Raw genomic sequence first — 88,460 nt, forward strand, 5'->3', positions numbered from 1 at the left:
CAACGGGCCCGCCGGGCAATCTGGGCGCGCCCCCCCACCCCCGCGTGCGGGCCCGCCGTCATTTTCAAAACACCCGCCCCCCCACCTTCCGGGGGCGCGGGCCTTTCTTTCAGATGTTTTTGTCGTTCAGCCCTTCAGCTTTGCGTTGCACAGGCTGTAGAAGCCGCCGCCCTTCTGGATCCACTTGAGGCCGCCAAGCGCGTTGGCGTCCTTGAGGGCATAGTACTGGTCGAGGCAAGTATGCATGCGGCCCTTGCCGGGGGTCTCGCTGGCATATTTCGGCGAGATCGCGGACGGGAAAGTGACGCCCTTGGGCGCAACCGTGGTCGGCTTCGCCGGCTCTTTGGTGTAGCTCGCCTCGTCGGCGGCCGGCACGGTGTCGTCATCGGACGCGCTGGCGCCGCATTCGGTCTTGCGGAAGTCGTTCCACTTCATGCCTTTCAGCGTGTTGGCTGTCTTGGCAGCCTGATACTTCGTGCTGCATTCGGCCATGCTCAGACCTTTGCCGCTAGTATCGGCGGGAGCCGCGGCAGCCTTGGTGGTTGCCGGCTTGGCGGCGGCCGATGCACCGGCGGCGCATTCGGACTTGCGGAAGTCGTTCCACTTCATGCCGTTCAGCGTGCCGGCGGCCTTCGCCGCCTGATACTTGGCGCTGCATTCCTTCGCCGTCAGACCCTTGGCCGTGCTGTCGTCGGCCGCAGCGGCCGCCTTGGCCGGCTTCGTCTCGGCAGCCTTCTTGGTGTCGGCAGCTTTCTTGGTGTCGGCTGCCTTGGTGTCGGTTGCTTTGGTTTCGGTTGCCTTGGTGTCGGTCTTGGCCGCGGCGTCGGTGCCGCACTGGGCCTTGCGGAACTGGTTCCAGGTCGCCCCGGCGAGTGTCCCGGCATCCTTGGCGGCGTTGTATTTCGTGCTGCACTCGGCCATCGTCAGTGCGTTGGCGGGCGCGGCCAGAAACAAGGTCGCGACGGCGAGGCCGGTCAAAGTGGCAAGTCGGTGGATGAGCATAGCGTTTCTCCGTTGCAGCAGCCCATGTTACGTCCCGGCGAATCAATAACGCTCAACGGTCGGTTGCGCCAGATACTAAGTAGCGTATATATCGCCGAAAGCTGGGCTTTGCCGATAAGGTGATGAAATCGTTGCCCGTTGCCGGCTTCAGAGCAAGATTTTCCAGGTGCATCTGCGCTGAAAGGTTCGCATGACTGGTATTTTGCAGCATGGCAGTTTCAGCATGTTAGGTTGCAGCCATGTTGTGTGCAGTGCACAACAATGATTTTCTAAGGATTGGTAACATATAATCACACAATGTGATCATGGCGCCCTGGCCAATTGTGGCATGACGTGCCGGGGAAGAAACGTTGAGGAATCGGGCTAGCATGGCAGGGAATTATTTCGGCACGGACGGCATTCGCGGGCGTGCCAACAAGTTTCCGATGACCGCGGAAATCGCGATGCGGGTCGGCATGGCCGCCGGCCTCTCCTTCCAGCGCGGCAGCCACCGTCATCGCGTCGTGCTCGGCAAGGACACCAGGCTTTCCGGCTATATGATCGAGAATGCCATGGTCGCCGGTCTTTGTGCCGCCGGCATGGACGTGTTCCTGCTCGGCCCAATCCCGACTCCGGCGGTCGCCATGCTGGTGCGTTCGCTGCGCGCCGATATCGGCGTCATGATCTCGGCTTCGCACAATCCCTACTATGACAACGGCATCAAGCTGTTCGGACCCGACGGCTACAAGCTTTCCGACGAGATCGAGGAGCGCATCGAGAGCATGCTCGACAAGGACATCGAGCTGGCGCTCGCCGATTCCGACGGGCTTGGCCGCGCCAAGCGCGTCGACGGCGTGCATGACCGCTACATCGAATTCGCCAAGCGCACCTTGCCGCGCTCGATGTCACTCTCCGGACTCAGGATCGTCGTCGATTGCGCCAATGGCGCGGCCTACAAGGTGGCGCCCGAGGCGCTGTGGGAACTGGGCGCCGAAGTCGTCGCCATCAATGTCGAGCCCAACGGCTTCAACATCAACAAGGAATGCGGCTCGACCCATCCCGCCGGCCTGCAGAAGAAGGTGCACGAAGTGCGCGCCGACATCGGTATCGCGCTCGACGGCGATGCCGACCGGGTCGTCATCGTCGATGAGAACGGGGCGATTGTCGACGGTGACCAGATCATGGCACTGATTGCCGAATCCTGGCATCAGAGCGGGCGGCTTGCCGGCGGCGGCGTCGTTTCGACGGTCATGTCCAATCTCGGCCTCGAGCGCTTCCTCGGCGACATGAAGCTGCAATTGCACCGCACCAAGGTCGGCGACCGTTATGTCGTCGAGCATATGCGCGCGCACGGGCTGAATGTCGGCGGCGAACAATCCGGCCATATCGTGCTGTCGGACTTCTCGACCACCGGCGACGGCCTGGTCTCGGCGCTGCAGGTACTGGCCTGCATCAAGCGGCAGGGGCGGCCGGTCAGCGAACTGTCGAAGAAGTTCGAACCGGTGCCGCAGCTACTGAAGAACGTCCATATTTCCGGCGGCAAGCCGCTCGAACAAGCGCCGGTCAAGGCAGCCATCGAGGATGCCCGTAACCGCCTCGGCAAGGCTGGGCGGCTGGTTATCCGACCCTCCGGCACCGAGCCGCTGATCCGCGTCATGGCCGAGGGCGACGACCCGCAATTGGTCGAGTCCGTCGTCAATGGTATCGTTGAGGTTATCTCCGAAACGCGCAGCGCAGCTTAATCACAAGCCCGCCCGCGAGGGTGCCGCACTCATATCTTCGCCAGCTCAAGCCCGCCCTTCCGGCGGGCTTTTTTGGTCGGTGCGGCGGTCGATTCCGACTTCCTGAAAACCGCTCAGCGATCCCTTGAAGTGTCGGGATTCGTGGTTAAGCAACAGGGTTAAACGCCTTTTAACCTTTGCACTTCATTATCCACGACTGAAAAGCAATTGCATTCGGACCGATGGCCGTTCCGAACTTCTCAGGGGTGACAAGCATGTTCAATACAGCCAGAAAGGTCCTGCTCGCCTTACTGTTCGCAGGTCTGGCAGGACCACTGTTCGCGGCCGACCTGCCGGAACCGGTGGTCGAGGAGGCTCCGCCTCCGGCCGTCTACGAGCAGCCGGTCGAAGTCGGCGGCTGGTACATCCGCGGCGACATCGACTATCACAAGTCGACCCTGCGCGGCATCGACTACATGACCTACACCGTCGATCCCTGTAACTGTACGGTCATTCCCGGCAGCAAGAGTTTCGACTTCGGCAAGCTCAAGGGCGGTTTCTCGCTCGGTGCCGGCGTCGGCTACAAGATCAACGACCATTTCCGTACCGATCTGACAGCCGACTACTGGTTCAAGTCGAACTTCAACGGCGGCACATCGGATATCAACGGAACATCGACCGAAGTGTCGAAAATGAGCGCCTTGCTGCTGCTGGCCAACGCCTATGTCGATCTCGGCACCTATAGTGGCATCACGCCTTACGTCGGCGCCGGCATCGGCGGTGCGCGCGTCAAGTGGGATACTGTCTACGACCCGAACACCACCGAGACCAACCCGGGAGCGTCCAACTGGCGCTTCGCCTACGCTCTGATGGCCGGCGCTTCCTACTGCCTGACCGACAAGATCATCCTCGACGCGGGCTATCGCTTCAGCCACATCCAGGGCGGCCGAATGTTCGAATGGGATGTCAGCAGCTCCGGCCCCGGCTTCGATCGCGGCATCAACACACACGAGGTTCGCGGTGGCCTGCGTTACCAGTTCGGCGGCAGCAACGGTTGCGCAGCGCCGGTCGTGGCCTACCAGCCCGAACCCGAGCCGATCTACACCAAGTAACACCCGGCATTACCTGAAATTCTCGTGAGCCGCCCGGCACCAGCCGGGCGGCTTTCGTTTGGGCCCCATGTAATGAAAGCTCGCCCGAAATGAATTCGCTAACGCTCTGTTAGCCTTAACCGGCACTTAACCACTATGGTTAACAATGCTCCCTGAAACGATGGCTGCCGTTGCTATTGCCAGCGGGCCAAATTCGGGAGTCGGGGACCATGAGAATCATTTCGCGTGCGGCGCTGGCGCTTGGCGCTTTAGCCCTCTTGCCGCTGGCGCCCTTGCATGCTGCCGACTACAATCCGCCGATCTATGTCGACCAGGCGCCCGACTATGTGCCGGTCGAGGTCGGCTCCGGCTGGTATTTGCGCGGCGATATCGGTTACGCCTTCAGTCATCCGTTCAAACATGAGGAAACATCGAGCGGTTCGCTCGACAGTTTTACTGATGAGAGCAGCCTTTTCACGGGCAGCATCGGTATGGGCTATCATGTTAACGACTATCTCAGGGTCGAGCTGAACGGCGGGATTCTACCAACCGACAAATTCGGCGAGCACGCGAAGCTCGCCGCCACCTGCGACGGTCATACGCTCCAGGCCGACGGATTTGGAAATATCAATTCCGTTCCGGTCTCACAGGCATGCGATCTCTCCGACAACGCCTCCAACAAAGGCTACAGCATCATGGCCAACGGCTATGTGGATCTGGGCACTTACGTTGGGCTCACTCCCTATATCGGCGGTGGCATTGGTCTTGCTTACAACAAATATTTCAGAAGCATAGGCGCACGCGACTGCGTGGAAACACCGACCAATTCCGGCGGCACCGGCGGGTTTTTCTGCGACGATCCCGCCGGCTATGAAGGTCAGACCGACAGCGAGGGCAAGTTCAACCTAGCCTACTCGATCGGTGCAGGACTTTCCTATCAGGTCACCAAAAACGTTTCTGTAGATCTCGGCTACGAATATTTCTCGGTGCCGAGCGCAAAATACGTCGCCTTTGATGGCGGTGCCTTCAATATCCGCAAGGGTATCGACTACCAGACGGTCAAGCTCGGGCTGCGTTATGACCTCTGGTAGGTGCTACGCATAAGAAGAACAGGATGGGCGGATCCTCGGGTCCGCCGCTCCCGGTTTTGCGCCGTGACATTTTCGTACAGATCGCCGGTATCCTGCTCGCGACAAAAACTTTCCTCTTGACGCCCGAGGCCTGAACGCATATCGCCGTCCGTGGGCCACCCCTCCCCAACGAGGGGCCACTATCTGGAAGGATAGACCACGATGACGACGCATGCGAAGCCCGGACTGCGTCCGGCAAACCCTAATTTTTCCTCAGGTCCCTGCGCGAAGCGTCCCGGCTGGTCAGTCGAGGCCCTGAAAACTGCAGCGCTCGGCCGTTCCCATCGCGCCAAAATCGGCAAGGCCAAGCTCGAACAGTCGATTTCGCTAACGCGGGAAATTCTCCAGGTCCCGGCGGACTACCGCATCGGCATCGTGCCGGCATCGGACACCGGCGCGGTCGAGATGGCGCTGTGGTCGCTGCTCGGCGAGCGCGGCGTCGACATGGTCGCCTGGGAGAGCTTTGGCTCCGGCTGGGTCACCGACGTGGTCAAGCAATTGAAGCTCGCCGACGTGCGCAAGATCGAAGCCGGCTACGGCGAACTGCCCGACCTCACGAAGATCGATTTCGACCGCGATGTGGTCTTCACCTGGAACGGCACCACGTCCGGCGTGCGCGTGCCGAACGGCGATTTCATCCCTGCGGATCGCCAGGGCCTGACCATCTGCGACGCGACTTCGGCTGCCTTCGCACAGAGGCTCGACTTTGAAAAACTCGATGTCGTCACCTTCTCCTGGCAGAAGGTGCTGGGCGGCGAGGGCGCGCACGGCATGCTCATCCTGTCGCCCCGCGCCGTCGAGCGGCTGGAAACGTACAAGCCTTCATGGCCGCTGCCGAAAATCTTCCGCATGACCTCGGGCGGCAAGCTGATCGAGGGCATTTTCAAGGGCGAGACCATCAACACCCCCTCGATGCTGTGCGTCGAGGACTATCTCGATGCGCTCAGCTGGGCGAAGTCGATTGGGGGCCTCGGCGCGCTGATCGCCAGGGCGGACGCCAATGCGGCTGTCCTCGATCGCTTTGTCGCCAGATCCGCGTGGCTCGGTCATCTCGCCGTCCAGCCGGCGACGCGGTCGAACACGTCCGTATGTCTGTCCTTCACCGATCCGGATGTGTCCGCGCTCGATGCCGATGGGCAAGCGGCTTTCGCCAAGGGACTGGTGTCGGTGCTCGACAAGGAAGGTGTCGCCTACGACATCGGCGCCTATCGCGACGCACCGCCCGGCCTGCGCATCTGGTGCGGCGCGACCGTCGAGACGTCGGATCTCGAAGCATTGCTGCCTTGGCTCGACTGGGCCTTCGCTGCGCAGAAGGCGTCGCTGAAAGCGGCGGCCTGAGATTTTCAGTGGCGGCCTTCGGCCGCCCATATCCCAACAATCCATCTCAAGGAGGCCGCTATGGCGCCCCGCGTTCTCGTCTCAGACAAACTCTCTCCCACAGCCGTGCAGATCTTCAAGGATCGCGGCGTCGAGGTCGACTATCTGCCCGATCTCGGCAAGGACAAGGAAAAGCTGCTCGAAGTGATCGGCCAGTATGATGGCCTCGCCATCCGCTCGGCGACCAAGGTCACCGAAAAGTTGATCAATGCCGCCACGAAGCTCAAAGTCGTCGGCCGCGCCGGCATCGGCGTCGACAATGTCGACATCCCGGCGGCGAGCCGCAAGGGCATCATCGTGATGAACACGCCCTTCGGCAATTCGATCACGACAGCCGAACATGCGGTGGCGATGATCTTCGCGCTTGCCCGCCAGATCCCGGAGGCCAACGCTTCGACCCATGCCGGCAAATGGGAGAAGAACCGCTTCATGGGCGTTGAAATCACCGGCAAGACGCTGGGCGTCATCGGCTGCGGCAACATCGGCTCGATCGTCGCGACGCGCGGCGTCGGCCTGAAGATGCATGTCGTCGCCTTCGACCCGTTCCTGTCGGACAAACGCGCCGAGGAACTCGGCGTCGAGAAGGTCGAACTGGACGAGCTTTTCGCCCGCGCCGACTTCATCACGCTGCACACGCCGCTGACCGACAAGACGCGCAACATCATCGACGCCGCGGCAATCGCCAAGATGAAGAACGGCGTACGCATCATCAACTGCGCCCGCGGCGGGCTGATCGTCGAGGCCGACCTGGTGGCGGCGCTGAAGAGCGGCAAGGTGGCAGGCGCGGGCGTCGACGTGTTCGAGGTCGAGCCGGCCGAGCAGAACGCGTTGTTCGGCATGGAGAATGTCGTGGCGACGCCACACCTCGGCGCCTCGACGGCGGAAGCGCAAGAGAATGTCGCGCTGCAGGTCGCCGAGCAGATGGCCGATTATCTGATCAAGGGTGCCGTCTCCAACGCCGTCAACATGCCGTCGATCACCGCCGAGGAAGCCCCGCGACTGAAGCCCTTCGTCAAGCTTGCCGAAGTGCTCGGCGCGTTTGTCGGCCAGGTCACCGAAGACCCGATCACGGAGGTCGAGATCCTGTTCGACGGCTCGACGGCGACAATGAACACGCGCGCGCTGATCAGTGCCGCGCTTGCCGGGCTGATCCGGCCGCAGGTCTCCGACGTCAACATGGTGTCGGCGCCGATCATGGTGAAGGAGCGCGGCATCATCGTTGCCGAGGTCAAGCGCGACAAGTCGGGCGTCTTCGACGGCTACATCAAGCTGACGGTAACGACCGAGCACAAGACGCGCTCGATCGCCGGCACCTGCTTCTCCGACGGCAAGCCGCGTTTCATCCAGATCAAGGGCATCAATCTCGATGCCGAGGTCGGCCAGCATATGCTCTACACGACCAATGCCGACGCGCCGGGCATCGTCGGCCTGCTAGGCACCGTCTGCGGCGAGAACGGCGTCAACATCGCCAACTTCCAGCTTGGCCGCAACCGGCCGGGAGGTGATGCCATCGCGCTGCTCTATCTCGACGCGCCGTTCCCGGAGGCCGTCCTGGAAAAGGTCAGGAAGCACAAGTCGATCGACTCGGCCAAACGGCTGCAGTTCGACATCAACGCCGTGTGATCCCGGACTTGCCGTGAAGGATCGAAAGGCGCGGCCTGGTCCGCGCCTTTTTGTTCAGCGTGTCCTGGCTGGTAGCAGATTTGCTGCCTTGCGCCCCCTGTATTCGGCAAGCCCGATGCCGCCCAGCACGAGCGCCAGCGCCAATGCCTGATAGAGCTGGAACGTCTCGCCGACGATCAGCACCGACAGCAGCGTGCCGAAGATCGGCACCAGATTGATGAACAGGCCGGCGCGGTTGGCGCCGATCAGTTCGTTGCCCCTGATGTAGAAGATCTGCGAGATCACCGAGGCGCCGATCGCGGTATAGACGATGACCGCCCAGCCGCGCGCGTCGGGCACGATAACCTTGCCGGCAGCAACCTCCCACAGGAAGAAGGGTACCGAGGTAACGAGAGCGGCAACCGACAGGGCGAGCATCAGGCTCTGCCAATGCATCACCGGTTTCAACCGCAGCCCGACCGAATAGCCGCTGTAGAGAAACACGGCGACCAGCATGATGGCGTCGCCGAAATTGAGCTCCAGCGTCAACAGCCGGCGCGGGTCGCCGTGGCAGGCGGTCAGGATCACGCCGGCGATGGTCAGAATGACGCCGACAATCTGCGCCCAGTTCACGCGCAGGCGGAAGAAGATGAAATTGGCTGTCATGATCAGGATCGGCATCGCCGCCTGTTCGATCGAGACGTTGATCGCCGTCGTATAGTTGAGCGCCGTGTAGAAGATGGTGTTGAACAGAGTGAAACCGCTGGCACCGAGGGCCGCAAGGATGACCCAGTGCTTGCGCACCACCGGCCAGTCCTTGCGTATCGTCTTCCAGCCGATCGGCAGCATGATCGCCGCGGCCAGCAACCAGCGTAGAAAGACCAGGGTCATCGGCGAGACGTGATCGACTGCCAACTTGCCGGCCACCGAGTTGCCGCCCCACAGCAAGGTGGTGAGCAGCAGGACTATGTAGGCGCTTCGATGCATGGTGGGATTCCGGCCGCGGGCCGCGGTGTTTGTCGGCCTATTGCCCCGGTGCGTCCAGGTAAATGATGTTAAGCCCGAAAATTGTTATGCCTCAGGGCATTTTCGGCGGCAAAGAAAGGTCGCGCTCGCGAGGTCTTGACGTTATAGAGGCCTGTCGTTTCGAACCATATTCAAGCCGCTTGGCGGCGTCTCAAGGGAAAAGAAGCATGGCCAATGTGGTGGTCGTCGGCTCGCAATGGGGCGATGAAGGCAAGGGCAAGATCGTCGACTGGTTGTCGGAGCGCGCGGATGTCGTGGTGCGTTTTCAGGGCGGCCACAATGCCGGCCACACGCTGGTCGTCGACGGCAAGGTCTACAAACTGTCGTTGCTTCCGTCGGGCGTCGTGCGCCAGGGCAAGCTGTCCATCATCGGCAATGGCGTCGTTTTCGACCCGCACGCTTTCGTCGCCGAAGTGGCCAAGCTCAAGGCGCAAGGTGTCGAGGTGACGCCGGACCGCCTGAAAATAGCCGAAAACACAGCGCTTATCCTGTCGCTGCACCGAGAACTGGACGGATTCCGCGAGGACGCAGCTTCCAATTCCGGAACGAAGATTGGCACGACCCGTCGTGGCATCGGCCCTGCCTATGAGGACAAGGTGGGCCGGCGCGCGGTCAGGGTGATGGATTTGGCGGATTTGGAAACGCTACCCTTGAAGGTCGACAGGCTGCTGACGCACCACAATGCGCTGCGTCGCGGGCTTGGCCATGCCGAAGTCACGCATGACGCCATCATGCAGGAATTAACCTCGGTCGGGCACGAGATCCTGCCCTATATGGACCGGGTCTGGAAAATCCTCGACGACAAGCGCCGGGCTGGTGAGCGCATCCTGTTCGAGGGCGCGCAAGGCACGCTGCTCGATATCGACCATGGCACCTATCCGTTCGTCACCTCGTCGAACACGGTCGCAGGACAGGCAGCCGCCGGCTCCGGCGTCGGCCCGGGCGCCATCGGCTATGTGCTCGGCATCACCAAGGCTTACACGACGCGCGTCGGCGAAGGTCCGTTCCCGACCGAGCAGAGGAACGAGGTCGGCGAATTCCTCGGCACGCGCGGCCACGAATTCGGCGTCGTCACCGGCCGCAAGCGACGCTGCGGCTGGTTCGACGCCGTGCTGGTGCGCCAGGCCGTCGCCGTCAACGGCATCAAGGGCATCGCGCTGACCAAGCTCGACGTGCTCGACGGGTTAGACGAGATCAAGGTCTGCACCGGCTACCGGCTCGATGGCGAGATGATCGACTATCTGCCGGCCAGCCAGGGCGCGCAGGCGCGTGTCGAACCGGTCTATGAGACGCTGGAGGGCTGGAAAGGCACCACCGCCGGCGCGCGCAGCTGGAACGACCTGCCGGCCCAGGCGGTCAAATATGTTCGCTACATCGAGGAGCTGATCGGTGCCCCGGTCGCGCTCCTTTCCACCAGCCCGGAACGGGACGACACGATACTTGTGACCGATCCGTTTCAAGACTAGTTTCTCAGCCTTTCCGGGCATAGCGGCTGATTTGCGGGGGCCGGCGCGGAAACAAAATACAGGTCGACTGAAGCATGGCAGATTTCGTTTTTGTTCTGAAGAAAGCGATAGACGGTCTCGGCGATCCGTCGCCAGAGATGCGGGCGAAGGTCTACGAAAAGGCCCGCTCTACGATCGCAGCGAAGATTGCCCAGCGCGATCCGCCGCTTTCGCCGGAGGATGTCGCAAAGCAGAAACGCGGTCTGGAAGATGCCATAGCGAACGTCGAGCGGGACTATGCCAAGAGCGTGCCGGAGACCGACCCGCTCGCGGAACTGGAACACATCTTTTCCTCGATCGATCGCAACAAGAACCAGCCAAGCCACACGCGGCAACCGGCCAAGGCGGAGCCGGCCTGGCCGGCACCGCCTGCGGCCAAGCCTGAACCTTATCAACCCGCGCCGCCACCTGCCGCCAAGGTCGAGCCAAGCTGGCAAAGGCCAACGCCGGCGCCTGCCCAGCCGGCTCGCGCCGATACGCCCCTTCCAGCTATGGACGCTGAGGAGGCCGACGACGGTGTCGATGTGTTTTCCAGCAACGAAGAGCCGGCGTCGGACACTTTCCAGCGCCTGCGCCCGGCGGAGCGTAAGCGCAGCTACGGCGGGCTGATCGCCGTCGCCGTCGCGCTTCTGGTCATCGCCGGTGCCGGCTACGGTATCTGGCTGAACAAGGACGCCTTCGGCAAGATGCTCGGGCTCGACGGCACCAAGGTCGCGACAAAGACCGAACCCGTGAAGCCGGCACCTGCCAAGCCGGCAACCACCGCCGCCGCGCCGGCGCCAGCGCCAGCAGCTGGCGGCACGGAAGCTGAAAGCACGAAATTCACCCAACGGCTGACGCCGCAAGGCAGTGAAGTCGACCCGGGCCCGGCCGGCGGACAAAGCGGCATCGGCGAAGGCGAATCGGTCGCTGCGCTGACCACGCCGCCCTCGGCGACCAACGCGCCGCCGATTTCCGCACCGGCCGCCGGCACTCCTCCCGCGGCTACGCCTCCGGCGGCAGGTGCCGCCCCCGCAACACCGCCTGCCAACGGAGCTGCCCCGGCGGCGCCGGCCAACGCCGCCGCCACTCCGCCAGCACCGGCGGGTGCTGCGCCGGCGGCACCGGCCACCGCGCCGGCGGAAACCGCGCTGCCGGTCGGCCAGAAGGCGATCTTCTACGAGGAGCGCACCAGCACCGCCCAGGGCTCGGCGGAGCCGGGCAACATCGTCTGGTCGCTGGTACAGGAATCGCCCGGTGGCGACCTGCCGCCAGAGCCGGCGATCCGCGCCGAGGCGACCATTCCCGGCAAGGACATCCAGTTGCGCATGACGATCCGCCGCAACACCGACCAGACACTGCCGGCCAGCCATATCATCGAGATGATCTTCCTGACGCCGGACGGCTTTGAAGGCGGAGGCGTCGACAACATTCTGCGTGTCGCCATGAAGGGTTCGGAACAGGATGCCGGCAGTCCGCTGATCGGCATTCCGGCCAAGATCGCCGACGGTTTCTTCCTCGTCGCGCTGAACGACACAAAGGCCGACGAAGACGCCAACATGACCTTGCTGCGTGGCCAGGACTGGATCGACGTGCCGGTCGTCTACAAGACCGGCCGGCGGGCATTGCTGACCATGGAAAAAGGCATTCCCGGCGAGAAGGTGTTCGACGAGGCGATCAAGGCCTGGCAGGCGAAGACGGCGGGCTGAGAAGGGCGCCGGCTGTGGTGCGCTCAGAAGCCTTGGAACAGCATGTCGAGTGCGGCGACGATGTCGTCGTGGTGCTTCATAAGGTTCAGTCGACTTTCGCCTAATTCACTGGCAGGAACGGTGGCAATCAGATGTGTTGCCATAACCAGCTTTCGACCGTTGATCTCAAAGATCGGATGAAGCTTTCGCATCGGCGGTGGAACAGTCGCGATCGGCAGAAGCGGGACGACCGCCCGCGTTTTGAAGTAGTCGAGGAGCTCGGACTGAACGTCGAGCAAATAGCGGCCCTCGATTTGATCGCCGAAGACATCATAGCGGGGCATCAGAATTGCCGGTACTCTTCCAGCGGAATGCCCTGTTTTTCGACATAGTCATTCCACGCGTCCATGGTGGCGCGGTTCTCAAGTTTCCATAGGCGCGCTTTTTCGGCCGCCACCGCTTCCGCGATGCCAGCCTCTGCAGCGCGAGAGACATTCACGTCAAGGCCCTTGGCTTCCCGCATGAGATTCGAATCGATCGATAGATTTGCTGGCTGACGGGTCGCATTCACGGCAATCTTACGCATAGTAGCCTCCGCAACATGCGCATAATATATGCGCACTTTCGCGTCGCTGCAATAATCAGAAGGTGCTGATGCGGTGAGACTACCCTTCCATCTCTTCGCGCAGCATCTCCAGTTCCAGCCATTCCTCCTCCAGTGCTGCCAGCGTGGCGCGCTCCTTGTCGAGCGCGGCGATCGTCTTCTGGAACGAGGCCGGATCGCGCTCGTAATAGGCCGGATCGGCGATGTTGTTCTCGAGCCTTGAGATCGACGCCATCACAGCTTCGATTTTCTTGGGCAGCGATTCCAGCGCGAATTTCTGCTTGAACGACAGCTTCTTCGCCGGCCCCTTTGGCGTTGTGGACTCGCTCTTGCCTGGTGCGGGCGCTTCACCGTTTTCGGCCTTCGCCCGTGCCTTGCGGTCGTCCAGCCTGGTGCCGCCGCGCTGCGCCAGCATGTCGGAATAACCGCCGGCATATTCGATCCAGCGGCCGTCGCCATCCGGCGCGATCAGGCTGGTCACGGTGCGGTCGAGGAAATCACGGTCGTGGCTGACCAGGATGACCGTTCCGGCAAACCCGGCGACCAGTTCCTGCAGAAGCTCCAGCGTCTCCATGTCGAGATCGTTGGTCGGCTCATCGAGTACCAGAAGGTTTGCCGGCCGGGCCAGCACGCGCGCCAGCAACAGCCGCGCTCGCTCGCCGCCGGACAGTTCTCGCACCGGCGTGCGCGCCTGCTCCGGCTTGAACAGGAAATCCTTCATGTACGAGACGACATGGCGTTGCTCGCCATTGATGACGAGGTTCTCGCCGCGTCCGTCGGTAAGATACTGCGCCAAGGTCTCCTGCGGGTCGACCGCCTCGCGCTTCTGGTCGAGCGTGGCGATTTCCAGATTGGTGCCGAGCCGCACCGAACCGGCATCGGGCTTCATCTCGCCGGTCAGCATCTTAAGCAGCGTCGTCTTGCCGGCACCGTTCGGCCCGACCAGGCCGACACGGTCGCCGCGCTGGATGCGGGTCGAAAACCCCTTGACCACGGTGAGATCGCCAAAGCTCTTCTCGATATTCTTGGCCTCGATCACCAGCTTGCCGGATTCTGCGGCATCGCTGGCCACCATGGTGGCCGATCCTTCGGCCCCGCGATGCCCGCGAAAACGTTGGCGCATGGTCTGCAATTCGCCCAACCGGCGCATGTTGCGCTTGCGCCGCGCCGTCACGCCGTAGCGCAGCCAGTGCTCCTCACGCACGATCTGGCGGCCAAGCTTGTGCTGCTCGCGCTCTTCTTCCTCCAGCACCAGATCGCGCCATTCCTCGAAATGGCCAAAGCCCTTGTCCAACCTGCGGGTCTGGCCGCGATCGAGCCAGACCGTGGCGCGCGATACACGCTCGAGAAAGCGGCGGTCGTGCGAGATGACGATCAGTGCCGACGAGGTGCGGACAAGCTCCTCCTCCAGCCATTCGATCACGGATAGATCGAGATGGTTGGTCGGCTCATCGAGCAGCAGGATGTCGGGTTCGGGCGCCATGACGCGGGCAAGGGCGGCGCGCCTCGCCTCGCCGCCGGATAGGTCGTTGGGCCGCTCCTCGCCAGACAAGCCGAGATGCTCCATCAGATAGCTGGCGCGGTACGGGTCGTCGGCGGGGCCAAGTCCGGCCTCGACATACGCCCGAACACTGGCAAAACCCTCCATGTCGGGCATCTGCGGCAAATAGCGTATGGTCGCCGAAGGCTGGCGGAACACCTCGCCGTCCTGCGGCTCGATCAGGCCGGCGGCTATCTTCAGCAGCGTCGACTTGCCCGACCCGTTGCGGCCGACCAGCGCGATCTTGTCGCCTGCCGACGCCGTCAAGGCGGCACCATCGAGCAGCGGCGCGCCGCCGAAGGTCAGTTTTATACCGTCGAGATTGAGAAGGGGCGGGGCCATATCAGCTTTCAGGCAAGGGATAGGGATGGGCGAGCAGTATCGCGCGGCCGTGGCCCAGCGCGATTTCGAGGCGGCCCCTGACCTCATTGGAAATGGTCAGCGACGAGCCAAACGCCACCCCCACGTGGTTCAGCGGCCATTTGGCGCCGGTGACGGTCAGGCCGGCGAGTTGGGAAAAGCCGAGCACCGAAAACAACGTGCCGTCGGCATAGTCGAAGCCAGCCTTGCCGTGGAGCAGGGGGACACCCTCCTGCGCGCCGCTGGTTAAAAGCACATCCGTCCCGGCCTCGGCCAGCCGCAGGGCCAGCGCCAGATGCAGGAAGGCGTGGTCGGCGCGCTTGCCGCCGAAGGCGCCGGCGAGCACCAGGCTGGTCGCGCCGAGCTCCAGTGCGGCGGCGATGGCCAGTTCGCCATCAGTCTTGTCCTTTTCGGCCGGGAAAGTCCGGCGGGGAACAGTCGCGAGATCGTCCGGCAGGTTGGCCGGCACGGAATCGAAATCCCCCACCCACAGCTCCGGGACAAGGCTGAGCAGTCGCGCATGGCCGATGCCGGCGTCGGCGGCAATCACGCGGGAGCCTTCGACCTGGCGGTCGAGCCGTGGCGTGCGGATGAGGTCGCCGCCAAGCAGGATGGTGAATGTGCTCATATCGTGTGGCCCTTACCAGCCCGGCAACGGAAACGGAAGGCGGCAAACTCCCACTTGCGTGGGGGATCGGCCCGGCCTATGTGTCGAAACGCTCTAACGGGGTGCCGGACGCGATCTTCGCGGACCGGCTGAGAGGCAGTCTCGCCAACCCGCTGAACCTGATCCGGTTTGTACCGGCGGAGGGATTAGACGTTTCGGACAGTCCGACGCCTCAATTCCTTTCAATTCGAACGAAGGAGGCGCCGATGCGCACGCTCTTATACGCTCTTGTCTCAGCCATGACCTTGGTCTTGTCCGGACCGGCCTTGGCCAAGGACAAACTCACCGTCTACACCTATGAAAGCTTCACCGCCGACTGGGGTCCGGGTCCCGTGGTGAAGAAGGAATTCGAGGCCGAATGCGGTTGCGATGTCGAGTTCGTCTCGGTCGCCGACGGCGTCGCGCTGCTCAACCGCGTCAGGCTGGAAGGCGCATCGACCAAGGCTGATATCGTGCTCGGCCTCGACACCAATCTGACCGCCGACGCCAAGGCCACCGGCCTGTTCGCACCGCATGGCGCGGTGGCGGACGTCTCTGTGCCGGGCGGCTGGAGCGACGACACTTTTGTCCCCTTCGATTACGGCTATTTCGCTGTCGTCTACGACACCGAGAAGCTGAAGAGTCCGCCGAAGAGCCTGAAGGAACTGGTCGAAGGCAGCACCGACGACAAGATCGTCATTCAGGATCCGCGCACCTCGACGCCGGGCCTTGGCCTGCTGTTGTGGGTCAAGTCTGTCTATGGCGACAAGGCGCCGGAGGCCTGGGCCAAGCTGAAGGCGAAGGTGCTGACGGTGACGCCGGGCTGGAGCGAGGCCTACGGCCTGTTCACCAAGGGCGAAGCGCCGATGGTGCTGTCCTATACGACCTCGCCGGCCTACCACATGGTCGCCGAAAAGACAGAGCGCTACCAGGCTGCCTCTTTCGAGGAGGGCGAATATCTGCAGATCGAGGTCGCGGGCATCACCACGACAGGGGCCAAGAACCCGCTGGCGGCAAAGTTCATGGCCTTCATGACAGGGCCGAAATTCCAGGATGCCATCCCAGAAACCAACTGGATGTTCCCGGCCGGGAAGACCGGCAAGCCGCTCAACCCGGCCTTCGACAAACTGGTCAAGCCGACCAAGACATTGTTGTTCAGCCCCGAGCAGGTCGCCGCCAACCGCAAGGCCTGGGTGGATGAGTGGCTGACGGCGATGAGCAAGTAGGGCTCAGCCACATCGGATGTTTGCGCCAAGCCACCCCCCTCTGGCCTACCGGCCATCTCCCCCTCAAGGGGGGAGATCAGCTGCTTTGCTGGCGGCTCGTCCCCGGCAACGTCGGAGGTTGGCGAAGGCATGGGTAACGGCTAATCTCCCCCCTAGCGGGGGAGACGTCCGGCAGGACGGAGGGGGGCGCGACGGAGCGCGGCCTTCGCTAAGAACCTCAAGTCAGGTGGCCCAGCGTGCAACGCGCGCCTGACCCCCGCATCACCACCGGCATCCTGGCGCTCGCCGCCATCGCGCTGCTCATCGGCGGCGCATTTGCCGGCCTGCTTTTCGAAGGCGGCCACGACCTCTCTGGCGCCTGGGCAGCCTTCGATCCCTATCTCCTGCGCGTCGTGCGCTTCACGCTCTGGCAAGCGGTATTGTCGACGCTGCTCTCCGTCGTGCCTGCACTGTTCGTCGCACGCGCTATGTCGCGGCACCCACGCTTCTTCGGCCGCGCCTTCATCCTGCAACTGTTCGCCGTACCGTTGGCGCTGCCGGCCATCGTCGCGGCACTCGGCGTGCTGGCGCTTTATGGCCGCGCCGGCTATTTCGCAGGCGTGCTCACGGTGATCGGCGGTGGAAGCTGGCCGGGTATCTACGGCCTGTCGGGCATTCTCGTCGCCCATGTCTTCTTCAACCTGCCGCTGGCGACAAGGCTGTTCCTCGAGGCGCTGCAGACTATACCAGCCGACCAATGGCGGCTGGCGAGCCAGCTCGGCATGGTGGCGCGCCCGGCATTCAGGCTGATCGAATGGCCAACGCTGCGTGCCGCATTGCCGGGTGTCGCCGGGCTTATCTTCATGCTCTGCATCACATCCTTCACGATCGTGCTGACGCTCGGCGGCGGGCCGGCCGCGACGACGCTGGAGGTCGGCATCTACCAGGCGCTGCGCTTCGATTTCGATCCCGCGCGGGCGGTGACACTGACGCTGCTGCAGATAGTCCTGACCTTTATCGTGGTGCTGGCCCTGACGCGGCTTGGCGCCAATGTGGTCGGCGACACCAACCTGCCAGTTGCCCAACGCCGCTATCTCTCCGTCAACAGGAGCGAGAGCTGGCTGAACGCCATGCTCATTGCCTTGGCGCTGCTGTTCGTCGTCGGGCCGATGGCAGCGACGGTGACGGCCGGGTTGAGTGCCGACCTCTGCCGGCTGGCCGGTGAGGCCACTGTCCGACAGGCTGCTCTGACCAGTGCGGTGCTGGCCTTGCTGTCTGCACTGCTCTCGGTGATGCTGTCGCTGGCGCTGACCATGGCGCGGCGGGCACTGGCGTTGAAACGCCGGGCTGGCCCCCGGACAATGCTTGAGCATGTCACGGATACAGGCGCCGGCTTTGTCCTGGTCGTGCCGCCGATCGTCATCGGCGCCGGCTGGTTCCTTTTGCTGCGCCATGTCGGCGACGTCTTCGCCATCGCCCCGGTCATGGTCGTCACCGTCAACGCGGTGATGGCGATGCCGTTCGCCCTGCGCGCCGTCCGTCCCGCCTACGATGCGGCCAGCGAGCGTCACGAACGGCTCTGCGCACAGCTCGGCATTGCGGGCTGGAACCGGTTGGTGCTGGTCGACTGGCCGTCGCTGCGGCGGCCGCTCGCCACCGCCTTCGCTTTCGCCATGGCCCTTTCGCTCGGCGACCTGGGCGTCATTGCCTTGTTCGGCAGTGGTTCCGTGCAGACATTGCCCTACCTTCTCCTGGCGCGCATGGGCAGCTACCGCACCGCGGATGCCGCCGGCCTGGCACTGCTGCTGGGCCTCGTCTGCCTCGCGCTGATCGTGGCAGCGCACTGGCTGGGAAGGGAGAGGGTCCGGGATGCTTGATGGAGAGGCCAGCGGGCTTAAAAAAGGCGCGCCGGTGCGGCTGGACAGGGTGTCGTTCAGCTACGGCGAGATGCCGCTCGTCTTCGACGTCGAGTTCGCCACGTCGAAGATCACCGCCATCATGGGGCCGAGCGGGTCGGGCAAGTCGACCCTGCTCAATCTGGTCGCCGGCTTCGAGGCCCCACAGTCGGGCCGCGTGCTGATCGGCGGCGCCGACGTCAGCGCCGAGCCGGCCTCGGCGCGCCCGGTATCGATGGTGTTCCAGGAGAACAATCTCTTCGCCCATCTTTCCGTCGAGCAGAATGTCGGGCTCGGCCGCTCGCCAGCCTTGCGGCTGACCGAGGCGGACCGCGCCGCGATCGCCGATGCACTTGCGCGCACCGGTCTTGGGGGCAAGGAAAAGCGCTTGCCGCGCGAACTTTCCGGCGGGGAACGCCAGCGCGTCGCATTGGCCCGCGTTCTGGTGCGCGACCGGCCGGTGCTGCTGCTCGATGAACCCTTCGCGTCGCTCGGGCCCGCTTTGCGCGACGATATGCTGGATATGGTCGCCGCCGTTCATGCCGAGCGGGGCATGACGGTGCTGTTTGTCACCCACCAGCCTGAAGACGCTCGCCGTATCGGCGAGCACGTGGTGTTTCTCGACAATGGGATGGTCGCGGCAATCGGCAAGGCAGATGATTTCTTCATCGGGGCTGGTCCCGAAGTGTTCCGGCGCTATATCGGCGCCAGTGGCGGCGTATCACGAGATATTGCCCGGAAGCGGACATAATTTACGGTCAAACCGGCTCCAGGCGATGTGGCGCTTGCTTGCCATGACTGGAGGAGTGTGGCTAGGTCCGCCCTGCTGGTCCGGCACAGGACGTGATTTGCCTGCAGCATCCGCCGCCCGCCCGAGGGACGTGCAACGGATGCTGCAGCAGTTTAAGATAGCGCATGACGTGTTCCGCAAATCGCCCCCGGTTTTCGTGGTCATGCGCCGGGACCCGAAAGGAAACCGTTCTGGCGATCGGCGTTGATAGACTACGAATGAATCCGCTGGCGCGTTTTCTTGCGCTGGCCGGTTTTGCCGTGGCGCTGGCGAGCTGCCAGATGTTCATGCCGCCGGAAGTACAGGAGTCCGGCTTCCAGCCTTCCGACAAGCCGATCACGGTCGACAATGTTGGCGCCAACAACAAGCTCGCCGAACTGGCCAAGGCGCAGCACCCGCGCATCCTGGCGACTTATGGCGGCGAATATTCCGACCCCAAGCTCGAGCGCATGGTCGCCAAGGTGGTCGGCAATCTGACGGTGGTGTCTGCCAACCCGACGCAGACCTATCGCATCACCATCCTGAATTCGCCCAACGTCAACGCCTTCGCGCTGCCCGGCGGCTATCTCTACATCACCCGGGGCCTGCTGGCGCTGGCCAATGATTCGGCTGAGCTTGCCGCTGTCATCGCCCATGAAATGGGCCACGTCACCGCCAATCACGGCCTGCAGCGCCAGCAGCTGGAGGCCGAGGAGGGCCTGGCGACGAAAGTGGTTTCCGATGTGCTGGGCGACAGCCCGACCGCCAAGGCGGCGCTGATCCGCGGCAAGCTGAGGCTGGCGCAATTCTCCCGCAACCAAGAGCTGGAAGCCGACGCCATCGGCATCAAATCGATCGGCGAAGCCGGCTACGATCCTTTCGCCGCCGGCCGCTTCCTGCAGTCGATGTCGGCCTATACGGACTTTCGTTCGATCAGCGGCGCCACCGATGCCAGCCTCGACTTCCTGGCCACGCACCCCAACACGCCGCAGCGCATCGATCTGGCGCAGCGCCATGCCCGCCAGTTCGGCGCGCCGGGCGTCGGCTCGCGCGACCGCGATTCCTTCCTCGCCGGCATAGACGGCCTGCTTTATGGCGACACGCCTGAAGAAGGCTATGTGCGCGGCGAAACCTTCCTGCATCCGGGCCTCGGCGTGTCCTTCTCGGTGCCGCAGGGTTTCATCATCGACAATTCGGCGGCCGCGGTGACGGCAACCGGTCCCGGCGATATGGCGATCCGCTTCGACGGCGTCTCGATCGACAAGAACCGCGCGCTGACCGACTATATCCGCAGCGGCTGGGTGGCCGGCCTCGACGACAGCAGCGTCAAGCAGGAGACGATCAACGGCAACGAGGCGGCGACGGCGCATGCCGGCGCCGAAGGATGGCAGTTCGACATTGCCGTGATCCGTGCCGGCGGTCAGGTCTACCGGCTGTTGACTGCGGCACCTTCGGCCAGCACCTCGCTGGATGCGGTCGCGCGTTCGGTCAGCGGATCTTTCCGTATCCTGAGTGCTGCCGAAAAGGCCGCGTTGAAGCCACTGCATATCCGCGTCGTCACCGTCCAGCCAGGGCAGACGATGGGTTCGCTTTCGGCTCAGATGGTTGGCGTCGATCGCAAGCTCGACCTGTTCCGCGTGCTCAATGCGCTGTCGCCGGGCGCCGCGGTTTCTGCCGGCGACAAGGTCAAGATCGTCACCGACAAATAAGAGCTCGCTGCGAATTCATTTGCTGAACGTCTGTTACAGATCAGGCGGCAGTCGCCATGAACTCCGGGTTCTGCTTCACCAACGCCACCTTGAGCTTTTCCATGGCGCGGGCCTCGATCTGGCGGACACGTTCCTTGGAAATGCCGAGCGTCTCGCCGAGCGCTTCGAGTGTCGCGCCCTCGTCATTCAGCCGGCGCTCCTCGATGATCCTCAGCTCCCGTGCGTTGAGCGCGCGCAGCGCCTCCCTCAGCCATAGCGAGCGGCGCGCGACATCGATCTTGTCTCCGACGATCTCGTCGGGCAGCGGATCGTCGGAGACCAGGAAATCCATGCGCTCGGTCGAACCCGCATCATCGGCAACCGGCATGTTGAGCGAGGAATCGGGTGCCGACAGGCGCGAATCCATCATCGCCACATCGGCTTCGGAGACGCCGAGTGTCTCCGACACTTCGCGGTATAGGGTCGCGTTCGACAGCGGCTCGGCGCCATTCGCCAGCCGGGCGCGCAGGCGCCGCAAGTTGAAGAACAGCGCTTTTTGCGCCGAACTGGTGCCGCCGCGCACAATCGACCAGTTGCGCAGGATGTAGTCCTGCATCGAGGCGCGGATCCACCACGTCGCGTAGGTCGAAAACCGCACCTCGCGCTCCGGCTCGAAGCGGGCTGCGGCTTCAAGCAGGCCGACGTGGCCCTCCTGGATCAGATCGCCGAGCGGCAGGCCGTAGTGGCGGAATTTCGAGGCCATGGAAATGACCAGCCGCATATGGGCGACGGTGATGCTGTGCAATGCGTTCTGGTCGTTGTCCTCTTTCCAGAGCAATGCCAGCCGATGCTCTTCATCACGTTCGAGGTAGGGAGCCTTCATTGCCGCGCGGACCATGATCCGTCCTGCCGTGTCTTCCATCATGAGGCGCTCCCTGGCTCAGGCGATGCGGATGACTTTGCAAACTTGGCTGGCGCCCGGTTGAAATAGCGGCGTCGTGCCCTAGAACTGCCAGAACGTGCGGTACGCCGGAAAGGTTCCCTGGTTGTTGCCGGGCGGATCAGGTTGCTTGAACGATGTCTGCAGGACCGGTGACGGCCTCGATTGCCGCCAAGAAACGCCATTTGGAGAATCCAATTTCAGAAACGTGTGATTTACGAAATCCGGTTCCTTATTTTCTCACCTCGCATCTGGCAGTTTCCAGCGCTCACACAATGCCGGATATCCGGCCAAGGACGGGATCACAGAAAAATGAAATGGCTGAAGTCGCTCATTATCGCCGGAACGCTGCAGGCTCTGGCTGTCACCGCAGGCAATGCCGGCGCCAATCTCGACCAGATCAAGCAGGCCGGGGTCATCAAGGTCGGCACGGAAGGCACCTATGCGCCATTCACCTATCATGACACTTCCGGCGCCCTGGTCGGCTTCGATGTCGAAATCGCCAAGGCGATCGCCGACAAGCTCGGCGTCAAGGCCGAGTTCCTCGAAGGCAAGTGGGACGGGCTGATCGCCGGCCTCGACGCCAATCGCTATGACGCCGTCATCAATGAAGTCGGCATCACCGATGCCCGCAAGGCCAAGTACGCCTTCTCCGATCCCTACATCGCCTCCAAAGCAGTGCTGATCGTGCGCGGCGACAACACCGACATCAAGACGTTCGCCGATCTCAAGGGCAAGAAGTCGGCGCAGTCGCTGACCTCGAATTTCGGCAAGCTGGCCGAGGCGAACGGCGCCGAATTGGTCGGCACCGATGGCTTCGACCAGTCGATCCAGCTGCTTTTAACCGGCCGTGCCGACGCCACCATCAATGACAGCCTGTCGTTCCTCGACTTCAAGAAGCACAAGCCCGACGCCAATGTGAAGATTGCCGCGCAAGAAGAAAACGCTGACTATTCCGGCGTCATCGTGCGCAAGGGCGATCCGGGACTTGTTGCGGCGATCAACAAGGCGCTGGCCGACATCAAGGCCGATGGCACCTACCAGAAGATCGCCGACACCTATTTCGGCCAGGACGTTTCGAAGTAAGCTGATGAGGTGGGCCCGGTCTCCGGCCCACGAGACATATGAAGCGGCGAGCCGTCTTTGACCGGCCGCCGCTTTTGTCGTGATATGTCTGACGCATTCACGCCTTGATGAGCCGCCTCGACCATTGGAGAATCTTACGTGCCGCACTGGCTGCAACTGATGCTGGAGTCACTGCCTTCGCTGTTGTGGGCGGCGCTGATCTTCACCGTGCCGCTGACGCTGTTGTCCTTCGCTCTCGGCTTGACGGTCGGCCTGGGTGCTGCGCTCGCCCGGCTGTTCGGACCGAAGCCCCTGGTCGCGCTGGTGCGCTTCTACGTCTGGATTTTTCGCGGCACGCCGCTCCTGGTTCAGCTGTTCCTGATCTTCTACGGCCTGCCGTCGGTCGGCATTCTGCTCGATGCCTTCACCGCGGCGTTGATCGGCTTCACGCTCAACATAGGCGCCTACACGTCGGAGATCATCCGCGCTGCGATAGGCTCGGTGCCGAAGGGCCAGTGGGAGGCCGGCTATTCGATCGGCATGACCTGGAGCCAGGCGATGCGGCGCACCATCCTGCCGCAGGCCGGCCGGGTCGCGGTGCCGCCGCTCTCCAACACTTTCATCTCGCTGGTCAAGGACACGTCGCTGGCGGCCGCGATCACCGTGCCGGAAATGTTCCAGGCGGCGCAGCGCATCGTCGCCACCACCTATGAGCCGCTTATCCTCTATGTCGAGGCGGCGATGCTCTATCTGGCGATGAGTTCGGTGCTGTCGGCCTTGCAGACGCGACTGGAAACCCGGCTCAACCGCTATGGCGGCTTCCTGGAGGCGCGCTCATGATCGGCCTCACCAACATCGAGAAACGCTTCGGCGACAACCTTGTGCTGAAGGGCGTGACGGTCACCATTGCCGAAGGCAGCGTTACAGCGCTGGTCGGGCCTTCAGGCGGCGGCAAAAGCACCTTGCTGCGCTGCGTCAACCTCCTGGAGATCCCGACTTCGGGCACGGTGCGCATCGGTGACGAGGCGCTGGAATTCCACCCCGGCGTCAGGGTTCCGGCCAGGGATATCCAGCGCCTGCGGCTGCAGACCGGCATGGTGTTCCAGAACTTCCAGCTGTTTCCGCATCGCACCGCGATCGAAAACGTCATGGAAGGGCTGGTGACGGTGCTGAAATGGCCGCCGGAGAGGGCACGCGAGCGGGCGCTCGCCCTGCTGGAAAAAGTTGGGATGGTGCACAAGGCGGATGCCTGGCCGGCGACGCTGTCGGGCGGCCAGCAGCAGCGCGTGGCGATCGCGCGCGCCTTGGCGCCGTCGCCGAAGGTTCTGCTCTGCGACGAGCCGACCTCGGCGCTTGACCCGGAACTGGCGCAAGAGGTGGTAGACGTGCTCGGCAAGCTCGCCAGCGAAGGCACGACGATGGTGATGGCGACGCATGATCTGCGCCTCGCCTCCAAGATCGCCCAGGAAGTGGTGTTTCTCGATGCCGGCGTCATCGTCGAGAAAGGGCCGGCCGCGCTGCTGTTCGGCAATCCCGAGAAGCAACGGACGAAGCGGTTTATTGCGACGCTGAAGCAGGAGGCGGAGAGGGAAAGTGGCGGCGACGGTTCGCTGTAGCTTCATCGTCCAAAAGCAAAAAACCCGGCGCAAGGCCGGGTTTTTCATGAACTCAAAGGCAAAAAGCTCAGGCAGCTTCTTCCTGCTCGGCTTCCTCATTATCAGCCTTGGCGCCCCGCTTAGGCCCCTTGTTGAGGTTGACCTCGATCAGGCGCACGGCTTCGGTTTCCGACATGCGATTGACGGCCGCGATCTCGCGGGCCATACGGTCGAGCGCTGCCTCATAGAGCTGGCGTTCGGAATAGGACTGCTCCGGCTGGTTGTCGGCGCGATAGAGGTCGCGCACAACTTCCGAGATCGAGATCAGGTCGCCGGAATTGATCTTCGCATCATATTCCTGGGCGCGGCGCGACCACATGGTGCGCTTGACCCGGGCGCGACCCTGCACGACCTTCAGCGCGCGCTCGACATAGTCCTCTTCCGACAGCTTGCGCATGCCGATGGAGGTCGCCTTGGCGACCGGCACCTTCAGGCGCATCTTGTCCTTCGAGAAGTCGATGACGAATAGTTCCAGCTTATGTCCAGCAACTTCCTGCTCGTCGATCGACACGATCTGGCCGACGCCGTGCGCCGGGTAGACGATGTACTCGCCGGTCTTAAAACCGTGACGCGCAGCGGTGGACTTTTTCTGCGGGGTGATCGTAGCCATTACGCCCTGAACTCCTTGTTGTGGTACCGGCGTCCTGCCGGCCCGAACTCGCGCGATCGGGGGAGCCGATCGTTTGCCGCACAACAGATGACCCACCGGAAAAGCCGGACCGGCAAACGCAATATTGCGACCGCCTGGCCCAGATCGCTCTGGTCCGGAATGGGATTTTCACCTTTCAGTGATTTGGGGCGTCTGCGCCATAAATCGACGTGTGTCACCGGCATATTTGGCTCATGTAACACAAAAAGTCGGAAGAATCAAGGTTTTGCTGCATAAGCGAACGCCACAGGTCAACGCCGCCTGTCAAGGCGGTTAATGTGACGTGCCCCTTACCCCGCGTAATTCAGGCCTTTGCGGCCGTGTTGTCAATCGCCTTCGCCGGGCTCGGGCGAGAAGTATTTCTCGAACTTGCCGGCCTCGCCGTCGAAGGATTTGGCGTCGGCCGGTGGCTCCTTCTTGGCGGTGATGTTGGGCCATTTATCGGCATATTCGGTGTTGATCTGCAGCCACTTGTCGAGCCCCGGCTCGGTGTCGGGCTTGATCGCGTCGGCCGGGCATTCCGGCTCGCAGACGCCACAGTCGATGCACTCGTCGGGATGGATGACGAGCATGTTCTCGCCTTCGTAGAAACAGTCGACCGGACAGACCTCGATGCAGTCCATATATTTGCATTTGATGCAATTGTCGGTCACGACATAGGTCATCGGTCGGCTCCGGTACGTCCCATTTTTGTTGGGCTTTTTCCGTCAGGTAACGCCTTTATCGGCCGCTTGCAAGGGTAGCGATTGCGGGTGGTGCCGGTGTTTCGGGAATGGAATACCAGACAGCAGGCCCGGCGGAAGTCAGCCATGTCCTGCGAAACGTCTTGATTGCCGGGTTCAGTTCTGCCTCAGGCGTGTCGTCGTCCCATTCCCGCTGCGTGTTCCTGTATGTCAGGTTCAGTCTTCGCCGAGCAAGCGGTCGGTCTGCCGGCGTTCCTTCTTGGTCGGGCGGCCGCTACCGGCCTCGCGCAGCCCCGGAATTGCATCAGGAGGGGCTTCGCCCTTCGGCGCGGGCGGTGGCGAGATATCTTCGTACAGCGTGCGGGCCTCTTCGGCCGGGCCGCGTCGAGCACCGGCGCCAAGCACCTTCCAGACGAAGATGCGCCGCTCGAGCGTGATGGTCAGCACGTCGCCAGGCTTGACCAGATCGGAGGCCTGCGCTGCTTTGTCGCGATTGATGCTCACGCGGCCGGCGACCACCAGTTTCGCTGCCAGCGAGCGTGATTTCACGGCGCGCGAGAAGAATAGCCATTTGTCGATGCGCTGGCGGCCTTCGACGACCATCGAGGCGAGCCAGGTCTACTTCTTCAGCTGGTCGCGCAGAGCGGCGAGCTTGGCAAAAGGCGAGTCAGGATCGAAGCGCACCGGGCGTTCCTCGCGCGGCTTCGGCTGGAAAGCCGGCTTGCTGCCTTGCGCACCCTTGCCGTCCGGCCTGCCGCCCTTCCAGGCGCACGGGCCTGGGCGGGGGCCCGACCGATCGCCTTGCGGGCGGCCGTCACGCCGCTGTTCTCCTTCGGCCTGTGGCTTGGGCTTGAACTTCGAACGGTCGAAGCGCGGCTTGCCGGCGCCTTCGCGCCGTCCTTCATGGGCCGGACGATCGCCAGGTGGAACTGCGGCTGGTGCGCCGGCAGCATCCACAGGCGCATCGCTTCGGCCGCGCCCTTGCGCGTTGCGCGGGCGATTGTTCCTGCGGCTGTCGTCGCGGTTGCGCGGGCGCTGTTCGAAGCGACCCTGGCGCCACAACAGTATGGGCTTTGGCGCTTCGGCTTCTGGGGCGGGTTCGCTGCTGGCGGCCGCTTCAGCCGCCGCTGCAGGTTCGTTTGGCGCGGCGTCCGTTGCGGGCGCGGCATCTGGCGTCAGCTCGGCCGGTGCGGTTTCAATCTCGGCAGCTTCAGCCGCTGCCTTTGGTTCAACCGGCGCAGGTTCGGCGGCCTCTGCAACAATCTCGGCTACCGGCGCTTCGTCCTGCACGGTTTCGACTGGAGTGTCCGCCTGTTCTGCCACATCGGGCACAGTCGGTTCTGCGGCGGTGTCCGCGATGATTTCGGCAGGACTTTCGACCGGCTTTTCCGAAACGGCCACTGCGTCCGATGCCGGCTCCGAACCTTCGATCGCTGCCTCCGCAGCCGCGTCGGTTGCCGCGGCTTCTGCCGCGTTGGCCTGTTCGGCACGTGCCGCCTCTTCCGCCGCCAGCTTGGCAGCGGCAGCTTCGCGCGCGGCATTGTCCTGTGCTTCGAGCCGTGCCTTGACTTCCACGGCCGGCTTAGGCTCGGCGCGGTAGCCCAAGCCTTTCAGGATTTCTTCCATATCGTCGGCGGTGGCGCCGAGGATCGACATCATCGGCGGCGTCACCATGAAGGACTGGCCGTCATAGGCGCCGTCCGGGCGTTGGCCGAGACCGGGCTTCCAGTTGGTCGCCGGGCGGATCAAGTCGGCCAGCCGTTCCAGGATGTCGATGCGCACGGCGCGGCGGCCGAGATTGCGGTAGCCGGCCAACTTGTAGAAGGTCTTGTCGAAGGCAGGATCGATGACCACCGATGTGCGGCCGGAAGCGAGCGCGTGAACCACGTCGCCAAAGCCGGGCTTGTCCTTGCCGTCGTTCTGCAATGCCCAGAGGAGCGTCACCAGCCCGGCGGGCGCCGGCTTGATCAGCGCCGGCACGAAGACATGGTAGGCGCCGAAGCGCACGCCAAGCCGGCGAAGGGCGGCGCGACCTTCCTGGTCGAGCGACTTCATCTCCTCGGCGATGTCGCGGCGGTTGATGAGGCCGAAATTCTCGACCAGCTGGAAGGCGATGCCACGGCCGATGCCGGAAATCTGGTCGGCATTCTTAAGGTCGACCAGCGGCTTCAGCAGCGATTCGACCTGGAAGTTGACGAACCGCTCGGCACGCGCGGCGACCTTGTCGCGTGCCGGGCCAGTCAGCTGTTCGTCGGCCAGCAGCACCAGGCGCGGCTTCAGCGCGTCTTCGCCGGAAACCAGCGTGCCGATCGGCGCGCCGATCCAGCGCAGCGTGCCGTCCGAGCCAAGCGCGATGTCGCCATTGGCTGAAGCGCCGAAGCGCTCGGCGCGCGCCTCGAACTCGGCGGCCAGCGCCTTCTGGGCGGCGGTGCGCACGGCCTTGGCGTCTTCGCCGCCGACGGTCTGGTCGGCGGTGAAGCGGAACCCTTGCAACTCGCCGACATGGTGGCCTTCGACAAGGACGGTTCCGGTAGGACTAATTTCGGCTTCAGGCATGGTATTTTCTCTAAGGCGCCGCATGAGGACGGAAGTCCTGCGGTCTACGAAGCGTTTCGTCAACCGCTCATGCAGCGCATCCGACAATCTGTCTTCGATTTCGCGCGTCTTTTCCTGCCAGTGTGCCTGATCGGCCAGCCAACCGGGCCGGTTCGACACGAATGTCCAGGTGCGGATCTGGGCAATGCGATGCGACAGCGTGTCGATGTCGCCCTCGGTGGTGTCGGCGCGGCGCACCTGCTCGGCCATGTAATTCTCGTCGACATGGCCATGCCGCGCAAGGTCCGTGTAGATCGAAGCAACGAGGTCTGCATGCTGGGCCGGCGCGATCCTGCGGTAATCGGGCAGCGCGCAGGCCTCCCACAGCAGCGCCACGCGTTTGGCATTGCTGGCAAGAGCGCGGATGTCTTCGTCGCGCGACAGATATTCAAGCGCCTGCGCGTCGACCGCAGGCAGCGCACGCGTCAGCCCTTCGACCGGGGCATTGGTTTCGATCGAGCGCTTCAGTGCATCGAGGCTGGCGAAATCGAAACGCGCGGTGCGCCATTGCAACACCTTCACCGGATCGAAATCATGGCCTTCGATCTTCTTGATCAGTTCCTCGTCCAGCGGGTCGACTTGGCCGGTGACGCCAAAGGTGCCGTCGCGCAGGTGCCGACCGGCGCGGCCGGCGATCTGGCCAAGCTCGGCCGCCATCAGGTTGCGATACTGATAACCATCGAACTTCCGGTTCTGGGCGAAAGCTACGTGATCGAGATCGAGGTTGAGGCCCATGCCGATGGCGTCGGTGGCAATGAGGTAGTCGACATCGCCCGACTGGAACAGCGCCACCTGGGCGTTGCGGGTGCGTGGGCTGAGCGCGCCGAGCACGACGGCGGCGCCGCCTTGCTGGCGACGGATCAGTTCGGCGATGGCGTAGACCTCGTCGGCGGAGAAGGCGACGATCGCCGTGCGCCGCGGCAGACGGGTCAGTTTCTTGGAGCCGGCATAGGCAAGATGCGACAGCCTCGGCCGCGTCACCACGGAGACGCCTCTCAGCAGGCGCTGCAAAATGCCGTGCATGGTGGCGGCACCGAGCAGCAACGTTTCCTGACGGCCGCGCAGATGCAGGATGCGGTCGGTGAAGATGTGGCCGCGTTCGAGGTCGCCGGCAAGCTGCACCTCGTCGATGGCGACGAAGGCGGCATCGGTCTCGCGTGGCATGGCCTCAACGGTGCAGACCGAATATTTCGCGCCCGCCGGCTGGATCTTTTCCTCGCCGGTGATCAGCGCGACCTTGTGGGCGCCAACCTTTTCGCAGACGCGGGCATAGACCTCGCGCGCCAGCAGCCTGAGCGGGAGGCCGATGATACCACTCTCGTGTGCCACCATGCGCTCGATGGCGAGATGGGTCTTGCCGGTGTTGGTGGGCCCAAGCACGGCGGTCACGTCGCGACCCGAAAGGATCAGTGGCTCAGTGTGTTTCGGCTGGATGTTCATTGATCTGGAAATAAGGCTTCTGGCCTCTGGTTGTCGGGAGCGTGCCTCAACTGGCGCGTATGACAGGGGACACATAGGGATTTCGGGCGAGAAGCGAAAGCGGAATGTTCCGCCGGCGGCTAGAAGGGTCTTTGTCAAGCTCTCAATCGGCTGCGGATTAACGGATAGAACGAGTCTGGAACGAATCGGCGACGAATCAGTGACTCCTGCAGATTCAGCTTTTGTTCACGGCTACATGTGGGTTTCGCGACCACCGAACGCACCACATGCTGAATCCCCGAACTGGCCCGTTTCATGCTTGGAGGGCTATGACGTTAACCTTTGCCCATGAGCGATCATGAAGGCTTGGCGTTCCTCGCCCAACGGCATGAAATTGTTGATCTTTCCTAATCAACGTTAAGGATTGGGCTGGCGATTCAGGTCGCCATCGTTAACTTTCCGGTCAAAGCCAGAACGAATCGGAGACGAATCGGCGATGGCATGATTTTCCTGGTTTGTTCACCCCAATACCTAGTGTTGTAGACAGGTTTTCCACCAATTATCCACAGGCTTGGGAACAGGTTTCGCACACGGCAGCGGCCGGCCGTTAACCTCTGCGTGCCGGATTGGGTCAGCGACCGACGAGGACATCTCGAAAAGATCAGGCTGGCAACGAAAAACGGGCCGGCGTACCGGCCCGTCGATCTATCGCCTACATCGCCACGTCGTCAGACGAAATACTGGCCGCCATTGGCTGTGATGGTCGAGCCGGTGATGAAGCCGGCATCTTCGGAAGCCAGGAAAACGACGCAGCGCGCGATCTCCTCGGGCTCGCCGAGGCGGCCGACGGGGATTTGCGGGATGATGCGCTCGTTGAGCACCTTCTCGTCGATCGCCTTGACCATCTCGGTGGCGATGTAGCCGGGGCAGATGACATTGACGGTGATGCCCGCCCGCGCCCCCTCTTGAGCCAGAGCTTTGCTGAAACCGATGTCGCCGGCCTTGGCGGCGGAATAGTTGACCTGGCCGGCCTGGCCCTTCTGGCCGTTGATCGAGGAGATGGTGATGACACGGCCGAACTTGCGGTCGCGCATGCCGCTCCACAGCGGATGCGTCATGTTGAAGACGCCCGACAAATTGGTGTCGATGACCTCTTTCCACTGCTCGCGCGTGATCTTGTGGAACATGGCGTCACGGGTGATGCCGGCATTGTTGACCAGCACCGAGACGGGGCCGAGATCGGCCTCGACTTGGCTGATGCCGGCGGCGCAGGCGTCATAGTCGGCGACCGACCATTTGTAGACCGGAATGCCGGTCTCGGCCTTGAATTTCGCCGCCGCTTCGTCATTGCCGGCATAGTTGGCGGCAACCGAATAGCCGGCGTTCTTCAATGTGATCGAGATCGCCGCGCCGATGCCGCGCGATCCGCCCGTGACGATTGCTACCTTGGTCATGAAGTTCCTCCTCCCTAGAGTTTTTCGTGAATGGTCAATAGTGAATGGTGAATGGTCGAAGACGGACGGCTACCCGCCATTCACCATTTGCCACTCACCATTCACTCTTTTTCTCAGATTGCCTCCACGCACATGGCGACGCCCATGCCGCCGCCGATGCAGAGCGTAGCGAGGCCCTTCTTGGCGCCGCGCCGGCGCATCTCGAAGACCAGTGTGTTGAAGATGCGGGCACCTGAGGCGCCGATCGGGTGACCGATGGCGATCGCACCGCCGTTGACGTTGACGATCGAAGGATCCCAGCCCATATCCTTGTTGACGGCGCAGGCTTGCGCCGCAAAGGCTTCGTTGGCCTCGATCAGGTCCAGATCGCCGACCGACCAGCCGGCCTTTTCCAATGCCTTGCGCGAGGCGGGAATAGGTCCGGTGCCCATGATCTGCGGATCGACGCCGGCGGTTGCCCAGGACACGATACGCGCCAGCGGGGTGATGCCGCGCCTCACTGCTTCCGCTTCGCTCATCAGCACAGCACCCGCGGCGCCGTCATTGATGCCGGAGGCGTTGGCGGCGGTTACCGTGCCGTCCTTGTCGAAAGCCGGCTTCAGCTTGGTCATGGCGTCGATCGTGGCGCCGTGACGGATGTACTCATCCTGGTCGACAATGGTGTCGCCCTTCTTGCCCTTGATAGTGACGGCGACGATCTCGTCCTTGAATTTGCCGGCCTTCTGCGCGGCCTCGGCCTTGTTCTGCGAGGCCAGTGCGAACTGGTCCTGGTCGTCGCGGGTGATCTGGAACTGGCGCGCGACGTTTTCGGCGGTGTTGCCCATGTGATAGCCGTTGAAGGCATCCCACAGCCCGTCCTTGATCATGGTGTCGATCAGCTTGAAGTCGCCCATCTTGACGCCGGCGCGCAGGTGCTGGGCATGTGTCGAAAGCGACATCGATTCCTGGCCGCCCGCGATGATCACCTTGGCGTCGCCGCTGGCGATCTGCTGCATGCCGAGCGCAATGGCGCGCAGCCCCGAGCCGCAAACCTGATTGAGGCCCCAGGCCGTGGTTTCCTTGGGCAGGCCGGCATTGATCGATGCCTGGCGGGCCGGGTTCTGACCCTGCGCCGCGGTCAGCACCTGACCAAGGATGACCTCGTCGACCTCGCCTGATTCAACACCGGCGCGCGACAGCAATTCCCTGATGACGACGGCACCGAGCTCATGTGCCGGGGTGGCGGCGAAGGCGCCGTTGAAGGAGCCGACCGGTGTGCGTGCGGCGCTGGCGACGACGATGGAATTGGCAGAGGTCATTTTCTTCTCCGGACTTCGAGCTGTCGTATTTTTGGGCGTTGTTGGCGACTTTTCTTGCCCTTTCCATGATCCAAGTCAAACCGGAAATGGGCATGGCGCCCATGCGTCGCAAGCGGGTCGTGCTTCGCCGGGGCGGCAGTTCCCTCATTGCTGCGCAGCATATTTTGGCCGCTATGCAGCATTTAGTGATCCCGCACTGCACAAACTGCTTGGAATTGTGAGGCTTTTGCGCATATCCTCAAAAAAGGCACAATCGTTATCGGCGGCTTACTCAGAGGCCCGCCGGTGTCCCCGGGAGGATGTAGATGGCCGCGAAAGACGATCCGATCATCATCAAGAAATACGCCAATCGCCGCCTCTACAACACCGGCACCAGCACCTATGTGACGCTCGAGGACCTCGCCGAGATGGTCAAGAAGGGCGAGGAGTTCACCGTCCAGGACGCCAAGACCGGTGACGACATCACGCATCCGGTGCTGACCCAGATCATCTTCGAACTGGAGAACAAGGATGGGCAGAACATGCTGCCGATCCCGTTCCTGCGCCAGCTGATCGCCTATTACGGCGACCAGATGCAGATGATCGTGCCGAGCTTCCTCGAACAGTCGATGCTCGCCTTCTCCAAGGAGCAGGAGCGCTTTCGCGAGCAGATGAAGGGTGCTCTCGGCAAGTCGCCGCTGGACATGATGAAAATCACCACGCCAATCAAGGCGCTGGAGGAGCAGACGCGCCGCAATATGGAAATGTTCCAGAATGCGATGCGTCTGTTCACGCCGTTTCCGCCCGCGGGCTCCGCACCAGCCGCTACGCCAGCGTCCGAGCCGGCCAAGAAGGAAACGCCTGACAAGCCCGACGACCTGCAGGAACTGAAGGACCAGATCGCAGCCATGCAGCGCAAGCTCGATACGATGTCTTGAGGCGTTCGGATCGAAAGATCCGATAGCAACGGCACATCGGATCGCTGCCCGTCCCACTTTTCCGAAGACCGGTACCCTTTCGGCCCTATGGCAGCACTCCCACATAACGGCCGCGGGGCCTGATAAGGCCTCCGCTTGTTATCTGTTCGACCGTATGCGCGGCCCAGCCGACGCTGCGTGCGAGTGCGAACAGGCGGAACGGCGCATCGCGCGGCAAGCCAAGGCTGCGCGTCAGCGCGGCCAGGGCAAAGTCAATGTTGGGAAGCGCACCGGTCGCGGCATGGGCCGCGTCGCACAGCGACGACAGTGAGCCATCGACCTCGACAACCGACAGCAGCGCTTCCGCCCGCGGATCGCCGTCGGGATAGAGCTGATGACCGAAGCCCGGCAGCGGCCGATCGTGACTGAGCCAGCGCCGGATCGTCGCATCGGCGCCCTGCCGCGCCGCATCCTCGGCCAGTTGCATTACCGCCTCGCCGGCGCCGCCATGACGAGGGCCTGACAGTGTCGAGAGCCCCGCGAGCAGGCAAGCGGCCAGCGGCGCGCCGGTCGAGGCCGCGACGCGCGCGGCGAAGGTCGACGCGTTCAGTTCATGATCGGCAAGCAGGACAAGCGCGCGGCGGATCGCTTCCGCGCCGCCGGCACCCACCGACCATTCGTGCGCCAATCGCCCATGGACCGGACCTGATCTCGCCGGCGCGCCCAGCGCGCGGGCCAATACGCCGACAGCGTGCGCGGCGTCGGCATGCAGCGACACGGCATTGCGCCCGAGAGATGGGCGCCCCTGGCCGGCAAGCATGGCAAGTTGCGCAAAGGCCGCGGCTCGGCTGTCTTCAAGGGGTGCATCCGGCAACTGCGCTTCGAAAGCCACCGGTCCAGGCAGATCCCATAGCACTGCGGCTGCTTCTTCCAGTGTCGCATTCGCGGAAAGCGCAACGGCGTCCTGGCCACGGTAGACAAGGCGACCGTGCGAGACGGTCGAGATCGCCGTTACGATCGATGGCTCTCCCCAGGCAATGGCGCTTTCGGCGATGGCCGAGGCGCTTCTTCCGCGCGCCCTCCGGGTCGCCAGCGCCGCTATGTCGTCGGCACGATACTGGCTGCGGCGCGGATCGGCGCGGTCGGGCCGCATGCCGATGCGCCCACGGCTGACATAGGCGTACAGCGTCTGCGCCCGCACCTGGAGACGCTCAAGCGCTTCTTCTCGCGACAGCCACTCGGACATATCGAACTCTCATATTGATTCCATTGATCAAGATTGATGACCATGTTGCCCAGCCTTATCTCCGATCCCCAAAAGCTTCAAGGAGACAAGGCTATGGCGAATGGGCTCGATGATGTTGTGGCGGCGGAAACTGTGCTCTCCGATGTGGATGGTCTTGGCGGTCGTCTGACGGTCCGGGGTCATTCGCTGCCGGAACTGGCCGGCCGCTGGAGCTATGCCCAGGTGGTTCGGCTGCTGTTGGATGGCTTTTTCGACAAGCTTCCCGATGATGCGGAGTTGACGCGGGCTCTGGGTCAGGCGCGTGCTGATGTGTTCGAGCGGCTTTCGCCCTCGCTGCCCTTGCTGGCATCGCTCGATGTCTACAGCGCCATGCGCGCCGGCATGGCGCTGCTGCCGGACGACGACACGCTGACGGACGCCTTGCTGCTGATCGCGGCGCCGGCGGTGCTGACGCCGGCCCTGCTGCGCCTGCAGCGCGGCGAGGAGGCGATCTCCCCGGACAGCCGGGGCGATCACGCCGCCGACATGTTGCGGATGCTGAGTGGCAGCGTCGCCTCGCCAGGGCTGGCGATGGCGCTCGACACCTATCTGGTGACGGTCTGCGATCACGGTCTCAATGCATCGACCTTTGCGACACGCGTGGTCGCGTCCACGCAGGCCGGGCTGACTTCGTCGGTGCTGGCCGGGCTTGGCGCACTCAAGGGGCCGCTGCATGGCGGCGCGCCCGGCCCTGTCATCGAGATGCTGGATGCAATCCAGGCGCATGGCGATGCGGCCGGCTGGCTGCGCGACGCGGTCGCGCATGGCGAGCGCATCATGGGCTTCGGACATCGCATCTACCGCGTGCGCGATCCGCGTGCCGATGTGCTGAAAGCGGTGGTGCGGCAACTCGGCGGCGAGGGCGAAGCCGGCCGCCGGTTGGCGTTCGCGGAGACGGTGGAGCAAGCGGCGCTCGACGTGCTGCGGGTTGCGAAGCCGTCGCGCTCGCTGCAGACCAATGTCGAGTTCTACACCGCGCTGCTGCTGGAAGCGGCGGGCTTTCCCAGCCAAGCCTTCAGCAATGTCTTTGCTGCCGGGCGTGTTTCCGGCTGGATTGCGCATGCGCGCGAGCAGCAGAAAACCGGTCGGCTGATCCGCCCGCAGTCGCGTTATGTCGGGCCGGTGCCGGACCCGGTTGCCTGAAGATTGTTTCGCTTGCGGGGAAGGACGGGGCGATTTGGCTTACGTCCTGCTGCAGCGGCTCATGACAAAAATGTCATCTCGCCGGACAAATCTGGCCGCTGTTATTGCGTCACATTGGGCATATATGCTGCACTGCAACATAGGCCTGCTCTTGCCGCAACCAGAGGATTCCGCCCTTGGCCACCAGGAAAACCGCAGTCATCACCGGCTCCACATCCGGCATTGGCCTGGCCATAGCCCAGGCGCTGGCGGGCGAAGGCCATAATGTCGTCGTCAATTCCTTCTCCGACACGGAAGCCGACCACGCCATCGCCGATGCCATCGCCAAACAACACGGCGTGAAGAGCGCCTACGTCAAGGCCGACATGTCGAAGGCGGCGGAATGTAGGGCACTTGTCGCCAAAGCTGCCGAGGCATTCGGGTCGGTCGATATTCTGATCAACAATGCCGGCATCCAACATGTGGCGCCGGTGGAGGAATTCCCGATCGAGAAATGGGATGCCATCATCGCCATCAACCTGTCTTCGGCGTTCCACACCGTCGCCGCCGCCATTCCGCTGATGAAAAAAGCCGGCGGCGGCAGGATCGTCAACATCGCCTCGGCGCATGGCCTGGTCGCATCGCCATTCAAATCGGCCTATGTCGCGGCCAAGCACGGCATCATGGGGCTGACCAAGACGGTCGCGCTCGAGCTGGCGCGCGACAAGGTCACCTGCAACGCCATCTGCCCCGGCTATGTGCTTACGCCCCTGGTCGAAGCGCAAATCCCCGACCAGATGAAAGCCCACGCCATGGACCGCGAGACCGTCATTCGCGAGGTCATGCTGGACAAGCAGCCGACCAAGGAATTCGTCACCGTCGAGCAGATCGCGGCAGCGGCGGTGTTCCTGTGTTCGGACGCGGCGGCGCAGGTCAACGGCACGCATCTCTCGGTCGACGGCGGCTGGACCGCCGCGTGAGGCCAGAATTTTCTCATCCCCCAACGCGGGACAGATCAAGGACGACGCCATGACCAAAAACGGCAAGGCGGAGGAGACGAAGAAGATCAACATAGCGCTCCAGGGCGGCGGCTCGCACGGAGCCTTTTCCTGGGGCGTGCTCGACCGGCTGCTGGAGGACGGCAGGCTGGAGATATCAGCGGTGTCAGGCACCAGTGCCGGCGCCATGAACGCGGTGGCGCTGGCCGACGGTTTTGTCCGCGGCGGGGTTGAGGGCGCAAGACAGAAGCTCGACGATTTCTGGCGTGCGGTGGCGGCCAAAGGCCGGTTCAGTCCGGTGCAGCGGATGCCGTGGGATGTCGCCTGGGGCAACTGGTCGATCGAGAACACGCCGGGCTATGTCTTTTTCGACACCATGTCACGGGTGTTCTCGCCCTATGCCGCCAACCCGCTGGGCCTCAATCCGCTGCGTGACGTGGTCGCGCGGGAGATCGATTTTAAGAATGTCCGCGCCTGCAAGTCGATGGAGCTGTTCATTTCGGCGACCAATGTCGAAACCGGACAGTTGCGCGTCTTTTCCGATGGCGAGATCGACCTCGATACGGTGATGGCTTCGGCCTGCCTGCCGCAGCTGTTCCGCGCCGTCGAAATCAAGGGCGTGCCCTATTGGGACGGTGGCTATGGCGGCAATCCGGCGCTTTATCCGTTCTTCAAGACGGCGGCGACCGAGGACGTGCTGATGGTGCAGATCAATCCGGTGGTGCGGGAGGGAACACCAAGGAGCGCCAATGAGATCCAGAACCGCATCGACGAGATCACCTTCAATGCGGGGCTGCTGCGCGAATTCCGCTCGATCGCCTTCGTCAAGGAGCTGATCGCCGCCGGCCGTCTGCCGCATGGCGAATACCGCGACATCCGAATGCACCGCATCGATGCCGACGAGGCGTTCAAGGACCTGTCGGCATCGTCGAAGGTCAATGCCGAATGGGCGTTCCTGACCTATCTGCGCGATCTCGGCCGCACCGCCGCGACCGACTGGCTGGAAGAGAATTATGACGCTGTCGGCAAGCACCCGACGCTCGATCTCTCAGGCGAACTCGATGACGGTTTCAAGCCGATGCGCGGTCCCGCACCAGGCCGGCGGGTCAAGGAATTCCTCGCCGCGCGGAAGAACCCGGAGGTGGTTCGCCGTCGGGCCTGAACTCAACCTCGACACAACTCGACTTCATCCCGGCTTCAGGGTAGGTTGATCGTCCTGATCAGGGCGGCGGCTGCCCGGAGCTGCCCTGGCGCCTTCACGTGGCCTTCGCATGAAAAAGTTCCGTATCATGCTGACGGCTACTGCCATGCTCGCCTTCACAGCACCGTTCGCGATCGCGCAAGAGAGCCAGACGCCGGCGCCCGCGCCGGTCGACGCGGCAGCAGGCCCGTCCGAATGGGGCAAGATCTACGCCGTGTTTTCGCGTACGCGCTGCGCCGACCGCCGTGTCGTGGACGACCGGCCGCGCTGGTCCGGTGCGCATTATGGTGGCACGCGCGTTCACGCCTTCAACGTCCAGAGCGGTGTCGATGGGTCTGGTTTCGGCAATCCGGGCTTGTGTTGCACGACACGCCATTTGTCCAGCTATTCCAATATTTTGCATGGGCTACCCGGGACCGACGGCTGGCATCTGGCATCGACCAAGATGGCCTGGTTCGGAAGGTCCTCGCCGGAATTCTGCACCCGGATCAAGGATCCAGCCGCCAGCAATGGCGGGCATAGCCTGCAGGATGTGGCGCTGTATGCGCGCGACGACAAATTGGCTGCCTGGGGCTGGGCCCGGTGGAGATCGCGAGTCAGCGCCAGGCTCGGCGGAAGACACATACGAGACGATCGAAAATGGATAGCGACGCGCGCATCTTGTCCGGTGGCGCAATGATCTTGCAACTTTCGGACTATATTGCGGTACAACTTTGATGTAGAAGCGCGCTTCGCCGATCACGGCAAATTGAACACGGCTTGGCGCGCACCCATATCGGCGACGCGCCCGCGTTATGAGGACGCCGGCCGAACCCGCAGTGGAAAACAACGACGATGCCAAGAATCAGGTTTCACAAGCTTGCAGCCATTGTTGTGCTCATTGGTTTCGCGGCCTGGATGGCGACAGGCGAGTTTTCGTCCGTCGGCAGCGTGGCCGCCAACAATGCAAAGGCAGCCGGAGTCGAGCAGGCCAAGGCGCCGGACGCCAACAAGCCCAAAGCGGCGGAAGCCGAGCCGAAGGCGCCGCTGCGCACCGTGGCGGTGGTGACGCCGCCGCGCAAGACCTATGCACGCGCCATCCGCGTTTCCGGGCTGACCGAAGCCGACAAGCGGGCGGTGCTGGCGCCCCGCGGCGCCGGCGTGATCGACAGGCTGCCGGTCAAGCAAGGCCAGCACGTCAAGACTGGCGATCTGGTGATGATGCTTGCGGCGGAAGAAAAGATCTCGATGGTCGACAACGCCAAGCAATTGGTTGTGCAGCGTCAGGCCGAGTTGGAAGCGTCGCTGCAACTGATGAAGTCAGGCAATTTGCCGAAGCTGCAGCTCGACACCGCGCGCTCCAATCTGACCCTGGCGCAATCGCAGCTGGATACCGCGCAGGCCGAGCTTGACCGCAACGAAGTCAAGGCGCCGTTTGACGGCGTTATCGACAGGGTGCCGGTGGAACTTGGCAGTTCCATCATGCAGGGCGGCGAGGTGGCAACCATCCTCAAGCTTGACCCGGTGATTGCCCGCGGCGAAGTCAGCGAGCGCGACCTGGGCTATCTCAAGCTCGGCGACAAGGCCAATATACGACTGGTCAGCGGGCAGACCGTCGAAGGCACAGTGCGCTATATCAGCCGCGACGCATCATCGGCGACCCGGACCTTCCGCGTCGAGGTGGCGATCCCCAATGGCGACGGCTCCGTTCCGGCTGGCATGACGGCGGAAATCGCGCTCAACGCACAACCGACCGACGCGGTGCTGCTGCCGCGCTCGGTGGTGACGCTCGGGGACAAGGGCGACCTCGGCATCCGTGCCGTCGCCAAGGACAACAAGGTGGCGTTCTTCCCGATCGACCTTGTCGACGACACGCCGACCGGCCTCGTGCTCGGCGGCATTCCGGCCGATGCGCGCATCATAGTCGCCGGCCAGGAACTGGTGAAGGAAGGCGATCTGGTCAATCCGGTCGAGGCCGACCAAGCGACCATCAAGAAGCTGCTGGGCGAGGCGACCGCCGGCACCCAGTAGTATAGCGATGGACTAGCCCTGGATGGGGACAATCGGCTGCGACGCAGCTCCTGAAATTCAAAAACAGGCGTTAGCCATGGATATCGTCAGACTCGCAATCAACAATGCCCGGCTGACCATCTCGGTCCTGGTCTTCCTCATCCTTGCCGGGGCGGTCGCCTATCAGTCGACGCCGAAGGAGGCGGAGCCTGACGTTCCGATTCCGATGATGTATATCAGCCTGGTCTATCAGGGCATTTCGCCTGAGGATTCGGAACGGCTTTTGTTGCGGCCGATGGAAAGCAAGCTGAAAAGCTTGAAGGGCCTCAAGGAAATGCGTTCGGCGGCCTTCCAGGGCGGCGGCTACGTGCTGGTCGAATTCCAGCCGCAGACCAATCTGGCCACCGCGCTTCAGGATACGCGTAGCAAGGTGCAGGACGCCAAGGCCGACCTGCCACAGGCAGCCGAGGAACCGACAGTCAACGAAGTCAACATTTCCGAGTTTCCGGTGCTCGTCGTCACGCTGTCGGGCGAATTGCCCGAACGCGTGCTGACCGCCGCAGCACGCGAACTGCGCGACCGTATCGAAGAAGTACCCGGCGTTCTCGAAGGTTCGCTGCAAGGTGCGCGCGACGACCTCGTCGAGGTCGTCATCGACCCGATGAAGCTGTCTTCCTACGGATTGCAGCTCGATCAGCTGATCGGTGCGGTCGGCAGCTCCAACAGTCTGGTCGCCGCCGGCAACATCGAAGGCTCGCAAGGCAAGTACGCCGTCAAGGTGCCTTCGCTGATCGAGACACCGGAGGATGTGGCGGCGCTGCCGGTGGTCGCCGGCCCCAACGCCGTGGTGCAGGCCAAGGACATCGCCACGATCCGCTCGACCTTCAAGGATGCCGAAACGGTGACCCGCCTCAACGGCAAGCCGGCCATCGCCATCGAAGTCAAGAAGCGCATTGGCTCCAACCTGATCGACACCATCGCCAAGGTGCGCACGGTGTCCGACGAGTTCGTCAAATCCATGCCTGCGGGCATGAACGTCACCTACACGCAGGACAAGTCGGTCTTCGTCAACCAGCTGCTGGGCGATCTGCAGAATCACGTCATGATCGCCGTTATCCTGGTGTTCATCGTCATTCTCTATGCGCTGTCCGGCCGTGCCTCGCTGCTCATTGGCCTGGCCATTCCGTCGTCCTTCCTGATCGGCATCCTGCTGCTAGCGATGATGGGCTACACGATCAACATGATCGTGCTGTTCAGCCTCATCCTGGCCGTCGGCATGCTGGTCGACGACGCCATCATCGTCACCGAGTTCGCCGAGCGACGGATGAGCGAAGGCATGCCGAAGGAGGAAGCCTTCGCGCTCGCTGCCAAACGCATGGCCGGTCCGGTCATCGCCGCGACGATGACGCGTATCGCCGCCTTCTCGCCGCTGCTGTTCTGGCCGGGCATCATCGGCGACTTCATGAAGTACATGCCGATCACCCTGATCGTCACGCTTTCGGCTTCGATGCTCTACGCGCTGGTGTTCGCGCCGACGCTGGGAGCGATCTTCGCCAAGGCGCCGCCGCATCACGAGGATGACAATCGCGACGGCTGGTACATGGCGATCGTCAAGCAGGCGGTGCGTTTCCCCGTCACCGTGCTGGTGCTGACCGTCGCACTGCTGTTCGGCGTCGGTTTTGCTTATTCGAAATACGGCGCCGGCGTCGAGTTCTTCCCGAATGTCGAGCCCGACTATGGCCTGCTCTACGTGCATGCGCGCGGCAATCTCTCGCTGGCCGAAATGGATACGGCGACCAAGGTCGCGGAAAACAGGCTGCTCGGCTGGCCCGGCGTCAAGTCGGTCTATACCCGCGTCGGCAAGACGCAAGGCGGCGGCCAGGATGTACCTGAAGACGTCGTCGGCGTCATTCAGTACGAATTCATCGACTGGCGCGAGCGCAAGTCGGCGAACCATATCCTGGATGATTTGCGCGGCGTCATGGCCGGCATTCCCGGCGTCGATGTCGAGGTGCGCGTGCCGGAGGCCGGCCCTCCGACCGGCAAGCCGATCCAGATCAGGCTTTCGGCCGTCGACCCCAAGGGGCTCGACGACAAGGCCCGTGCGGTCGCGGCGCGCATTGGCAAGGTGCCGGGCGTCATAGACATTTCCGATGGCCTGCCGCCGCCCGGCGTCGACTGGGCGCTCGAGGTCGACCGTGCCAAGGCGGCGCAGTACGGCATCAGCCCGACCTCGGTCGGCACCGTGGTGCAACTGGTGACCAACGGACTTAAACTCTCGGAATACCGTCCTGCCGGCGCCGATGACGCCGTCGACATCCGGCTTCGCCTGCCCGAGGACCGGCGCACGCTGTCGACGCTCGACGAACTGCGCGTGCAGACCTCGCAAGGCTCGGTGCCGATCTCGAACTTTGTCGTGCGCAAGCCTGAACCGACGGTCGGTATCCTCAACCGCATCGACGGCGCCCGTACGGTGGTCGTCCAGGCCAACGTCGCCGCCGGCGCCCAGGTCGCGGCCGTGCAGGAGCAGGTCACCAAGGCCGTCTCAGATATGGATCTGGGCAGCGGCATCCGCTGGAAGCTGGCTGGCTCGAACGAGGACAGTGCCGAAGCCAGCGCCTTCCTCAGCAAGGCCTTCGGAGCGGCGATCTTCCTGATCTTCCTGGTGCTTTTGGCGCAGTTCAACAAGTTCACCAGCGTCTGGCTGGTGCTGTCCTGCGTGGTCATGGCCACGATCGGCGTGTTCCTTGGGCTGCTGATAACAGGCGAGACGTTCGGCATCGTCATGTCGGGCATCGGCGTCATCGCGCTGGCCGGCGTGGTGGTGAACAACAACATCGTGCTGATCGACACCTATGACCGGCTGCGCGAAGAGGGCTGGGACAAGGTCGAGGCGGTGCTGCAGACCTGCCGCGAACGCGCCCGTCCGGTGGTGCTGACGGCGGTGTCGGCCATTCTCGGCGTGCTGCCGATCGCCTTCGGCCTTGGCCTCGAAATCTTCCATCACGAGACCACGATCAACGCGCCGTCGACGCAATGGTGGATTTCATTGTCGTCAGCGATCGTCTTCGGCCTGTCCTTCGCCACAGTACTGACGCTGGTGGTGACACCGTCGATGCTGATGGTTTTCACCCGCGCCAAAGTCAGGCCTGGCGCGCGGCGCGGCTGGTTCAACCGGCTGTTCCGGCGCGGCAAGGGCGAGATCTCGTCGGCCGATGCGCCAGGACAGGACGATGCCGGAGCCGAGCCGGAGATCGCCTTTCCAAAAGCCGCCGAATAGACCCGTTGCCGATTTGAACGGCAAAGGCCGCCCGGCACAACCGGGCGGCCTTTTGCATTGTTGTCTCCAAGAGCAACGTGAAGCGTTGTCTCCCAGACAAATGCGAAGCATCGCCCCGGAAGCAACGTAAAGTGATGTCCCGGGTGCAACGCAAAGCGTTGTCACCGGAGCAATGCTGGACGGAGAGTTTGCCATGCCGATCACCACCATTATCATCATCGTCCTGGTTCTCGTCCTCATTGGCGCCGTGCCAGCCTGGCCGCATTCGCGTTCCTGGGGTTATGGGCCGTCGGGCATTGTCGGGGTGGTGCTGGTGGTGCTTCTGGTGCTGGTGTTGATGGGAAGGGTTTAGCCCGTCCTTCCCGGAGAGACCTCTCGATGTAAAGAGATCGGGCAGCCAGCCATGGCTGCCCGCCGCGCCTGTCAGGCAGCTTTCGCAGCGCCATTCACGGTGGCGATGCCGATATCCTCAAGAGCTTCAGTGACCGCCTGATCCAGCGGCGTGTGGGGGATCGCACCGATGATGCCTTCCAGCCGCGTCGAAACCAGTTGATGCGGCTCGAAGCGCAGATAAGACATCGACACGATCTCGCGCCACATCGCCACGAACGGGCTGCCGGCGCGCAGCACCCACCACGGCATCGAGGTCATCTTGAGCGGGCGACCGAGCGCCTTCTCTGCCGCGGCCTTGAGTTGCCGGTCGGTGATTGCATGGCCGGGAAGGTTCAGGGCTTCATAGGTGCCGAGCTTGTCGAGGTTCTGCGCCAGGCCGACGAAGGCCTTGGCGAAGTCCGGCAGGTAGGCCCATTCATGCACGAGATCGACTGGACCAGGCGCGGTGTAGATGCCCTTGGTCATCTTGGCGGCGACGACCAGGTCGAACCATGAACCGCTGCCGGTGCCGCCGAAGAAGTCGCCGGCGCGCAAGAGAATGGTACGCACCCGGCCGGCGTCGGCCTCGCGGCGGAACAAATCCTCCATGGCGCAGCGGATGCGGCCCTTCTCTGTCGTCGGGTGGAACGGCGTGTCTTCCGTGATCACCGCCGGCATCGGCGAGCCGTAATTGTAGACGGTGCCGGGGAAGAGGTGCAGCGTGTCATTCGCATGGCAAGCGGCCATGACGTTCTCGGCCATCGGCAGGCACTTGCCCCAATCGGTGTAGATCGGGTTGAGGCCGTTGAAGATAATGTCGACGCCTTCCGTGGCGCGGATCAAGCCCTCGCGGTCGAGCGCGTCGCCGGCGACCGCCGTGGCGCCGTTGAGTTCGGTCGGCACCTTGCCGCTGCGGGTGATTGCGCGGACATCATAGCCGGCATCGATGAAGGCCTTGGCGACCACGCGGCCGAGCCGGCCATTGGCACCGAGAATTGCGATCTTGGTCATTTCTGGTCTCCGCGTTTGTGTTTGCAGCCTGAATATGATCGCTCCGCAAGTGTATTAAAATTGACAATGATTGGCGCTCTGATATTCATAAATGAATGGGCGAATTCGATTGGAACCTGATCAAGAGCTTCGTTACCGTGGCGGAAACCGGCAGCTTGTCGGCTGCCGCGCGAAAACTGTCGGCGAGCCAGCCGACACTTGGCCGCCACGTCGCCGAACTGGAGCAGGCGCTGGGTGTCACGCTGTTCCGGCGCGGGCGGCGCGGTTATGAACTGACGGAAGCCGGCAGCACGCTGTTTGAACGCGGCAAGGCAGTCAGCGAGCAGGCAAGCGCTTTTTTACTGCTGGCGCTGGGATCGGTCGAGGCAATCGAGGGCACCGTGCGTATCGCCGCCAGCGAAGTTGTCGCCGCCTATGTGCTGCCGGAGATGACGGCGCGGCTAGGGATCGAGGAGCCGGGTATCGAGGTTGAGATCGTCGCCTCCAATCAGGTCGAGAACCTGCTGCGCCGCGATGCCGACATCGCTATCCGCATGGTCAAGCCGGCGCAGAATGAACTGGTGGCACGCAAGGTCTGCGATATTCCGCTCTGCGCCTGCGCGGCAAAATCCTATCTCGACCGTCGTGGCCGCCCGCTGGAGCCATCCGGCCTTGTCGATCACGATCTGGTCGGCTTCGACCGCAGCGACGAGATCATCAGGGGCTTCACCCAGTATGGCATCCCTGTTACGCGGAGCAGTTTTCGCTTCAGGGCCGACAATCAGATCGTCTTTTGGGAGGCGGTGCGGGCGGGAAACGGCATCGGTCTCGGCCAGCAGCCGCTGGTCGACCGTGATCCATCGGTGGAGAAATTGCTGCCTGGGCTGCCACTGCCTGATCTGCCGGTATGGCTGGCCATGCATCGCGACGTGCGCACCAGCGTGCGTATCCGCCGCGTGGCAGATTTCCTCTACGAAGAGCTGAAACTTTATTCGGCCGGTGCGGCCGCGAACTCGGCACGGTGAGCAAGGCCGGCCATCAGCAGCACGACGATCAGCAAACCCGACATGGCGACAAAGATCGGGCCGAAGCTCGAATGCTCGGCAACGAAGCCGATCGCCGACGGCGCCACCAATATGCCGGAATAGCCCATGGTGGTGACGACGCTCATGCCGGTGCCCGACGACATGCCTTCCTGATTGCCGCCGGCAGAAAAGATGATCGGCACCATGTTGGCGATGCCGAAGCCGCACAGGGCAAAGGCGGCGATTGCAAGCCAGGGGGAGGGCGACAGTCCGGCGATCAGCATGCCAGCAGCCGCGACAACCGCCGAGCCGCGTAGCGTCGTGACCGCCCCGAAGCGGTTGCGTACGCCGTCGCCGAAGAACCGCATGATCGCCATGACGCCGGAAAAGGCAGCATAGGCGAGACCGGCGACGGCAAGGTCTGCGCCGAGTTCCTGCCTTAGATACAGCGCCGCCCAGTCAAGCACCGCACCTTCGGAAACCATCGTCAGCAGCGCCATCAGGCCGACGAGGTAGACCAGCGGGTTGGCCGGCAGCGTGAATTTGTGATGCTCGGCCGCCTGCGGCCTGTTCTCGCCGATCAGATAGCCAACCGCCACCGCGATCGCCGCGAAGGCGAGCGCAGTCACCACCGCCGCGTGGGCGAGATGGCCGTAGGTCTGGATGAGGAAGCCGCCGAGGCCGCCGCCAGCGAAACCGCCGAGGCTCCAGAAGCCATGCGACGAAGACATGATGGCGCGGGAGAGCCGCCGTTCGACCACCACGGCATTGGCGTTCATGGCGACGTCCATGCCGCCGATCGAGCCGCCGAAGATGAACATGGCGATGGCCGCCAGCGGCACATTGGGCGCCAGCGCCACGACCAGCAGGCCGAGGCTGCCACAAAGGCCGAACCAGCGCAGCACGGTGCGCGAACCATGTCTGGAGATCAAATGGCCGCACCAGGTCATGGCGGCGACGGCGCCGGCGCCGAACAGCAGGATCAACAAGCCGAGCGTGAATTTCGAGATGTCGAGCCGGGTCAGGAACACCGGAATCTGGGGCGCCCAGCTGCCGGTCAGAAAGCCGTTGGCGAGGAAAATGGCCGCAACGGCCCATCGTCCGCGAATGGCAGTTTGCATGGCTGTTGACGCGTTCATAAGGCGAATCCGGTCCGAAAATGGCTTCGCGCGGCAAATTAGATCGATTCAATTTCCAGTCAAGCGCTCTATTTCGAAAGCGTTTGGGCCAAGCGGGCTTAGTGGTCCTTGGGGCGCCGTGCCTCGAACTCGGCTTTCTTGGCGTCGGAGGCCTCAGTCTGATTGAGTGCCTGCCATTGCGCATAGGGCATGCCATAGACGATCTCGCGCGACTGGTCCTTGCTGAGGTCGACGCCATCGGCATTGGCCGCGTCTCGATACCAGTTCGACAGGCAGTTGCGGCAGAAGCCGGCGAGGTTCATCAGATCGATGTTCTGCACGTCGCTGCGTTCGCGCAGATGTTGGACCAGCCGGCGAAAGGCGGCGGCCTCGAAGTCGCGCTTCTGCTCGTCGCTGAGTTCGGTCATCGAAACCTCCGTCATAGCGGCCCGGTGCGCGAGCCGTACATCTTCACGACATGTATATCGGGACGGCGATTGATCGCGTCAACGATCAGCGCTAACCGTTCGGCCCAGTCGAGCGCGCCCTTCTGGTCTGCTATCAGATCCTGGCGGATTTCGATCAATGCATGAGCGAAGCCGTTGATGATGGCGTGCTTGTACATGGTGTCGCCGCGCAGCGCGCCATCATAGGGTTCATTGTCGCCGACGACGAGGTTCTTGTCCTCGGCCAGCATATCGATCAGCGGGCGTGCCACCCGATCGTCGAGGTCCCAAAGGATGCCGACATGCCAGGGACGCTGGACCCCTTGCATGGCCGGCGTGAAGGAATGCACCGACAAGATGAAGGGCGCCTGCGCAGAGGCCCGCGCGACCGAGGCAATCACGGCGCCGACGGCATCGTGATAGGGCCGGTAGAAGCCATCGAGCCGCCTTTCGCGCTCCTCGGGAGCGATGGGGTAATTCCCGGGCACCACAGTGCCGTCATAGAGTTGGCGAATAAGCGTCGGATCGTCCTCGCCGCGGTTGGGATCGATCAGCAGCCGCGAAAAATTGGCGAGCACCGCCGGCACGTCGAGCAAAGCGGCCAGTTCGCGCGTTACCGTTTCGACGCCGATGTCATAGGCGATGTGGCGGTCGAACTCCGCCGCCGGCAGGCCGAGCCTGCCATAATCGTCGGGCAGGTCGCGGCGGGCATGGTCGCACAAGAGCACGATGCCTCGCTTGCGGTCGCCTTCGACAATATCGCAAGGCGCGAAAACTGTGGATCGGGTCATCGGCGGGAAATGGTCTGTTCGCTGGCTTCCGGGGAGGGTGCTATCGTCATTCCACGAAGACGACGCTTGCGCAATGCCGTTGTTTGGCCAAGGTTTCCCTGGAAATCTGGCAGAGGCCGGCGAATTGTGCGCCGGAGCCTTCTAAATCGATTGGAATTGGACAAAACGGTGCGTTGACATGCGCCCGGACTTTTCCGAAAAGGGGCGCAGAGAGATGCTGATGTGGTTCTTGAGGGGTTTTCGGATGAGTTCCGCTGGCAGGCAGCGCACGTGCTCTGCCTTTGCCATGCCGCTCTTGATCCTTGCCATCGGCTTGTCGGCGATGGTCGTGACCTCGCCGGCGCGCGCCGATTTTCGCGTCTGCAACGCCACGCAGAATCTGGTCGGCGTCGGTATCGGCTATCGCGCCAAGGCCGGCTGGATCACCGAAGGTTGGTGGCACATCGAGGGATCGAGCTGCAAGACGCTGATAGAAGGGCCGCTGTCATCAAGGTTTTACTATCTTTATGCAGAAGACGCCGAGCGCGGCGGACGCTGGGACGGCCCGATCAACATGTGCGTGGCTGAGAAAGAGTTCAAGATAGCCGGCGTAACCGACTGCGTCGCACGGGGCTTTCAGCGCGCCGGATTCCAGGAATATGACACGGGCGAACAGGGAAACTGGATGGTCCAGCTGACCGATGAGTCCACAACGGGAGGCGCTCCAGCCGCCCCGGGAACAAACAGTCAATGAGACGTAGCCGCAAGGTCAAGATCCTAGCCACCATCGGTCCGGCCTCCTCGTCGGAGGAGATGCTGAAGAAACTGTTCGAAGCTGGCGCCGATGTGTTCCGCATCAATATGAGCCACACCGATCACGAGCTGATGCGCACGCTGGTCGGACGCATCCGCACTGTCGAGGAAGCGGTCGGCCGGCCGATCGGCATCCTGGCCGATCTGCAAGGGCCAAAACTGCGCGTCGGCAAGTTCGCCAATGGCAAGGAAGTGCTGACTGTCGGCCAGACCTTCACGCTCGACGACAATCCCGAACCCGGCACCTCGACCAGGGTCTATCTGCCGCATCCCGAAATCCTGACCTCCGTCGAGGCCGGACATCGCCTGCTGATCGATGACGGCAAGCTCGAATTGAAGGCGGTGAGAAGCGACGGCAAGTCGATCGTCTGCACCGTCGTCGCCGGCACCACGATCTCCGACAAGAAGGGCGTCAGCCTGCCCGATACCGACCTGCCGGTCGGCGCGCTGACCGAGAAGGACCGCAAGGACCTCGATGCCGTGCTGGCCACGGGCGTCGATTGGGTCGCGCTGTCCTTCGTCCAGCGGCCGGAGGATCTTGCCGAGGCGCGCAAGATCGCACGCGGCCGGGCGCTGATCATGGCCAAGATCGAAAAGCCGCAGGCCGTCGCCCGGCTGGCCGAGATCATCGAACTGTCCGATGCGCTGATGGTCGCCCGCGGCGATCTCGGCGTCGAGATGCCGCTCGAGGCGGTACCTGGCATCCAGAAGCAGATCACGCGCGCCGCGCGCCGCGCCGGCAAGCCGGTGGTGGTTGCAACGCAGATGCTGGAATCGATGATCACAGCACCGGTGCCTACCCGCGCCGAGGTGTCGGATGTCTCGACCGCAGTCTTCGAAGGCGCCGATGCCGTCATGCTGTCGGCGGAATCGGCGGCGGGCGCCTATCCCGTCGAAGCCGTGGCGATGATGAACCGTATCGCCACCAAGGTCGAAACCGATCCGACCTATGCCGGCATCATCAACGCGCAGCGTTCCGAGCCGGAAGCGACCGGCGCCGACGCCATTTCGCTGGCCGCCCGCGAGATCGCCGAGACGCTGAAACTTTCGGCGATCATCACCTACACGGCGTCCGGCACCACCGGCCTGCGCGCCGCCCGCGAGCGTCCGCAAGTGCCGATCGTCGCGTTGTCGCCGATCGTAAACACGGCGCGGCGGCTGTCGCTGCTATGGGGCACGCATTGCGTCGTCTCACCCGACGCAATCGATCTTGACGACATGGTCGACCGCGCCTGCCGCATTGCCTTCGAGGAAGGCTTCGGCAAGCCCGGCGACCGCGTCATCATCACCGCCGGCGTGCCGCTGAGGACGCCGGGCTCGACCAATATGCTGCGCATCGCCTATCTGGGATCGGAAGCGGCCGGCCGGTAAGCCGCTTCAACGGCGGTCGCCCCGGACGCGGCCAATCGCCATCCGTTGGGGTGCAGCAAACCATTTGGCGGTCTAGCACGCGTCCGGACGCGATTTCATACGCGGCGACTATTCGCCCTGTAAGGTCCGGCGCGATAAAATTCGAGTAGATGAACTCCTGGTGCAACGCGCCTATGCCTGAATCGGCAAAGTCGTAGAGTCCGTTGAGCCTCATTCGCGCATGATCGAACGCCATGTTTCAGCCATGCCCGTCGAAGAATCCAAATGTAGTCCCGTGCGGGTCTGGTGGCAGACTTTCGTATTCCATCAGGGTTGCCTCGGCGCGGGCGAGTAGCCGAGGCGCCAGCAAGGGCAGCGCCTTCGCGCGGATTGCGCTCGGTGCCTGCCAGGTGCCTACCGGCTCGGCGCCAGCGGTCGCCATCTGGTTCAGGTCGAGCCGATGAAGCTCGGCGTAAAAGCGGCCCAGATCGTTGCCCAAGCGTTGGCGGGCATGTTCGGGCAATTCTTCATATCGTGCTGCCAGCAGATGGTCCCCTTTCAGTTTCTCATGTCTGGAGAACAGAGGCGGCCCCTCATGGATGCTCATATCGGGGACCGGCATCGACAGGCAAGGGCGGATCAGGGCCAGCAGGGCGGCTTCCCTGAGAAGCGCTCGTTCTGCAACCTTGTGACGCGGGAACTTGAACACCAGCCTGCCGTCGACATCAACCGCCGTCGAATGCCAACCTGCCATCATCAGCCGGAAGCTTGAAGTCTCCAATTCCGGGAAGGCACGAATTATTGCTCGTGAGAATGTGTCCAGGTTCGGTTCAGGCATGGCCGTCTTGTAGGGGAGCTTCCCAGCCACGTGAAGGGACGGCGGTCAGGTCGGTGCAAGTTCTGCTTCCGGCCGCTTGAGATCGGCGCATTTCCCGACGCCATACAGATCGCCGGCGATCCGGGCTTCGACACTTTTGGCGATAATCCGCAGATCGACATCCTTGCCGGAGACCTTCTCGATGGCACCAATGACGAGATCGGGCGCAATCCAGTCCGGCTTGTGGCCGAGATTATGCACCCAGACGAGTTGGGCGCCCGGTATGTCGCGCCGGAGGCCGGTCGAGTGAATCTCCGCATAGACGACCTTGTCGCGATCACCCGAAATGACCACGGTGGGGGCCTTGATCTGGTTGTAGCGCGCTGCGGTGCCAAGGGCATAGCGATAGAGCCCGGCGACATCGGTGGCGTTGGCGCGAAAGGCCGATGGTCGCAGGACCAACGGGATGGAGGCCGCGTCGAGATAGTTGTGCGGCACCTTGTTGGGCGAGAAGACGCAGGTCGTGGCGTCTTCCATCCGCAGCGTTCCCGTCGGATAGGTCAGCGTCTCGGAAAACAGCCAGCCGATCACCGGAATGGTCGTCAGATCGTAATACCAGGAGGTTGCGCCGCCCGGCCACGGATGAGTTGCCGGCGCGAGAAAGACCAGGCCAAGCGTCTTGTCGGGATGCTCGCGGCCGAAAGTCGATGTCACCACACCACCGAAAGAATGACCGACGATAACAGCCTTGCTGATGCCCAGACGGTCCATCAACGCGGCGATGGTGTTGGCCTGAGCCGACGGGTCTTCGTTGTTGCCTGGACCACGACCCGACCAGCCGTGGCCCGGTCGGTCGAAGAACAGCATTTCGGCGCGGCCTTCGAGCAATGGCCGCAGCGGCAGCATCTGATCCCTGAGATTGGCGCTGGCGCCGTGGATGAAGACGATCGGCGGCAATTCGGCGTTAGCGGGGCCCGGAATATGGACATAGTGGATGCGGGCGCCATCGATGTCGGCGAATTCACCAATCGACGGATTGCGGCGTTCGATCAGCCACGAACCGGCGCGGGTGACGCCGACAAGTCCGAAGACAAGCGCCATCAGGAAGGCAAGGGCGGCGTAGATCAGGTTCATGGGGGAGATACGGGGATGGAGGGGGATAAGTTGTGCAGTAGCGAATAGGGAATAGGCAGTAGGCAGTAGGAATGTGCGTAACGCGATCTGCGCCTACTGCCTAATCCCTACTGCCTATTCCCTTAAATGCCTTCTCCAGCAAGCTCTTCCGAAAGCGTGCCGACCTGGTCCTGGGCGCTGCGCATCATTGGATAGATCGCCAGAACCTTCTGCCAGGCCTCGAGTGCCGATTGCTTGTGGCCGGTCAGCGCCATGATCTGCGCCAGGCCGGAGAGCGCGCCGAAATGGCGCGGCTCGAGCTGCAGCGTATGGTCGATGTCGGACATCGACTTGCCGTAGTTTTTCATCATGAAATGCACGGTGGCGCGCCTATTCCAGCCTTCGGCATAGGTCGGCTGCAAGATCACCACCTGGTCGAGGAAATCGAGGGCGACGTCGAACTTCTGACTTTCGATGGCCTTCTGCGACCACTGCATCATCAGATCGATCGAGGCGCTGCCGGATTGAGACCACTCATTCCAGATGTTGCCGGCAATACGCTCGGCTGCCTTTTCGTTGCGCTCGCGCTTCAGGTCGTTGAACAGCTGATCGAGACGGGCCTGCCTCGTCGTTGCCACCGGCGGCACGTCCTTGCTGGCCGGCGGCACGACAGCGTCATCCGCGCGCGCCAGGCCATAAATGGCGCTGGAAACAAGCAGAGACGTCAAAAATGCAAAAAGAATCCGCATCGCCGGACTCTAATCCCGGGCGGCGGAACGTCAAACTGAATTTGGCGTGAAAGGGCCGGCAGGCGGGCAACAAGCATCACTGGGCGAAGGCAACAGCCTCCAGCCCTAAAACTCAGCCCTGGCGTGCCTTGTAGCGCGGAGCGGTCTTGTTGATGATGTAGATACGGCCTTTGCGGCGAACCAGCTGGTTGTCGCGGTGACGCGCCTTCAGCGCCTTGAGCGAATTCTTGATCTTCATGGTCTTGCCTGTCGGTGTGGACCCGGTTCGGGTCGAAATTTTAAGGCGCGCCAGAAGACGCGCCTTTGAACTGTGGGTGGCTCATAAACGAGGAGCCTTGTCCGTGTCAACCGCAAGCGTGCTCCGTCTCTCCATATCATCAAATATCCGCCATGTCGGCCTTGCGGCATTGCGCGGGCTTCAGTCGGCTGGGATGATGCGCCCGCCATGAAGTGATTTGGGGATGGATATGCGCCGAATTTTCCTGTCCGCCTGCATTCTCGTGCTGGCGGGAGCCTCGGCTGCCCGCGCGCAGGAGTGCGACCGTAGCGACGACAGCCAGCAGATGATGAACATCTGCGCCGGCGAGGATTACCAGGAGGCCGACGCCAGGCTCAACAAGGCCTACCAGGATCTCATCAGCGCGGATGACGCCGACAGCAAGAGACTGCTGCAGGTGGCGCAACGCGCCTGGATCGCTTTTCGCGATGCAGAGTGCGCGCATTCCACCGCAGCCAGCGCGGGCGGTTCGATCCATCCGATGGAAGTTTCGCAATGCCTGGCCAGGCTGACCAATGATCGCATCGAGCAGCTCGCTGCCGCCGCCAATTGCGAGGAAGGCGATGCCAGTTGCGCCAGCCCTGACCAAGACGACAGCGACGACGTGCAGTAGGCCTGTTTCGGGGGTTAGGCGCGACGGCCGATCCTGGTGAAATGGCCCATCTTGCGGCCGGGGCGTGCCTCGGCCTTGCCATAGAGATGCAGCATCAGGTTCGGCTCGGCGAGCAGGGCTGGAACACGCAGCACATCGTCGCCGATCAGGTTCTCCATCACGCAATCGGAATGACGCTGGGGATTTCCAAGCGGCAGGCCGGCGACGGCGCGGATGTGCTGCTCGAACTGCGAAACGATGCAGGCCGCTTCCGTCCAGTGGCCGGAATTGTGGACGCGGGGCGCGATCTCGTTGGCCAGCAGGGAGCCGTCGGCGAGCACGAAGAACTCGACGCCGATGACACCGACATAGTTCAGCGCCGACAATATTTTAGACGCCGCTGCTCGTGCTGCTTCCGCCGTTTCGGGCCTTATTCGAGCCGGCAAGGTCGATGTGTGGAGAATGCCGTTGCGGTGGATATTCTCGGCCGGGTCGTAGGCTGCGACAGTGCCGTCGATGCCGCGCGCGGCGATCACGGAAATCTCGCGCTCGAACGACACGAAGCTTTCCAGGATCAGCGGCACATTGCCCATCGCCTCGCAGATGCCGGCGAAGCTGCCGGCTTTCATATTGCGGAAGACGCGCTGGCCCTTGCCGTCATAGCCCATGCGGCGCGTCTTCAGGATGCCGCTGCCATCGAACGCATTCAGCGCCGCCGTCAGCTCGTCATCATTGTCGACCGGGAGGAACCCCGCGGTGGCAATGCCGATGCCGTTGAGGAATGCTTTTTCGCTCACCCGGTCCTGCGCCACTTCCAGTGCGCGCGCCGGCGGATAGACCGGAACCTTGGCGGCCAGCGCGCTGGCGGCCGCAACCGGCACGTTCTCGAACTCGTAGGTGATGACGGAACTCGACGCGGCCAGTTCGGCAAGGGCTGCTCGGTCGTCATAGGGGGCCGCTATCTGCCGGTTGGCGACCTGCGCCGCCGGGCAATCCGCTTGCGGCTCCAGCACCACGGTGCGGTAGCCGAGACGGGCGGCAGCAATTGCCAGCATGCGACCGAGCTGGCCGCCGCCTATGATGCCGATGGTCGATCCGGGGGCCAGGCTCACGGCGTATCCGTCGGCTCGGTTGCGACCTTGGCGGTCTGCGCGGCGCGCCAGGCATCCAGACGGATGGCAAGCTCGTCATCGTTCAGCGCCAGCACGGCAGCGGCCAGAAGGGCTGCGTTGGCGGCACCGGCCTTGCCTATGGCCAGCGTCCCCACGGGAATACCGGCCGGCATCTGGACGATGGACAGCAGTGAATCCTGCCCGGAAAGCGCCTTCGATTCCACCGGCACGCCGAACACCGGCAGCGGCGTCATCGCAGCCGTCATGCCGGGCAGGTGCGCGGCACCGCCGGCGCCGGCGATGATCACCTTGTAGCCGGCCGCCTTGGCGCCCTTGGCGAAATCGTAGAGCCGGTCCGGTGTGCGATGCGCGGAGACGATCAGCCGCTTGTGCGGAATGCCGAGTGCTTCCAGCGTTTCGGCCGCATGGCGCATCGTCGCCCAGTCGGACTGACTGCCCATGATGATGGCGACATCGGCGCGTTGATCGTCCAAGTTCGTGTTTCCCGGCGACAAAGGCGCGCCTTAGCGGAATTCGCGCGAAGCCGCAAGGATCGGCGGCCGCCGCAGCGGTTTGGCAAGACGCAAACCATCCAGTCAGATGCCGTCGCGCTCGGCCTCTGGCGTCGAGACCAGCAAGGCCGACGCCGCATTGGCGGCGGTGACGGCCGCCCGCATGGTCTCCCCACGGGCAAGCGCCGCGGCCAGCGCACCGACGAATTCATCGCCGGCGCCATGCGTGCTGACGACCTTGACCGGGATGGCGGGCAGCGCGAAGGCCTCGCCGGTCCGATCACAGCAGGCGACACCTTCGCCGCCCGCCGTGACAATCGCGACAGGGCAAAGATCGGCCAGCAGCCGCGCGGCTTGCGCGGCACCGTCCAGGGTCTCGACCACCGCCATGCCGGCCAGGAACTCCGCCTCGATGGCGTTGACCACCAATATGTCGACCAGCGCGGTCAACTCGCCGGACAGTTTGCGCGCCGGGGCCCCGTTCAGCACAACACGGCCGCCTTGCGCCTTCGCCGCGCGTGCGGCAGCAATGTTGGCGCCTTCGGGTACCTCATTCTGCAACAGGAGCACTGCCGTTTGGGACACCATTTCGGAAGCAGCGGCAATATCGGCATCGCCCAGAGTGAGATTGCTGCCCGAGACGATCACCGCGCCATAATCGCCGCCCTGGTCGAAGATCGCCACGCTCATTCCGGAGCCGGCACCAGCGGCCACCCGCACGAAGCGGCGGTCGACCCTGGCGCGATCGAGATTGGCCAGCAACGCCCGCCCGAAATCATCGTTGCCAACCGCGCCAATCATCGCCGCGCGCACGCCGGCCCTTGCCGCCGAAACGGCCTGGTTGCCGCCCTTGCCGCCGCATTTCGGGTGCCAGGCATGGCCGGTCACCGTCTCGCCCTTGCGTGGGCGGTCGGGCGCGTCGACCATGATGTCGTAGTGCAGGCTGCCGAAGACGGTGACCAGCGGCGGTGTCGTCATGATCCCCGGTCTTTTCGCTTCGATGTCACCGCCGACATGGTGCGGCCGAGGTTGCGCTCCGCCGCCTGATAGTCGCGCTGCGCCACCGCGACGAACAGCGCATCGAGGATGTTGAGCTGGGCGATGCGCGCCGCCGCGTTCTCGCCCATTAATGGCGATCCCTGTGCGGTCGAGCACAGCACAATGTCGGCCACCGCAGCCAACGGCGAATTGTCGTAATTGGTGATGGCCAGCGTCCTTGCGCCGTTCTTGCGGGCCAGCTGGATGGCGTCGATGACGGCAGAGGTATTGCCCGAATGCGAGAAGCCGACGGCGATATCATCGCCGCCGAGCAGCGAGGCCGACATCAGCATCATGTGCGAATCGTCGTAGACGGATGCGCGAATGCCGATGCGCAGGAACTTGTGCGAGACGTCGCGCGCAATCTGCGCTGAGCCGCCGACGCCATAGAAATCCCGGTTCTTCGCACGGTAGAGAAGCTCGGCGGCGCGGTCGAAATCCTCGATGTCGAGGATCGCCAGTGTCTCCTCCAGTGCCTGGATGGAGGTGCGGAACACTTTTTGCACGATCTCGGCCGAACTGTCGTCGGATGACAGTTCCTGATGCATCTCGGCAGTCGGCAGGCGGCTGTATTCATAGACGGCGGTGCGAAAGTCGCGATAGCCGGAAAAACCGAGCTTCTTGGCGATCTTGACCACCATTGCCTCGGACACGCCGGCCTCCTCGGCGATCTGCTTCAGCGGGATGCTCTCGTCAAAGCCGCGCCGGCCAAAGACGGTTTCCACCACCTTCGCCTCCAGCGGGGTGAGATGCGGCATCATCATGCGGATCCGCGGTCCTACCGCTTTCAGGTCCAGCCCGCTCAAGGTCATCCACGCCCCCTCGTCACGCGATCGATAAGCATCGCGGCGAGGATTATAAGACCAGTTGCCAGAAGCTGATAGAAGGACTGCACGTTCATCAGCGTCAAACCGTTGCGCATGGCGCCGAGGATGACGGCGCCCAGGATGGTGCCGACGACGCTGCCCTTGCCGCCCATCAGCGAGGCGCCGCCGATGGCGGCAGCGGCGATGGCGTCCAGTTCCCAGAGATTGCCGAGGATGGGTTCGGCGGCACCGAGCCGGCCGATCAGGATCTGCGCGGCAAGGGCTGCCAGCAGGCCGGAGATCATGTAGGCGGCGATCTTGGTGCGGGCGATCGGCACGCCGGCGATGTAAGCGGCCTCCTCATTGCCGCCGACGGCGAGCAGATATTCGCCGAAGGGCGTCTTCTTCAAAACCACCCAGGCGACGATCGCCACACCGGCCACGATGACGACAGCCAGCGGCAGCCCGAATAGCGAGCCGTTGAAGACAGCGCGAAAGCCTGCCGGCAGGCCGAGCACCGGATTGCCGCCGGTATAGATCAACGCCAGCGCCCGGTAGGTGCTGAGTGTACCCAATGTGACGATGAAAGGCTGCAGCCCGACATAGGCGACGAGCACGCCGTTGATGAGGCCGCAGGCAAGACCAATGGCGAAGCCGGCGCCGATGGCCAGCGGAAACGGCACGCCAGCGACCATCATCGAGGCCGAGATGACGGCCGAGAGTGCTGCGGTCGGCCCGACCGACAGGTCGATGCCGCCGGAGATGATGACCAGCGTCATGCCCAGCGCCAGACAGGCATTGATGCTCGACTGCTGCAGGATGTTGATCAGGTTGCGCTCGGCAAAGAAGCCCGGCACCAGTGCTCCGAAGACGGCGAGGATCACGACAAGGCCGATCAGCGTGCCGGCATCGCGCATGGAAATCCCGCGCAGGAATTCAGCCCGTGGCTGCACCAGAGTGGTATCCGACATATTCTTCACCTACTGCCTTGCCGGCTGTGCGGCCGGCGTTTGTGTCTGCCGGATGGCGTGCGCCGCGATCGCCTGTTCGCTGATGTCGTCTCTGTGGAGTTCGGCCGCGATCGAGCCGTCGCGCATCACCAGCACGCGGTCGGCGAGCCGGATCACCTCGGGCAGTTCGGAGGAGACGACGATGACACCGTGGCCTTCCCGGGCGAGCTCCTCGATCAGGTGATAGATCTCCGCCTTGGCGCCGACATCGATGCCGCGCGTCGGTTCGTCGAACAAAAGGATGCGTGTTCCGGCCGCCAGCCAGCGGCCGATGATCGCTTTCTGCTGGTTGCCACCGCTGAACAGGCGGATCGGCCGGTCGAGCAGGAACGGGCGCAGATTGACGCGGCCCATCTGTTTCAACCGGGTGTGATCGATGAGGCCGCGCGACGCGAACACACCCATCGAAGCCAGCGCCATGTTGCTGGTGATCGAGCGCAGCGGCACGATGCCTTCGCGCTTGCGCTCCTCCGGCACCAGGCCGATGCCGGCGGCAATCGCATCGCGCGGGCTGGCGAAGCGCGTCGCTTTGCCGTCAATGGCGATCGTCCCGGCCGTGGCGCGATCCGCGCCCGCCAGCAGCCGCAAAAGTTCAGTGCGGCCAGAGCCGACAAGGCCGGCAATGCCGAGCACCTCGCCACGATGCAACTCGAACGACACATCGCGCACCTTCGTTGTCGAGGAGAGGCCGCGCGCACTCAACATCACCTCGTTCGAGGCGTGAGAGATATGCCGTTCCTGCGCCAGTTCGCGGCCAACCATCATCGCCACGACCGCCTTTTCCGACAGGCCTTTCAGGTCGACGGACTCGATGACCACGCCGTCACGCATGATGGTGGCGCGCTGGCAGATGCGGAACACCTCATCCAGCTTGTGCGAGACATAGACGACGGCGACGCCATCGCGAGCGAGACCGGTGATGAGTTGCGCCAGCCGTTCGAATTCGCTCGGCGTCAGGCTCGATGTCGGCTCGTCCATGGCGACGATGCGGGCGCGATCGAGCAGCGCGCGGGCGATCTCGACGATCTGCCGCTGCGCCACCTTCAGGGTTCCGAGGGGAGCGGCTGGGTCGATGGACGGATCGATGGCTGCAAGAGCCTCGGCGGCGCGGCGCTCCTGTTCCCGCCGGGCGACGAAGATACCGCCGCGCGTCAGCGGTTGGCCGAGGAACATGTTCTGGGCGACGCTGAGGCGCGGCACCTGCTGCAATTCCTGGTGGATCATGGCGACGCCCGCGGCACGCGCGGCGACCGGATTGGCAAGCGTCACCGGCTGTCCGTCGATGAGGACGCTTCCCGCCGTCGGTCTGTAGACGCCCGACAATATGCGGAGCAGCGTCGACTTGCCGGCACCGTTTTCGCCGAGCAGACCGTGGATTTCACCGGCACTGATCGAGAACGACACATCGTTGAGCGCCCGCACGGCCGGAAACAGCTTGGAAATGCCCTGGAATTGCAGCCGGGGTGACATTGGGTTCAATCTCCGGGCAACGGTGCCGGCCGGGAGCGAACTGCTCTGGCCGGCACCCGCCGATCGGCTTTACTGGCCCGCAGCGGCATCTTCGAGCAGGGCCTTGCGCGCGCCGGGTCCGGAATAGCGGTCGGCATTGTCCTTGGTGATCAGTGCCTGCGGCGTGGCAACGACGCGCGGCAGCTTTTGTCCAGCCACCAGCCGCAGCGCCGTTTCCAGAGCAACCTCACCGGTTAGCACCGGGAAGCTGTCGACCGTGCCGGTCAGTTCGCCGGCGCGGATCGAGGCATAGGCGTCGGAGATGCCGTCAGTGCCGAACACGACAACCTTGTCCTGCATGCCGGCAGCCTTGACCGCCTCGACAATGCCCAGTGCCATGCCGTCATTGTTGGCATAGAAGCCGATCAGGTCGGGGTGCTGCTGCAGGATGTTGACGGCCGCGTCATAGGAGGTCTGGCGGTCCCAGTTGCCGGGAACACTGGCGACGACCTCGAACTTGCCCCCTTCGGTGATGGTGGACTTGAAGCCATCGGTGCGCTGCACGGCTGCATAGACGCCGGCCTGGCCTTCGACGATGGCGACCTTGCCGCCATTCGGACGGTTCTTGATGAACCATTTGGCGACGCGCACGCCATTGTCGCGCTGGACATTGCCGACATAGTGCTCGGCCTGCGGGATGACTGCATCGTTGACGTTGACCACCGGCACATTGGCGGCCTTGGCCTGCTCCATGATCGGCTGCAGATTGGCGTCGGTCTGCGGCGAGACGAGCAGAACGTTGTAGCCCTGCGTGACCAGGCCTTCGGCAATGGTCAGCTGGCCGAGCTGGTCGCCTTCGCTCTGCGCCGCCTGATAGACGACGGGAATGCCGACCTTGTCGCCGAACGCCTTGTAGCCCTCGCCCAGCGAGCGCCAGTATTCATTGGTCAGCGTCTTGGAAACCGCGCCCGCCTTTGTGCCTTCGGGCAGTTTGGGGAAAGCGCCGAATTTGGCCTCGACCTGCGACCAGTCGATGCGGTCCTTTTCCGTATCGGAATTGAGCGGCGCGGGATCGGCGGAAAAGGCCGAGCCGATGGATAATGCCATCAGTGCGGCGGTAGCGGTGGCAAGCAGAAGTTTCATTGTATTCCTCCCTTGTTGAAAACGGCGATGGCTCGGATGCCTCAGCTGTCCGGCCCGAGCATGATTTCCTGGATGATGGCCTGCGACGTCACCGCGTCCTGGCTGTCCATGGCGGCGGACAGGCGATTGTCCTGCTCCAGCCGGTCGACGACGCGCAGCATGCGCTTGACAGTGGCGATGTTGACTTCGCATTCGCGCACCGGGTCGAGCCCGGTCATGTCGGGGAATGTGTCGAAATAGATGGCGCCAGCGTAACCGTCGCGGCGGATCTGCCTGAGCAGCTCGATGGTCTGCAGCGTGTGCACCGCGCCGACCATCAGGCCGTCATCGCGCTTGGCGTAGCCGTCGTTGAGGTGCACGCCGAGCAGCTTGCTGTGACGCGCCACCAGGGCTGCGGCAAAGGCCGGCTGCTCGTCGGCATAGAGCACATGGGCGAAATCGAGCGTGACGCCGAGATTGGGCAGGCCAACGTCACGGATCGCCAGCAAGGTCGTCGCTGCGTCCGGCATCAGGCTATAGGAACGCGGCTCATTGGGCTTGTATTCAAGGCTGATCTGGCAGTCGGGATCATGCGCGGTTACTTCACGAATCCCATCGACTTCGTGTTGCCAGAGCGTCGCATAGTCGGCCTGGAAGGCGTAATCGAAGCCGTCCTGGCCGAGCCACAGGGTCATCAGGCCGGCGCCGGCTTCACGCACGGCGTCGATGCCGGCCTTGGTCAGGTCGATGGCCTCGCGGCGTACCGCCGGGTCCGGATTGGTGAAAGCGCCGAGCTTGAAGGCCGGGTTGGAGTAGTAGCGCATGGCGAAGCCATTGATGGAAAGGCCGAGGTCGCCGAGTTTGCGAGCGATTTCAGCAGGCTTTTCGCCGACATGGTCGGGGTAGTTCAGATCGAGGTCGGTCAGTCCGGCAACCTTGGCGGCGCGTGCCGCCATCTGCAGCAGCGACGGCTTGCCGGAGAGGTCGGGCCATTCGGCCTGTGGGCGCGAGGCAAAGGAATTCAAGCGCGTGGCGAAGCGATTGGCTGTCATGATCGACCCTTCAATAGTCATAACTTCACACAGAAACAAATATTTGTAAAGTTATTGTTTTGAGGAGCGGTGAGCAGCCGCTGGGCCGCGGTTGCGGTCAGGACTGAGCCACGTAAAGGCGCGCCGCCAGTTTCCCGGCCGGCGTCGTAGGCTGGAGAATCCGTCGGGCGGTGAATCAGTAGCCGGGCAGGGCCGTCCTCATACCGCCGCCTTGCGGAAGCGGGCGACGAAGTCGTCGAGTTCGGGCCTCTCCATGTCGGAGGTCGCCCAGTAGGAGAAGGCGCCGTCGCTCCAGTGTACCAGCGAGAAGCCACCTGACGAAACGTCTTCGGGCTGGCTGGTGGCGCCGTCTTGCTGCGGTTCGGCGACCAGCGTGATCAGGTGCTCGCGGTGGCGGTAGACCAGCGCCGGCACCGGCCGACCTGATATCACCTCGACCCGGCCGCCGATGAGTGCGTAGCCATCCTGCGCGAGGTCTGGCGCCGGCGGCGATACGCCGATCCGGGCATCGAGCCATGGCTTGACCGTATGGCGGTCGGACGAAACGATGTCGATCGGACTGGCGGCGAGCAGGCTGCGGCGATGGCCGCTGGCGACCGCCGCGGCGAAACCGTCGGACGCGTTGTTGACCATCACCCATTGCGTCGCCCCGCTGGCCAGCACCGCGCTGATCATGATCGACGCGGCTAGTGCGCGCCAGTCGAACGGGCCGAAGGTCCGCGACGAACCTGTCCTGGCGTCCCGTCTCCGGCCGCCCCCGACTGACGCCGCGATCAATCCTGGTTGCGGCGACGGCGTGCCCCGCTGCGGCTCGGCCGCTTCGTCTTGTGCCGGTTGCGCCGTGCCTGTCGCACCAAGTGCGGCAATGCGCGCCCGAAAGGCATCGCTGACATCGGGGCGCGGCAGGCGGCCGAGCGCGCCCTGCAAGGCAATGATGCGGGCATGCTCGGCGGCCAGCGCCGGATCGGCGGCGATGCGCCGCTCCACCGCCAGTGCGGCCGCTGCATCGAGTTCGCCATCAATGAGGGCGTGGATCATCAGCCGCATGACCTCGGGATCGTTGGGCAGCCCGTCGTCATGATTGGTCATGGCGCTCTCCAAGTTCAGACACAAGCAGGCCGCGGGCGCGGGCCAGCCGCGACATCACCGTGCCCATCGGTACCTCCAGAATGGCCGCCACCTCGCGGTAGCTGAGACCGTTGATGTCGCGCAGCACCAGCGTCTCGCGAAATGGCTGCGGCAGTGCTGCGATCGCCGCCTCAAGTGCCGCCGTATCGGCCCTGGCGATCAGGCTCGCTTCGGGGCCGTCCTGGTTGGGCAGGCTGGTGCCGTGTGCCGCCGCCATCTCGTCGAGATCGCCGAGGTCGCCGACGGCCAGCATGCCGCGCGGCCGGTTGCGCGACATCCAGGTATAGGCGGTGTTGCGCACGATGGTCAGCAGCCATGCGCGGGCATTGCCGCCGGCATATCCGGCGATGCCGGCATGTGCCTTCACGCAGGCCTCCTGCACCACATCCTCGGCATCGGTGGCGTTGCCGGTCAGCCAGCGGGCGAGCGCAAGCGCATCACCAAGATGGGGCAGCACCACCTCGCCGAAGCGCTCGGCCAGGGCCTTTTCGCTCAACACCGCAGCATGCTCCGGCACTCCCGGCAGGTTCTGCCACGCCCCTTCAGGGAGCGACGGTGATCTTGCCCTGCATGTGCGGGTGAAGCCCGCAGAAATAGGCAAAGTCGCCTGCTTTGGTGAAGGTGAATTCATATGTGTCACCGGTGTCAAGCGCCTTGGAGCGGAAGGAGGAATCGTTGGCGACGACAAGATGCGGGATGTCGTCGTCGTTTCTGAAGATCACCCTGGTGCCGGGCTTGACCGTCAGTTCGTGTGGCGTGAAGGCGAAGTTCTCTATTTTGACCATCGGCGCATCGACCGCCGCGCGCAGCGGCTGACAGGTTCCCGTGGTCAGGGTGAAAGCGGTGAGGATCGCGACCATGTGCCGGGCCGGAAGGCGAATGCAGAGCATGATGATTTCCTTTGCCGTCCAGGCTCAAGCCAGCGTCGAGTCGATGATGGCGAGATCCTGCCCACCTTGCTTCACGTTGACGCTGCTGGTGCCGAGCAGGCCGCGCAGTTGCCCGGCCGGCACCGTCATCGGTCCGGGCGAGGCGGCGGTGCCCGGCGCCGGCTGCGGGAAGGCAGTCGAGCGCGCGGTGTGGAAGGTGACGTTGCCTTCCACCTTCTGCATGATCTGGTGGATGTGGCCGTTGAGCACGGTGACCGAGCCGAAGCGCTTGAGCAGGCCGAGCGCCTGGGCCGCGTCGTCGGTGCCCCAGCCCCATTCGGGATAGACCGCCCACAGCGGGATATGAGCGAAGACGACGATCGGGGTCGACGCGCTGACGGCCTTCAGGTCGTCCGCCAGCCAGGCCAGCTGCTCGGGGCCGAGATTGCCGAGCCCGCCGGCCTTGAGGTTGACGACATTGACCAGCGCCACGAAATGCACGCCGTTCTGGTCGAACGAGTACCAGCCGGCGCCCCTGGTGCCCTTGCCGTAGCGGTCGAGATAGGCTTTGCCGTTGCCGTCGTCGATCAGATCGTGCTCGCCCGGCACGTAATGCACGTCGAAGCCGGCGCCGCCGATGATCTCAGCCGCATTGTCGAACTGTGCTGGCTTGGACAGATGGGTGATATCGCCGGTGTGAATCATGAAGGCGGGTTTTTGCGGCAGCGCCTTGATCTTGCCCATCGCTTCCTTGAGCGTGTCGATGGCATGCGGGTTGGCCGCCTTGTCGAAGCCGATATGGCTGTCGGATATTTGCAGGAAGGTGAACCCGGTGGCCATGGCTTCGGCAGCTTGTGCGGCCCCGAGCAGGTTGAGCGACACCGGTATGCCGCCTGAAATCGTCCACAGCACACCGGTGCCGGCCCAGATCATGCATTCCAGCGCATGGCGGCGGCTGATGCCGTCGCGCCCGCTCTCGTCGTCGTGGTGATGGGTCATGTCGGTCTCCTCAACGCCGGGAGTGGCGTATGCTGAGGAGACTCTGGATGGCTGCGGTTTATTCCCGGCTGGGGAGGATCCGGCCGTTCACGGTCGCGTGATGGCGCGCACTGACCGCGACCGGCGCATTTTCAGGTGGTGGTCTACCTGGCGTTTCAATCCGGCCAGCGCAAGACACCGGAAGAATCCTTGCGGGCAGGCTTCATGGCATCGGCGGGCCGCTCGGCTGTGGTCAAGATGGCGCGCAGCCGTTCGGCGACGATCTCCGCCTCGCCGGGATGAAGATTGCAGGGGTCGAGGAAGAAATGGCCGCGCTCCACCTCATGGTTGCGCACGACGATCGGCGGCGCGCCCGTAGCCAATGCGGAGGCCAGACCGGCCGCCGTGAACCGGCTCTCGGGCAATACAAAGATCTGCAACCGATCCAGCGGGTTGGCGGTGGGGTCGGGGATGATCTGCGCGACGATGCCCGGCAGCCCCTGCAACGCATCCTTCCACAGGTTCAGTGCCGCTTCTTCGCGCCGTCGGATGCCGGCATGGTCGCGCTTTTCCCAGGCTTCCAGTGCGGCCATGGTGCCGGCGATGCTTTCCTTGCCGACCTTCATGGCGCGCGCGACACCGCGGTTCTGCAGATAGGCGGCTCGAACCAGATCCTTGCGCCCGGTGACGATGCCGCTGGTCGGTCCGCTCAGGAATTTATGTCCACTGTAGATGACGACGTCGGCACCGGCCGCAAGGAAGCCGCGCAGATCATATTCGGAGGCCGCATCGACGATCACCGGGACGCCTCTGGCGTGGCAGATCTCGCAGAATTCCTCTAGGGACAGCATGCCGTACTGCACGGTGTGGTGGGCGACGACATAGAGTCCTGCCGCCGTGCGATCGTTGATCGCCTCACGCACATGGTAATCCTGCGTAACGCTGACGGTGCCAGCCGGCACGACCTTTGCGCCGGCCAGCCGGACCGACTGATCGATTGGCGCGCCGTAGTTGACGATGTGGCCGAGCTGGACGATGACCTCCGACTTCAGCCCTTCGGTGTCGTCCGGCAGTCGCTCGATGGCGAGCAGGTTGGTTCCCGTCATTGAGCCGGCAATCGCCATGGTGATGCCGCTGGCGCAGCAGGCGGTGATGAAACCGGCCTCGCCGCCGGTGAGGCGCGCAACGATCGTGCTTGCGGCACGCTGCAGATCGTCCATCTCCACCCATTGCGAGGCCATCTCCGCCATGGCGCTGATCGCTTCAGGCACGATGATCGATGCGCCGAGCGCTGTCATCGTGCCGGAGACGTTGATGATCGGGCGAAGACCGAGTCGTTCGCGGATGGTGGTGTTGGAGCCGTCGGTGGAAGTGGTTTTCATCTCTAAGATTCCATTTCTAACGGGTCAGGCGGCGATCTCGATGACCGCCTCGATTTCGACGGTGATGTTCCCAGGCAAGGAGCCGACGCCGATCGCCGAGCGGGCATGGCCGCCGATGGTGTCGAACACATCGGCGAACAGATCGGAACAGCCATTGACCACCTTCGGGTGGTCGCTGAAGGTTGGTATCGCGTTGACAAAGCCGAGCAGCTTGACGATGCGCACGATCCGGCAAAGATCGCCAGTGGCTGCGTGCATGACGGCCAGCAGGTTAAGGCCGGTGAGACGGGCATGGCCATAGGCCTCTTCGACGGTGACATCATCCCCCACCTTGCCGGTGAACAGCGTGCCGTCGGTCCGCAGCGGCCCCTGGCCGGACAGGAAGATCAGCCGGCCGCTTTCGGCATGGGTGACGAAATTGGCGATCGGGGTCGGCGGCTCCGGCAGCGTCAGGCCCAGCGCGGCGAGCCGGATATAAGGCGTCATGAAAGAAGGCTCCTTGCGACAGCGCTCGCTGTCCCGTTTAGAAATGCGAGGCGCGGAAACGTGCCAGGAAGGTGCGCAGGCGCTCATTGTCAGTGTCCGCCGCCAGGATTTCGGCGGGTGGACCTGCCGCGCTGACGCCGCCGTCAGCCATGAAGACGATGCGGCTCGAGGCATCGCGGGCAAAGGCCATTTCGTGCGTGACCATCACCATCGTCATGCCGTCCTCGGCCAGGCTGCGCACGACCTCGAGCACTTCGCCGACCAGCTCCGGGTCGAGCGCGGAGGTTATCTCGTCGAGAAGCAGGATCTTCGGCCCCATGGCTACGGCGCGAGCGATGCCGACACGCTGCTGCTGGCCGCCGGACAGTTCGGCGGGCAGACTATCGGCCTTGTGGGCGAGGCCGACCCGGCCGAGCCAGTGTTCGGCGATCGTGCGGGCCTCCGCACTGCTCTTGCCGCGCACCTTGGTTAGACCAAGCATGATGTTGCGGGCGGCTGTCAGATGCGGAAAGAGGTTGAAGCTCTGGAACACCATGCCGGTCTCGGCCCGCATGGCGGCCAGATCGCGTTCGCTGCGGCGCTGGCGGGCTCCGGCTTCGCGAAAGCCGACCTCTTTGCCATCGATGCGAATCGAGCCGCTGTCGTAGCTTTCGAGGAAGTTGACGCAACGCAGCAGTGTGGTCTTGCCGCTGCCCGAGGGACCGATGACCGTCACCACTTCGCCGCGCGCCACCTGCAGGCTGACCGAACGCAGAACCTGGACTGTTCCAAAGGCTTTGGAAACGTCGCGGATGTCGAGAAGCGCCGGGGTGTCGTTCGAACCTGTGGACATTGCTAATCCCGAATGAAGGAGAAACGCCGCTCGAGCCGGCGGCTGGCCAGCGAGAGGGCATAATTGACCGCGAAATAGATGAGCGCGCCGAGTAGGTAGAGCGGCATCGCCTCATACGTGCGGCCGATGACCTGGTTGATGGCCTGCATCAGATCGGTGATGCCGAGCAGCGACACCAGCGCGCTGCCCTTGACCGCGTCGGTGACGCCATTGATCCACGGCGGCAGGAAACGCCTGAACGCCTGCGGGAAGATGACGTAGGTGAGGCGCTGGCGAAAGGTCAGTCCGATCGCCATTGCGGCCTCGGACTGACCCTTCGGAATGGAGCCGACCGCACCCCTGAGATATTCGACGACCTGCGCCGTCTTGAACAGGGTCAGCGCTAGCACGGCGGCCCAGAAGGACGGCAGATGAAGCCCGACGGCCGGCAGGCCATAATAGACAAAGAAGATGAGCACCAGGATTGGTATGCCGCGAATGGTATCGCTGAAGATGCGCACCGCCCATTGCAGTGGCATGGGGCCATAGACGAGACCGACGCCCATGATCACGCCAGCGATCAGGGAGAACACCACGACAAGCAAGGATACCCATAGTGTCAGGGCAAAGCCCTGGGCGAGGAAAGGCAAGGCATAGGCGATTTGGGTCAGCATGTCAGCGCGCCGCCCTGAACCGGCGTTCGACAAGCCGAAGCGCAAAAAGCAGTATGTAGCCGGTAAGCAGGTACATCGCCGTCACGACGAGATAGACCTCGACGATCCGGAACGTGTTGAAGTTGATCCACTGGGCGCCATAGGTCAGTTCCGGCACCGAGATGACCGAGGCGACGGACGTGTCCTTGAACAGCGATATGAAGGTGTTGGACAATGCCGGCAGCGTGATGCGCAGCATCGTCGGCAGGCGCACGTTGAGCAGCCTTTGCCACGGCGTCAGGCCGATCGCCTTGCCGGCGTCCAGCTGTCCGCGCGGAACCGCCTCGAGCCCGGAACGGAACACCTCGACCAGATATGCGCCGCTGTAGAGCGAGAGCGTGACGACAAATGAGGTCGGCGCGCTGTAGGCGAGATCGACCACCGTCGGCAGGCCGTAGAAGACGAGATAGACGAGCAGGATCAGCGGCACGTTGCGGATGAATTCGACATAGGCGGCGATGATGGTGCGCACCACGCGCCCGGCCGAGACGTACCAGACCGCCAGGACCAGGCCGATGACGATGCCGATGGCGATCGAGATGACGGCGAGTTCGAGACTGAGCAGCAGGCCGCTCCACAGCTTGTCGAAATGCCGCCAGATCAGATTGAAGTTGAGGGCGTAGCCCATGCGTCCGCCTCGGTTGCCGCAGGCCTCAGGGAGGCGGAAGGGCGCTGGATACGCCCTCCCGCCTGATGCTGGTCAAATGGCTGGGAAGCCCGGATGGCGCGCCGGAGGCTCCTGTCCGAAATAGTCCTTGAACGCGGCGTCGTAGAGGGCATTTTCGTGGCCGAACATGGCGATGGTGAAAGTTGAGTTGACGAAAGTCAGCCAGTCAAGGTCGCCTTGCCGCAGAGCCGCGCCATAAAGCATGCTTAGCCAGCTCTTGCCCGCATCGAAATATTTGTCCGGATTGCGCGAGGCGAGCCAGCGCACCGTGGACAGATCGACGGCCGCGGCGTCGACGCGTTTCGATTCCAGCGCCTGCAGCACGTTGGCCTGGGTATCGATCTGCATGACCTGACACTCGGGCAGCACCGAATGCACCTGCGCTTCGGCATCGACATTCTGCAGGATGGAGATGCGCGTTGCGGCGCCGCCGGCAAGCAGCTTGTCGAAAGTCTTGTTCTCGGCGGTCGGCAGGCTCAGCAAGGCAACGCCCTCGACATAGTAAGGCCGGGAAAAATTGACCAGCTGCGAGCGCTGGGCGCTCATGGTCATGAACTGGATGGTGATGTCGACCTTGTTGGTGGTCACGTTGGGGATGCGCTGTGCCGGATCCTGCATGACGAATTCGACCTTGGTCGGATCGTCGAAAAGGCCCTTGGCGAGAATGCGCCCCATGGTGATGTCCATGCCGACCAATTCGCCGGCATCGTTCTCAAAGTGCCAGGGTGCGTTGGTGCTGCCGGTACCGACGATCAGCTTGCCGCGATCGAGCACGGTGCGCAGCAGGCTGTCGGACGCTGCCTGGGCAGCGGCTTTCTGGGCATCGACGGTTGCCAGCACGCCAGCCGTGGCCAGCCCTGCCATTCCAAGTTTCAGAAAATCACGTCTTCCGGATGTGTCGTTCACGGCGACCTCCTTTCGTGTTGTGTTCCCCTTGTGCACAGGCAAGACACACGTCCGGTGATTTTGTCTCTTACAAGAGACGAGTGTATCCTGTACAAGACAGATATTAACACCGGGAATCGACAATGCAAGATGGCAATACCTCCGCGATTTCAGCCGACGAGAAAATCTCGGGCTCCCGTGAAAAGGGACTCAACCGGGTGCTCGAGATTCTGGAGTTTCTTCACACGACCCAGCGGGCGATCGGCATTGGCGACCTTGCCAAAGGGGTGAATGCACCCCGTTCGACGACCTATACGCTGGTGCGGTCGCTGGTCGATGCGGGCCTGCTGGAATTGGAAAGCGACGGCAATCGCGTCTATTTCGGCAAGAAGCTCTATCTCTATGGAATGGACTATGTGCGGGGCAACGACCTCCTCAGACGAGGGCGTCAGGAGGTCGACAATCTATCGCGCGAGACCGGCGAGACGTCCGAACTGTGCATGCTGCAGAGCGGTCGCTACACGATCGTCCACGCGAGCCCAGGCACCAGGCCTTTTCGCATCAGCTCTGCCACCGGCCTGCAGATACCGCTGCCCTGGACGGCCTCGGGGCGACTGCTTCTGGCGGGGTTGGACAGGGCTGAAATCGAAGCCATGGTGTCGGACGACGATCTCGTGCTGCCCGACGGTCGCAAACTGCGGCTTGACGATTTTGTCACTGACATCGCGAAGGCGCGAGTCGCCGGCTATTGCGTCACCTCGGGCCTGGTCGATGCCTATACGAAATGCCTTGCCGCGCCGGTCTTTTCGGCGCCGGGCAAGGTCGAGGCGACGATGTGCCTGGTGGTCCCCATCGACACGTCCGAGGAGCGGACCGGCGAGCTCATCGGCCTGCTGCGTGATCGTGCTGCGAGACTTTCGACCGCCGGATAGGCGCTCGAAAGCGTACGCGCCCTTCAGGCAATGATGTCGGGAATGATCTTGTCTTCCAGCGCCATCAGCCGGTCCTTGAGGAACAGCTTCTTCTTCTTCATGCGCTGGATCTGCAGTGGATCGCAGGCCATGGCGATCATCGCGTTGATGGCCGCATCGAAATCGGCATGCTCCTGCTTCAGCCGGGAATATTCGAGCCGGATATCAGCCTGTTCCTGATCGGACATTATCTACCGTCTGCACGTCTGCGGCGCCCAAAAATGGGCCTGATTGGGCGGGGCCGGTGGGATTTTGCAACCGGCGCGCAGCCCATATCACATTTCACATTGTCGTGGAATGCTACCACGGATCATTCGACATCGCTGCCGGAAGGTGACACACTGTCATCATGCCGTCACAGAAGCGAACCTGCGGTGGACGCGCCATGACGGCTGCAATCGAGGAAACCATGAAAGGGAGAACCAATCATGTCTCTTGCATCCCATCTTGATGAGTTGCAGCGGAAACACGGCGACATCGAACGTGAAATCGATGATGCGATGAACCATCCATCGGTCGATGACCTCGAAATCGTGAATCTCAAGCGACGCAAGTTGGCACTCAAGGACGAGATTGAAAAACTCAGAGGGAAACCGACCACGCATTGATGCCCTCCTGACATAGCCGCTCACCGTCCGCGGCTTCTTTTCCCGGCGGGTGCCATCCGCCGGCCTGGGAGGTTTTGATTTCCGGCACTGGGCCATCAGCCTGAGCCGGATTTCCACCCGGCTTAATTTCCGCTTCGGCCGTCGCCGGATTTCGCCAGATCATCGATTGTTTCTGGTCCTTGGCGGCGGGTCGATTCCGGCCAGTGGCGACCTGTCGCCATTGACAAGCCATCTTTGCTCATCCACCTCATGCCCGGACTTTAGCGCATCGCCCGGGGCGCCCTCTGTCGTCCAAGGGGACGTTCGGCGCTCCAGAGACAAAAGGCTGGCCGGCATGACCGGATATTTTTCCTCTCCTTTCCCTCGCCGCACCTCGGTCGGCGTCGATGTCGGCGGCGTGGTCGTCGGCGGCGGAGCGCCCATTGTCGTGCAGTCGATGACCAATACCGATACGGCCGATATCGACCGGACAGTTGCGCAAGTTGCAGCACTTCACCGGGCGGGCTCCGAGATCGTGCGCATCACCGTCGATCGCGACGAGAGCGCCGCCGCGGTGCCGCGCATTCATGAGCGGCTTCAGCGGCTTGGCATCGACGTGCCGCTGGTCGGCGATTTCCACTATATCGGCCACAAGCTTTTGGCAGACCATCCGGCCTGCGCCGAAGCGCTGGCCAAATATCGCATCAACCCGGGCAATGTCGGCTTCAAGGACAAGAAGGACCGGCAATTCGGGGCGATCGTCGAGATGGCGATCAGACACGACAAGCCGGTGCGCATCGGCGTCAACTGGGGGTCGCTCGATCAGGAACTGCTGACCCGGCTGATGGATGACAACCAGGACAAGGGATTTCCGCTGACGGCGCAGGAAGTGACGCGCGAGGCGATCGTGCAATCGGCGATCCTGTCGGCCGAGCTGGCGGAAGAGATCGGCCTTGGCCGCGAGAAAATCATCCTGTCGGCCAAGGTCAGCGGCGTGCAGGACCTGATCGCCGTCTATACCGAGCTAGCCACCCGCTCCAACCATGCGCTACATCTCGGCCTCACCGAGGCAGGCATGGGCTCGAAAGGCATCGTGGCTTCGTCGGCTGCCATGGGCATCCTGCTCCAGCAAGGCATCGGGGATACCATCCGCATCTCGCTGACGCCGGAGCCGAACGGCGACCGCACACGCGAGGTGCAGGTGTCGCAGGAATTGCTCCAGACAATGGGGTTCCGGCAGTTCGTGCCGATCGTCGCCGCTTGTCCCGGATGCGGCCGCACGACCTCGACCGTGTTCCAGGAACTCGCCCAGAACATACAGGCGGATCTGCGGAAAAACATGCCGGTGTGGCGCGAAAAATATCCTAGCGTCGAGAACCTCAAGGTCGCGGTGATGGGTTGTATCGTCAACGGCCCGGGCGAATCCAAGCATGCCGACATTGGCATTTCGCTGCCCGGCACCGGCGAGACGCCGACAGCGCCTGTCTTCATCGACGGCAAGAAGGCGGCGACGTTGCGCGGGCCCTCGATCGCTGCGGATTTCGAGAAAATGGTCGCCGACTATATCGAGCAACGGTTCGGCCGCGGCAAGGCCGCGGCCGAGTGAGCCCATGCCGAAACTCTACTCCGGCGGCCACCTGAAGGCGTCTGCTGCGCTTCCGGTGCTCACGGACCAAATGTCCGCTGCGCGCGTCGCCGGGGCGACCACGAAGCCACCATCACCTGGCTCGCCGGAGCGACTTTCGGCACGGGCTCAGCGCTCGATGCAGCGTTTCCTCGGGGCTACGTTGGTTCTGCTTTGCGCCTTGGGTTGGTCGACGCTGGTTCAGGCGGATCCGCCGCAATCGGCCAAGCAACGGCTGATAGGCGAGGTCTGCAACCTGATCCAGGCGCATGCCGACCAGAATGGTCTGCCCAGGGATTTCTTCGCCCGGCTGATCTGGAAGGAAAGCCGTTTCGATCCCAACGCCGTCAGCCCGGTTGGCGCCGAAGGCATCGCCCAGTTCATGCCGGGCACCGCCAAGATGCGCGGGCTGGCCAATTCCTTCGACATCAACCAGGCGATCCCGGCATCGGCGAAATATCTCGCCGAAATGAAAACCGGCTACGGCAATCTCGGGCTGGCGGCTGCCGCCTACAATGCCGGCGAAAGCCGGGTGTCGCGCTGGCTCAGCTCCGGCGGCTTCCTACCGATGGAGACCGAAAGCTATGTCTTCGACATCATGGGCGAGCCGGCCGACAAGTTCACCGACCGGGCCTATGCCGGAAAGATCGAGCCGCTCGACGCAAAGGCGGACTTTGACTACGCCTGCCGTAGGCTACCGGTGATCATGTCGCAGACGGTGGCGATGGCCTCGATCAACATAAAACCGTGGGGCATCCAGGTGGCCGGCAACTTCCGCCGCAGTGCCGCGATCAACCAGTGGCTGCGGGTAAGAAGCCGGTTCCCGGCCCTGCTCAGCGGGCATGATCCGGTGGTCAGCCGGGTGCGCACCCCGATCGGCCGGCGCGGCATCTACGCGGTCAGGATCGGTGTCGATGACCGTGCGGCCGCCAATGTCATCTGCCAGAAATTGCAAAGCATCGGCGGGGCGTGCGTGGTGGTTCGCAACCGGTAGCGACAAATGCGACGAATTTATTTCGAGCTCTCGTCGCGCGCCCATTCGGTTGAGCAATGGCTCGGCAGTTGGCAAGGAGATCCTTATGTTGCGACCTCGCCGGAAATCATCCCGGTCGGCCGACTGCGTTGATCCTGCAAGCCAGTACCAAGGCCTGCCTCAAGCAATCTTAGCTGCCACCGTCTCGCTGAGCCAGGTACCGATCTTGGTGCCGAGGCGGTCGGGTGAAACCGGCTTCGGCAGATAGTCGTCCATTCCGGCTTCGATGCACTTGTCGCGATCGCCCTTCAGCGCATGCGCGGTGACGCCGATGATCGGTATGTGGGTGCCCGTCGACATCTCTATCGTCCGGATGGCGCGGGTTGCTTCGTAGCCGTTCATTTCCGGCATCGAGACGTCCATCAGGATCAGCTTGGGGCGCAGCGCCCTGTACATCTCGACCGCCGTGCGGCCGTTGCCGGCGATGCGGTAGCTGAGCCCAAGGCCGTTGAGGATCTGGCCGAATACCAACTGGTTCACGTCATTGTCCTCGGCAATGAGGATGTCGATCGGTCCATTCGGCGTGGCCGATTCCGGCACCACCGCGACCGGCATCGCCGGGCCGCGGATGACAGTGAAGGCAGGTGGTGCCGCCGGGGGAGCCGGCACGATCGGTTCGCGGACGAACTGCGCCTTGCCGACCTGCGAGCGGGCCCTCTGGACGACCGAGATAACGGTGCCGAGCAGGACCGCGGAGCGGGCCGGCTTGGTCAGGTGCGCGGCGATGCCGAAGTCGATGATCATCTTGCCGAAATCGACCTGGTCGACCGAGGTCAGCAACACCACCGGGATGGAGGACAGCCTGCTGTCCAAGGCGATGGCTCTGGCGACGTCGGCGCCGTTCATGCCCGGCATCTGGTAGTCGAGGATGATGCAGTCGACGGCGGCGCCCAACTGAAAGGCGCGATCGAGGAAGGCCAGGCCTACGGCGCCGCTTTCGGCGGCGGCACAATCGAAGCTCCAGCTTCTGAGCTGCTCGAGCAAGATTTCGCGGTTGACCGGATTGTCGTCGATGACCAGCACGCGCGCGCCGGTGACGTCGACCGGCACGATCTCGTCGCGAGCCCCGGCCTGATGCGCCGGCAGTGGCACCGCGAACCAGAACACCGAGCCGCGGCCGATCTCGCTCTCGACGCCGATCTTGCCTGCCATCAGGTCGACGAGGCGGGCGGCGATGGCAAGGCCAAGGCCGGTCCCCTCGTGGCGGCGGGTCGATGATCCGTCGACCTGGGCGAATTTTTCGAACACGTTCTGCAGTTTCTCGGCTGGTATGCCGATGCCGGTGTCCTCGACGCGAACCTTGAGCTGGACCACGTCGTTGACGATCTCGCCGCCGACATCGATCAGCACGTGACCCTTTTCGGTGAACTTCACCGCGTTGCCGAGCAGGTTTGTGACGATCTGCCGGAACCGGCCGGCGTCGCCGACGACATGGGCCGGCAGCCGCGGGTCGACACGCACGATCAGTTCGAGGTTCTTTTCGGCGACGCGCGCCGAGACCAGCGTCGCCACATCCTCGACCGCCTCGGAGAGACGGAAGGGAGCGGGGTCGAGGGTGAGTTGCCCGGCATTGATCTTCGAGAAATCGAGGATATCGTTGATGATGGTGAGCAGTGCATTGCCGGATTTGACGATGACGTCGGTGAAGGTCTTTTGGCGCGCCGTCAGGTCGGTCTTGGCCAGCAGTTCAGCCATACCGAGCACACCGTTCATCGGCGTACGGATTTCATGGCTCATATTGGCCAGGAATTCCGACTTGGCGCGGTCGGCGGCCTCGGCCTTGAACAGGGATTCTGCGGATTCGGCAAAGGCGCGGCGGATTGCCACTTCCATCGGGCGGAAAATCCAGAAGGCGACGATGGCAAGGGCCGCGAACAGGATGGCGCTTGCCCACAGCAGCAGCCTGTCGCTGGAGGCGTCTGCCAGATGGCGTTCATCATCCATTGCGGTGCGGACGCGGACCAGCATGGGCTGGGCGAACAGGTCGTTCTGGTTGCGGATTTCGCGATAGCTCCACTCATCGACTTTCTGCGCCACCGACATCAGGTTGAAGTTGCGCACCATGTCGCGCGGCGACCAGAACAGGTCGCCATTGACGGAAGCCGATTGGAGCTCGTTGGCAGTCTTGGTCGACAGCCGCGGCTTGATCGCCGCAAGCTGCGCGGTCAGCGACTCGATCTCGCCGGTCAGGCGTTCCGAATGGCCGCGCGCCGATGAGGTCAGCGCATCGCGTGTCTCCGCCCGCCAGGCGGTGCCGGTCGTCTCGGCAAAGCTGGTCGCGTTGCGCAGGTCGCGGGTGAAGACGACGAGATTGCTGCTCAGCGCATCGATGTCACGGCGAAAGGAATTGACACGATCAAGCGCAACCACGATTGCCACGGAAGCCAGCGCGAAGATCAGCAACCCTGAAATATAGCGAACCCGGACTGACCGGATGAAGGACGAATATTCCGGCATGCGCAACCCCAACACATACGCACCATTTTAATGATCGGGATTACGCTTCATTTACATTAAAATTTCGTGTGGATAGCCGAGCCGCGCGAACAGCCGGATGGATGACAGCTTTTGACCTGACAATCCTTGCGCAACGAAAGCCTGTCGCGTCTGAACGGATTCAGACGATCCGCTTCAGGTCTTCGTTTTGATGCATGTCGTTCTCGCAAAACCGAGCAGACTTTTGAGCGACATGCATCAGGCTGCCGTCACGACGAGGGCGCGGATGCGGCCACTCACCGGACCTTCCCCGAACCGTTTCCCCATGGCATTTGCAACGTGTCGCGTCGCCTCCTCCAGCGAGCCGCCGCGCGCCTCGATCTCGGCACGCAGGAGTGTGCCCTGGCAATAGGCCGCGGCCGCTTCATACGGCGACGGAGCGGCACTCACGGCACCCAGAGCCTCGATGCTGACATCGTGGAAGCCTGCCGCATGCACGTCGGCGCGGATGGCGTCCGCATTGTGATAGCCGTGCGGCGTTCTCGCCAAGAAGCGAGGCGGATCGGCGGGGAAGAGAGTGCCGAGCGCTCGCGTCACTTCTTCGGCGAACTCGTTCTCTTCGATGGCGCTCCAGACGTTGAACACGAAATGCCCGCCCGGCCGCATCACCCGCCGGGCTTGTCCATAGGCGGCCACCCGATCGGGGAAGAACATCGCGCCAAATTGGCAGACCACGGCGTCGAACCATGCGTTCTCGAAGGGCAGCGCCTGGGCGTCGGCCTGTTGCCAGGTGATACGAGGATCGTCCGCCATCCGCGTGCGCGCGTGGTCGAGCATGGGCTGGTTAAGGTCGGTCGCAATTATGCGTGTCGGCGCCGGCAGCTTTGCTGCGAGTGCACGTGTCACCACACCGGTGCCTGCCGCCACTTCGAGCACCGATTGTGGTTCGAGCTTGGCCACCCGCTCCGCCAGATCCCGAGCATAGGGCTCGAAGATCAGCGGCACCATTGCCCGGTCGTAGACTTCGGGAATGGAACCGGCGAACAGCGTGTCGGTTGTCGACATGGCATCTCTCCAACTGTGTCCGCACCGCGTCGTGGCCGTGTGGATGGCAAAGCCGTACCGATCCTCTGCTTCGACAGGCTTCCGCTCAAGTTCTATTTCTGAAACGGGCGGCAGAGGATGACCGTCCTTCAATCAGCCCGATGTCCTGGGTTTGCCCCAACCTCAACTGTTCCGCGCCGCCACGAACGTCGCCGCTTCCCTCAGAAGCTTGGCGCCGTCGCCATAGGGCTCAAGCAGTGCATGGGCCTGTTCGACGAGGCCGTGAAGCTGGCTGCGTGCCCAATTCGCACCGTGCAGCGCCACCAGCGTCGCCTTGCCGGCGGCGGCGTCCTTGCCGGTCGCCTTGCCCATCTGGCTGGCATCGGCGGTCAGGTCGAGCAGGTCGTCGGCGAGCTGGAAGGCAAGTCCAATCGCGGAGCCGAATTCGGCCAGCCGCTCACGGTCCTCGGCGGGAGCGCCGGCAATGAGTGCACCGGCCTCGCAGGCAAAGCGGATCAGCGCGCCGGTCTTCATCGCCTGCAGCCGGATGATGCCGGCCTCGTCCGGCGGTGTCTGTTCAGCTTCGAGGTCGAGCTTCTGGCCACCGACCATGCCGCCAGCCCCGGCCCCGCGGGCCAACGCGAGCACCAGTGCTATCCGCCGCTCCGCCGGCAGAGCGGTCGCTTCGCCGGCGATGATGTCGAAGGCAAGCGTCAGCAAGGCGTCGCCAGCCAGGATGGCGGTTGCCTCGTCGAAGGCCTTGTGCACCGTCGGCTGGCCACGCCGTAGATCATCGTCGTCCATGGCCGGCAAATCGTCGTGGATCAGCGAATAGCAATGCACGCATTCAAGCGCTGCCGCAACGCGCAGTGCAGCCTCGCCGTCAGCGGAAAAAAGTGCCGCACTTTCCATCACCAGGAAAGGGCGCAAACGCTTGCCACCATTCAGCACGCCGTGGCGCATCGCCGCCATCAAGCGCTCAGGCCGGGCGATCTCGCCCGAAAGCGCGCGGTCGTCGAGCAACCGCCGCAGCAGCACCTCGACGGCGGCTGCCCGCCTGATGAGCGCCATTTCGAACGCCATTTCGTCGTCACTCGTCATGGTCGGGACCGGTAGCCGACACTCAGACGTTGCGCAAGAAGCCAAGCGCCATTATGCCGGGGGCAGGGAGAGCACGGGTTGGGCGGCTTGGCAGAACCGATCGTCGATCATGAAACCGAAAAGCTGGACATGGCGACGAGATCGCGAGGCGTGAACCGCCGCAGTCTCAAACGCTGGGTCCGGCGCGGTATCACCGTGGCCGCGGTGCTGGCGCTTATTCCAACGCTGCTGACGGTCCTGTACCTGCCGTCGTTCGTGCATCCGGTCTCGATGCTGATGTTTAAGGACCTGGCGACATTCTCGGGCTATGAGCGCCGCTGGGCGTCGATCGACGACGTGGCGCCGGTGCTGGCCAATTCCGTCATCATGTCGGAGGATGGGCAGTTCTGCTTCCATCGCGGTGTCGATCTCGGCGAATTGCGGGGCGTCGTCGACGACGCGCTGGCTGGCGAGGCAACGCGCGGCGCTTCGACCATTACCATGCAGACGGTGAAGAACCTCTTCCTCTGGTCGCGGCCGCTGGGTTCGGTGCGCAAAGTGTTCGAGCTGCCGCTGGCCGTCTATTTCGACGCAGTGATGTCGAAACGGCGCATCATGGAAATCTATCTCAACATCGCCGAATGGGGGCCGGGCATCTACGGTATCGAGGCCGCGGCACAGCATCATTTTGGCGTTTCGGCAAAACAGCTGTCGCGGCGGCAGGCCGCACTGCTCGCCGTCTCCTTGCCCAATCCGATTGCCCGCAACCCGGCCAAACCCGGACCGGGCCTGAGAAGGCTTGCCAATTTGATCGAGCGGCGCGCCGGCCGCTCCGGCGCCTATGTCGGTTGCCTCCGCTAGCCAACTCAAAAAAATTCGCTCCAGTGCTGGCCAAAACGGCACAGGGCGTGTATAGGCACCCGACTTTCTCAGATTCCGGCCCCGACATGGCCCTTTCACGAGGGCAGGCGGGGCTTTTTGACCATGTAGTGGAGCATATCCATGGCCGTTCCGAAACGAAAAACCTCTCCGTCCAAGCGCGGCATGCGCCGCTCGGCAGACGCACTCAAGGCCCCGACCTATGTCGAGGACAAGAATTCCGGCGAAATGCGCCGTCCGCACCACATCGACCTGAAGACCGGCATGTATCGCGGTCGCCAGGTGTTGACGCCCAAGGAAAGCTGAGACCAGCTTTTTCGAAGTTTTGAATTAAAAAAGGACCGGCCAGTGGCCGGTCCTTTTTTGCGTTTGGCGGCCGGGAGCGCGCATTGCGAAGCGTGGACGGCAATCGCCGAGATACTCCAGACGGGGAACCGGCTGACATGCTTGTTGCGTGCGGTCTTCGACCGTGTTCGGCGCTGCCACCGAAACATCTTGACGGCGTGCCTGTGGCGCATTCTACAAGGATTGCCCCCACATGGAGACGCCAGATGTTCGGTGCCATTCCGCTGCTGATCGTGCCTTTCGTGCTCTACAACCTCGGACTTCTGGGAATATTCGGCAGCGGTGACGATCCGTGGGCGACCGAGGTCTTCTCCTTCAGCATGATGTCGGGCGGAGTGTTCTCGATGACGCTGGGCGACCTGATGGTGCTGCTCGGGCTGATCTTCCTTTTCCTAGAAATGGCGAAGTCGGCGCGCACGACCAATGCCTCGATCATGGACCACCTTCTGTCGACGCTGGTCTTCGTGGCCTTCCTGGTCGAATTCCTGCTGGTGAAGGGCGCCGCCCATTCCGTCTTCTTCACGCTGATGGTCATCGCGCTGTTCGATGTGCTGGCCGGATTCGCGGTGTCGATGCGGTCAGCGAGCCGGGATATCAACTTGAATTAGGCCGCATTGACATTCGGGTAATGCCGGCCTGACCTGAATCTCAACGCCGCCTCGCTTCAATGTCGAAGGATGCTCAGCCCGGATCGGCGGTGAAACCGGCTGCCTCGATGCCGGCGATCGCCGCGGCCTCGTCATTGTCCGACGTGTCGCCGGAAATGCCGACGGCGCCGATGATGGCACCGGCCTTGTCGCGGATCAGCACGCCGCCCACCACCGGTAGCACGCGCCCGCCCGAGACGTCCGAGATGCCGGCGACGAGATGCGGGCGCTCCTTGGCGAAGGCCTCGACTTTGCGCGAGCCCATGCCGATGGCGAGCGCGCCATAGGCCTTGCCGGCCGACATTTGCGGGCGCAGAAACGAGGCGCCGTCCTGGCGTTGGAAGGCGACCAGATGTCCGCCGGCATCAAGTACCGAGACGCCGAGCGGCTTGAGCTTGAGATCGGCGCCCTTGGCAAAGGCGGCGTCGATGATTTGCCTGGCTTTTTCGAGCGGCAGTGCGGTCATGGCAGTCTCCAGTTTGAAACGCGTCATTGAACGTCAGCGGGCGAGATAACATCCCCGTTTCGGTTGAAATTGCTTCGTGCAAAAAAGGCGGAAGGGAAGCGGCTTTCACCGACACCATCCGGACAGGCGTAGCGTTTGGGGTTCCGGGCGTGGCTGCTATTTTTTCTTGGCGCGGGCCGGTTTCTTGACGGGCGCCGCCGGCGCATTGGCAAGATCTTCTGCCTCCTTGGCAAGGCGGAGCGCCCGCAGCTTATTGGTCTTGGCCTGGCGGGCGTCGCTCTCGGCGACGTATTCGGCCATCGCCTTCTGGCGCACGGTTACCGCCTCTTCCTGCTTCTTGAAACGCAGGTCGGCGCGCGCGCGGGCAGCATCCCGAGGGTTCTCAACCAAGAGCTTTATCCAATCCCGTGACTGTTAATTTTCCGCCTATTGTAGCAGAGCCGGCTCGAAAACGGGAAAATAAGTTGGTCAAGCGGCCGGGCTGACGGCGAGCGCCTTGCTGGCAACCACCGCCTCATAGGCGGCCTGCAAGGTCGCGCGGACAGAAGGACCAGAAGCTGTATCGAGCGGCATGCCGAGATGTTCGTGGCGCAACTCGTCCATGAACTTGTCCCACATCGGCTGTCCGCCCTTTTCCAGCAGTTCGGCACGGATCGAGAGTTCTTCACTGACCGGCAGCCAGACGCGGCCCCAGGCACCGAGATGGGCAAGGATCGGCACCAGCGTGATTGCCATCTCGGCCAGGCTGTAGATGGCCTTCTGCTTGTGCGAAGGGTCGTCGGCCTTGGTCAGCATACCCAATTCCATCAGGCGCTTCAGCCGGTCGGCGAGTATGTTGGAAGCGATGCCTTCCATCGACCCGTTGAGCAACTCGCGAAAATGGCGTCTGCCGCCAAAGATCATGTCGCGAAGGATGATCAGGCTCCAGCGGTCGCCGAACACTTCCAGCGACAGGTTGATCGGGCATCCGGATCGGCGATCAATGCTCATAGGATATTTTCTCCATAACCGGTTGCAATATCGTATCGGTTTAATTATCGTTCAACCGATTGCAAAACGCAATCAGTATTATGGAGTAGGAGATCGCGCCGTGACGTCCATCGAACGACCCGAGATCATATCCGAAGCCTTTGGCGATCCGGCGAACCCGCCGCTGTTGCTGATCACGGGCGCGATGGCCTCCATGCTGTGGTGGCCGGAGCAGCTGTGCCGGAAGCTGGCCTACTCCGGCCTGTTCGTGATCCGCTATGACAATCGCGATACCGGCCGTTCGACCAAATATCGACCGGGCGAGCCGCCCTACAGTTTCGACGACATGGCGGACGATGCGATGCAGGTTCTCGACGAGCGCGGCATCGACAAGGCGCATGTCGCCGGCATGTCGATGGGCGGCATGATCGCCCAGCTTGTGGCGCTCAAGCATCCGTCCCGCGTCGCATCGCTGACCGTGATCAGCAGCTCGCCGCTCGGGCTCGACACGTCGCATCTGCCGCAAACCAGTGATGCCTATTCCGAGCATTCAGCCGAGCGAGCCAAGGTCGATTGGTCGGACCGTGACCAGGTCGTCGATTTCATCGTCAGGGGTGCGCGGGCGATCGCCAGCACCGCTCACCCATTCGACGAGATTCGGACGAGAGCGTTCGTCGAGCAGGATTACGACCGTTCCGGCGGCTATCTGAGCGCGACCAACCATTTCATGCTCGGGGGTGGCGATGCATGGAAGGGTCGGCTGCACGAGATGATGGCGCCGTTGCTGGTGATTCATGGCACGGCGGATCCGATCTTCCCGGTGCAGCATGGCGAGGCGCTGGCCAAGGCTGTGCCCGGCGCGAAAATCATTCGCATCGAAGGCGGCGGCCATGAGCTGCATCCGGACGACTGGACGGAGATATCCGCAGCCATCGTCGCTCACATCCAGGCCAATTAATCGGCGAGTCTTGACGGATGAGTAAATGCTTCATTGTTTACCCTTGGCAAACAGAACAGCGCCAGCCATCGACAAACCACGAGACAGGCGAGCAACAGATGTCCCTCACGCTTCATTTCCATCCGCTGGCCTCCTTCTGCTGGAAACCGTTGATCGCGCTCTATGAGAACGCCACGCCGTTCTCGCCGGTCATTGTTGATCTCGGCGATGCCGAGTCGCGCGCGGCCTTCCTGAGGATTTCGCCGACCGGCAAGATGCCGGCGCTGCGCGACGATGCGCGCGACCGCACGGTGCTGGAATCGACCATCGTCGTCGAATATCTGGCCGCACACTATCCGGGGCCGGTCGACCTCTTTCCAGCCGACGTCGACCTGGCGCTGGCAGTCCGCCAGGCCGACCGCTTTTATGATTTTTATGTGCAGGAGCCTATGCAGAAGATCGTCGGCGACCGGTTGCGGCCGCAGGACAAGACCGATCCGTTCGGCGTCGAGCAGGCTCGCGCTCAGCTGCGCAACTCCTACGCCATCATCGAAGAGGACATGCGCTCGAAGAGCTGGGCGATGGGCGACGCCTTCACCATGGCCGATTGCGCGGCCTCCCCCGCGCTGTTCTATGCCAACAAGGTCGAGCCGTTCGGCGACAACTACCCGGCCGTGAAGCGCTATCACGACCGGCTGCTGCAGCGGCCATCGTTCGCCCGGGTGATCGAGGAGGCCCAGCCCTACTTCAAGTTCTTCCCCTACAACAACGGCTGATCGCGATGTGCACGATCCCGCCCAGCTCGGCTGGATGGTCCAGGCACTCGCCGACCCGGCGCGGCGGAAGATGGTCGATCGGCTGTCGCGCGGGCCTGCTTCGGTCAGCCACCTGCCGCGAGCTGGTCAGTTTTCCCAGAACTGATCGAGCCAGATGTTGAGTTTGAGGAAGCCGGTATTGCTCACGGCATAGACGCGTCTTGTCCCTTCCGGCTTGGCATTGACCAGGCCGGCATCGAGCAGCACTTTCAGATGTTGCGACACGGCTGGACGTGAGACCGGCAAGCCGGCAGCCAGTTCGGTGACGGTTTTGGGGCCGCGGCGAAGTTCTTCCAGAAGATGGCGCCGGTTGGGATCGGCAATCGCCATGAAGGCGTCGGAAAACATCATGCCTTATTTGTGGGGCAAAGCCTTTCGAATCTCAACCGTCTGCTTCTGCTTTTCTTCTGGGATCAAGCCGCAATGCTTCCGGCGTCACCGAACGATCGGCCGGCTGCGTCTTGAAGGCGTCACGATCGCCGATCGGCACCGGGGCGCGGCGGCTGATGCGCAGCAGCGTATAGCCAGCCAGGCAGAGATGCGCGAAGGCGGTCGCCAGGAACAGCCCTTCCGGGCGCATCCAGCCCATCAGGGCCGCTGCCAGCAAGGGTCCGATCATCGTGCCGAAGCCGTAGAGCAGCAACAGGCCGCCCGACACCTTGACGAAATCCTCCGAGCGCGCGTGATCGTTGGCATGCGCCACGGCGATCGAATAGAGCGTATAGGCGAAGGCACCGTAGGCTGCGGTGAAGACGATGACGAAGACGCCGGAGCGTGGCTCGAACAGGAAGATCATGAGCGCGAACAAAGCCGCGCCGAAAGCCGCCCCCGCCAGCACGAAACGCCTGTCGGTCTTGTCGGACAGGCGTCCGGCCGGAAGCTGCATGGCGGCACCGGCGACGACCACGAGGCTCATCATCAGGGCGATCTCGGCGGTGGAGATGCTGATGCGGGCGCCATAGACCGCGCCCAGCGTGCCCCAGGCGCCGTTGGCGATGCCGATCAACACGCATGCGACCGCCGAAACCGGCGAGTTGACATAAAGGCCTTTGACGTCGAGCGAGACATCCTGCAGCGGCTTGGGGTGGGAGGCGCTCGAAACCGCGGTCGGAATGAGCGACAGGCAAAACAGGATGCCGGTGATCATGAACAGCGACGCCGATTTCACGTCGCCGCCGGCGACGATCATCTGCCCGCCCATGATCGAGGCATAGGTGACCATCATGTAGAGGCCGAAGACGGTGCCGCGGTTCTCGTTGCTGGCCTTCTCGTTCAGCCAGCTTTCGATGACCATGAAGGCGCCGGCCATGGTGAAGCCGGTGAAGGCGCGCAGCAGGATCCAGACATATTCGTCGATGATCAGGCCGGTGAGCAGCGCCACGATGGCGCCCGACGCGGCAAAGGCGCCGAAGGCGCGCACGTGGCCTGCGCGGCGCACGATGCGCGGCGCAAAGAAGCAGCCGGTGACGAAGCCGCCGGCCCAGGCCGTGCCCATCAGGCCGAGCGACGCTGTCGAGAAGCCTTCCAACTGACCGCGCAGGGGTAGCAGCAGCCCATGCAATCCGGACGCCGCCAGCAGGAAGGCGGTGCCGCGAAGCAGAGAGAGGATCGGGCGGTAGGTTGCGAACATTGTTTGATCCGGCTCGTGTTTGACAGGGCGCTGGGTCTGCGAGACAGCCGCATTCGGGCTTTTCGGCGGCGGACCTTCGCCGGCGCTTCTATCCGCGGCGGAACAGCGCCTCGGCGGCCGATTTGGTGGTGTCCTTGGCCTTGAGCTCGGCCTCCAGCCTGGCGATCTCGTCTCGCAGGATGCCGATGCGTTCCGACAATTCACCGACGGAAAGCAGTGACAGGTCCTGCCCGATCTCGTGCGGGCGCGCCTTCTTGGGTTCGTCGTCGAAGATCGCCATCGTCGCTCCTCCCTGATTTGGCCATTTGCCTGATTTGGCAATCAGCATACATAGGGCAGGGGCGTCGATGCAAACAGCCGATCGGATAACGGCGAGGAAAGACGGGAAATCTCATGGCGAGCGGACAGAAAATTCCCGCAAGAATGACGGCCATTGCGATCTCGGAGCCGGGTGGCCCAAGGGTGCTGAAGCCGGAAACGCGCGACGTGCCGCAGCCCGGTCCCGGCGAGATACTGATCAAGGTGCATGCCGCCGGCGTCAACCGGCCCGATATCCAGCAGCGCAAGGGCGCCTATCCGCCGCCGCCCGGCGCGTCGGACCTGCCGGGCCTCGAGGCGTCGGGCGAAGTGGCGGCCGTTGGCGACGACACATCGCGCTGGCGCATTGGTGACCGCGTCTGCGCGCTCACACCTGGTGGCGCCTATGCCGAATATGTCAAGGTTCATGCCGGCAGCGTGCTGCCGCTGCCGGCCGGCTTCACCCACACCGAAGCGGCGGCAGTGCCAGAAAATTATTTTACCGTCTGGCACAATGTGTTCGAGCGTGGCGGTCTGAAGCGCGGCGAGACGCTGCTCGTCCATGGCGGCTCCTCCGGCATAGGCACCACGGCAATCCAGCTTGCCTCGGCCTTCGGCGCCAATGTCATCACCACCGCCGGCAGCAAGGAGAAATGCGATGCCTGCATGAAGCTCGGCGCCGATCGCGCGATCAACTATCGCGAGGAGGACTTCGTCGCCGCGGTGAAAGAGGCGACGGACGGCAAGGGCGCCAATGTCATCCTCGACATGGTCGGCGGCGACTATGTGGCGCGCAACTACGAAGCCGCGGCGGTCGAAGGCCGTATCGTCCAGATTGCCGTGCAGGCCGGCGCGGTGGCGAGCGCCGATTTCTCGAAGATCATGGTCAAACGGCTCGTCCACACCGGCTCGACGCTGAGGCCTCGCACCGTCGAGTTCAAGGCGGCGATCGCGGCGGCACTGGAAGCGCAGGTGTGGCCACTGCTCGGTACGCGCAAGATCGCTCCCGTGATGGACATGATCTTCCCGCTCAGCGAAGCCTGGCGGGCTCATGAGCGCATGGAGGACGGCGAGAATATCGGCAAGATCGTGCTCGACGTCGGCTAGGCCGGGATCACTTGAATCCGGATTTGTCCTGGGCGTGCGCCTCACTGCCTACAAGATGAACAGTTGTTTAATGCTGCAATGCACCATTTGCATCATTGCTATGCAAAATCGGCCATTCAAGTCCTCATCGATGATGCCTATTTGAGCATCATCAAAACGAACACTGATTTGGAGGACTACCATGAACCCGATCCGCGCTTACCGTAACTGGCGTATGTACACCGAGACCGTCCGCGAACTGAATCGCCTCAACGCACGTCAGCTCAGCGACCTCGGCATCAACCGAGGCGACATCGAAAAGATCGCCCGCAGGGCCATCTAACGTCGAGCGTGACCTGCGAAGGTCACGCCTGGCAAGCCAGAGCCGCATCAGACGGGTTTTCCGTCGCGGTTCCGAGCCCGCTGGACGCAGTCCGGCGGGTTTTGTCGTTTTGGGCGCAGTTTCGCTCGCGGCAATGGCGGGAGCGCCATCCAGTCATTGCTTCCAAAAACATTGCGAAACAACAATGGAACGGTTATACAGGCCGCGAATTTCCCATTTTGGTGGCTCTAAACCACCGCCCGCGCGGGAACGCGGGCGAACGAGAAGGATTTTTAAATGGCCAATACGCTGCTGATGCCCAAGGCGACCGCCGTCTGGCTGGTCGATAACACCGCGCTTTCCTTCGAGCAGATCGCGCAGTTCTGCGGGCTGCATCCGCTCGAGGTCAAGGCGATCGCCGACGGCGAATCGGCGCAAGGCATCAAGGGCATGGATCCGATCATGACCGGCCAGCTGACCCGCGACGAGATCGCACGCGCCGAGAAAGACCCGAACCAGCGCCTCAAGCTTTCGGATCCCAAGGTGCGGGTGCCCGAATCCAAGCGCAAGGGTCCGCGCTACACGCCGCTTTCGAAGCGCCAGGACCGGCCAAATGCCATTCTCTGGCTGGTGCGCAACCATCCCGAGCTCAAGGACGCGCAAATCTCGCGCCTCGTCGGCACCACCAAGTCGACGATCGAGCAGATCCGCGAGCGCAAGCACTGGAACTCGGCCAATCTGCAGCCGATGGACCCGGTGACGCTGGGCCTCGCCTCGCAGATCGACCTCGACATGGAAGTCAATCGCGCCTCGCGCGGTCGCGAGCAGGCGCAGCCGGCCGGTGACACGCTGCTGCCGGCGGCCTTGACCGAGCGGCTGGTGCCGGCTCCCGAGAAGCCGAAGGACGAGGATGCCGAACTCGATGCCAACGCCGTGTTCGCCAAGCTCTCGGCCTTGAAGTCGAAGAAAACCGACAACGACGACGAGGAGTGAGATTTCGACACTCTCGGCAAAAAAGCCCGCTTTCAAGCGGGCTTTTTTGTTGCGTGCGCCGGGCCTCAGCTCCGCGCGGAGCGGTCCGGCGCCATGCCATAATCCTCGCTGCGCTCGACCGCCCGGTAGAAGTCGGCAAGCTGCTTGCCGCGCTCCGGCTTGAAGATGCGGCCGGCGATGATCACCGATGCGATACGATCGATGCGGAATGCGCGGAAGTCGTCGCGCATCTCGCACCAGGCGACCAGCGTCCACACCTTGCCCCAGAACCACAGGCCGAGCGGACGGATATCGCGGGCCGTGCCGCGGCCTGCCTCGTCCGAATAGTCGATGGTCAGCACCTGGCGCTTTTCGACCGCACGCTCGATCAGGTCGATCGCCTCACGCGCGGCGTCGCTGACCACCTACATCGGCGTGTGGCTGTGTGGTCGGTGTTGTTTTAACAACTTCGAGCCACGGCTGGAGGGGCGAGTGGCGGTGGGCCTGCGTGTGTGTGATTGAAAGAGTGGGG

At 63.3% G+C, this 88,460-nt stretch carries 87 protein-coding genes, 2 pseudogenes and 1 riboswitch; of the genes and pseudogenes, 38 read left to right on the plus strand and 51 right to left on the minus strand.

The features are described 5' to 3' along the window. Window positions 1–126 precede the first annotated feature (126 nt). On the minus strand, window positions 127–1,002 hold the full coding sequence (locus NKH57_RS13225; protein WP_352944669.1) for a hypothetical protein: 876 nt from the start codon (window positions 1,000–1,002) through the stop codon (window positions 127–129). 368 nt (window positions 1,003–1,370) lie between these two features. Between NKH57_RS13225 and glmM the strand changes: the two genes are divergently transcribed. From glmM to serA, 5 genes are all read left to right on the plus strand, one after another. Next, the gene (gene glmM, locus NKH57_RS13230) at window positions 1,371–2,723 is read left to right on the plus strand and encodes a phosphoglucosamine mutase (protein WP_352605727.1); all 1,353 of its coding nucleotides are present in this window, start codon (window positions 1,371–1,373) and stop codon (window positions 2,721–2,723) included. Between the two features lie 254 nt (window positions 2,724–2,977). Continuing rightward, complete coding sequence (locus NKH57_RS13235) at window positions 2,978–3,814, plus strand: outer membrane protein (RefSeq protein ID WP_352605729.1); 837 nt, start codon at window positions 2,978–2,980, stop codon at window positions 3,812–3,814. A 170-nt stretch (window positions 3,815–3,984) separates the two neighbouring features. Beyond that, window positions 3,985–4,884 (plus strand): outer membrane protein, encoded by a 900-nt coding sequence (locus NKH57_RS13240; protein WP_352944672.1) that lies wholly within the window; start codon window positions 3,985–3,987, stop codon window positions 4,882–4,884. A gap of 201 nt (window positions 4,885–5,085) precedes the next feature. After that, entirely contained in the window at window positions 5,086–6,261 is a 1,176-nt protein-coding gene (locus NKH57_RS13245) for a phosphoserine transaminase (RefSeq protein WP_352944674.1), read from the plus strand. A 60-nt stretch (window positions 6,262–6,321) separates the two neighbouring features. Continuing rightward, entirely contained in the window at window positions 6,322–7,923 is a 1,602-nt protein-coding gene (gene serA / locus NKH57_RS13250) for a phosphoglycerate dehydrogenase (protein WP_352944676.1), read from the plus strand. 54 nt (window positions 7,924–7,977) lie between these two features. Here the strand turns inward: serA and NKH57_RS13255 are convergent, their stop codons facing one another. Then, window positions 7,978–8,889 carry a DMT family transporter gene (locus tag NKH57_RS13255; protein WP_352944678.1) on the minus strand — a complete coding sequence of 304 codons (912 nt, stop codon included), beginning with the start codon at window positions 8,887–8,889 and terminating at the stop codon, window positions 7,978–7,980. A gap of 206 nt (window positions 8,890–9,095) precedes the next feature. Between NKH57_RS13255 and NKH57_RS13260 the strand changes: the two genes are divergently transcribed. Both NKH57_RS13260 and NKH57_RS13265 read left to right on the plus strand, forming a co-directional pair. Next, window positions 9,096–10,394 (plus strand): adenylosuccinate synthase, encoded by a 1,299-nt coding sequence (locus tag NKH57_RS13260; protein ID WP_023758667.1) that lies wholly within the window; start codon window positions 9,096–9,098, stop codon window positions 10,392–10,394. Window positions 10,395–10,468: 74 nt separating this feature from the next. After that, window positions 10,469–12,121 carry a hypothetical protein gene (locus tag NKH57_RS13265; RefSeq protein WP_352944680.1) on the plus strand — a complete coding sequence of 551 codons (1,653 nt, stop codon included), beginning with the start codon at window positions 10,469–10,471 and terminating at the stop codon, window positions 12,119–12,121. 23 nt (window positions 12,122–12,144) lie between these two features. On the opposite strand, the gene NKH57_RS13270 is transcribed toward NKH57_RS13265, so the two are convergent. The 4 genes from NKH57_RS13270 to NKH57_RS13285 all read right to left on the minus strand — a co-directional run bounded on the left by NKH57_RS13270 (window position 12,145) and on the right by NKH57_RS13285 (window position 15,232). Continuing rightward, window positions 12,145–12,444: a CcdB family protein gene (locus NKH57_RS13270; RefSeq protein ID WP_023762867.1), complete on the minus strand. Its 300-nt coding sequence runs from the start codon at window positions 12,442–12,444 to the stop codon at window positions 12,145–12,147. Next, the gene (locus NKH57_RS13275; RefSeq protein ID WP_031261359.1) at window positions 12,444–12,686 is read right to left on the minus strand and encodes a type II toxin-antitoxin system CcdA family antitoxin; all 243 of its coding nucleotides are present in this window, start codon (window positions 12,684–12,686) and stop codon (window positions 12,444–12,446) included. Before NKH57_RS13275 ends, NKH57_RS13270 begins: the two co-directional genes overlap by 1 nt. Window positions 12,687–12,765: 79 nt before the next feature. Next, a complete protein-coding gene (locus NKH57_RS13280) occupies window positions 12,766–14,586 on the minus strand; it encodes an ABC-F family ATP-binding cassette domain-containing protein (RefSeq protein ID WP_352944683.1) in 1,821 nt (606 codons plus the stop codon). A 1-nt stretch (window position 14,587) separates the two neighbouring features. Continuing rightward, complete coding sequence (locus NKH57_RS13285; RefSeq protein ID WP_352727604.1) at window positions 14,588–15,232, minus strand: thiamine diphosphokinase; 645 nt, start codon at window positions 15,230–15,232, stop codon at window positions 14,588–14,590. Between the two features lie 87 nt (window positions 15,233–15,319). Next, window positions 15,320–15,434, plus strand: a riboswitch (TPP riboswitch). Between the two features lie 43 nt (window positions 15,435–15,477). On the opposite strand from NKH57_RS13285, the gene thiB reads away from it, so the two are divergent. From thiB to NKH57_RS13305, 4 genes are all read left to right on the plus strand, one after another. Beyond that, window positions 15,478–16,476: a thiamine ABC transporter substrate binding subunit gene (thiB, locus tag NKH57_RS13290; RefSeq protein WP_352944685.1), complete on the plus strand. Its 999-nt coding sequence runs from the start codon at window positions 15,478–15,480 to the stop codon at window positions 16,474–16,476. A 236-nt stretch (window positions 16,477–16,712) separates the two neighbouring features. Next, the gene (gene thiP / locus NKH57_RS13295) at window positions 16,713–18,332 is read left to right on the plus strand and encodes a thiamine/thiamine pyrophosphate ABC transporter permease (RefSeq protein WP_352944687.1); all 1,620 of its coding nucleotides are present in this window, start codon (window positions 16,713–16,715) and stop codon (window positions 18,330–18,332) included. Further along, complete coding sequence (gene thiQ, locus NKH57_RS13300) at window positions 18,325–19,101, plus strand: thiamine ABC transporter ATP-binding protein (RefSeq protein ID WP_352944689.1); 777 nt, start codon at window positions 18,325–18,327, stop codon at window positions 19,099–19,101. The genes thiP and thiQ overlap by 8 nt, the downstream gene beginning before the upstream one ends. 257 nt (window positions 19,102–19,358) lie before the next feature. Then, window positions 19,359–20,828 carry a M48 family metalloprotease gene (locus tag NKH57_RS13305; RefSeq protein ID WP_023762874.1) on the plus strand — a complete coding sequence of 490 codons (1,470 nt, stop codon included), beginning with the start codon at window positions 19,359–19,361 and terminating at the stop codon, window positions 20,826–20,828. Window positions 20,829–20,868: 40 nt separating this feature from the next. Here the strand turns inward: NKH57_RS13305 and NKH57_RS13310 are convergent, their stop codons facing one another. Then, window positions 20,869–21,732 (minus strand): RNA polymerase factor sigma-32, encoded by an 864-nt coding sequence (locus tag NKH57_RS13310; protein ID WP_023762875.1) that lies wholly within the window; start codon window positions 21,730–21,732, stop codon window positions 20,869–20,871. A gap of 327 nt (window positions 21,733–22,059) precedes the next feature. On the opposite strand from NKH57_RS13310, the gene NKH57_RS13315 reads away from it, so the two are divergent. The 3 genes from NKH57_RS13315 (at window position 22,060) to NKH57_RS13325 (ending at window position 24,428) form a co-directional block, all read left to right on the plus strand. Further along, window positions 22,060–22,833 carry an amino acid ABC transporter substrate-binding protein gene (locus tag NKH57_RS13315; RefSeq protein WP_352944692.1) on the plus strand — a complete coding sequence of 258 codons (774 nt, stop codon included), beginning with the start codon at window positions 22,060–22,062 and terminating at the stop codon, window positions 22,831–22,833. A 138-nt stretch (window positions 22,834–22,971) separates the two neighbouring features. After that, window positions 22,972–23,652: an amino acid ABC transporter permease gene (locus NKH57_RS13320; RefSeq protein WP_031261363.1), complete on the plus strand. Its 681-nt coding sequence runs from the start codon at window positions 22,972–22,974 to the stop codon at window positions 23,650–23,652. Further along, window positions 23,649–24,428 carry an amino acid ABC transporter ATP-binding protein gene (locus tag NKH57_RS13325; protein ID WP_352944694.1) on the plus strand — a complete coding sequence of 260 codons (780 nt, stop codon included), beginning with the start codon at window positions 23,649–23,651 and terminating at the stop codon, window positions 24,426–24,428. The genes NKH57_RS13320 and NKH57_RS13325 overlap by 4 nt, the downstream gene beginning before the upstream one ends. A 67-nt stretch (window positions 24,429–24,495) precedes the next feature. Here NKH57_RS13325 and NKH57_RS13330 read toward each other — a convergent pair whose 3' ends face one another. From NKH57_RS13330 to NKH57_RS13355, 6 genes are all read right to left on the minus strand, one after another. Then, a complete protein-coding gene (locus NKH57_RS13330) occupies window positions 24,496–25,077 on the minus strand; it encodes a CarD family transcriptional regulator (protein WP_013529179.1) in 582 nt (193 codons plus the stop codon). 365 nt (window positions 25,078–25,442) lie between these two features. Beyond that, window positions 25,443–25,781: a ferredoxin FdxA gene (fdxA, locus tag NKH57_RS13335; protein ID WP_023762879.1), complete on the minus strand. Its 339-nt coding sequence runs from the start codon at window positions 25,779–25,781 to the stop codon at window positions 25,443–25,445. Between the two features lie 234 nt (window positions 25,782–26,015). Continuing rightward, entirely contained in the window at window positions 26,016–26,402 is a 387-nt protein-coding gene (locus NKH57_RS13340) for an RNA-binding S4 domain-containing protein (RefSeq protein WP_352944697.1), read from the minus strand. 15 nt (window positions 26,403–26,417) lie between these two features. After that, on the minus strand, window positions 26,418–29,834 hold the full coding sequence (locus NKH57_RS13345; RefSeq protein WP_352944699.1) for a helicase-related protein: 3,417 nt from the start codon (window positions 29,832–29,834) through the stop codon (window positions 26,418–26,420). Window positions 29,835–30,541: 707 nt separating this feature from the next. Next, the gene (phbB, locus tag NKH57_RS13350; RefSeq protein WP_352828212.1) at window positions 30,542–31,267 is read right to left on the minus strand and encodes an acetoacetyl-CoA reductase; all 726 of its coding nucleotides are present in this window, start codon (window positions 31,265–31,267) and stop codon (window positions 30,542–30,544) included. Window positions 31,268–31,380: 113 nt separating this feature from the next. Beyond that, a complete protein-coding gene (locus tag NKH57_RS13355; protein WP_352944701.1) occupies window positions 31,381–32,565 on the minus strand; it encodes an acetyl-CoA C-acetyltransferase in 1,185 nt (394 codons plus the stop codon). A 305-nt stretch (window positions 32,566–32,870) separates the two neighbouring features. On the opposite strand from NKH57_RS13355, the gene phaR reads away from it, so the two are divergent. Beyond that, window positions 32,871–33,482 (plus strand): polyhydroxyalkanoate synthesis repressor PhaR, encoded by a 612-nt coding sequence (gene phaR, locus NKH57_RS13360; protein ID WP_023762886.1) that lies wholly within the window; start codon window positions 32,871–32,873, stop codon window positions 33,480–33,482. A gap of 85 nt (window positions 33,483–33,567) precedes the next feature. Here the strand turns inward: phaR and NKH57_RS13365 are convergent, their stop codons facing one another. Beyond that, the gene (locus NKH57_RS13365) at window positions 33,568–34,707 is read right to left on the minus strand and encodes a citrate/2-methylcitrate synthase (RefSeq protein ID WP_352944703.1); all 1,140 of its coding nucleotides are present in this window, start codon (window positions 34,705–34,707) and stop codon (window positions 33,568–33,570) included. 93 nt (window positions 34,708–34,800) lie between these two features. Between NKH57_RS13365 and NKH57_RS13370 the strand changes: the two genes are divergently transcribed. From NKH57_RS13370 to NKH57_RS13400, 7 genes are all read left to right on the plus strand, one after another. Next, entirely contained in the window at window positions 34,801–35,889 is a 1,089-nt protein-coding gene (locus NKH57_RS13370) for a citrate synthase/methylcitrate synthase (RefSeq protein ID WP_352944705.1), read from the plus strand. Window positions 35,890–36,065: 176 nt separating this feature from the next. Further along, window positions 36,066–36,848: a 3-hydroxybutyrate dehydrogenase gene (locus NKH57_RS13375; RefSeq protein WP_502907284.1), complete on the plus strand. Its 783-nt coding sequence runs from the start codon at window positions 36,066–36,068 to the stop codon at window positions 36,846–36,848. A gap of 49 nt (window positions 36,849–36,897) precedes the next feature. Beyond that, window positions 36,898–38,028 (plus strand): patatin-like phospholipase family protein, encoded by a 1,131-nt coding sequence (locus NKH57_RS13380; RefSeq protein ID WP_352944707.1) that lies wholly within the window; start codon window positions 36,898–36,900, stop codon window positions 38,026–38,028. Window positions 38,029–38,137: 109 nt separating this feature from the next. Continuing rightward, window positions 38,138–38,746, plus strand: a complete 609-nt coding sequence (locus NKH57_RS13385) for a hypothetical protein (RefSeq protein WP_352944709.1) — start codon at window positions 38,138–38,140, stop codon at window positions 38,744–38,746. A 155-nt stretch (window positions 38,747–38,901) separates the two neighbouring features. Further along, complete coding sequence (locus NKH57_RS13390) at window positions 38,902–40,077, plus strand: efflux RND transporter periplasmic adaptor subunit (protein WP_352944711.1); 1,176 nt, start codon at window positions 38,902–38,904, stop codon at window positions 40,075–40,077. Between the two features lie 76 nt (window positions 40,078–40,153). Further along, the gene (locus NKH57_RS13395) at window positions 40,154–43,336 is read left to right on the plus strand and encodes an efflux RND transporter permease subunit (RefSeq protein ID WP_352944713.1); all 3,183 of its coding nucleotides are present in this window, start codon (window positions 40,154–40,156) and stop codon (window positions 43,334–43,336) included. Between the two features lie 193 nt (window positions 43,337–43,529). Then, window positions 43,530–43,688, plus strand: coding sequence for a DUF3309 family protein (locus NKH57_RS13400; RefSeq protein ID WP_032908138.1), 159 nt, complete (start codon window positions 43,530–43,532; stop codon window positions 43,686–43,688). A 71-nt stretch (window positions 43,689–43,759) separates the two neighbouring features. Here NKH57_RS13400 and NKH57_RS13405 read toward each other — a convergent pair whose 3' ends face one another. Further along, window positions 43,760–44,719 (minus strand): SDR family oxidoreductase, encoded by a 960-nt coding sequence (locus NKH57_RS13405; RefSeq protein WP_352944715.1) that lies wholly within the window; start codon window positions 44,717–44,719, stop codon window positions 43,760–43,762. A 95-nt stretch (window positions 44,720–44,814) separates the two neighbouring features. Between NKH57_RS13405 and NKH57_RS13410 the strand changes: the two genes are divergently transcribed. Continuing rightward, window positions 44,815–45,723, plus strand: coding sequence for a LysR family transcriptional regulator (locus NKH57_RS13410; protein WP_352944717.1), 909 nt, complete (start codon window positions 44,815–44,817; stop codon window positions 45,721–45,723). Here NKH57_RS13410 and NKH57_RS13415 read toward each other — a convergent pair. From NKH57_RS13415 to NKH57_RS13425, 3 genes are all read right to left on the minus strand, one after another. Beyond that, on the minus strand, window positions 45,687–46,862 hold the full coding sequence (locus NKH57_RS13415) for an MFS transporter (RefSeq protein ID WP_352944719.1): 1,176 nt from the start codon (window positions 46,860–46,862) through the stop codon (window positions 45,687–45,689). The genes NKH57_RS13410 and NKH57_RS13415 overlap by 37 nt on opposite strands. 98 nt (window positions 46,863–46,960) lie before the next feature. Further along, on the minus strand, window positions 46,961–47,269 hold the full coding sequence (locus NKH57_RS13420; protein ID WP_352944721.1) for a DUF1244 domain-containing protein: 309 nt from the start codon (window positions 47,267–47,269) through the stop codon (window positions 46,961–46,963). Between the two features lie 11 nt (window positions 47,270–47,280). Continuing rightward, window positions 47,281–48,078 (minus strand): N-formylglutamate amidohydrolase, encoded by a 798-nt coding sequence (locus tag NKH57_RS13425; protein ID WP_352944723.1) that lies wholly within the window; start codon window positions 48,076–48,078, stop codon window positions 47,281–47,283. A 286-nt stretch (window positions 48,079–48,364) separates the two neighbouring features. Between NKH57_RS13425 and NKH57_RS13430 the strand changes: the two genes are divergently transcribed. Both NKH57_RS13430 and pyk read left to right on the plus strand, forming a co-directional pair. Then, on the plus strand, window positions 48,365–48,811 hold the full coding sequence (locus NKH57_RS13430) for a DUF1036 domain-containing protein (protein WP_352944776.1): 447 nt from the start codon (window positions 48,365–48,367) through the stop codon (window positions 48,809–48,811). Further along, a complete protein-coding gene (pyk, locus tag NKH57_RS13435) occupies window positions 48,808–50,241 on the plus strand; it encodes a pyruvate kinase (protein ID WP_023762901.1) in 1,434 nt (477 codons plus the stop codon). Before NKH57_RS13430 ends, pyk begins: the two co-directional genes overlap by 4 nt. A 238-nt stretch (window positions 50,242–50,479) precedes the next feature. Here the strand turns inward: pyk and NKH57_RS13440 are convergent, their stop codons facing one another. The 4 genes from NKH57_RS13440 to ykgO form a co-directional block, all read right to left on the minus strand. Further along, window positions 50,480–51,058: a phosphotransferase gene (locus NKH57_RS13440; RefSeq protein WP_502907285.1), complete on the minus strand. Its 579-nt coding sequence runs from the start codon at window positions 51,056–51,058 to the stop codon at window positions 50,480–50,482. A 45-nt stretch (window positions 51,059–51,103) separates the two neighbouring features. Then, window positions 51,104–52,171, minus strand: a complete 1,068-nt coding sequence (locus NKH57_RS13445; protein ID WP_352944726.1) for an alpha/beta fold hydrolase — start codon at window positions 52,169–52,171, stop codon at window positions 51,104–51,106. Between the two features lie 122 nt (window positions 52,172–52,293). Next, window positions 52,294–52,899, minus strand: a complete 606-nt coding sequence (locus NKH57_RS13450) for a tetratricopeptide repeat protein (RefSeq protein WP_352605789.1) — start codon at window positions 52,897–52,899, stop codon at window positions 52,294–52,296. A gap of 112 nt (window positions 52,900–53,011) precedes the next feature. Continuing rightward, the gene (ykgO, locus tag NKH57_RS13455) at window positions 53,012–53,137 is read right to left on the minus strand and encodes a type B 50S ribosomal protein L36 (protein ID WP_006203764.1); all 126 of its coding nucleotides are present in this window, start codon (window positions 53,135–53,137) and stop codon (window positions 53,012–53,014) included. A 229-nt stretch (window positions 53,138–53,366) separates the two neighbouring features. Between ykgO and NKH57_RS13460 the strand changes: the two genes are divergently transcribed. Further along, window positions 53,367–53,789: a lysozyme inhibitor LprI family protein gene (locus tag NKH57_RS13460; RefSeq protein WP_352727582.1), complete on the plus strand. Its 423-nt coding sequence runs from the start codon at window positions 53,367–53,369 to the stop codon at window positions 53,787–53,789. Window positions 53,790–53,803: 14 nt separating this feature from the next. Here NKH57_RS13460 and NKH57_RS13465 read toward each other — a convergent pair whose 3' ends face one another. From NKH57_RS13465 to NKH57_RS13550, 18 genes are all read right to left on the minus strand, one after another. After that, window positions 53,804–54,880: a 5-(carboxyamino)imidazole ribonucleotide synthase gene (locus NKH57_RS13465; protein WP_352727581.1), complete on the minus strand. Its 1,077-nt coding sequence runs from the start codon at window positions 54,878–54,880 to the stop codon at window positions 53,804–53,806. Beyond that, a complete protein-coding gene (purE, locus tag NKH57_RS13470) occupies window positions 54,877–55,374 on the minus strand; it encodes a 5-(carboxyamino)imidazole ribonucleotide mutase (protein ID WP_352727580.1) in 498 nt (165 codons plus the stop codon). Before purE ends, NKH57_RS13465 begins: the two co-directional genes overlap by 4 nt. Before the next feature lie 102 nt (window positions 55,375–55,476). Continuing rightward, entirely contained in the window at window positions 55,477–56,370 is an 894-nt protein-coding gene (locus NKH57_RS13475; protein ID WP_352727579.1) for a PfkB family carbohydrate kinase, read from the minus strand. Next, complete coding sequence (locus NKH57_RS13480) at window positions 56,367–57,242, minus strand: MurR/RpiR family transcriptional regulator (protein ID WP_352605796.1); 876 nt, start codon at window positions 57,240–57,242, stop codon at window positions 56,367–56,369. The genes NKH57_RS13475 and NKH57_RS13480 overlap by 4 nt, the downstream gene beginning before the upstream one ends. Then, window positions 57,239–58,207 carry an ABC transporter permease gene (locus NKH57_RS13485; protein ID WP_352944730.1) on the minus strand — a complete coding sequence of 323 codons (969 nt, stop codon included), beginning with the start codon at window positions 58,205–58,207 and terminating at the stop codon, window positions 57,239–57,241. Before NKH57_RS13485 ends, NKH57_RS13480 begins: the two co-directional genes overlap by 4 nt. Window positions 58,208–58,216: 9 nt before the next feature. Then, entirely contained in the window at window positions 58,217–59,716 is a 1,500-nt protein-coding gene (locus NKH57_RS13490) for a sugar ABC transporter ATP-binding protein (RefSeq protein ID WP_352944732.1), read from the minus strand. A 69-nt stretch (window positions 59,717–59,785) separates the two neighbouring features. Next, entirely contained in the window at window positions 59,786–60,838 is a 1,053-nt protein-coding gene (locus NKH57_RS13495) for a sugar ABC transporter substrate-binding protein (RefSeq protein WP_352944734.1), read from the minus strand. 41 nt (window positions 60,839–60,879) lie between these two features. Next, window positions 60,880–61,869, minus strand: coding sequence for a sugar phosphate isomerase/epimerase family protein (locus NKH57_RS13500; protein WP_352944736.1), 990 nt, complete (start codon window positions 61,867–61,869; stop codon window positions 60,880–60,882). Window positions 61,870–62,067: 198 nt separating this feature from the next. After that, window positions 62,068–62,958: an anti-sigma factor family protein gene (locus tag NKH57_RS13505; RefSeq protein WP_352944738.1), complete on the minus strand. Its 891-nt coding sequence runs from the start codon at window positions 62,956–62,958 to the stop codon at window positions 62,068–62,070. After that, window positions 62,945–63,493: a sigma-70 family RNA polymerase sigma factor gene (locus NKH57_RS13510; RefSeq protein WP_352944740.1), complete on the minus strand. Its 549-nt coding sequence runs from the start codon at window positions 63,491–63,493 to the stop codon at window positions 62,945–62,947. Before NKH57_RS13510 ends, NKH57_RS13505 begins: the two co-directional genes overlap by 14 nt. Window positions 63,494–63,539: 46 nt before the next feature. Further along, window positions 63,540–63,887 (minus strand): cupredoxin domain-containing protein, encoded by a 348-nt coding sequence (locus NKH57_RS13515; protein WP_352944742.1) that lies wholly within the window; start codon window positions 63,885–63,887, stop codon window positions 63,540–63,542. 24 nt (window positions 63,888–63,911) lie between these two features. Beyond that, on the minus strand, window positions 63,912–64,865 hold the full coding sequence (locus NKH57_RS13520) for a metallophosphoesterase family protein (protein ID WP_352944744.1): 954 nt from the start codon (window positions 64,863–64,865) through the stop codon (window positions 63,912–63,914). Between the two features lie 155 nt (window positions 64,866–65,020). Then, on the minus strand, window positions 65,021–66,226 hold the full coding sequence (locus NKH57_RS13525) for an aminotransferase class V-fold PLP-dependent enzyme (RefSeq protein ID WP_352944746.1): 1,206 nt from the start codon (window positions 66,224–66,226) through the stop codon (window positions 65,021–65,023). 24 nt (window positions 66,227–66,250) lie between these two features. After that, the gene (locus tag NKH57_RS13530; protein WP_352944748.1) at window positions 66,251–66,712 is read right to left on the minus strand and encodes a RidA family protein; all 462 of its coding nucleotides are present in this window, start codon (window positions 66,710–66,712) and stop codon (window positions 66,251–66,253) included. A gap of 37 nt (window positions 66,713–66,749) precedes the next feature. Next, window positions 66,750–67,544: an amino acid ABC transporter ATP-binding protein gene (locus tag NKH57_RS13535; protein ID WP_352944750.1), complete on the minus strand. Its 795-nt coding sequence runs from the start codon at window positions 67,542–67,544 to the stop codon at window positions 66,750–66,752. A 2-nt stretch (window positions 67,545–67,546) separates the two neighbouring features. Beyond that, on the minus strand, window positions 67,547–68,197 hold the full coding sequence (locus tag NKH57_RS13540; protein ID WP_352605821.1) for an amino acid ABC transporter permease: 651 nt from the start codon (window positions 68,195–68,197) through the stop codon (window positions 67,547–67,549). Window position 68,198: 1 nt separating this feature from the next. After that, window positions 68,199–68,864, minus strand: coding sequence for an amino acid ABC transporter permease (locus NKH57_RS13545; RefSeq protein WP_352605823.1), 666 nt, complete (start codon window positions 68,862–68,864; stop codon window positions 68,199–68,201). Between the two features lie 72 nt (window positions 68,865–68,936). Continuing rightward, on the minus strand, window positions 68,937–69,809 hold the full coding sequence (locus tag NKH57_RS13550; RefSeq protein ID WP_292643047.1) for a transporter substrate-binding protein: 873 nt from the start codon (window positions 69,807–69,809) through the stop codon (window positions 68,937–68,939). A gap of 122 nt (window positions 69,810–69,931) precedes the next feature. On the opposite strand from NKH57_RS13550, the gene NKH57_RS13555 reads away from it, so the two are divergent. Beyond that, complete coding sequence (locus NKH57_RS13555; protein WP_352828281.1) at window positions 69,932–70,720, plus strand: IclR family transcriptional regulator; 789 nt, start codon at window positions 69,932–69,934, stop codon at window positions 70,718–70,720. Between the two features lie 23 nt (window positions 70,721–70,743). Here NKH57_RS13555 and NKH57_RS13560 read toward each other — a convergent pair whose 3' ends face one another. Then, a complete protein-coding gene (locus NKH57_RS13560; RefSeq protein WP_023757446.1) occupies window positions 70,744–70,947 on the minus strand; it encodes a YdcH family protein in 204 nt (67 codons plus the stop codon). A 240-nt stretch (window positions 70,948–71,187) separates the two neighbouring features. Between NKH57_RS13560 and NKH57_RS13565 the strand changes: the two genes are divergently transcribed. The 3 genes from NKH57_RS13565 (at window position 71,188) to NKH57_RS13575 (ending at window position 73,964) form a co-directional block, all read left to right on the plus strand. Further along, entirely contained in the window at window positions 71,188–71,367 is a 180-nt protein-coding gene (locus NKH57_RS13565) for a YdcH family protein (RefSeq protein WP_013529217.1), read from the plus strand. A gap of 334 nt (window positions 71,368–71,701) precedes the next feature. Beyond that, window positions 71,702–72,952, plus strand: a complete 1,251-nt coding sequence (gene ispG, locus NKH57_RS13570) for a flavodoxin-dependent (E)-4-hydroxy-3-methylbut-2-enyl-diphosphate synthase (RefSeq protein WP_352944754.1) — start codon at window positions 71,702–71,704, stop codon at window positions 72,950–72,952. Between the two features lie 157 nt (window positions 72,953–73,109). After that, window positions 73,110–73,964 carry a transglycosylase SLT domain-containing protein gene (locus NKH57_RS13575; RefSeq protein ID WP_352944778.1) on the plus strand — a complete coding sequence of 285 codons (855 nt, stop codon included), beginning with the start codon at window positions 73,110–73,112 and terminating at the stop codon, window positions 73,962–73,964. A 159-nt stretch (window positions 73,965–74,123) separates the two neighbouring features. Here NKH57_RS13575 and NKH57_RS13580 read toward each other — a convergent pair whose 3' ends face one another. The 3 genes from NKH57_RS13580 to NKH57_RS13590 form a co-directional block, all read right to left on the minus strand. Then, the gene (locus NKH57_RS13580; RefSeq protein ID WP_352944756.1) at window positions 74,124–76,460 is read right to left on the minus strand and encodes a response regulator; all 2,337 of its coding nucleotides are present in this window, start codon (window positions 76,458–76,460) and stop codon (window positions 74,124–74,126) included. A gap of 237 nt (window positions 76,461–76,697) precedes the next feature. Then, entirely contained in the window at window positions 76,698–77,504 is an 807-nt protein-coding gene (locus NKH57_RS13585) for a class I SAM-dependent methyltransferase (protein ID WP_352944758.1), read from the minus strand. Between the two features lie 162 nt (window positions 77,505–77,666). Beyond that, window positions 77,667–78,584: a polyprenyl synthetase family protein gene (locus NKH57_RS13590; protein ID WP_352944760.1), complete on the minus strand. Its 918-nt coding sequence runs from the start codon at window positions 78,582–78,584 to the stop codon at window positions 77,667–77,669. 78 nt (window positions 78,585–78,662) lie between these two features. On the opposite strand from NKH57_RS13590, the gene NKH57_RS13595 reads away from it, so the two are divergent. From NKH57_RS13595 to NKH57_RS13605, 3 genes are all read left to right on the plus strand, one after another. Continuing rightward, complete coding sequence (locus NKH57_RS13595; RefSeq protein ID WP_352727567.1) at window positions 78,663–79,424, plus strand: biosynthetic peptidoglycan transglycosylase; 762 nt, start codon at window positions 78,663–78,665, stop codon at window positions 79,422–79,424. A 141-nt stretch (window positions 79,425–79,565) separates the two neighbouring features. Next, window positions 79,566–79,748: a 50S ribosomal protein L32 gene (gene rpmF / locus NKH57_RS13600; protein WP_008834724.1), complete on the plus strand. Its 183-nt coding sequence runs from the start codon at window positions 79,566–79,568 to the stop codon at window positions 79,746–79,748. A 245-nt stretch (window positions 79,749–79,993) separates the two neighbouring features. Then, complete coding sequence (locus NKH57_RS13605) at window positions 79,994–80,395, plus strand: hypothetical protein (protein ID WP_352944762.1); 402 nt, start codon at window positions 79,994–79,996, stop codon at window positions 80,393–80,395. Window positions 80,396–80,468: 73 nt separating this feature from the next. Here the strand turns inward: NKH57_RS13605 and NKH57_RS13610 are convergent, their stop codons facing one another. From NKH57_RS13610 to NKH57_RS13620, 3 genes are all read right to left on the minus strand, one after another. Beyond that, the gene (locus NKH57_RS13610; protein WP_023810947.1) at window positions 80,469–80,900 is read right to left on the minus strand and encodes a GlcG/HbpS family heme-binding protein; all 432 of its coding nucleotides are present in this window, start codon (window positions 80,898–80,900) and stop codon (window positions 80,469–80,471) included. A 156-nt stretch (window positions 80,901–81,056) separates the two neighbouring features. Beyond that, a complete protein-coding gene (locus NKH57_RS13615; protein ID WP_023757438.1) occupies window positions 81,057–81,290 on the minus strand; it encodes a hypothetical protein in 234 nt (77 codons plus the stop codon). Between the two features lie 78 nt (window positions 81,291–81,368). Continuing rightward, a complete protein-coding gene (locus NKH57_RS13620) occupies window positions 81,369–81,890 on the minus strand; it encodes a winged helix-turn-helix transcriptional regulator (RefSeq protein ID WP_352944765.1) in 522 nt (173 codons plus the stop codon). A 100-nt stretch (window positions 81,891–81,990) separates the two neighbouring features. On the opposite strand from NKH57_RS13620, the gene NKH57_RS13625 reads away from it, so the two are divergent. Beyond that, window positions 81,991–82,827 (plus strand): alpha/beta fold hydrolase, encoded by an 837-nt coding sequence (locus NKH57_RS13625; protein ID WP_352944767.1) that lies wholly within the window; start codon window positions 81,991–81,993, stop codon window positions 82,825–82,827. Between the two features lie 98 nt (window positions 82,828–82,925). Next, window positions 82,926–83,582 carry a glutathione S-transferase family protein gene (locus NKH57_RS13630; protein WP_352944769.1) on the plus strand — a complete coding sequence of 219 codons (657 nt, stop codon included), beginning with the start codon at window positions 82,926–82,928 and terminating at the stop codon, window positions 83,580–83,582. Window positions 83,583–83,708: 126 nt separating this feature from the next. Here the strand turns inward: NKH57_RS13630 and NKH57_RS13640 are convergent, their stop codons facing one another. The 3 genes and pseudogenes from NKH57_RS13640 to NKH57_RS13650 form a co-directional block, all read right to left on the minus strand. Beyond that, window positions 83,709–83,972 (minus strand): ArsR/SmtB family transcription factor, encoded by a 264-nt coding sequence (locus NKH57_RS13640; protein ID WP_023757434.1) that lies wholly within the window; start codon window positions 83,970–83,972, stop codon window positions 83,709–83,711. Between the two features lie 31 nt (window positions 83,973–84,003). After that, window positions 84,004–85,311 (minus strand): annotated as a pseudogene (locus NKH57_RS13645) (MFS transporter); the annotation flags it as partial. Window positions 85,312–85,339: 28 nt separating this feature from the next. Continuing rightward, the gene (locus NKH57_RS13650) at window positions 85,340–85,531 is read right to left on the minus strand and encodes a DUF1192 domain-containing protein (protein WP_023757432.1); all 192 of its coding nucleotides are present in this window, start codon (window positions 85,529–85,531) and stop codon (window positions 85,340–85,342) included. A gap of 113 nt (window positions 85,532–85,644) precedes the next feature. On the opposite strand from NKH57_RS13650, the gene NKH57_RS13655 reads away from it, so the two are divergent. The 3 genes from NKH57_RS13655 (at window position 85,645) to NKH57_RS13665 (ending at window position 87,949) form a co-directional block, all read left to right on the plus strand. Continuing rightward, complete coding sequence (locus NKH57_RS13655) at window positions 85,645–86,655, plus strand: NAD(P)H-quinone oxidoreductase (protein ID WP_352944771.1); 1,011 nt, start codon at window positions 85,645–85,647, stop codon at window positions 86,653–86,655. A 181-nt stretch (window positions 86,656–86,836) separates the two neighbouring features. Beyond that, window positions 86,837–86,977, plus strand: a complete 141-nt coding sequence (locus NKH57_RS13660; protein WP_023757429.1) for a DUF1127 domain-containing protein — start codon at window positions 86,837–86,839, stop codon at window positions 86,975–86,977. Window positions 86,978–87,253: 276 nt separating this feature from the next. Continuing rightward, window positions 87,254–87,949 (plus strand): DUF1013 domain-containing protein, encoded by a 696-nt coding sequence (locus NKH57_RS13665; protein ID WP_023757428.1) that lies wholly within the window; start codon window positions 87,254–87,256, stop codon window positions 87,947–87,949. Between the two features lie 65 nt (window positions 87,950–88,014). On the opposite strand, the pseudogene NKH57_RS13670 reads toward NKH57_RS13665, so the two are convergent. Next, window positions 88,015–88,380 (minus strand): annotated as a pseudogene (locus NKH57_RS13670) (helix-turn-helix transcriptional regulator); the annotation flags it as partial. Window positions 88,381–88,460: the final 80 nt, after the last annotated feature.

The organism is Mesorhizobium sp. M1050 (genome assembly GCF_040318715.1).
In the GTDB taxonomy this organism is placed as follows: domain Bacteria; phylum Pseudomonadota; class Alphaproteobacteria; order Rhizobiales; family Rhizobiaceae; genus Mesorhizobium.

Bases quoted from the DNA above. Each gene is read 5' to 3' on its own strand.
- NKH57_RS13535 (WP_352944750.1), bottom strand. From the start codon at position 67,544: ATGTCCACAGGTTCGAACGACACCCCGGCGCTTCTCGACATCCGCGAC.
- NKH57_RS13585 (WP_352944758.1), bottom strand. From the start codon at position 77,504: ATGTCGACAACCGACACGCTGTTCGCCGGTTCCATTCCCGAAGTCTAC.
- NKH57_RS13460 (WP_352727582.1), top strand. From the start codon at position 53,367: ATGCGCCGAATTTTCCTGTCCGCCTGCATTCTCGTGCTGGCGGGAGCC.
- NKH57_RS13255 (WP_352944678.1), bottom strand. From the start codon at position 8,889: ATGCATCGAAGCGCCTACATAGTCCTGCTGCTCACCACCTTGCTGTGG.
- NKH57_RS13555 (WP_352828281.1), top strand. From the start codon at position 69,932: ATGCAAGATGGCAATACCTCCGCGATTTCAGCCGACGAGAAAATCTCG.
- NKH57_RS13540 (WP_352605821.1), bottom strand. From the start codon at position 68,197: ATGCTGACCCAAATCGCCTATGCCTTGCCTTTCCTCGCCCAGGGCTTT.
- NKH57_RS13495 (WP_352944734.1), bottom strand. From the start codon at position 60,838: ATGAAACTTCTGCTTGCCACCGCTACCGCCGCACTGATGGCATTATCC.
- NKH57_RS13530 (WP_352944748.1), bottom strand. From the start codon at position 66,712: ATGACGCCTTATATCCGGCTCGCCGCGCTGGGCCTGACGCTGCCGGAG.
- NKH57_RS13415 (WP_352944719.1), bottom strand. From the start codon at position 46,862: ATGAACGCGTCAACAGCCATGCAAACTGCCATTCGCGGACGATGGGCC.
- NKH57_RS13665 (WP_023757428.1), top strand. From the start codon at position 87,254: ATGGCCAATACGCTGCTGATGCCCAAGGCGACCGCCGTCTGGCTGGTC.
- NKH57_RS13345 (WP_352944699.1), bottom strand. From the start codon at position 29,834: ATGAACATCCAGCCGAAACACACTGAGCCACTGATCCTTTCGGGTCGC.
- NKH57_RS13445 (WP_352944726.1), bottom strand. From the start codon at position 52,171: ATGAACCTGATCTACGCCGCCCTTGCCTTCCTGATGGCGCTTGTCTTC.
- thiB (WP_352944685.1), top strand. From the start codon at position 15,478: ATGCGCACGCTCTTATACGCTCTTGTCTCAGCCATGACCTTGGTCTTG.
- NKH57_RS13480 (WP_352605796.1), bottom strand. From the start codon at position 57,242: ATGACCTTGAGCGGGCTGGACCTGAAAGCGGTAGGACCGCGGATCCGC.
- NKH57_RS13425 (WP_352944723.1), bottom strand. From the start codon at position 48,078: ATGACCCGATCCACAGTTTTCGCGCCTTGCGATATTGTCGAAGGCGAC.
- NKH57_RS13515 (WP_352944742.1), bottom strand. From the start codon at position 63,887: ATGCTCTGCATTCGCCTTCCGGCCCGGCACATGGTCGCGATCCTCACC.
- NKH57_RS13385 (WP_352944709.1), top strand. From the start codon at position 38,138: ATGAAAAAGTTCCGTATCATGCTGACGGCTACTGCCATGCTCGCCTTC.
- NKH57_RS13315 (WP_352944692.1), top strand. From the start codon at position 22,060: ATGAAATGGCTGAAGTCGCTCATTATCGCCGGAACGCTGCAGGCTCTG.
- phbB (WP_352828212.1), bottom strand. From the start codon at position 31,267: ATGACCAAGGTAGCAATCGTCACGGGCGGATCGCGCGGCATCGGCGCG.
- NKH57_RS13260 (WP_023758667.1), top strand. From the start codon at position 9,096: ATGGCCAATGTGGTGGTCGTCGGCTCGCAATGGGGCGATGAAGGCAAG.
- NKH57_RS13410 (WP_352944717.1), top strand. From the start codon at position 44,815: ATGGGCGAATTCGATTGGAACCTGATCAAGAGCTTCGTTACCGTGGCG.
- NKH57_RS13400 (WP_032908138.1), top strand. From the start codon at position 43,530: ATGCCGATCACCACCATTATCATCATCGTCCTGGTTCTCGTCCTCATT.
- NKH57_RS13560 (WP_023757446.1), bottom strand. From the start codon at position 70,947: ATGTCCGATCAGGAACAGGCTGATATCCGGCTCGAATATTCCCGGCTG.
- NKH57_RS13225 (WP_352944669.1), bottom strand. From the start codon at position 1,002: ATGCTCATCCACCGACTTGCCACTTTGACCGGCCTCGCCGTCGCGACC.
- NKH57_RS13370 (WP_352944705.1), top strand. From the start codon at position 34,801: ATGGCGAATGGGCTCGATGATGTTGTGGCGGCGGAAACTGTGCTCTCC.
- NKH57_RS13655 (WP_352944771.1), top strand. From the start codon at position 85,645: ATGGCGAGCGGACAGAAAATTCCCGCAAGAATGACGGCCATTGCGATC.
- NKH57_RS13630 (WP_352944769.1), top strand. From the start codon at position 82,926: ATGTCCCTCACGCTTCATTTCCATCCGCTGGCCTCCTTCTGCTGGAAA.
- NKH57_RS13650 (WP_023757432.1), bottom strand. From the start codon at position 85,531: ATGGCGATCTTCGACGACGAACCCAAGAAGGCGCGCCCGCACGAGATC.
- NKH57_RS13330 (WP_013529179.1), bottom strand. From the start codon at position 25,077: ATGGCTACGATCACCCCGCAGAAAAAGTCCACCGCTGCGCGTCACGGT.
- NKH57_RS13355 (WP_352944701.1), bottom strand. From the start codon at position 32,565: ATGACCTCTGCCAATTCCATCGTCGTCGCCAGCGCCGCACGCACACCG.
- NKH57_RS13265 (WP_352944680.1), top strand. From the start codon at position 10,469: ATGGCAGATTTCGTTTTTGTTCTGAAGAAAGCGATAGACGGTCTCGGC.
- NKH57_RS13420 (WP_352944721.1), bottom strand. From the start codon at position 47,269: ATGACCGAACTCAGCGACGAGCAGAAGCGCGACTTCGAGGCCGCCGCC.
- NKH57_RS13270 (WP_023762867.1), bottom strand. From the start codon at position 12,444: ATGCCCCGCTATGATGTCTTCGGCGATCAAATCGAGGGCCGCTATTTG.
- NKH57_RS13305 (WP_023762874.1), top strand. From the start codon at position 19,359: ATGAATCCGCTGGCGCGTTTTCTTGCGCTGGCCGGTTTTGCCGTGGCG.
- phaR (WP_023762886.1), top strand. From the start codon at position 32,871: ATGGCCGCGAAAGACGATCCGATCATCATCAAGAAATACGCCAATCGC.
- NKH57_RS13485 (WP_352944730.1), bottom strand. From the start codon at position 58,207: ATGTCGGATACCACTCTGGTGCAGCCACGGGCTGAATTCCTGCGCGGG.
- NKH57_RS13310 (WP_023762875.1), bottom strand. From the start codon at position 21,732: ATGATGGAAGACACGGCAGGACGGATCATGGTCCGCGCGGCAATGAAG.
- NKH57_RS13440 (WP_502907285.1), bottom strand. From the start codon at position 51,058: ATGCCTGAACCGAACCTGGACACATTCTCACGAGCAATAATTCGTGCC.
- pyk (WP_023762901.1), top strand. From the start codon at position 48,808: ATGAGACGTAGCCGCAAGGTCAAGATCCTAGCCACCATCGGTCCGGCC.
- NKH57_RS13285 (WP_352727604.1), bottom strand. From the start codon at position 15,232: ATGAGCACATTCACCATCCTGCTTGGCGGCGACCTCATCCGCACGCCA.
- NKH57_RS13545 (WP_352605823.1), bottom strand. From the start codon at position 68,864: ATGGGCTACGCCCTCAACTTCAATCTGATCTGGCGGCATTTCGACAAG.
- NKH57_RS13620 (WP_352944765.1), bottom strand. From the start codon at position 81,890: ATGAGCATTGATCGCCGATCCGGATGCCCGATCAACCTGTCGCTGGAA.
- NKH57_RS13640 (WP_023757434.1), bottom strand. From the start codon at position 83,972: ATGATGTTTTCCGACGCCTTCATGGCGATTGCCGATCCCAACCGGCGC.
- ispG (WP_352944754.1), top strand. From the start codon at position 71,702: ATGACCGGATATTTTTCCTCTCCTTTCCCTCGCCGCACCTCGGTCGGC.
- NKH57_RS13505 (WP_352944738.1), bottom strand. From the start codon at position 62,958: ATGACCAATCATGACGACGGGCTGCCCAACGATCCCGAGGTCATGCGG.
- NKH57_RS13500 (WP_352944736.1), bottom strand. From the start codon at position 61,869: ATGACAGCCAATCGCTTCGCCACGCGCTTGAATTCCTTTGCCTCGCGC.
- NKH57_RS13325 (WP_352944694.1), top strand. From the start codon at position 23,649: ATGATCGGCCTCACCAACATCGAGAAACGCTTCGGCGACAACCTTGTG.
- NKH57_RS13490 (WP_352944732.1), bottom strand. From the start codon at position 59,716: ATGTCACCCCGGCTGCAATTCCAGGGCATTTCCAAGCTGTTTCCGGCC.
- NKH57_RS13275 (WP_031261359.1), bottom strand. From the start codon at position 12,686: ATGCGTAAGATTGCCGTGAATGCGACCCGTCAGCCAGCAAATCTATCG.
- NKH57_RS13575 (WP_352944778.1), top strand. From the start codon at position 73,110: ATGCAGCGTTTCCTCGGGGCTACGTTGGTTCTGCTTTGCGCCTTGGGT.
- thiQ (WP_352944689.1), top strand. From the start codon at position 18,325: ATGCTTGATGGAGAGGCCAGCGGGCTTAAAAAAGGCGCGCCGGTGCGG.
- glmM (WP_352605727.1), top strand. From the start codon at position 1,371: ATGGCAGGGAATTATTTCGGCACGGACGGCATTCGCGGGCGTGCCAAC.
- rpmF (WP_008834724.1), top strand. From the start codon at position 79,566: ATGGCCGTTCCGAAACGAAAAACCTCTCCGTCCAAGCGCGGCATGCGC.
- NKH57_RS13610 (WP_023810947.1), bottom strand. From the start codon at position 80,900: ATGACCGCACTGCCGCTCGAAAAAGCCAGGCAAATCATCGACGCCGCC.
- NKH57_RS13405 (WP_352944715.1), bottom strand. From the start codon at position 44,719: ATGACCAAGATCGCAATTCTCGGTGCCAATGGCCGGCTCGGCCGCGTG.
- NKH57_RS13520 (WP_352944744.1), bottom strand. From the start codon at position 64,865: ATGACCCATCACCACGACGACGAGAGCGGGCGCGACGGCATCAGCCGC.
- serA (WP_352944676.1), top strand. From the start codon at position 6,322: ATGGCGCCCCGCGTTCTCGTCTCAGACAAACTCTCTCCCACAGCCGTG.
- ykgO (WP_006203764.1), bottom strand. From the start codon at position 53,137: ATGAAGATCAAGAATTCGCTCAAGGCGCTGAAGGCGCGTCACCGCGAC.
- NKH57_RS13380 (WP_352944707.1), top strand. From the start codon at position 36,898: ATGACCAAAAACGGCAAGGCGGAGGAGACGAAGAAGATCAACATAGCG.
- NKH57_RS13390 (WP_352944711.1), top strand. From the start codon at position 38,902: ATGCCAAGAATCAGGTTTCACAAGCTTGCAGCCATTGTTGTGCTCATT.
- NKH57_RS13280 (WP_352944683.1), bottom strand. From the start codon at position 14,586: ATGGCCCCGCCCCTTCTCAATCTCGACGGTATAAAACTGACCTTCGGC.
- NKH57_RS13565 (WP_013529217.1), top strand. From the start codon at position 71,188: ATGTCTCTTGCATCCCATCTTGATGAGTTGCAGCGGAAACACGGCGAC.
- NKH57_RS13340 (WP_352944697.1), bottom strand. From the start codon at position 26,402: ATGGTCGTCGAAGGCCGCCAGCGCATCGACAAATGGCTATTCTTCTCG.
- NKH57_RS13475 (WP_352727579.1), bottom strand. From the start codon at position 56,370: ATGACGACACCGCCGCTGGTCACCGTCTTCGGCAGCCTGCACTACGAC.
- NKH57_RS13605 (WP_352944762.1), top strand. From the start codon at position 79,994: ATGTTCGGTGCCATTCCGCTGCTGATCGTGCCTTTCGTGCTCTACAAC.
- NKH57_RS13395 (WP_352944713.1), top strand. From the start codon at position 40,154: ATGGATATCGTCAGACTCGCAATCAACAATGCCCGGCTGACCATCTCG.
- NKH57_RS13450 (WP_352605789.1), bottom strand. From the start codon at position 52,899: ATGCGGATTCTTTTTGCATTTTTGACGTCTCTGCTTGTTTCCAGCGCC.
- NKH57_RS13245 (WP_352944674.1), top strand. From the start codon at position 5,086: ATGACGACGCATGCGAAGCCCGGACTGCGTCCGGCAAACCCTAATTTT.
- NKH57_RS13525 (WP_352944746.1), bottom strand. From the start codon at position 66,226: ATGAAAACCACTTCCACCGACGGCTCCAACACCACCATCCGCGAACGA.
- NKH57_RS13660 (WP_023757429.1), top strand. From the start codon at position 86,837: ATGAACCCGATCCGCGCTTACCGTAACTGGCGTATGTACACCGAGACC.
- NKH57_RS13580 (WP_352944756.1), bottom strand. From the start codon at position 76,460: ATGCCGGAATATTCGTCCTTCATCCGGTCAGTCCGGGTTCGCTATATT.
- NKH57_RS13590 (WP_352944760.1), bottom strand. From the start codon at position 78,584: ATGACGAGTGACGACGAAATGGCGTTCGAAATGGCGCTCATCAGGCGG.
- NKH57_RS13430 (WP_352944776.1), top strand. From the start codon at position 48,365: ATGCCGCTCTTGATCCTTGCCATCGGCTTGTCGGCGATGGTCGTGACC.
- NKH57_RS13235 (WP_352605729.1), top strand. From the start codon at position 2,978: ATGTTCAATACAGCCAGAAAGGTCCTGCTCGCCTTACTGTTCGCAGGT.
- fdxA (WP_023762879.1), bottom strand. From the start codon at position 25,781: ATGACCTATGTCGTGACCGACAATTGCATCAAATGCAAATATATGGAC.
- NKH57_RS13365 (WP_352944703.1), bottom strand. From the start codon at position 34,707: ATGTCCGAGTGGCTGTCGCGAGAAGAAGCGCTTGAGCGTCTCCAGGTG.